Origin of the sequence: Amycolatopsis sp. WAC 04182 (assembly GCF_003947465.1) — a bacterium.
Classification (GTDB): Bacteria; Actinomycetota; Actinomycetes; order Mycobacteriales; family Pseudonocardiaceae; genus Amycolatopsis.
Map to the genome: position 1 here is coordinate 1 of NZ_QHJJ01000003.1, position 112,571 is coordinate 112,571.

The following is a 112,571-nucleotide window of genomic DNA, read 5'->3' on the forward strand; positions in this document are numbered from 1 at the left end:
CGGGACACCACCGAATGATCCCGCCCAATCCAGGCCCCAATCTCCCGAAACGACTTCCCCTGCCTCAACCCGAACGCGATCAACTCACGCTCCACCGAACGCAACGGCACACCACGCGACACGAAACACCCCCTCGCTACCCAGAACGATCATTATCCCCGGCCGGTGCACTGACCATCTGAGCCCGAGCTTGAGGGGTGTCCGAGACTTTCCTTCCTGAGTTGCCGCAGGAGTTGTGGCGTGCTGGCAAGCTGGAGCTTGCGCATGGTGTGCAGCAGTCTTTGCAGGTGATTCGGATGGCGACCGCCGGGTTGGGGCGGTTTTTGGCGGAGATCGAGTCTCGGGGTGTCAAGGACTTGTACGGGTATGGCCGTACGGATAAGTGGTTCGCCGATATCGCGGGGTTGTCGGTCGGTGAGGCGCGTGCGGTGGTGAACCGGGCGATCGCGTTGAACCCGACGCGTGCTTTGGATGGCACCGAGGTTTCTGCTGTGGCACCGGTTACTGCCGCGGTGGCGGCGGAGGGGTTGGTCGGGGATGAGCGGATCGATCAGATCCTGGAGTTCTTGAAGAGACTCCCGGCCGACACCTCTACCGAGGATCGGGCGAATGCCGAGAAGATCCTCGCGACCCTCGCCCGCGACGCCGGTCCCCGGCAACTCGCGGACGCTGAAGCGAACCTCCTCGCGCTGCTGGACCCCGACGGGAACGAGCCGAAAGACCCGGAACCCAAGGAGCCGCGCCGGGAGATCACGCTGGAGCGGCGTAAGGATGGGTTCTGGAAGCTGACCGGTCTGCTTGATGACGAGACCGGGGCCCGGACGGCTGCCGCGTTGGAGGCGTATGCCCGGCCGCGGCCGGTGGACGAGTTCGGGCAGGCGGATTTGCGGATGAAGTGCGAGCGCATGGGTGATGCGTGGGTCGACATCCTGGATCTGGCGATCGCGTGCCCGGATCAGCCGGGCACCAGCGGCTACCGCACCTTGCTGCATGTCACCATCGGCCTCGACGAACTCAAGTCGGGTCTGGGGACCGCGTGCTTGGATTTCGTTGGGACGATGACCGCCCGGGAAGCCCGGCTGGCGGCCTGCGACTGTCTGATGTTGCCGGTCGTGATGAGCGCTGCGGGTGAGCCCTTGGATGTGGGGCGGCTGCGGCGATTCGTCACCCCCGGCCAGCGGCGTGCGTTGAACATCCGGGACGGGGGCTGCGCGTTCCCGGGCTGTCATCGCAAACCCAAGAACTGCCACGCTCACCACATTCATCACTGGGCAGACGGCGGCCCGACGGATCTCCGGAATCTGGTGCTGGTATGCGGTTTTCACCATCGGTTGATTCATCACGGCGACTGGGAAGTGCGGATGGCGGCCGATGGGTTACCGGAGTTCATCCCACCGCAATACCGAGACCCGCTCCGACAGCCTCGCCGCAACACTCTCCATCACGTCTGACCACCGAGGAGCCCGTCGGCCACACCGGCGACGGGCCCCTCGCCATGCCCCGCGCTCCGTGAAGGCCTCCTTACCTACCCTGAGAGTAGGCAAGGAGGCCTTCACAGCTCGCCGCGCCGCTCCTACTCGACCAAAGACCCCACGCCCTGAGCACAAGAAGAAGCACAGACTCAAGTCGCGGAATCCCACCAGCTCACCACCCGAGTGCGCGCCCCGAACCCTTCGTGCGTGAGGTCGCGTTCCACCTGCCAGCGCAGGGGGGCGAGCAGCCACGGGAGCATGCCAAGACCTCAAGCCTGATGCCGCCGCGCGAGCGCCTCCGAACCTTGAGCGAGCAGAGAGACGTCGGCGCCGACCAGGACGAACGAAGCACCGGCGTCGAGATAGCGCTGGGCCTGTGCGGGGTCGAAAGCGTTGACTCCCACCGGTTTTCCCTGAGCAAGGACAGCCTCGAAGGTGCTCAAGACCGCCGCCGTGACGTCAGGGTGCGTCTGCTGCCCGAGCAGGCCCATCGAGGCGGCCAGGTCGGACGGCCCGACGAACACCCCGTCGACGCCATCTACAGCGGCGATCTCGGCAGCGGCCGAGACTCCCGTCGTCGACTCGATCTGGACGAACAGCGACGTGAACTCCTCGGCCTTCGCGAGATAGTCCTCGACCCGGTTCCAGCGCGCCGACCGCGACAGGGCGCTGCCGACACCGCGCACGCCGCGCGGCGGATAGCGGACGGCCCGCACCACGGCTTCCGCCTCTGCCGCGCTGTCGACCATGGGCACCAGCAGGTTCTGCGCGCCCAGGTCGAGTAGTTGCTTCAGCGCGACCGCGTCGCCGGACGGCGCGCGCACCATCGGTGTGATCGGATACGCGACGATCGTCTGCAGCAACGACTGCACCGTCTCGAGCCCGGCGGGGGAGTGCTCGGTGTCGACGAGCAGCCAGTCGAGCCCGGAACCCGCGCAGATCTCCGCGACGACCGGGCTGCCCGACGTGACCCACATGCCGATCAGCGGCCGCTCGCCCAACCGATCCCGGAACGGCGGGGCTAGACGAAGCGGCATGTGATCGCTCCCAGGTCGCGGTAATCGGCGGTCACGGTGTCGCCGGGGTGCACCCACATCGGCCGCGTGAACGACCCGGCCAGCACGATGTCGCCCGGATCAAGCTGGTCACCGTGCTGGGCGAGTTTGTTCGCCAGCCAGGCGACGCCGTTCGCGGGGTGGTTCAGCACCGCGGCGGCGACGCCGGATTCTTCGATGGTTTCATTGCGGTACAACAGCGCCGAAACCCAGCGCAGGTCGACGGCGTCCACCGCGACCGGGTTGCCGCCGTAGACCATCCCGCCCATGGCCGCGTTGTCGCTGATCGTGTCGACGATGGTCCGGCCGGCCATTTCGATCCGGGACGACAGGATCTCCAGCGCGGGTACGACGTACTCGGTCGCGCGAAGGACGTCGAACACCGTGGTGCCCGGTCCGGCGAGGGGATCACGGAGCACGAAGGCCAGTTCGACCTCGATGCGCACGTTCGAGAACCGGCTGTGCTGGATCACGGAACCGTTCTCGAACACCATGTCCGCGAAGATGGCGCCGTAGTCGGGTTCGGTGATCCCGGTGGCGGCCTGCATGACCTTCGACGTGAGCCCGATCTTCCGGCCGACCGGACGCCGTCCCGCCGCGATACCCCGGCGCCGCCATTCGTTCTGCACGGCGTACGAGTCCTCGACGGTCATGCCCGGATAGCGCGCCGTCAGCAGCGGGATCGTCTCCCGGGCCTCCTCCGCGGCCGCCAGTTCGTCGGCGATCGCGGTGATCGTTTCCTGTTCGAGCATGTCCCCGCCTCAGAGCTGGTTGCCGAGTTTGTACTCGCCCTGTTTCCAGGCCGGCAGTTCGGCTTCTCCTACACCCTTGCGGGTGTAGGAGAAGCCGTCGGCACCGATGGTGACCTCCAGTTCGCTCTCTTCGGTCCGCGCGGCCACCGGCTGCGGCTTGCCGTCGAGGTCGAGCACGAGGGAGGCGTCGGTGTACCAGGACGGGACCACCGGCGTGCCCCACCAGTCGCGGCGCTGGTTGTCGTGCACGTCCCAGGTCACCACCGGGTTGTCGGGGTCGCCGGTGTAGTAGTCCTGCGTGTAGATCTCGACGCGGTGCCCGTCCGGGTCGCGCAGGTACAGGTAGAACGCGTTGGATACGCCGTGCCTGCCAGGGCCGCGTTCGATGTGGTCCGACATCCGCAGCGAGCCGAGTTTGTCGCAAATGGACAGGATGTTGTGCTTCTCGTGCGTGGCGAAGGCGACGTGGTGCATCCGCGGCCCGTCGCCGCCGGTCATCGCGGTGTCGTGCACGGTCGGCTTGCGGCGCATCCAGGCCGCGTACGTGACGCCCTGGTCGTCCTGGATGTCTTCGGTGACCCGGAAGTTGAGGTCTTCCATGTGCTTCACCGCGAGCGGGACGTCGGGCGTGACCTGGTTGAAGTGGTCGAGCCGGACCAGCGCGCCCGGGACGTGCAGGTCGTAGCGCCAGCTGAGTCTGTCGACGTGCTGGACGTCGTGGAAGAACTCGAGCGGGAAGCCGAGAGGGTCCTGCACTCGCACCGAGTCGCCGATGCCTTGGGTGAACCCGTTCTCGTTGCGCTCGACCCGGCAGCCCAGCTCCGTGTAGAACGCGACGGCCTTGTCCAGGTCCTCCGGCGACCGCACCCGGTACGAGAACGCCGCGACCGCGGCGACCGGTCCCTGGCGCAGCACGAGGTTGTGGTGGATGAACTCGTCGATCGTGCGGAGGCTGACCGTGGTCTCGTCCTCTTCGGTCACCGTCAGTCCGAGGACGTCGGCGTAGAACGCGCGCGAACGCGCCAGATCGGTGACGACGAGTTCCATGTACGCGCAGCGCAGGACGTCCGGCGGCGGCGATTTCGGGGTGGGGATCGGCTTCATTGCGTCATCCTTTGTGGACGGAGGGTCGGGGTCAGCCCTTGCCGAAGGCGGGGTTGTGCACCTCGCCGAGATTGATGTGCACCGCCTGCTGGTCGGTGTAGAAGTCGATCGAGCGGTAGCCGCCCTCGTGTCCCAGCCCGGACGCCTTCACTCCGCCGAAAGGCGTGCGCAGGTCACGGACGTTGTTCGAGTTGAGCCAGACCATGCCCGCTTCGACGGACTGCGCGAAGTTGTGCGCCCGCTTGAGATCGTTGGTCCAGATGTAGGCCGCGAGCCCGTACTTCGTGTTGTTCGCCAGCGCCAGTGCTTCGTCTTCGCCGTCGAACGGCGTGATCGCGACGACCGGGCCGAAGATCTCCTCCTGGAAGATCCGGGCGTCCGGTTTGACGTCGGCGAACACCGTCGGCGCCACGTAGTTCCCGGTCGGGAAGCCGTCCGGGCGGCCGCCGCCGGCGACCAGCCTGCCCTCGGTCTTGCCGATCTCGATGTACTTCATGACCTTGTCGTAGTGCTCGGGGTGCACCAGCGCGCCGACCTCGGTCGCGGGGTCGCTCGGGTCGCCCACCTTGACCCGCTTGGCCTGCGCGGCATAACGCTCGACGAACTCGTCGTAGATCGCGCGCTCGACCAGGATCCGGCTGCCCGCGGTGCAGCGTTCGCCGTTGAGCGAGAACACGCCGAAGATCGTCGCGTCGATCGCGGTCTCCAGATCGGCGTCGGCGAAGACGATGGCGGGCGATTTGCCGCCCAGTTCCATCGACAGTCCTTTGAGGAAGGGCGCGGCGTTGCCGAAGATCAGGCTGCCGGTGCGGCTCTCGCCGGTGAACGAGATCAGCGGGACGTCCGGGTGCTTCACCAGCGCGTCGCCGGCGTCTTCACCGAAGCCGTTGACGAGGTTGAACACGCCCGGCGGCAGCCCGGCCTCCTCGAAGATCTCCGCCCAGAGCGACGCGGAGAGCGGGGTGAACTCGGCGGGCTTGAGCACGACGGTGTTGCCGGTCGCGAGCGCGGGTGCGAGTTTCCACGACTCCAGCATGAACGGCGTATTCCACGGCGTGATCAGCCCGGCGACGCCGATCGGCTTGCGGTTGACGTAGTTGATCTGGCGGCCGGGCACCTTGTAGGTGTCGTCGGCCTGCGCGACGATCAGGTCGGCGAAGAACCGGAAGTTCTCCGCCGCCCGGCGCGCCTGGCCGAGCGCCTGCGAGATCGGCAGACCCGAGTCGAAGCTCTCCAGCGCGGCCAGCCGCTTGTCCCGCGATTCGACGAGATCGGCGATGCGGTTCAGCACCCGCGACCGCTCGCGCGGCAGCAGCTTCGGCCAAGGCCCCTCGGTGAACGCCTTCCGTGCGGCGGCGACGGCGCGATCGATGTCGGCCTTCTTCCCCGCGGCGGCCTGGACGTAGACCTCGTTGGTGACCGGGTCGATCACGTCGAAGACGGCGCCGTCGGCCGAATCGGCGAGTTCGCCGCCGATGTAGTGCCGGATCCGCTCCGGGACACCGTCCGGGATCGGCCGGGGAGTCGTGCTGGTCAAGATTCCTCCTCAGTCAGCGGTTCGCGCGCTCTCGAGCGTCCAAAAAGGCCTGCATGGTGGCCCAGCGGTGATTGCGCGCGGCGAATTCGATGTCGAGCGGGTCGGCCTTCTCGGTGATCAGCCGGAGGATCTCTTCGTGTTCCTCGACCGACCGGTGCGCGCGGTCGGGGACGAACGCGAACGTGGAGTCACGCAGCCCGGACAGCCGGGTCCAGCCCTGGTGCACGAGGTCGAGGATCTGCGGGTTGGGGCAGCATTCGAAGAGCAGCGAGTGGAACTGCTGGTTCAGCGCGGTGAACTCGTGCGCGTCGAAGTGGTCCAGCAGCGCGATCATGCGCTCGTTCACCCGCCGCGCCCGCGCGATGTTCTCTTCGGACAGTTGCGGCGCGGACAACGCGGTCGCGACGCCTTCGACGACGCCGAGGGTCTGCATGGCGTGGACGTACTCGTTCTGGTCCACCATCGCCACCCGCGCGCCGACGTTGCGCTCGAAGGTCACCAGCCGTTCGGCCTCCAGCCGCCGGATTGCCTCGCGCACCGGGACGACGCTCATGTCGAGCGCGCCGGCGATCTCGGCGAGAACGAGCCGGTAGCCAGGTCCGTACTCGTGCCGGGCGATCCGCTCACGCAGCCATTCGTAGGCGAGTTCGGATTTGCTGGTCGTCTTCACTGCTTCTTCTGCCATGCCTCATACCTTTCCCGCCACAACGGGTTCAGCGGGAAGAGCCCCTCGATCGGGCGGCCCTGTCCGACCTGCTCGGCGATCCACGCGTCCTCGTCTTCCTGGACGAGCGTCGCGTCGACGATCTCCTCGGCCAGCGCCGGCGGGATGACGACCACGCCGTCGTCGTCGCCGACGATGACGTCGCCGGGCAGCACGGTGGCCCCGCCGCAGGCGACCGCGACGTCGGTGTCCCACGGCACGTGTTTGCGGCCGAGGACCGCCGGATGCGGGCCCTGCGAGAACACGGGGAGCCCGGTCGCGGCGACGGCTTCGAAGTCGCGGACTCCGCCGTCGGTGATCACGCCGGCCGCGCCGAGGTAACGCGCACGCAGCGCCAGGATGTCGCCGAGCGTCCCGGAACCCTTGTCACCGCGGGCTTCGATGACGATCACCTCGCCGGCGCCGACCGAGTCGAACAGGCGCTTCTGCGCGTTATAGCCGCCGCCGTGGGACTTGAACAGATCCTCGCGGTTCGGGACGAAGCGCAAGGTCCTCGCCGTGCCGACGACCTTCGAGCCGGGCAGATTGGGACGCACGCCGTCGATCGCGACGTTGTTCAGCCCGCGTTTGCGCAGCTGGGCGGACAAGCCCGCGACAGGCGCACGAAGAAGCTTGGCGCGCAGTTCCTCGCTGAGCGTGGGCGAGTTCTCTTCGACCGCCTCGGCGGGAGTTCCCCAAGCTTCGGCACGCTGCTTGTCGTCGACCTCGGGCAGGCTGCCGATGTCCGAAAAGGACCGGATTCCCTGGGTGACGGTGGTGTGGAGCCGTCCGCTGCTGACCGAGGTGCCGGGAACGTCCACTTCGACCACCACGACGTCGCCGGGGGAGACCACCGTCGACCCGGCCGGGGTCCCGGTGAGGATGACGTCGCCCGGTTCGAGCGTGAAGTGCTGGGAGAGGTCGGAAACGAACTGCCGCAGGGGGAACAGCAGTCCGGCCGTGGTGTCCTCCTGCACCAGGTCGCCGTTCACCCAGGTGCGGACGCGCAGCGACGAGGGGTCGACGTCGCGTGCGTCGATGAGGCCGGGGCCGAGCGGGGTGTAGCCGTCACCGCCCTTGGACCGGACGTTGGAGCCCTTGTCCGCGGTGCGCAGGTCGTAGAGGCCGAAGTCGTTCGCGGCGGTGACCGCGGCGACGTGGTCCCATGCCTTGTCCGGTTTGACCCACCGGGCCGTGGTGCCGATGACCAGCGCGATCTCGCCTTCGAAGGCGAGCAGTTCGGTGCCCGCGGGACGTTCGACCGTGCCGCCGGACGTGCCGATCGAGCTCGACGGCTTGAAGAAGTACGACGGGTTCGCCGGACGTCGCCCGCGCTGCTCGGCGCGGGACGCGTAGCTGAGGTGGACGGCGATGATCTTGCCCGGCCGGGTGGCATGCGGACCGGACGCGCGGCCGGAAGGCGCTGGTGTCTCGTAAGTGCCCATGTTCCCCTGAATCCTCGACCCTTGCTTCGTATCTAATAACGTATATGATTCCGTGCCACAGTGGCAAGGCGGTCACCGAGTGGCCTTCGCCTCGCCGGGATCCCTGCGGGCCGCCACTCGCGTCAGGCCTATGTCAAAGGAGTCAAGGTGTCGAATCCAGCGCAGGATGAACGCACGCCCGGCCGGACCGCCCCACCGTCTTCCGATCGGCGCCGGGTCGCGTTCGCGACCGTCGTCGGCACCACGGTCGAGTGGTACGACTTCTTCGTTTACGCGTCCGCCGCCGGCCTCGTCTTCGGCAAGCTGTTCTTCTCCGGCCTCGGTGCCAACAGCACGCTCGTCTCCTTCGCCACGGTGGGCGTGAGCTTCCTGTTCCGTCCGCTCGGGGCGTTCCTCGCCGGGCACTTCGGCGACAAGTACGGCCGCCGGGTGGTCCTGGTGCTCACCCTGATCCTGATGGGCGCCGCGACCACACTGATCGGCGTGCTCCCCACGTTCGACCAGATCGGTGTCCTCGCGCCGGTACTGCTGATCCTGCTGCGGATCCTGCAGGGTGTTTCGGCGGGCGGTGAATGGGGCGGCGCTGTGCTGATGGCCGTCGAGCACGCGCCGTCGAAGCGCAGGGGACTCTTCGGCGCCTCGCCTCAGATCGGCGTCCCGCTCGGGCTGCTGCTCGCCTCCGGTGTCCTCGCGCTGACCAGCCTGCTCGTGCCCGGTCAGGCGTTCCTCGACTGGGGCTGGCGCATCCCGTTCCTGCTCAGTGTCGGGCTCATCCTCGTCGGCCACTACGTGCGGCGCCGCGTCGAGGAGAGCCCGGTCTTCCGCGAGATCGCGGAACGGCGTGAGCAGACCCGGACCCCGATCATCCAGCTGTTCCGCAAGCACGCCGTGCTCGTCCTGGTGGCCGCGCTGGTGTTCGCGGGCAACAACGCCGTCGGCTACATGACCACCGGCGGATACATCCAGAACTACGCGACCAACCCGAAGGGCCCGATCGGCCTCGAACGCGGCCCGGTGCTGTGGGCGGTGACCGCGTCGGCGGCGACCTGGCTGCTCTCGACGTGGGCGGCGGGCGCGGTGTCCGACCGGATCGGCAGGCGGCGCACCTACGTGGTCGGCTGGATCGCGCAGCTCGCCGGCGTCGCGCTGCTCTTTCCCTTGGTGGACACCGGGAACATCGTGTTGCTGGCGCTGGGGCTGATCATTCTCAGCGTCGGGCTCGGCTTCACCTACGGCCAGCAGGCGGCGTTCTACGCCGAGCTGTTCCCCGCGTCGATCCGGTTCTCCGGCGTTTCGATCTCGTACGCGCTCGGCGCGATCCTCGGTGGTGCGTTCGCACCGACGATCGCCACAGCGCTGGTCGACGCGACCGGCACTTCGGTGTCCGTGGCCGTCTATTTGGCCGGGATGACCGTCGTCGGGCTCATCGCCACCTTGCTGCTGCGTGACCGGTCGGGAATCCCGCTCGGGCCGGATCACGAAGCCGAGCAGGCGGTCAGCCCGCTGCGGTTCGGTAAGTGATCAGGCCTTTCGAGATACGGGGTCGTGAGTGGTAATGAGCGTTCTAACCGTCATTGCCACTCACGACCCTCTTCGAAAATTGGACTTTAGACACTAAACAGGCATTTCGACGCACGTGAGTGTCCCTTATGGACACTCATGCTGCGGCTGACTCCCGTGGCCACTCCGGCATCCCGTCACGAAGGCCGCCTCTCTCTGCCTCGCCCCAGCGAAGAGGTCTTCATCGCAAAGTCCCGGCCTCTTGTGGACACTGTGAGCAGAGCTCGCCCCCGCCGTCCGTGACGCTCATCCGCCGAGTGCGTCGCGGACGGCCTTCGCCGCCGCCTTGAGCCGCTCCGCGAGCTCGGCCGGGGTTCGCGTGCTGGACAGGTAGACGACCGCGAGCGCCGCGGGGGCGTGGCCGCGCAAGGAGAGCGGCACGGCCACCGAGCTGAGATTCTCGATCACTTCACCATGGCTGTCCGCGTAGCCGCGGGCGGCCACTTCCTGTACTTCCACGGGCCGGTCTTCCGGCGGCAGCTGGGAAAGGATCGCGCGGCCGGGAGCGCCCGCGGTGAACGGATGCCTGGACCCCGGGCGCTGCGCGACGGACGCGACGGCGTGCCGGGGTTCGACGCTGACCAGGGTCACGCATTCCTCGCGGTCCATCACCGCCACGAAGCACGTCATGCCGAGTTCGTTCGCGACCGCGGTCAGTTCGGGCAAGGCCGCGGCCTGCAGATCGTGTTTGATTCCCGCCGCGAGCGCGGCCAGCCGGGCGCCGAGCTCGTATTTCCCGGCGGGTTCCCGCGTGAGAAGCCCGTGCTCTTCGAGAGTGCGGATGAGCCGGTACGCGATCGACCGGTGCACGCCGAGCCGTTCGGCGATCCGGTCGACACTGAGCGGTTCTTGGGCGTCGGCAAGGACTTCGAGCACGCGGATGCCGCGGCTGAGCGTCTGGGACGTGCTCGCGGTCTTGCGGGACTCCGAAACCATCGTATACGATCCATTTCGATAGTTGAACTGGCTGTTCGATTATAGAACAGGAACAGACGATGATGTCACGCGAAACCAGTTTCTCGCCGGGTTCGAGCCTGTATCGGCCGCCTGCGCAGTTCTTCCGCGGCTGTCTCGGCCGGTTCGCGACGGGTGTCGCGGTGGTGACCTTCGACGCCGCGACGAAACGGCACGGCCTGACGGTGAACTCCTTCACCGCGGTCTCGATGGATCCGCCGCTCGTCCTCGTCTCGATCCAGCGCACCGTGAAAAGCCACGACCTGCTCGCCGGCCGCCCGTTCGCGGTCAACGTCCTCGGCGCCGAGCAGGAGGCGCTGGCGATGAACTTCGCCGGCCGTCCGAGTCCCGAAGGCGCGCCGACGTGGGTCGAAGGCGGGCACGCGCCGCGTCTCGGCGGCGTCCTCAGCTGGTTCGACTGCACGCCGTGGGCCGCCTACGACGGCGGTGACCACACCCTGTTCCTCGGCGAGGTCCAGGAGTTCGACTACCGCTCCGGTGACGCGCTCGGCTTCGTCAACGGGCAGTTCTCGACCATCCACGAATCCGCGCAAGGCCACGAATCCCTTTTCTGACAACGACGTCCACCCCGAGAAGGAGAGCACGACATGGGAGCCCGTACCGGACAGCAGTACCTCGACAAGCTCAACGCGATGACGCCGGAGCTGTACGTCGACGGCGAGAAGGTGACCTCGAAGGTCGCCGAGCACCCGGCTTTCCGCAACAACGCGTTGACCTACGCGAAGCTGTTCGACCTCCAGCACGACCCGGCGCACCGTGACGTCCTGACCTACGAATCGCCGACCACGGGGGAGCGGGTCGGAACCTCATTCCTGGTGCCGCGCAACGAGGAAGACCTCAAGCGCCGCCGCGCCGCCTTCTCCGTGTGGGCGCAGTACTCCAACGGTTTCCTCGGCCGCACCGGCGACTACATGAACTCGTCGCTCACCGCGCTCTCGACCGCGAAGAAGTTCTTCTCCCAGGCCGATCCCGTCTACGGCGAGCGCATCGCGAAGTACTACGAGATGGCGCGTGAGAACGACCTCCTCGCGACGCACACCCTGATCCCGCCGCAGGTCAACCGCTCGGTGTCGGGCAGCCAGCAGGGCGGCGGCAACCTGTCGGCGAAGGTGGTCGAGGAACGAGAAGACGGCATCGTCGTCCGCGGCGCGCGGATGCTCGCCACCATCGCGCCGATCGCCGACGAACTCCTGGTGTTCCCGTCGACAGTCCTGCGCGGCACTCCGGAGGACGCGCCGTACTCCTACGCTTTCGCCGTCCCGAACGACGCACCAGGGCTGAAGTACTTCTGCCGCGCCGGACTCGACCATGGGCGCTCGCACTTCGACGAACCGCTCGCCTCCCGCTTCGAGGAAATGGACGCGGTCGTGGTGTTCGACGACGTCTTCGTCCCGAACGAGCGCGTCTTCCTGCTGGGGCATCCGGAACTGTGCAACGCCTGGTACTCCGAGACCGGCGCCGGCGCGCTCATGACCCACCAGGTCGTCACGCGCACGCTGGCCAAGACGGAGTTCTACCTCGGCCTCGCCAGTGAGATCGCCGCCGCGATCGGCATCGGCGGCTTCCAGCACATCCAGCAGGACCTGTCGGAGCTGATCTCCTACGTCGAGATCGAGAAGGCGGTGCTGCGCGCGGCGGAGGCCGACGGGAAACTGAGCGAGGACGGCGTCTTCCTGCCCAAATGGGAAGTCCTCAACGCCGCCCGGAACTGGTACCCCACCAAGGTTTCGCCGCGGCTGACCGAGATCATCCGCAAGTTCTCCGCGTCCGGGCTCATGGCCCTGCCGGGCGAAGCGGACTTCGAGACCGAAGGCCGTCCCGACATCGACACGTACCTCCAGTCGGCCACCCTGCCCGCCAAGGACCGCGCCCGGCTGTTCAAGCTGGCGTTCGACGCGTCGGTCTCGAGCTTCGCCGGGCGGGAGTCGCTGTACGAGTACTTCTTCTTCGGCGACCCGGTGCGGATGGCGGGCGCCCAGGTGAACGCGTACCCGAGGGAAGCGTTGCAGGAACGGGTCCGGGAACTGCTGGCGCGCGACGAGTGACCGGAGCCGAAGGGCGCTTTCCCCGCATGCGATGGGGGGGAAAGCGCCCTTCGCCGCGTCCGATGCGGGGAAAGTCCCCTTCGGCTCGTCGTGGACGGGACACGCCCGGGATGCAAGAACTTGATTCATTCCAGAAAATGGGCCAGACTGCGCCCGTGCCCACGACCCAGGACTTCGAGCGGATGCTGCGCGGGGCCGCCTTGCGCGTGACGCGTCCCAGGGTGGCCGTGCTGACAGCGGTACGCGACCACCCGCACGCCGACACCGACTCGATCATCGGTGCCGTGCGTACGGAGCTCGGCGAGGTCTCTCACCAGGCCATTTACGACGTGCTGCGGGCACTGACCGCCGCGGGTCTCGTTCGGCGGATCCAGCCGTCGGGGTCCGTGGCACGCTACGAGTCCCGGGTCGGGGACAACCATCACCACGTCGTGTGCCGGACCTGTGGTGCCATCGCCGACGTCGACTGCGCCGTCGGTCCCGCACCCTGTTTGACCGCGTCGAACGACCAAGGCTTCGTGATCGAAGAGGCCGAGGTCATCTACTGGGGCCGCTGTCCCGACTGTGCCATCGAACCCCGTTCCTGAGCCCTGCAGTTTCTGATTCCCGGAAGGATTCCCGTGTCTGACAGCCCGGACGCCGTCATCGGCGAAATGAACGAAGAGAGCGCGGGCGGCTGCCCCGTCTCGTCGGGCCGCCGCAACCACCCCACCGAAGGTGCGGGCAACCGTGACTGGTGGCCGAACCAGCTCAACCTGAAGATCCTCCGGAAGCACTCGGCCGCGTCCGACCCGATGGACGCCGGGTTCGACTACGCCGCCGAGTTCAAGACCCTCGACCTCACCGAGCTCGCCAAGGACGTCGACGCCGTCCTCACGACGTCGCAGGACTGGTGGCCCGCGGACTTCGGCCACTACGGCGGCTTCATGATCCGCATGGCGTGGCACAGCGCGGGCACGTACCGCATCGAGGACGGCCGCGGCGGCGCGGGCGCGGGCATGCAGCGGTTCGCCCCGCTCAACAGCTGGCCGGACAACGGCAACCTGGACAAGGCCCGCCGCCTGCTCTGGCCGGTCAAGAAGAAGTACGGCCGCAAGATCTCGTGGGCCGACCTGATGATCTTCACCGGCAACCGCGCCCTGGAGACCATGGGCTTCAAGACCTTCGGCTTCGCCGGTGGCCGCGCCGACGTCTGGGAGCCGGACGAGGACGTGTACTGGGGTCCCGAGCGCACGTGGCTCGGCGACGAGCGCTACACCGGTGACCGCGAGCTGGAGAACCCGCTGGCCGCCGTGCAGATGGGTCTCATCTACGTGAACCCGGAAGGCCCGAACGGCAACCCGGACCCGCTGGCCGCGGCCCGCGACATCCGCGAGACCTTCGGCCGGATGGCGATGAACGACGAGGAGACCGTCGCGCTGATCGCCGGCGGCCACAGCTTCGGCAAGACGCACGGCGCGGCCGACCCGGACAAGTACGTCGGCCCCGAGCCCGAAGGCGCTTCGATCGAGGAGCAGGGCCTCGGCTGGAAGAACACCTTCGGCAGCGGTAAGGGCCGCGACGCGATCACCAGTGGCCTCGAGGTCACCTGGACGCCGACCCCGACCCAGTGGAGCAACTGGTTCTTCCACAACCTCTTCGAGTACGAGTGGGAGCTGACCAAGAGTCCGGCGGGCGCCCACCAGTGGGTCCCGAAGGACGGCAAGGCGAAGAACACCGTGCCGGACCCCGAGGACGGCAAGCTCAACCGCGCGCCCGGCATGCTCACCACCGACCTGGCGCTGCGTTTCGACCCGGTCTACGAGCAGATCTCGCGCCGGTTCTACGAGAACCCGGACCAGTTCGCGGACGCCTTCGCCCGCGCCTGGTTCAAGCTGACCCACCGTGACATGGGCCCGATCCAGCGCTACCTCGGCCCGCTGGTGCCGCAGGAGACGCTGATCTGGCAGGACCCGGTGCCCGCCGTCGACCACGAGCTGATCGACGACGCGGACATCGCCTCCCTCAAGGAGAAGCTGCTCGCTTCGGGCCTTTCGGTCTCGCAGCTGGTCTCCACCGCCTGGGCCTCGGCCTCGACCTTCCGCGGCAGCGACAAGCGCGGTGGCGCGAACGGTGCCCGCATCCGCCTCGAACCGCAGCGCGACTGGGAGGTCAACGACCCGCAGACGCTGGCTCAGGTGCTGCGGACCCTCGAGGGTGTCCAGGAAGCGTTCAACAGCGCCCAGACCGGTGGCAAGAAGGTCTCGCTCGCCGACCTGATCGTGCTGGGCGGCGTCGCCGCCGTCGAGCAGGCCGCGAAGGAGGGCGGCCACGAGATCACCGTGCCGTTCACCCCGGGCCGCACCGACGCGACGGAGGAGCAGACCGACGTCGAGTCGTTCGCTCCGCTCGAGCCGACCGTCGACGGGTTCCGCAACTACCGCGGCAAGGGTCACCGTCTCCCGACGGAGTACCTGCTCCTGGACCGCGCGAACCTGCTGAACCTGAGCGCGCCCGAGATGGCCGTCCTCGTCGGCGGCCTGCGCGTCCTCGGCGCCAACGCCCAGCAGTCCAAGCACGGCGTGTTCACCGAGAAGCCGGGGTCGTTGACCAACGACTTCTTCGTGAACCTGCTCGACATGGGGGTCCAGTGGACCGCCACGTCGAGTGAGGCGGAGACCTTCGAGGGCCGCGACTCCGCGACCGGCGAGGTCAAGTGGACCGGTACCCGTGCCGACCTCGTGTTCGGCTCGAACTCCGAGCTTCGCGCGGTGGCGGAGGTCTACGCCAGCGACGACGCGAAGGAGAAGTTCGTCCGCGACTTCGTGGCGGCGTGGGACAAGGTCATGAACCTCGACCGGTACGACCTGGTCTGAAGCTAGCCGACCGAACGTCCGGGCCCGTCGCTTTCGCGGCGGGCCCGGACGTTTTCACTGGTGCTGCATGTCGGGTTCCGGGTAGTCGCCCGCCTTGCGTTCGAGCGCGGTGGTGAGAAGACCCAGCGCGATCATGCCGACGCCTAGGCCGAGATGCAGCCAGTTGTCGGCGACGTTGAACGGCAGGAAATTCCCTGGGCTGCTCTGCGGGATCGCCAAGCCGACGATCCACAGGAGCAGGTAGATCCCGCCGCCGACCATCAGGAAGATGCGGGAAGCGGCGCGTTTGCGGGCGGCGAGCACGCCCACCACACCGAACAGCAGATGCACCAGGTTGTGCAGGATCGACACGGCGAAGACGCCGAACAAGCGGGCTCCGGAGTGATGCCCGGCGAATTCGAGCTCGTCGTAGCCGGTGGTGATGCCCGGGATGAAGCCGAGCACGCCGGCCACGAGGAAGACGGCGCCGACGGCCAAGGCGGCCACTTGCGGCGGACGCCGTCGGGTGCGAATGCCGTCGGCCTGTTCGTCTTTCATGCCGGCCGAGTACCCCGGGCGCTCCGGGATAATCCTCGGTCGGCGGCGGTTCAGACGTCGCCGGACGCCAGGAGGGTCAGCAGTTCGGCGTGCCCGGCCTGGGTGATCAGGCTGGCGGCGTCGAAGTAGATGCGCTCGTTCGTGATCCGGTCTTCGTCGAAGAAGAACACCGCGATGATCGGCACCCGGAACGCCTTGCCGGTGGGCGGGCGGCCGTAGAACTCGCCGAGGTTGGTGCCGAGCAGGTCGAATTCGACGATGACCGACTCGTCGGCGAAGTGGTACCGGACGTTGTCGTGCCGCTGGTCCGGGAACGCCGTCCGGGTCATGCGGTAGTACGCCATGACCTCTTCGTCGCCGTCGAAGATCTGCCCGGTCGCCATGATCTCGTAGTGCGGATGGCCGTTGAAGGTGCCCAGCGTCCGGTCGAACTCGTGAGCCACCTCGGTGTCCATGTGCTCTTCGATGATCTTGAGGCGGCGCTCGCGCAGGTCTTCGCTGATCACTGGTCCTCCGGGTGGCTCCTGGTCGCGATCCGGAGCCTACCGCCCGCGGCCTCGTCGTCGGTCCCGTAGAGCAGGCTGCCGCACGAGCGCGACAGGCAGGTCATGGCCTCGATCTTGTGGCCGGGGAAGTCGCCGATCCGCACCGGAACGGGGGAGAGGGCGATCGAACCGTCGGAGCGGAGGACACCGGCCTCGTACACAGCCGAATCGAAGGGTCCTTCGTCGCCGGGATCGGAGGCGGCCGAGACCAGGACGCGGTCGTCGGCGGTGATCTCGACGTCGGAGGTGTGCCGGACGTGGGTGGCCGGGTACGGGACGCGGAACTTGAGCGACTTCGGCTTCTTGAAGGACAGCTTCGAGACCGAGAACTCCGCCGAGTAGAGCGTGGCGGGGCGGGCGTCCTGGCCGCGGTCCGCCCAGACCGCGAACAATCGGTCATGCACCTTTTTCAGTGCGAAACCCTCGTAATTGTCGTCCGGGTCGCCTTTCGGGACCTGGAAAGTGCCGAGCACTTTCAGCCGCCGGTCCTTGAGCGTGAAGTGGAAGCCTTTGCCGTCGCTGGCCAGTGCGACGAATTCGCCCGTCCTTCCCGGCACGGGTTCGGCGGCTTCCAGGTCGACCGGGAGTTCGCCTGGCCACTCGATCGGGTCCACTTTGGACACCTTGCCGTGGTCGAGCCGGACCCGGACCGCCCGGTTCTCGCCGGGCTTTTTGCTGTCCCGCAGGACGAGTGCGTCGATCCGGTCGTCGTCCCTGTCCAGGACGGCGATACCGCTGGCGCCGGAGGTCATACCGGTGCCGATGGACTGCCAGCCGTCGTCCGCCAGTGCGGCGGACGGCAGGAACAGGGGAACGACGAAGGCCGGAAGAATGGCGAAAGCAGCGAATTTCATGTCGTGCCCCGCTCAGCCGCAGGAGAGGGTGCCGGCTCGGAGCGCGTGGCCGCCTTCGTTCCCGTCGTCGGCCCAGACGACCTGTTTGCTCCCGGAGGCGCACGTGGACGAAATCGCGAAGCCTTCGTTGTTGTAGTCCGGCATGCCGCTCGGCCGGTCATACGTGGCCGTGACGGCGAACTTGCCCTGCGCGTCGACGGCCAGCGTCGTCGAGTCGCCGCCGCAGGTGTCGTCGCAGACCGCCCACAGCTTGCCGGTCGAAGCCTCGTACTCGAGTTCCATGATCGAGCCGAGCCCGCTCGCGAAACTCGCGACCCGGGTGTACTTCCCGCCGGCCTGGTCGAGCGCGTAGGCGTAGATCATCCCGTTGCCTTCGAGGCCGACGAGATAGAGGCCGGTGCCGTGGCCGGGATAGCTGCTCGGGTTGTACGGCGCCTTGGTGCGCTGGTCCACGAACCCCTTGGCGGTGAGGGCGCTGTCCGGGATCCACGAGACGGCTTCGAGGCCGTCGTTGGCCGAAACCTTCGGCAGGTCCGCCGTCAGGTTCCATTCGGCCTTGGCGCTGAGGGTCTTGGCCGAACCGGAGACGTCGTACCGGAGCACCTTGAGGGCACTCGTCTTGCTGTTGTCGCCGTCGCGTCCGGGGTGGCCACGACGGCCTCGGCGTCGGGGTCGCCCTTGCCGTCGCGGTAGCGCAGCTGCTTGCCCGACGACCAGCCGTTGGCGGTGTCCGGCTTCCATTGGGTGCCGTTGCGTACGAGCCGGTACAGCGTGCCGGGACCGTTCTTGACCGCCCACAGGACGTCGGGGCTGCCGAAGGACAGGCCGCTCATGTTGCCGCCGAGGACGTTCGAACCGTCGGCGGTGGTGACGGCCGAGGCGCCCGGCCAGGGGCTGTTCGCCGTGGTGCTGGCGGTGGCGGTCGCGGCGGGCAGCGTCAGCAGGGCCGCGGCGGCGGTGGCCACGGCGGCGGGCCGGATCCGGCGGGGTGATCGGGGCATTCGCGCTCCTTCGGGGCGGACGAAGTGGGTCGCGGCGTGTCGTCACAAGTTAAGTAAGTTTCCTTACGAACACAAGATATCGCCAGGTTCTCACGAAATGAAGCAACGGTGGATTTACAAATGATGTCTACTTGTCAAACCTGGTGTACATCACCTACAGTTTTGTAAACTCAGCCAACGGAGGAGGGTGCGATGAGCGAGATGACGGGCACGATCCCGGCGGGCTCGACCGAACGGTGGACGGACCGCAAGCGGTATCTGTGGCTGATCGGCCTGGTGGTCCCCTCGCTCGCGTTCCTGGCCATCGGGCTGCACGCGGCCACCGGATGGGGGGTGTGGTTCTGGATCGGGCCGATCGTGATCCTGGTGATCGTGCCGCTGATCGACCTGCTGGCCGGGCTGGACCGCAGCAATCCGCCCGACGACGTGATCGAACGGCTGGAGCGGGATCGCTACTACCGGTGGATCACCTTCGCCTTCCTGCCCATCCAGTACGCGGGTTTCGTGGTCGCGTTCTGGCTGATCGCCCGCGGCGACCTGTCCGTCGCGGACAAGATCGGGCTGGCGATCTCGATCGGCTGCATCGGCGGTATCGGCATCAACACCGCGCACGAACTCGGGCACAAGAAGGAGAGCCACGAGCGCTGGCTGTCTAAGATCGCGCTGGCGCAGAGCTTCTACGGCCACTTCTACATCGAGCACAACCGGGGCCACCACGTCCGCGTGGCGACCCCGGAGGATCCGGCCAGCAGCCGGGTGGGGGAGAGTTTCTACCGGTTCTGGCCGCGCACGGTGTTCGGCTCGCTGAAATCCGCGTGGGGCCTGGAGCGCAAGCGGTACGCCCGGCGCGACCGGCATCCGTTCCGCATCGGCAACGACGTGCTCAACGCCTGGCTGATGTCGGCGGTGCTGTGGGCGGCGATGACCGTGTGGCTGGGGCCGGGAATCCTGCCGTATCTGGTGATCCAGGCCGTGATCGGCTTCTCGCTGCTGGAGGTCGTGAACTACATGGAGCACTACGGCATGCGGCGGCAGAAGGTCGGCCCGCCGAACCGGCGCCGCTACGAACGGGTGGATCCCAGCCACAGCTGGAACTCCAACAACATCGCCACCAACGTGCTGCTCTACCACCTGCAAAGGCACAGCGACCACCACGCCAACCCGACCCGCCGCTACCAGACGCTGCGTGACTTCGCGGAGTCGCCGGTTCTTCCGACGGGCTACGCCGGGATGATCGTGCTGGCGCTGGTCCCGCCGGTGTGGCGGCGAGTGATGGATCCGCGTGTCCTCGCGCATTTCGACGGCGACATCTCCCGCGCCAACATCCAGCCGTCGAAACGAGCCAAGATCCTTGCGCGCTACGGAACGCGCGTCACCGCGCCGTCCCGGGTCGCCGCCGACACGCACGGCGACGCGACCGAGGGCGGCATGTGCCCTGGCTGCGGCTACGTCTACGACGAGAAACTCGGCGACCCGCGTGAGGGTTTCCCCGCCGGAACGCCGTGGTCGGCGATCCCGGATTCGTGGTGCTGCCCGGACTGCGGGGTGCGGGAGAAGGTCGATTTCGTGGCACCGGGAAGGGTCGGAGCATGATGAAGATCGAAGCGGACCGCGCGAAATGCGACGGGCTGGGCATGTGCGAGGCGATGGCGCCCGACTTCTTCGAGGTGGGCGACGACGGGACGGTCGTCGTGCTCGACGAGCGGCCCGGTGAGGAATACCGCCAGGACCTGTCGGCCGCCATCGACGCCTGCCCGGTCCTCGCCCTGAAGCTGCGGGACTGACGATGGCGCTGGTCGTCGTGGGAGCGTCACTGGCCGGACTGCGCGCGGTCGAGGCCGCGCGCCGGGACGGGTACCGGGGGCGGATCGTGCTGATCGGCGCGGAGGACCACCCACCCTACGACCGGCTCCCGCTGTCGAAATCCTTCCTGGCCGCGGACGGTCCCGGGCGAGTCGACCCCTTCCACACCGAGTCCGTGCTGCGTGACGAGTTCGGCGTCGAGCTGATGCTCGGCGCGCCGGCGGACGGGCTCGACACCACCGCTCGCGAGGTGTCGGTCGCGGGGACGCCGGTTCCCTACGACGCACTGGTGATCGCGACCGGAGCCACCGCGCGGCGGCTCCCCGAAAGCGACGGGGTCGCCGGGGTCCACACGCTGCGGACGGCCGACGACGCGCTCGCGGTCCGCGCCGCACTCGATGACGGTGCGCGCACGGTCGTGATCGGGGCGGGGTTTATCGGCTCGGAGGTCGCCGCCGCGGCCCGGAAACGCGGGTTGTCGTCGACGATCGTCGAGGCGCTCGACGTCCCGCTCGTCCGATCGGTCGGGGCCGAGGCGGGCGCGGTGTGCGCTTCACTGCACCGCGAGGCGGGCACGGATCTGCGGTTGTCCACGACGGTCACCGGCCTGGAATCCGACGGCGGTGCGGTGACCGGCGTCCGGCTGTCGACCGGTGAGGTGCTGCCCGCGGATCTGGTGGTCGCCGGCATCGGCGTCGTCCCGGCCACCGGCTGGCTGGCCGGGAGCGGGATCCCGCTGCACGAACGCGACGGCGGCGTGGTGTGCGATGCGACGCTGTCGACCGGAGTCCCCGGCGTGTACGCCGCCGGCGACGTCGCGCACGCCTCGAACCCGTTGTTCGACGGCGAGCTAATGCGGCTGGAGCACTGGACGAACGCCGCGGAGCAGGGTGCCGCGGCCGCTCGTCACGCGCTCGCCCCGGAGTCTGCCCGCGCGCTGGCGCCGGTGCCGTACTTCTGGTCGGACTGGTACGACCACCGGATCCAGTTCGTCGGCACCCCGCGGGCGGACGAGGTGGTGGCCGCCGTCCCGGAGACCGGTGGCTTCACCGCGCTGTACCGGCGAGGGGACCGGGTCGTCGGGGCGCTGACGATCGACCGGCCGCGCGAGATCATGAAGTACCGACGTCAGATCGCGGGGCGGGCGCCGTGGCCAGAGGCGCTGGCGTTCGCGGCGGCCACGGCGGCCTAGAAGTGCCTCTTTTCGGCCGGAGGCCTCGGATTTGTGGAGGTGGCCGCCGGCCTGGCCGGGTGAGCGACCAGCGAATGCCGCGGCCCGGCTGCGGAAATCCGAAAGCGCGCCTGGAAAGGCACAGCCTAGAATGACGATCATGAGTGAGGCACCGGTCACGGGGGGTCCGTACCGTCGACCGATCGTCGCGTCGGCGATCGAGTTGACCGTGCGCTCCGGCTGGTCCTCGGTGACGATGAGCAAACTCGCGGAGATCGTCGGCGTCAGCCGTCAGACCGTCTACAACGAGCTCGGTTCGAAGAGTCAGCTCGCCGAAGCGATGATCTCGCACGAACTCGCCCGGTTCCTCTCCGTGGTCCGTGAAGCGTTCGAACGGCACCCCGACGACCTCGTCGAGGCTATCCACGACGCCGTCCGCGGTGTCCTCGAACTCGCCGACGACAACCTCCTGCTGCGCGCCATCGTCTCGGCCACGCACGGCGCCGACACCGAGTTGCTGCCGCTGTTGACGTCGCGGGCCGGAAGCCTGCTGAGCGAAGCGACGATCATGCTGCGCGGTCGCGTCCGCGCCTACGGTCCACCGCTGGACGCCGAGCAACTCGACGTCGCCATCGACGTCGTGGTCCGGACGGTGCTGAGCCACATCATGCAGCCGTCGGACACCCCGGGGCGCACGGCCGACGCGCTCGCGTGGATGGCTTCTCGCGTGCTCGGCGCGACGACGGCTCGGTCACTGCGGCATCCTTCGCAGAGTTAGGCGCTGCCGCCGGAAGCCCGGACCATCGGTAGCCGGAAATCCCCGTCGTTCGCCCGTCGCGGTGAGCGGAATGTACCCCCGTGCGAAACCTCTCTCGGTCGGCGTCACATCGCGTTACCACTGGCGGAGATACCCGTCAGTAGTCAGGCGACCACTCTTGTGACAGCACACGCACGGTGAACGATCCGCTACTCTGATCGGCGCGACTGAACAGGCTGCACCGATCAGCACCGCAACGCACCAGGGCGAGGGGTTCGAGGGGTGGACGCGTGACCGAAGCAGAGAGATCGTCATGGCTGGGTGACCTGGGGTTCTACATCACGGCCGATCGAGTGGCGGAAGACCGGGTGACGGAAAACGTCCACCGGGCCGCGGTCGCCGAAATCGCCGTCAACGACCGAGTGCAACAAGCCGCCGATGGTCCCGGGTTCCGGCTTGATCGCGACCACGCCGAAAGGATGGTCCAAAAAGCCAAAGAGATTTTGGAACACTTGCGAAACGATCAGACGATCACCCAGTCGCTGGAGCGAATGCGGTCGGCTGCCGAGGATCCGGTGAGCATGGGATTCACCAAGGCGGCCACGTGGAACGGTGATCAGCCGGGAGCGTTCGCCTATGGGGCGGGGCATGTTCGCCTTGAGATGCTCTATCTCAAGGAATTGGTCAAGCGACTTGAGAAGGCGTTGGGCCGGACAGCCGAAAATGACCGAGAATCCGGCGAAGCCCTTAAGGGCGGCGTTCAAGAAGGAGCGATTTAATGCGTCGGCAGGTCATCACCATCGCACTCGGTGCGGCGACGGCATTGACCGTCGCGGCCTGCTCGGGTAGCGGCGCTGCCCCCGGAACGTCGACTCCGGCCCCGCCGACGACGCCGACGGCAAGTTCAGGGCAGGAATTGCCGTACGCGGGTGCGCCGAAGGTGCCCATGCCGCTCCCGGAGTCGATTTTCTCCGGTGACCCGTGCGCGGACACCCTCAACGCCGACCAGATCCTCAAGGCCGTAGGAAAGCCTTCGGAAACCAAACGTGTGGACGCGGACACGGTCGGTCCGGGTTGTCAATGGCTCAATAAAAGCACTACCGGCCAGGTGACCATGCGGTATGCCACCAAGTTGCCGGGCGGCTTGAGTGCCATCTACGAGAATGTCAAGCCCAGGGCTGAAATCTGGAAGCCGATTGCTTCCCTGCGAGGTTTTCCGGCTGTTGCGTATGTCTCCCCCTCTGGTGGTTCGCCTACCGAGTTTTGTCAGATCAGTATCGGGGCGACCGATAGCACCACCATTGAAGTGTCGATATTCCTCAGCCTCAACTCGGAAGGCAAGAAGGATCCGTGCGAGTCGGCTAACACGGTGGCGGATCTCGTTATGACGAGTCTTCGTGCGAAGGCGGGTGTCTAGGTGTGAGCTTTCTTTCCGGTCTCGTGCATGGTGTCGGGGGCTTGTTCTCCGAGCTGGGTAAGGCTGTCGGGGATTCCTTGAAGAGGGCGGTGAACTGGACCCGCGATTTGTTCGGCGGGGACCTGGGGACGCAGCCGGTGCCGGTGCCCACATTCGTGAAGCAGGTGCACGCGGGTACCTCCAGTCCGTGGCACGAGGCCGCCACGCAGGCGGGGTTGGCCTCGGCAGGGCAGGGCGACCACGCGGGTGTCCTCCGGGAGATCATCGGCGGCCTGGACTCTTCCTGGTCCGGTGCGGGCGCGAATGCCGCCCGCGAGCGTGTCCATAAGCTCTATGCGGTGGCTGATTCGGCTGACAGGTCCATGGCACGTAATCAACAGTCGGTGTTGACGGCGGCGTCTGGGTATGAGTACACCAGAGCCACCCTCAAACCGATGCCCCCGCGCCCGGACAAGAGTTTCGGGGATGTGATTTCGCCGTGGGACACCGACACTGAAAAAGCGATCAACGACTACAATAAAAAGGCGGAATTCAACCTCGCGACCTACAAGAGCTATGAAAGCCAGCTCAAGCAGGCGCAAAGCGGTTTGCAAGGCGACTACGGGCAGCTGGGTTTTTATGACGGCGCGGATATCATGCTAGCGCCTCCTCTCAAGAAGGGTGTGACCCCGCCACCAGGGCACCCCTCACCCTCTCCGAGTGTGGAGGGGCGCAGTGACGGTGACGGTGGCGGCTATGCGGGTAGTTCGGGGTTCACTCCGTCCCCCGCCCCCGGTCACACACCCGGCACCCCCGGGAGTGGTTCTCACGCCGGGGCCGGTGTGGGAGGAGATCACACCGCGACCTCTGGCTACAGCCCGGCCGCGCGCGATGGCCTGTCGGCCCCGAACATCCCTTCCCCGTCGAGCGGTCGGAGCGAGACCGGGCCAGGGGTCGGTAGCGGTTTTCCGCCCGGCACGCCCGGCTCTACCGTCGGCGGGGCTGGTGGGCGCGCGGGCGGCGTGGGTGCTGGTCGTGGCAGCGGCGCGGGGGTCCTCGGCGGCGCGGGCGGTAGTGAGTCCGGCCGGGTGGGCGCGCGGTCGACCGGTACCGGCGCCCCGGGCGCGCCCGGTGGCGCGATGGCTCCCGGCGCGCGCGGCGACAAGAGCGAAGACATCGAACACGCCCGTAAGTACGGGCTGGACGAGGCCCCGTTGGAGATCGCCGACATCGATCCCGAGAGCGGGTTCACGGTTGTTCCGCCGACTATCGGAACATGACCAATTTCCCTTGATATGCAAGGAAAAACGCGCTATGGCTCTCATTGACGCGCCGCTGGTGTTGCCGAAACTCGCGTTACTCACGGTGTGGGGGTGGCACGCGAGCGAGTTGGGGGACCCGCACCCGATCTTCGGCACCAACACCGGGTACTACATGCCCGATGGGGCTACGGCGCGGATCGAAGCGGGCACTTGGGAACTGCTGTCCGAGCATCGATTGGCGCGTGGGCAGCGGGTGAACCCGCTCCTGCTCGACACTCTCAAGGTGGTGGGCGGAGCGGATCGTGAGTTCTACGGGTGGACCGCCTACCCGGCGGGGAGCAACCGCGACGGGGGCGGGTTCTTCACCGGTTCCCGAGATCGCGACGCGGTGCGGGTGCTGGTCGATGACGACGCGGTGATCCTGCAACCACTACCGGACCACCGGTACCTGGCGGTGGATCTGGTGGAGGTGCTGCCCCCTGTCGACTCGGCGGAAATCCGGGACCTGTCCATACCGCGCACGGCCCCCGCGCGGCCGGTGGCGGTTGCGGCGAGCCGTAGCCCGCTCGCGCACTCCGACCCGGAACAAGGCGATCCGGACCGGGACCTGATCACCGAGCTCATGCACGCCCCACGCGACGCGACCCACCAGCTGTATACAGCATTCTCCACCGCGCGCGGACGCTCCCGGAGTGTGCCGATCACCGTCGTGGACTTGACCGAGCACGGGCGGGTGATCACCTACACCAACACCGACGAGGACGGCACCGAGTACATTCACGCGGCCGGTGGCGATGGGTTGGTGCGAGTCCTGGAAAACACCAACCGCGCCCTCTGACACCGAACGCTTGTACGTCAGAAGAGGGCGGGTCCCCTTGGCGACGTTCGGCGCACCGCCGAAGCCACAGTGGGGACACCGAAGTGGTCAGCGGCGGACGACGCGAAAACTGTCGGACCCGTATGCGAGGCTCCACCGATGATCGTCGTGTTCGATGCCGAGCTCTGGGTCTGGGACGCCCGCCGCGGGGAGACCTGGACGTTCGTCAGCCTGCCCCAGGACATCTCCGAGGAGATCCGCGAAATCACCGACGGTCCGCGCAGAGGGTTCGGCGCGGTCCGGGTCCAGGTCGGTATCGGTGGCAGCAGATGGAAGACGTCGATCTTCCCGGACGCCAAACGAGGCGCGTACGTGCTGCCGGTCAAGAAAGCGGTCCGCAAGGCCGAAGGGATCGAAGAGGGAGATGTAGCGGAGGTGACGGTTGAGCTGATCGACCTCTGACCGTCAAAGCAGGCGTTCACCGAGCGGTGTCGTCAGGTAGAGGACGCTGCGGCCGGAGCGTTCGCGTGCGACCAGCCCGCTGTCCCGAAGGACCTTGAGGTGCTGGGAAACGGCGCTCGGGGTCACGCCCAAAGCACGGGCCAGATCGGTCGTGGTGGCGGGGGACGACAGCGCTGTGAGGAGGTCGGCCCGCATCCGTCCCAGTAGCCGTACGGTGCTGGACCCGGCTGAACGGGTTCCGGCGGCCCACAGGGCGCCGGTTCCTCGCGCGGGATAGCGGATCGTGGTCTGGGTCGAAGTGTTCTTCTTGATCAGGACGTGGGGCGAGCCCAGGACGACAGGCATCAACACGAGCCCGCCAGGTCCTCGCGTGACGACACCGTGCCGATTCCGCCAGCGCTCGCCGGCCAGCGTCACCCGGTCGGCGCGCCAGCGCAGGTCCGGATGCAGATCGGCGAACAACCGCTCAGCACCGCCGGCGGTCAGTTGCCGGGCGCGGAACCCGACATCGGCGTCCAGCACCGCCCGCAACCGCGGCCAGTGCGGTGCGACCAGGCGGTCGTGCGCTTCCCGTAGCTCGTCGGCGATCTCTCGCAGACCGGACGCGGGGTCGTCGGCGAGAGCCGCTGCCACGACGGGAAGCCTTGTGTCGAAAATCCGGCCGAGGCTTGCCCGCACCCGAGCTTCCGGGGTCCGCCGTAGCGCGTCCAGGTCGTTGTCGAGGGAGTCTCCTGAGTCCCGGGGAGCGGGGACGAGGAACTCCGGCCAGCTGAGCCTGCCGTTGACGAGCAGCGGCCAAGTCCGGGAAAGATCGAGTGGCTCGCGATCGAGTTCCTCCCGCGCCCACCGCAGCCAGGGCAGGTTGACCGGATTCCGGTCGAGTCCGGCGAGCTGAAGCAGACAGGCCACGGTTTCGGACAGTGGCGAGATCGCGAACCGGGTCGCGGCCAGTTCGGCGACACCGAGTTCGAGGGTCATCGGCATCGTCCGAGTATGTAGGCCCGAGCTAAATGGTGTCCCGGGATCACCGGGCGACGCCACGATCCGATCATGCCCAGCCTGCCTCGCGCCTACCGACGACTGTGGTGGGCCACCGGGATCGACAGTCTCGGAAACGGCGTCTTCACCGCGACGCTGCCCTTGCTGACCGTGACGGTGAGCCACGACGCGAGGGACATGGCCTTGGTCTCCGCCGCGACGTACCTGCCGTGGCTGCTGCTGTCGCTCGTCGCGGGATCCGTGGTCGACAGGGTCGACCGGATCACCCTCATGTGGCGAACGCAGACGCTCCAAGCCCTGATCGTCGGCGTGCTCGCCGTGCTCGTCGCTGCCGGCGGAGTCACCGTGCCGGTGCTCGTCGTACTCGCGTTCGCGCTGGGGTCGTGCGACGTCTTCTACGACAACGCGGCGCAGACGGCGCTCCCGGACCTCGTCCCGAAAACCCTGCTGGACCAAGCGAATGGCAGTCAGCAGGTGGCGTTGGTCGTCGGCAGGCAGTTCGTGGGCCCGCCTCTGGGGAGCCTGTTCTTCGCACTCGCGTGGACGCTCCCGTTCGCCGTCGACGCCGTGTCGTTCGTCGCTGCTGCCCTGCTTCTGGCCGGGCTGCCACGCCGACGACACGTGCCCTCTGAACGAGCGAAGGTCCTCGACGGACTTCGCTGGCTGAGGAAACACCGCCTGCTTCGCACTCTTGCTCTGTTGCTGGGCGTCAACACGTTCTGCGGTCAGTTCGGGAACGCGACTCTCGTACTGTTCGTGACCGACGTGCTGCATCTCGGCGCGGGAGTGTTCGGCCTGCTGCTCGCCGGTGCGGCGGCCGGCGGGGTCGCGGGCGGACTGGTGATCGCGCGGCTGGTCGCCCGGCTCGGCGACCTCCGTGCGCTCCTCGTCTCGCTCGCCCTGAACGCGGTCGTGTTCGTCGGTATGGGGTTCAGCCCGAACGTCGCCGTGCTCGGCGGGCTCCTCGCGGTGAGCGGTTTCGTGACGACGATCTGGAACGTCGTCACGGTCAGCGTCCGGCAGCGAGAGGTACCCGCCTCGCTGCTCGGCCGGGTCAACAGCATGTACCGGCTGCTCGGCTGGGGGCTGATGCCGCTCGGCGCGCTGACGGGTGGACTGCTCGCGCACAGGTTCGGGCTTCGCGTTCCCTATCCGGTCGCGGGAGTCGTGCGAGGCCTCGCGCTCTTGGCCGCCCTTCCGGTGCTGATCCCGGCGATGCGGGACGCTGCTCCTCGGTGAGTTCGGCCAGCTGTTCCGCGTTTCCGAGGACGAACTCGGCGTCCAAAGCGGACAGACGTTCGGCCGGGCGCAGGTGGGTCCGGGCGGGCTCCCAAAGTCCCGAAAGGACCTGTTTGGACAGTGGCGGCCGGTCGTAGGGGAGATGCGGCTCCGCGCCCAGCACCGTGATCCGGTCCGGGTAACCCTTGCGGCGCAGGGCTTCCACCGTGCCGAGGCCGGCGGCGGAGGCACCGACCACGAGCAGGGTCACTCGCTCACCGTGATGGCGGCGCCGGGGCAGACGTCGGCGGCCTCGCGGACGATGTGGTGGGAGTCCGTGCCCGGAGATTCCTGGAGCAGGAGCACGATACCGTCCTCCTCCCGCTGGTCGAACACGTCGGGGGCGAGCAGCACGCAGGTTCCGGCGCCGCAGCACTTGTCCTGGTCGACGGTGATCTTCATGGTCCTTTTCCTTCGTCAGGGCCGGGGGTGACCGGTGCGAGCCAGATCCCGGCGAGTGCGTCGATGAGCCCGGTCGCGGCGTCGTGCCAGGTGGACCGGGGAGTGGGGGTGCCCTCGGCGAGGGCGCGTTCGCGTTCGGCGACCATGTGGACCAGCAGCTGGCGGGCCATGTCGCCGCGTTCGGCGCGGACGTCGGCTGGCAGTTCGGGCAGGCAGCGGTGGAGTCCTTCGACGATCCGCACCAGCGACGGCGAGGTCAGGGATTCCTCGACCATGATCGGGCGGAGCGCGGGGTCGGTCATCACCTGCGCGCCGAACCGCGCGAACCAGGTCGGGCTCCCGAGGGTGGCCAGATGCTCGGCCACCGGGGTGACCAGGCAGCCGATCCAAGCCCGCAGATCCGTGCTGTCGCCGATATCGGCGAGCAGCCGGCGGCGGATCTCCTCGATCTGCCCCGAATGCCGCCGGGCGATCGCGCGCACCAGGTCGGCCTTGGTACCGAAGTGGTAGCCGACCGCGGTGTTGTTGCCCTGCCCCGCCGCCTCGCTGACCTGGCGGTTGGACACCGCGAACACGCCGTGTTCGGCGAACAGCCGTTCCGCCGCGGTCAGGATCAGTTCCCGCGTCGCGTGCGCCCGTTCGGCGCGGGCACCGGTGATCTCACTCGTCATGGGCATCACCATCGCACGGGCAGTTCCCGCAGGCCGCCGACGGCGAGCCCTTCGACCTTGCGCAGATCCTCCGCCGCGACGGCGAGTTCCAGCGTGGGCAGTTTCTCCAGCAGGACACCGAGGACGACCTGCAGTTCGGTACGGGCGAGCGGTTGCCCGAGGCACGCGTGCGCGCCGGCGCCGAACGCGAGATGCGGGTTCGGGCTCCGGTCGAGCGTCATGTCGGCGGCGGCCTCGAACGCGGTCTCGTCGCGGTTCGCCGAAGCCATGCTGCACATCGCCGTGGTGCCCGGCGGCAGGATCGTCCCGCCGACCTCGAAGTCCTCGGTGAGGTAACGCGACATGCCGATACCCGCGTTGGCGTCCATGCGCAGGGATTCCTCGACGGCGGTGCGGATCAGCGATCGGTCCACGAGCAGCGCTTCCCAGCGGCTCCGGTCCTCCAGCAGCATCGCCACCATCTTCGCGATCATGTTCGCGGTGGTCTCGTGGCCGGCGATGAGCAGGCCGATCCCGGTCGCGACGAGCAGCGCGTCGGACCAGCGCTCGCCGTCGGCGTCGGTGGCGGTGATGAGCGCGCTGAGGATGTCTTCACCCGGATCCGCCCGCTTGGCCGCGATGTGCCCGCCCATGTACCGGCCGAATTCCGCCTGCGCGACGTCGAATTCGGCCTGGGTGTAGCGGGTCATGCTGAGCATGACGTCGGACCAGTGGGCGAACCGTTCCCGGTCGGTGTCGGGGACGCCGAGCATGTCGCAAATGACCCAGACCGGCAGCGGGAAGGCCAAGCCGGCCTTGAGATCCGCGGGCTGGCCCTTCGCGACCATCTCGTCGATCAGCTGGACGGCCATCGCCTCCATCCGCGGCCGCAGGGCGGTCATCCGCTTGGCGGTGAACCACTTCCCGAGCATCCGGCGCCATTTCAGGTGCGCTTCGCCGTGTTGCGGGATCACGCCCGCCATCTCGCTGTTGAAGACCCCGCCCGATTCGGTGTCCGCGACCCGCGCCGCGTCGTCGGCGGGGGTCGGCCTGGTGAACCGCGGGTCGGAAAGGACGCGTTTGACGTCCGCGTACCGGGTGAGCAGCGTCGCCTCGTCGCCGCTGGCGAGCGTGACCTTCGCGACCGGGCACTTCGCGCGGAACTCGGCCCATTCGACGGGCGGCGCGAGCGCGGCCTCGGTCGGGAACGGGAAAGTCGGCAGACGCTCCGTCATCGAAGCTCCTTCAGCGTGGCGGGGTTCGGTGAGGCACACAGTGCCCGGCTTGCTGGCATAAGTCAATCAACTGACTTAAGTTGAATGTTCAGCATCATGCGCGACGAATTCCCATCAGAAAGGCTCGCTTCGGCGACGGCGACGATGAGTGCGTAACTCGGCGTCGGTGGCGCGCTCGGCTTACCCGCGGCCGCGTTGCGGGCGGACAACGCCGACAGGCGTCTGCTGTTCTGGACGGCGGGCTGGGCGAGCGGGCGGACCTTGGGCCCAAGGCGGATTCCGGCTGATCATGGGACTCGGTTCGGCGACCACGCTCGTCGCGCCGGCGATCGCGGCGTTCATTCCCGGCCGGTCTTCGCCAGCTTCGACGGCCACCAGATCTTCCGTCCGACGTCCACCGCGAGAGCCGGTACCAGCAGCGAACGCACCAGAAGCGTATCGAGCAGGACGCCGAACGCGACGATGAACGCCAGCTGGGCCAAGAAGAGGATCGGCAGGACGGCCAGTGCGGCGAAGGTCGCGGCGAGCACGACTCCCGCGGACGTGATCACGCCGCCCGTGACGCGGAGACCGCGCAGTGTCCCGTCCCGCGTGCCGCTTCTGCCCGCCTCTTCGCGGACCCTGGTCATCAGGAAGATGTTGTAGTCGATTCCCAGCGCCACAAGGAAGACGAAGCCGAACAGCGGGACGACCGGGTCGGCGCCGGGGAAGTCGAAGACGTGGTTGAACACCAGCGCGGAGACACCCATCGTCGCGGCGAAGGACAGCACCACCGTGCCGATCAGCAGTAGCGGCGCGAGCAGCGACCGCAGCAGGAGGGCGAGCACGAGGAAGATCACGACCAGGACGATCGGGATGATCAGCAACCGGTCGTGCTCGGAGGTCTCCCTCGTGTCGAGCAGGGTCGCGGTCGGACCGCCGACCTTGGTGCCGTCGACGGTGTGCACGGCGTCCCGGATCCGTTGGACCGTCGCGACCGCAGCGTCGGAGTCCGGGGGATCCGCGAGGACCGCGTCGATCTTCGCGAGCCCGCCCGCTTCGCCGCTTTGACGGACATCCGAAACGCCGGGGACGCGGGCCAACGCGGTGACCGCCGGAGCCTGGCCGGCGGGGGTGATGATCACCGTGGGCGAGCCCGAGCCGCCGGGGAAGTAGCGCGAGAGGACTTCCTGCCCCGCGACGGAATCGACCGGCGTGAGGAAGACGTCGGACTGCGCGGTGCCGGAGGCCTTGAGTTGGGGGAGGAACGCCCCGCCCGCGAGCAGGACGACCGTGGTGACGATCCAGATCGTGCGCGGGGCGCGGGCCACCCAGCCCGACACGCGTGCCCAGATCCCACCGGTCTCTTCCTTCGGAGGGGCCACAGCCGGGCGGAAGGGCCAGAAGGCGTTGCGCCCGCACAAGGCCAGCACCGCGGGAAGGAACGTGATGGTCGTGAGGAAGGCGGCGCCGATGCCGATGGCGGCGACCGGGCCGAGTCCCTTGTTGGAGTTGAGATCGCTGAACAGGAGACAGAGCACGCCGAGGACCACGGTCCCCGCCGAGGCGGCGATCGGCTCGATGGTCGAGCGCCAGGCCGTGCGGAGCGCGGAGCGCGCGTCGTCGGTCGCCCTGAGTTCTTCGCGATAGCGCGAGATCATCAGGAGCGCGTAGTCGGTGGCGGCGCCGAAGACGAGGATGAACAGGATGCCCTGGCTCTGCCCGTTGAGCGCCAGCACGTCGTGATCCGCGAGCAGGTACACCGCGAGGCTCGCCGTTCCCAGTGCGAACACCGCGGACAGCAGGACCAGCAGGGGGAGCAGCGGGCTTCGGTAGACGATGATCAGGATGAGTGCGACGACCGCGCCCGCGACGAGGAGCAGCAGCCCGTCGATCCCGCCGAACGCCTCCTTGAGATCGGCGACCTGGGCGGCGGGGCCGGTCACGAGCACCTTCAACCCGTCGGGGGTGTCGCGGGCGAGCGCCTCTCGCAGTGCCTCGACGCCCTCTCCGGGGTCACTCTTGGCGTCCAGGAGCACGACGACCTGCGCGCCCGCGTCGCTGCCCGGCGCCGGTAAGAGCTTGGCGTTCGACGTGCGGTCGGCGAGGAACCGCTTGTCGTTCTCGGTCAGGCCGGAGGGGCGCTCGGCGACGACGATCGCCGGGATCACGGAGGCCCCGGCGAACTGCTTCTGGAGTTCGCCGACCTCGGTCGCTTCGGCCGATGCCGGGAGAAAACTGTTGCTGTCGTTCTCCGTGACCTGGCTCAGCTTCCCCGCGTACGGGCCGCTGAACCCGCCGAAGATCAGCCACGCGACCGCGACGAGGGCGGGGAGCAGCCAGCGCAGAGGCGACCGCGTGCGGGCGGGACGTTCGACTTCGGAGATCATGGACGGATGGCTCCCGTGGCAGTGCTACTTCGACGAGTGAATAGTTCGACCATCGAAATAGTAGGGTGGTCACCCGGACGGGGCAACGCGAGGGGAGGTTCCGGACATGACCACGGGCACTGAGGACGCTGACGACACGGAGGCCGTCACGGACGACTTGCTCGTTCTCCTGCTGCGACAGCTGACCGTCGAGTCGGACCGGTTCGCGGAGATGTTCGGTGAGTCACACGGTCTGCACCGGACCGACCTCAACGCGCTCGCGGTGATCATGGACGCCGCCCGCATGGGGGACCCGATGAGCCCTAGCAGGCTCGCGAGCGCCCTGCATCTGAGCGCGTCGGCGACGACGGCGGTGCTGGACCGGCTGGAGCGGGCCGGGCATCTCTACCGGGACCGGAGCTCCACCGACCGGCGCAAGGTCGAGTTGCGGATGCACGACCAGGCGCGGCGGATCGGCGCCGAGTTCTTCCAGCCTCTCGGGCAGCGCTACGCCGAAGCGTGGCGCGACATGGGGGAGGACGAGCGGCGGGCGGTCGCCCGGTTCCTCCGGAGCAGTATCGCCGCGACCGTCGAGGTGCGCGGTCGCCTGGCACCGTGAACACTCGGGGGCATGCGATGTGTGGTGCTCGGAGCGACCGGTTATGTCGGCGGACGGCTGGTACCGCAACTGCTCGACGCGGGCCACGAGGTACGAGTGGTGGCGCGCTCTCCGGAGAAGGTCGCCGAGGAGCCGTGGCGTGACCGCGTCGAGGTCGAACGCGGCGACGTCACCGATCCGGCCTCCATCGAGACGGCACTGACCGACTGCGAGGTCGTCTACTACCTCGTGCATTCCCTGGCGCGCAAGGACTTCGTCGACGTCGACCGGGAGGGCGCGCGGACGGTCGCCGAGGCGGCGAAGACGGCGGGAGCCCGGCGGCTGGTGTACCTGGGCGGCATCGTGCCGGACGACGAGGAACTGTCGCCGCACCTGGCGTCGCGCGCCGAAGTGGGCCGGGTTCTGCTGGATTCCGGGGTACCCGCCGTCGTCCTTCAAGCCGCGGTGATCATCGGCTCGGGTTCGGCGAGTTTCGAGATGCTGCGCTACCTGACCGAGCGGCTCCCGGCGATGGTGACCCCGCGCTGGGTACGCAACCGCATCCAGCCGATCGCGATCCGGGACGTGCTGCACTATCTCGTGCACGCGGCCGAGCTACCGGCCGAAGTGAACGGTGCCTTCGACATCGGCGGGCCGGACGTACTGACCTATTTGGACATGATGCGCCGGTACGCCGTCGTCGCCGGTCTGCCGAGACGAGCCGTCGTACCCGTTCCGGTGCTCACGCCATGGCTGTCCGCGCAATGGGTCAACCTGGTCACGCCCGTGCCGAAGTCGATCGCCGTACCGCTGATCGAATCTCTGGTGCACGAGGTGGTCTGTCACGACCACTCGATCGCCGAGCACATCCCCGACCCCGATGCCGGCCTGACGCATTACGAGCACGCCGTCGAACTGGCGCTGACCCGGATCCGCAACGCCGACGTGCCGACCCGCTGGTCCGACGCGTCGAGCGCCGCGGCGCCTTCCGATCCGCTGCCGAGCGATCCGGATTGGGCGGGCGGGACGGTCTACGAAGACCAACGGGCGCAGCGGACGGACGCCTCGCCGGAAGCGCTGTGGGACGTCATCGAGTCGATCGGCGGGGAACACGGGTGGTACTCGTTCCCGCTGGCCTGGTCGGTCCGCGGCTGGGCCGACCGGCTCGTCGGCGGCGTCGGGTTGCGGCGCGGACGGCGGGATCCGCGACGGCTGCACCTCGGCGAGGCGCTGGACTGGTGGCGCGTCGAATACCTCGACCGGCCGCGCCTGCTGCGGTTGCGGGCGGAGATGAAACTGCCGGGGCGCGCCTGGCTCGAACTCGGCGTCGAGTCCGATGAGGACGGTCGGACCGTGTACCGGCAGCGAGCGGTGTTCGAGCCGCACGGGCTGGCCGGGCACGCGTACTGGAAGGGGATCGCGCCGTTCCACGGTGTCGTGTTCGGCGGCATGGTCCGCAACATCACCGGTGCGGCGCAAGGAGAAGCCTCGTGAGTGGCAGGGACGGCTAGAACCGTCCCCACCACTCACGAGACCCACTGCCTACAGAGCCGGGTAAGCGTTCTTCAGCAATTCCTGGAACTGGGCGGAGAACCAGTGCCCGGAGAGCGGCGCGTCGGCCAGCGCGCCGGACATGTTGTTCTGGTTCCGCGGGTTGCCGGTGTACGTCGGATCGCACATCCGGTCGAAACCCTTGCCCTCGGTGTTCGGGATCTCTTTGCTGGAACCGTCGGATTCACCCGGCGGCTTGATCCAGACGTAGGCGTCGATCCCGGCCTCCGGCGCGGCCTTGGGGCGTTCGCCGAGTCCCGCGCCCGCCTGGTTGCACCAGTTCCCGAGATGGATGCGGCGATCCGTCCGGCTCCCGTTCACGTAGGCGTCGACCGTGGTGGACGGCCCGGGGCCGGACGGCCGCGCGGTGCCGCCCCAGCCGTTGCGGGAAGTGTCGATGAGCATGCCGACGTCCGCCGGGAAGCCCGCCCGGATCGCCTCCTGCCGGAATGCCTGCGCGTAGGACAGTTCGTCGACGTAGCGGTTCCAGTCCACCCACTTCGACGTCCGCACCGAAGTGCCGCCGACACTGTCGTTCACGGTGAAGTACGGCTCCTTGAGCGCCCCGTAGTTCGCGGTGTTCGCGATGAAACCGTGCACATTGGCCAAGGTGCTGCCGGAACTCTTCGCGGCCTGTGCGAAGAGCGCGGCGGACGGGCCGAGGTTGTCGTCCCAGCCGAGCCAGCCGTGGTGCCCGGCGTCGATGTAGTTGTAGACGTTGGGGATCGCGCCGAACTTCGCGAGCGCGTAACCGACACCGGCGACGTAGTTCCCGTTGGCCTTCATGACGTCGCATTGCGGGGTGGCCGTCGGCCGGGGTGTCACGTTCGTGACGAGGTTCGGCAGTGAGTCGATCTCGATCACGGTCACCACCCGCAACGCCGCGTACTTCGGATCGCCGAGGATCGTGGCGATCGGATCGATGTACTCGGCCTTGTAACGCGGGAGTTCGTCCGCCTTGAGTTCGCCGTTCGACGCGAGCGCGGCGCAGTCACGGCCGGGCAGGTTGTAGATCACCAGCTGGACGACCAGCGGTTTGCCGGCGGCCTGCTGAAGCGCTCCGTCGAGATGCGCGCGCAGTCCGCGGCTCGTGCTCGTGCCCTCGATGGCGGCGATCCGGTCGAGCCAGACGCCGGTCGGCTGGTTCGCGATCCGGGCGCCGCCCGGTTCGGCGGCGGCCTTCGCCGACCAATCCGGGTTCACGTACACCCCGGCGCCGGCATAGGGGTTGTCCGCCTTCGGTCCGCCAGGACCGGGGGTCGTCGTGGTCGTGGTCGTGGTGGTGGGGGCGGTGGAACCGGTGCAGGTGGTGCCGTTCAAGGTGAAGACGGCGGGTTTGCCGTTGGTGCCGGAGTAGCTGCCGTTGAAGCCGGGGGAGACGGTGGCGCCGGTGCCGAGCGAGCCGTTCCACCCCGCGTCCCGGACGGTCACCCGGGTGCCCTGTTGGCCGAAATTGCCGTTCCAGCCCTGCTGCACCTGCTGGTTTCCGGGGAAGTCCCAGCTCAGCGTCCAGCCGCCGCTGATCGGGTCGCCGAGGTTGGTGACGGTCGCGGTGGCCCCGAAACCGGTGTCCCATTGGTTGGTGATCGTGTAGTCGACCTTGCAGCCCGGCGCCGCTTCGGCGCTCGAGCCCAGCACCACCGGCACCGCCACCATCGCGAGTACCGCGCCGACGGCCAATGGTGCCGAAACACCCTTTCTGCGGAATCTCATGCGTCGCCTCCTTGCGACCGGAATCCGATTTATGGGAGCGCTCCCATCGAGGACCGTAAAGGGGTGGCCGGGCCGTGACAAGGCCGGGCGATCCGAAATGTGGGATCGCTCCCGGAATACGACCAAAGGACTGAGCCGCCCGGTGGAAGGCTCGTCCTGACGGCGGCGAACCCTTCACCCGGACAGCGGGCGGGCGGTGACCGGAGAGGGCCGGGCCGTGTGGGATCGTGAGCGGATGAGGATCTTGCTCGTGGAGGACGAGCGACGGCTGGCCGAATCGCTGCGCGCGGGATTGAGCGCCGAGGGCTACGCCGTGGACGTGGCGCTCAACGGCCGCGACGCGCTTTGGTACGCCGCCGAACATCCGTATTCCGCGATGATCCTCGACATCATGCTGCCGGGGCTCAACGGCTACCGCGTTTGCCGGAGGCTGCGCGAACGGGGCGACACCACCCCGATCCTCATGCTGACCGCGAAAGACGGCGAGGACGACGAGATCGAGGCGCTGGACACCGGCGCCGACGACTTCCTTCCGAAGCCGTTCTCCTACGGTGTCCTGCTCTCCCGGCTCCGGGCGCTGATCCGGCGCGGGGGAGCGACCCGGCCGGGCACGCTCCGGCTCGGCGACCTCGAACTCGACCAGGCGAGCCGCGTCTGCCGACGCGGCACGGCCGAGATCCCGTTGACCACCAAGGAGTTCGCTCTCCTGGCGTATCTGATGAAGCGGCAGGGCGAGGTGGTCACCAAGGCCGAGTTGCTGGAGAACCTCTGGGATTTCGCCGCGTCGGCGACCGCGAACCTCGTCGAGGTCCACGTGAGCGCGCTGCGGCGCAAGATCGACCTGCCGTTCGGGGCGGAGACGATCCGCACGGTGCGCGGCGCCGGCTATCACGTGGTGGCCTCCGGTGCCTAGGTTCTCGCGGTCGACCCGCTTCCGGGTCGCGCTGACCTCGTTCGTCACGTCGCTCGTCGCGCTGGGCGTCGTTTCGGCCTGGCTCGTGGTCGATGCCCAGAACCGGCTGGAGGCAGGGGCGGCGCAGGTGGCGAGGGCGCGCGCCGCGGCGATCGTGCAGTTGCTGAACACCGGCGCCGCGCCGGCCGATCTGCTCCTGCTCGTCCGGGACTCGGCCTACGAGGTGGTGGACCAGTACGGCAAGCGCGTCATCGGGTGCCCGGGTCTGCGGCACGGTCTGCTGGTCCAGGAGGACGACTATCAGCGTGGTGATTCCGTGTCGGTTCTCGAAGCGGGTGCGGTCGACGAGTCGATGGCGGGGTCGGTCGGCTGCCGGGGAGTGCTCGGACGGGATGTCGAGACCACCGAGACACGCGTGCACGTCGCGGCGGAGGCGAGCGGCGACAGCAAGTACCGCATCTACGGCGCCGCCGTGGTCGACGAGTCCGGGCAGGCGGCGCTCGACGCGGTGCGCGTGACGTTGCTGGCGGGTGTACCGGTGATCGCGCTGATGATCGGGGCGGTCGCGTGGCTCGCGGTACGCCGTTCGCTGCGGCCCGTGGAGGCGATCCGCTCGGAGGTCGCGGAGATCGGCGCGCACGACCTCTCCCGCCGGGTCCCGGCCCCGGACAGCGCCGACGAGATCGCGAAGCTCGCCGATACGATGAACACGATGCTCGCCCGCCTGGACACGGCGGTCACCCGGCAGAGCCGCTTCACTTCGGACGCGTCGCACGAACTGCGTACTCCGTTGGCCTCCCTGCGGACCCAGCTGGAAGTGCTGCTCGCGCATCCGGACCGGCTGGACTGGCGCGACGCCTGCCGCAACGCGCTCCTCGATGTCACCCGGCTGCAGGACCTCGTCGGTGACCTCGTGCTGCTCGGCAAGCTGGACAACGCGGGGCCGGAACGAACCGCACCGGTGCGACTGTCCGAAGTGGTCGAATCCTGTCTCTCCGGGCGGCAGGGTGTCCGGGCCGAGATCGACGGGGATCCGATGGTCCTCGGCGACCGCGGCAGGCTGGAGCGGTTGCTGCGCAATCTGGTGGACAACGCGCAACGCCATACCCGCACCGGCGTCGAGGTTCGCGTGTCCACTGTGGACGACGTCGCCGTGGTCGTGGTCACCGACGACGGGCCGGGCATTCCCGCCGCCGACCGTGAGCGGGTGTTCGATCGCTTCGTGCGCCTCGACGACGGACGCGCGCGTGACGACGGTGGCGCGGGTCTGGGGCTGGCGATCGTCGCCGAGATCGCCCGGGCGCACGGCGGCAGTGTCGAAGTCGCCGACCACGACGGCGGAGCCCGGCTCGTCGTCCGCCTGCCGTTGGCGGAAGCGCGAAGCTGAAGACGCCTTCAGCTTCCTTAAGCTTCGGTTCAGCGTCCGTGCACGAACCTTCGGGGCATGTTCGCTCCTGCACGCCGCTCCTGGTGGCGGCCCCTCGGCCACGCCGACTATCTGGCCTCGTCGTGGTTCCCCGGCCTCACCGGTGTCCGCGCGCTCGCCGCTGTGGCCGTCGTGTTCTTCCACTACGGAGGCCCGGTCGTCGACCGCCTCCAAGGCTGGATCGCCGTGCAACTGTTCTTCGTGCTGTCGGGCTTCCTCATCACGACGCTGGCGCTGCGCGAGGAAGACCGTGACAGCCGGATCTCGCTGCGCGGGTTCTACCTTCGCCGGGTCTTCCGGATCATGCCGGTGTACTTCCTGCTCCTGGCGCTGACCACGGTCGCGGTCCTGCTCGGCGGGACGTACCAGAGCAGCAGGCTCGCCGACGCCATGCCGTACTACCTCGTCTTCGGCAACGAACTCGTCGACTTCAACACGCCCTATCCGACGTCGTGGTCGCTGGGCGTGGAGGAGAAGTTCTACCTCGTCTGGCCCGCGCTGCTGGTGCTGACCACGTTCGCGCGGAGCGGGAAGACGGCGCTGCGTTTGCTGCTGGGCGCGTCGGCCGTGCTGGGGGTCGTGCTGTTCGCGTTGCCGCTGGCGCCCTCGCACACCTGGGCGAGTCTTTCGGTGCACTACTGCTCGCTGGTCATCGGCTGTCTGCTGGCGATGACACTCCACCATCCGCGCGGGTTCGCCCTCGTCCGGCCGCTGACCAGCCCGGCCGTCGCGACGGTGATCGGCTGCGGGTTCGTCGTGCTGCAGTTCTCCGTCGGCCCGTTGTCGAAGGCACTCGGTGGGCACTGGCAGTTCGTCGTGCCGGTGTACGCGGCGGGCTCGGCACTGCTGCTCGTGGCCGTCGTGTCACCGGGCCCGGTCCGGGCGTTGCTCTCGAGCAGGCCGATGACCTTCGTCGGGGACCGTTCGTACGCGCTCTACCTCGCCCAGACCGGCGCGGCCGGAGTCACGGGCTGGCTGCTGCCCAGCGGCCTCGCCAAGGCCGCCGCGACCACCGGCGTCGCGGTGGTGTTCGCCTGCGCGCTGCGCCGCTGGGTCGAACAGCCCGCCATCGCCTACGGCCGGAAGGTGATCGGACGACGAGCGCCCGCCGTCCCTCCGATGGAGGCGACGGCGGGCGCTCGGTCGACGTCAGTGGTGCGCGGCCACCGCACCGGTGCCGGCGCTCTTCTTGACGAAGAGCGATCCGACGAACGCGGCAAGGCCGACACAACCGGCGACCATGAACGTCGTGCGGATACCGCCCGCGTCGGGGCTGGCCGCCCCGGCCGTGGTCGTGCTCGCCGTGGCCACCGCGATGAACAGGGCGGTGCCGAGCGCGCCGGCGAGCTGCTGAAGGGTGGCGAGGATCGCGCTGCCGTGTGAATAGAGGTGCTCGGGCAGCGAACCCAGGGACTCGGTCATCAGCGGCGTCATCATGAGGCCGAGCCCGCCCATCAGCAGGACGTGGATGGCGATGACCGCGATCAGGGGTGATTCGGCGCCGAGCAGGGCGAACAGCCACAGGGAGATCGCCATCGCGGCCGCGCCGGGGATGACCAGCGGCCGTGGGCCGAAGCGGTCGTACAGCGCGCCGACCGGGCGGCCGAGCAGCCCGAGGACCAGGCCGCCGGGAAGCACCGCGAGCCCGCTGACGAACGTGGTGGTGTGCAGGACGGTCTGCAGGTACAGCGGGAGCAGGATCGCCGCGGCGCCGAGCAGGCACATGAACAGCAGGGCCGTCAGCACCAGCGAGACGATGAAACTGCGGTGGGTGAAGGGACGCAGGTCCAGCAGCGCGCGGTCTTCCTTCTGGAGCCGCAACTGGCGCCAGGTGAACACCACGAGAGCCACGACACCGACCGCGATCGGCGCCCACGGCGGCACCGGCTGATGCCCGCCGGCGGATTCGCCCGACACCGACAGGCCGTACAGCACGCCACCGAAACCGAGCGCGGACAGGACCACCGACAGCACGTCCAGCGGCACCTTGCGGGTGTCGCCGTCCAGCCGAAGCTGAATCATGCCGACCACGAGGGCGGCGAGCGAGAGCGGCAGCACGATCCAGAACATCCAGCGCCAGCCGAGCGACGAGAGCACGGCACCGCCGATGGTCGGGCCGATGGCGGGCGCGACCGCGATGACGATGGTGATCGTGCCCATCGTGGCGCCGCGCTTCTCCACCGGGACCAGGCGCATCACCGTGGTCATCAGAAGCGGCAGCATGACCGCCGTCCCGCAGGCCTGGATGACGCGGCCGGTCAGCAGCAGGGCGAAGCCCGGGGCCAGCGCGCTGACCAGGGTGCCGGTGCTGAACAGGGTGAGCGAGGCGAGGAACACCTGGCGCGGGGTGAACCGCTCGAGCAGGAACCCGGTGGTCGGGATGACGACCGCCATGGTGAGCAGGAAGCCGCTGGTCAACCACTGGACGGTGGTCGTCGGGACCTGGAGGTCGACGGTCAGGTCACGCAGCGCGACGCTCAGGATGGTCTCGTTGAGGATCATCACGAATGCGGAAAGGACCAGGACCCCGATCAGGAGGCCGGCTTTCGCCGGTGCCCTTTGCTGGTCGTGGGCGGTTTCGGGCAGGGTCTCGGTCATCAGTGAAGGGCTCTCCTGGAAGGGCGCGGGTCCGCGTTGGCCGCCTTCGGCAACGGTGACAGCGAAGGCGAGGCTGTGAGTCTTTTCGTTCAGTCTGCCTGTGCCGGTCGGTGTGTGTCACGTGAATTTCCGTAGTGAGTACGGTCACTGCGCCTTCGGGCAGTGCGGGACCGCACGCGAGCGGAACGGTTTTTCGGTGGCAGCACGATAAAATCGGCACGTGACCACAGCGATCACGGCAGATCGATGGCATTCGGTGCGGCGAGCCTATCGGGTGACGGGCGCGCGGTTCGCGGACCTGGTCGCCCGCGTTCCGGATCCGGACGCGATGGTCACGGCGGAGTGGACGGTGGCCGAAACGGTCGCCCACGTCGCGATGATCGCGAAGATGTACACGTCGCTGGTGCGGCCGGACGGTGCCCCGGTCCTGGCCGCGCGCGGGCAGTCACAGGTCGAGAAGACCACTGTGGACACCGTTTCCGTGCTGAACACCTTGGTGTTGCGAGATTTTCCCGAACGTGACATCGAGGTGCTCGTCGCCGGATTGCTCGCGGACATCGAGGAAGTGCTGCGGGTGACCGAGGACGCGGACCCCGGCACCCCGCTGGACTGGCTCGGGGGCTCGAAGGTGCCGCTGGCCGGCGTCCTCGCGCACCTCGTCAACGAACTTCAGGTCCACGGCTGGGACATCGCCAAGGCGCTGAAGCTGCCGTGGACGATCCAGCCGGGTGATGCGGCGTTGTTCTTCGACCTGTTCCTGGTGGGTGTGCTGGGCAACGACGTCGGGCACCTTCTCGACACCGACGAGTCGCCGCGGGATCGACGGATCGCCGTGGCGTTCCGGTCCGCGTACACGTCCCGGTCGTGCTGGTGCTGCATCGGGGACGGGTGACGGTCGAGCAAGCCGGTCGACCGGTCGACGTGCGGATCTCGTTCGATCCGCCGACGCTGAACCTGATGCTGTTCCACCGGGTCGGCAAGGCGCGTTCCGCGCTGACGCGCAAGATCGTCGTCAGCGGCCCGCGGCCGTGGCTGTTACCCGCCTTCCTGCGGGTGGTCCGGTTGCCGTAGGCCTCCACACCTTGCCCAGTACAGGAAGGCCCCCTTCCTGTACCTAGGCGCAAGGAAGGGGGCCTTCATGTACCTAAGCGGGCAAGGAACACCGGTTCTTAGAGCGTCAGCGACCAGGTGTCGAGCACTCCCGTGTCACCGGGCCCGTAGTCGGTGACACGGAGCTGCCACTTCCCGCCCGCCGGCGACGACGCGCCGGGCACCGAGAACATCCGGGCACCGTTCCACGCGGTGCACGCCGCACCGCCGCTGTACTTGAGCGGATAAGCCTTGCCGTTCGGGTCCAGGACCGTCACACCGAGGTCCTCGGCGCAGGTGTGCCGGATCGTCACGGAAATCCCGAGCGACGCCGCGGCCGGTCCGGTGAGGGTCGAGGTCACCGGGCTGAACACCTGCCGGTAGTCGTGGATCGCGAAGTCGGTGCCGTTGCTCAGCGTCCGGCCACCGGTACCGGGTTGCGTCTTGACGGACACGACACCGCTCGCGGGTGACACGTTCCCCGCCGCGTCACGCGCCTTCACAGTGAAACCGTACGAGGTGTCCGGGCTGAGGCCGGTCACGGTGATACTGGTTCCCGTCGCGGACGTCGCCAGTGTCGAACCGTTGTAGACGTCGTAGCCGGCGACGCCGACGTTGTCCGTGGCCGCGTCCCAGGCCAGCGAGACACTGTCCGGCGTCGTGCCGGTGGACCGCGCGTTTCCGGGCGCGGTCGGCGCCGTGGTGTCGCCGCCGCCGGTCACCAGGGTGAGGTTCCATTTGGTCAGTGCCTCGATCACCGGCTGGAAGAGGGACATGTCCCCGTCGGTGGGGTTCTCCACGCACTGCGACGGACCGCCGTCGTGCAGGCCGACCGCCTTCGTGCCGAGCAGCCAGCCGCCGCCCGAGTCGCCGCCGAGCGAGCAGGCCGTCGTCCAGGTCAGGTCCTCGATGATCAGCCCGCCGCCGTAGTCGACGGCCTTGTGCGTGTACTTGACCTCCCCGCATTTCCACTTCGAGGTGTTGCCGGAGTGACAGACCCGGTCGCCGACCATGGCCTCGGCCGAGCCGGTGACGGTGATGGCGGGCTCGCCCCACGTGTTGACCGCGGCGGAGAGCTCCCAGCCGGGCTGCGTCACCGCGACCACGCCCATGTCGCCCTCGCGGGCGTTGACGCTGCGGGTTCCGCCGACGTTCGAAGTGCCGATCCGGTTCTGCTGGCCTTGCGCGCCATAGGCGGCCTGGTCGCGATCGTTCGTGCAGTGCCCGGCGGTGAGGAAATGCTTGGCGCCGGAGGAATCCGTCGCACCGAAACCGACCGAACAGCTGCTCTCGCCGCCCGGCCACCACGGGTTTCCGGTCTGGATCGCGCCGGCCTGCTGTCGCGGCGAAGACCCGGTTTCGGTGATCCGCACGCCGAGATGCCGTGCCCGGGAAAGGAAACTCTCGGTCTCGGCGGTTTTGCGGGAGTTGTCGACCGAGACGCCGACCTCATTGTTCCGGACGTCGACACCCCAGCCGAACACGCCGGGAACGCCGTCGCCGACGAGCGCGCGGACGGCCTCGTCGATCCGGTCGAGGTCCGCTTCGGACCGGGAAACCAGCCGCGGTTCGGCTCCGGCGGTCCGTGCCGCCTCGACGTCCGCCGCATTCGTGACGGCCAGGGTCAGCTTGCCCGTGGCGGCGTCGAACCAGTGCCCGGCGGACCGGGCGCGCAGCGCGGCGGGGAGCGACGCGGCCAGCCGGTGGGCCTCGTCCTGCGCGGCAAGCTGGGATTTCGCCTCGGACACGGTCAGGCCGAACGCGGCGGCCACGCCGTTCACCTCGGCGTCGGGGTGGACGGAAGCCGGTGGTGAAGCGGCCTGTGCCATCGGGGTGAATCCCGCCGCGGCCAGTGCCATGACACTGAGACAGGAAAGCATTCTGCGGTGTCGTCGCATGCGTACTCCTCGAATCGAAAAGCAGATGCGCCGACGGTAATTCCCTCACCTCACGGAATTGTAGGCCCGCGAGTCGTTAACAATTAAGAGTCCCAGTCCCACTCGAATCCGAACCTGCCGGGACCGAAACTCAACGCGACGCCGTGCGCGGAGTCGCCGCAGGGCACCACTTCCGTCCACTCCGCGGGATGTCCGTCCTGTTCGGAATAGCGGCGGCATCGGACCGGGAGCACACCGGGGGAGAATCGGATCTCGAGGACGTATTCCCGGGTGGGCAGCCGGAATTTGCGTTCGTAGTTCGTCGCGTGCGGGAACGGCGCGCTGTTCACCAGCGTGTGCTCGGTGATGACGGTTTCGCCCTTCGCGAGCGGCCGTTCGAAGAGCAGTTCCATCACGAGAAGGCCGTCTTCGGGCCGGTGCACGCTGCGGCCGGGGTGGCAGCCCCGCAGCGAGGTCACCTCGGGCAACGGCCGGTCGTGTTCGTCGATGTGGACGATCACTACCCACCGGTCCGGGCCGTCGGCTTCGGCGCGGAGCACCTGCCGTGACCGGAACGAGAGTTCCTCCTGGCCGGGGCCGACGGAGACGACGTCGTGCTGGCTGATCCTCGTCAGCCGTTCGTCCCACCGGGTGTCGACCGCACTGACGGCCGCGTCGATCCGCGTCCGGTCCGGCCAGTACCGGCCGAATTCCGGCAGTCCGTCGGCGCGGGCGGGCCACCGGCCTCGTGCACGAGGTGGGCCGAGCAGCGCGGTCAAACTGCCCGGTGCCACCTCCAGTACCTGTTCGAGGTGGCGGAGTCCGAGTACCGAATCCCGGCGTTCCGGGCGGCTTCGCCCGGACTGCCAATAGCTGAGCGTCGCCGCCGTGATCGAGACGCCGCGAGCGCGCAGGTGGTCGCGCAGGCGTTCCAGACTGAGGCCGCGCGCTCGGATCGCCTCGCGCAGCGCGTCGGCGAAGGGCCCGTCGCGGAGCAACCGCTCGAGCCCGGGCCGGGGAACCGCTCCGCCGGATGTCACGCGACGAGCATAGGTCCGTATCGCGGCGAACTGAACGGGGCGAGATCCTGACCAGCCCGTTAACCGTTAACAGGCGTGTCGAACCGGCGTCGCGAGTCTTCGATGTGGCCGAGGAACCGCTGCGTCCAGTCGCACATCCCGTCGACCGTCGCGCGGAGGCCGTGCCCGGCCTCGGTGAGGGAGTAGTCGACGCGCGGTGGCACCGTCGGGTGCACCGTCCGTTCGAGCAGGCCGTTGCGCTCCAGCATGCGCAGGTTCTGGGTGAGCATCTTGTGGCTGATGCCCTCGATGTCGTCGCGCAGTTCGGTGAACCGCCGGGTGCGGTCGCCGATCGTCTCGATGATCAGGAGCGCCCACTTGTTGGCGACGTCGGAGAAGATCTCCCGCGCCAGCGAGTCCGCCCGCAGCAGATCGGCGTCGTCCGAACCGTTGAGCTGCTTGGTCACCATGAGGTTCCCCAGTCACTAAAAAGTGCATTCTTCCAGGTCGACGCACACTCTCCTACAGTTTCTGGGTAACCACAAGTGACCACGAACGAGGAGTACGGATGAGCATCACCCTGGTGAATCCCGCGGGGCTGCCGGAGATCCCCGCCTACCGGCAGGTGTCGATCGCGACCGGGTCGAAGCTGGTCTTCATCGCGGGGCAGGTCTCCTGGGACGCCGACGGCGCCCTTGTCGGCGAGGGTGACCTCGCCGCACAGGTCGAACAGTGCTACCTGAACATCGGCACCGCGCTCGCCGCGGCCGGCGCCACCTTCGACGACGTCGCGAAGATGACCGTCTACGTCGTCGACTGGACGCCGGACAAGCTCGCGCTGTTCCTCGAAGGCGTGGACCGGGCCGCCGCCAAACTGGGCGGCACCCCGGTCCCGCCGGGAACACTGATCGGCGTCGCGGCCCTCGACGTGCCCGAGCACCTCGTCGAGGTCGAGGCGACCGCGGTCATCGACTGAGCACTCACTGACCGCGTGCTGCGCGCCAGATCGGGCTGTCGACGTAGTGGTTGTCGTACTGCTTCGAGGACGCGGCGATCTCCGCGGGGTCGGCTTCACCGCGTGCGACCCGGTCGAGGAGGCGGTAGTAGTCGAAGCGGCCCATGCCCGGGGTGAAGGTGACCAGGACGTCGGCGTCCGAGCCGGCGGCGGGGCCGAACGCGTGCGGCACCTTGGGCGGCACGGCGAGGAAGTCGCCCTTCTCCAGTGTGTGCAGCGTTTCCTCGACGAGCACCTGGAGTTTTCCTTCGAGCACGAAGAAGAATTCGGTCGCCCGGGTGTGGAAATGGGCCGGGGTGCCGAAGACGCCGTCCTTCAAGGTCGCGCGGTTCGCGGTGAAGCCCCCGTTGGTGGTGTCCGAATCGGCCAGCAGCGTGATCTCGCTGCCCGGCGCGTCGCTGACGATCTCGGCGTCGGCGGCTCGGAGAAGGATGGGGTCGAACATGGTGGCGCTCCCTGGTTTTCCGTGGTCAGCGGGCTCGCTGACAGGACCAGCTTCTCGCCGCGGCCGCCCTTGATCAACGCGGAAAGCCGACCCGATCGATAATGTGGAGGTTATCGATCGGGTGCCCGTCGAAGTACATGAAGGCCCCCTTCCTGTACCTAGGCGCAAGGAAGGGGGCCTTCATGTACTGGGCCCGCGATCGGCGAAGATCGGTCAGGCGGCGAAGACCTGCGAGTCGTCGGCGAACGCCTTGAACTCCAGGGCGTTGCCAGCCGGGTCCAGCAGGAACATCGTCCACTGCTCACCGGTCTGACCCTCGAAGCGGACGTAAGGCTCGATGACGAACGACGTGTCCGCCGCGCGCAGCCGGTCCGCGAGCTTCCGGAACTCCGGCACGGTGAGGATCAAACCGAAGTGGGGCACGGGAACGTCGTGTCCGTCGACGGGGTTGTGAATCCGCTGCGGCCGCTCCGGGGCGAGATGCGTGACGAACTGGTGTCCGTGAAGGTTCCAGTCGATCCACGTGTCGGAGCTGCGGCCCTGTTCGAGGCCGAGGACTTCGCCGTAGAAGGTGCGCGCGGCGGCGAGGTCGTCGACGGGCATGGCGAGGTGGAAGCGCGGGATGGGGGAGTCGAGGACGGTCATACCCAGGGGATCCTTTCCAGCGGGAAGTGCACGTGTCGCAATGTTAACATTAGGACAAAGTGTGGGGTCGCTAGTATCGGGCGTTCCGGTGGGGAGGATGAGGATGAGCGAACCCGGCAGGGTGGTGCCGGCACGGCGTCGCGGGCTGGCGGACGAGGTCGCCGACAGGGTCAGGGACGCCATCTTCGGCGGCGCCTATCCACCTGGCGCGCAGCTGCGTGAGGTCGAGCTTTCGGCGGCGCTCGGCGTCAGCCGCGGCCCGGTGCGTGAAGCACTGCTGAAACTCGAGCGCGAGGGCCTCGTCCGCAGCGAATGGCATCGCGGCGCGATCGTTACCACACTGTCCGATGTGGACGTCGCGGAACTCGACAGCCTGCGGTCGGCGCTGGAGCAGCTGGCCGTCCGGCTCGTGGTCGCGAACGCGCCCGAGGCGGACCTGGCCGCGATCGACGAGGTCGTCGACCGGATGGACCGGGCGCGCGACGAGCACGAGATGGTCCGCTGTGACATCGACTTCCACGACGCGGTCTACGCGGCGTCCGGTCATCGGCGGCTCGTCGAGGCGTGGCAGGCGATCCGGTCGCAGGTGTACCTGTTCCTGCTGACCCGGATCGGCGTGAGCTCCGACGGCTACCTCGCGAGCATTCCGGCCGAGCATCGTCGGCTGGCGGCCGCCCTTCGTGCCCATGACGGCGAGAAGGCGCTCGAACTGTTCGCCGTCCACCGCGGTGAAGCCTTCGAGGTGCTGACCAGGAAATGACCGTGCCCGGCGCGAACGGGACGAAATGGTGCGCGGGTCTTGACGGCAAGGTGAGCCAAGGCTTAACTCAAGCCCTGAAATAAGACGTGTCCCGGGTCACAGGCCCCGGACGCGGCTTGGCCACTCACCCCGAGGACCATCGATGCGAATCGGAAAGATCGCTCCCGCGCTCGTCCTGGCGCTGGCGGCCGCCGCCACGACGGCGTGCGGCGGCGGCGACACGTCGTCCAGTGCTCCCAAGGAGCTCGTGTACTGGGCATCCAATCAGGGCACCAGTCTCGACAACGACAAAGCCGTCCTGCAGCCCGAACTCGACAAGTTCGAGAAGGCCTCCGGGATCAAGGTCAAGCTCGAGGTCGTCCCGTGGACGGATCTGCTCAACCGGATCCTCGCGGCCACCACCTCCGGCAAGGGGCCGGACGTGCTCAACATCGGCAACACGTGGTCGGCCTCGTTGCAGGCGACGGGTGCGTTCCTGCCGTTCGACGACGCCGCGCTGGAGAAGGTCGGCGGCAAGTCGCGGTTCCTCGGCCCGTCGCTGGCGGCCACCGGGGCGAGCGGGCAGCCGCCGGTCGGCGTACCGCTCTACGGCCAGGCGTACGGCCTGTACTACAACAAGAAGCTCTTCTCGGAGGCCGGGATCACCAAGCCGCCCGCCACCTGGGAGGAACTCGTCGAGGACGGCAAGAAGCTCACGAAACCCGACAAGGGGCAGTGGGGGCTCTCGCTCCAGGCGGGTCAGGTCACCGAGAACAGCCACCACGCGGCGATCCTCGGCGCCCAGCACGGTGCTCAGTTCTTCACTTCCGAGGGCAAGCCGCAACTGGCCTCGGATCCATCGGTCGCTGCCGTGCAGCAGTTCATCGACCTGATGCAGAAGGACAAGATCGTCAATCCGGCCAACGCCGAATACGCCGACACCGCCAAATCCCTCAAGGATCTGTCGGACGGCAAAGCCGCGATGTTCATGAACCAGGCCTCAGCCGGGTCGTTCAAGAGCATCGGGATGGACATGGCCAACCTCGGTGTCGCGCCGATCCCGCTGCCCGCCACCGCGCCGCCGAACGGGCGGAAGGTGACCAGCTTCGTCGCGGGCATCAACATGGCGGTCTTCAAGAACACCAAGAACCCCGACGCCGCACTGGACTTCGTGAAATTCATGGTCTCGGCGCCGGAGCAGGCATTGCTCAACAAGACCTACGGGTCGCTGCCGACCGTCCAGGACGCCTACAGTGACGCGGCGTTCCAGACGGAAGACGTCAAGGTCTTCCAGACCGTGCTCGCGAATTCTGCCGAGCCGATGCCGCAGGTTCCGCAGGAGTCGCAGTTCGAGACCCTGATCGGCACCGCGATGAAGGCGATGTTCGCCGACGTCGCCGCGGGCAAGCCGGTCGACGGGGCCAAGATCCGGGACCAGCTGAACCAGGCGGACCAGCAGATCGCGGCCGGTGGTTGATGCCGACCGCTCTCGACGACGCCCCGGCCCTGAAGCCGGCCGGGGCGTCCCGCCCGCGGCGCGTCCGGCGCAAACGGCGCGGCATCGCGCTGCCGTATCTGCTCCTTCTCCCCGCGATCCTGCTCGAACTGCTCGTCCATCTGATCCCGATGATCGCCGGGCTCGTGATGAGCTTCTTCAAGCTGACGCAGTTCTCCATCCGGGACTTCTCGACCGCCCCGGCGGCGGGAATCGACAACTACAAGTTCGTCCTGGACTTCGACTCGGCGGCGGGGAAGGCGCTGCTCGGCTCGTTCTGGATCAGCGTCCTCTACACCGTTCTCTCGGTCGGGTTCTGCTGGCTCTTCGGTACCTCGGCCGCCGTGCTGATGCAGAAGAACTTCCGCGGGCGCGGCCTGCTCCGGACCCTGTTCCTGGTGCCGTACGCGCTGCCGATGTACGCCGCCGTGATCACCTGGTCGTTCATGTTCCAGAAGGACACCGGCCTGGTGAACGACCTGCTGGGCACCGACTCCTTCTGGCTCATCGGGGACAACAGCTTCTGGTCGCTGGTGGTGGTCTCGGTCTGGCGGAACTGGCCGTTCGCGTTCCTGATCGTGATGGCCGGGCTGCAGAACATTCCCGGAGAACTGTACGAAGCGGCGGCCATCGACGGCGCGGGCTGGTGGCGCCAGTTCCAGGCGATCACCCAGCCGATGCTGCGTCCGGTCAACCAGGTACTGCTGCTGGTGCTGTTCCTGTGGACCTTCAACGATTTCAACACGCCGTACGTCCTTTTCGGAGCGTCCGCGCCCAAGGAGGCGTCGCTGATCTCGATCCACATCTACCAGAGCTCCTTCGTGACCTGGAACTTCGGCCTCGGCTCGGCGATGTCGGTGCTGTTGCTGCTGTTCCTGCTCGTCGTCAGCACCGTCTACTTGGGACTGACCGCGCGGAGGAGGAACGCCGTTGTCTGAGCCTCGCTGGGTCCCGTGGGCCCGCCGATTCGTCCTCGGCTTCCTCGCCCTGTTCACGCTGGTGCCGCTGTACGCGATGGTTTCGTCGTCGCTGAAGCCGCTCGGGGACGTGCAGGGCACCTGGGAATGGGTGCCGACGACGCTGACCATCCAGCCGTTCTTCGACATCTGGGAGACCATCCCGCTCGCCGAATACTTCGTGAACAGCCTGGTCATCTCCGGCTCGGCCGCGATCCTCTCGGTGGTGATCGCGATCTTCGCGGCGTACGCCCTGAGCCGGTTCCGCTTCCGCGGCAAGAACTTCTTCAAGATGACCGTGCTGTCCACGCAGATGTTCCCCGGCATCCTGTTCCTGCTGCCGCTGTTCCTCATCTTCGTCAACATCGGCAACACCACCGGCATCGTCCTGTACGGCTCCCGGCTCGGGCTGATCATCACCTACCTGACGTTCTCGCTGCCGTTCGCCATCTGGATGCTCGCCGGCTACATCGACTCGATCCCCAAGGAGCTCGACGAGGCCGCGATGGTCGACGGCACCGGGCCGTTCGGCGCGCTGATCCGCGTGGTCGTCCCGGCGGCGATGCCGGGCATCGTCGCGGTGGGGATCTACTCGTTCATGACGGCCTGGGGCGAGGTCCTCTTCGCGTCGGTGATGACCGATTCGGGCACGCGGACCCTCGCGGTCGGTCTCCAGGAGTACTCCACCCAGGTCCAGGTGTACTGGAACCAGGTCATGGCCGCGTCCCTGATCGTCTCCGTCCCGGTCGTCGCCGGATTCCTGCTGCTCCAGCGTTATCTCGTCGCCGGGCTCACCGCCGGTGCCGTGAAATGACCAGCCCGTCGCTCCGTACAGAGAGGTCCGCCTTGAATCTGCACCTGCCCGCCGATTTCCTGTGGGGTGCGGCCACCGCCGCGTACCAGGTCGAGGGCGCCGTCGACGCCGACGGCCGCCTCCCGTCCATCTGGGACGATTTCGTCCGGGTCCCGGGTGCCGTCCTGAACGGCGACACCGCCGACGTCGCGTGTGATCACTACCGGCGCTGGCCGGAGGATCTCGCCATCATGAAGCGACTGGGCCTGGACGCCTACCGCTTCTCGGTCGCGTGGCCGCGGGTGATCCCGACCGGCCGCGGCGAGGTCAACAAGGCCGGTCTCGACTTCTACGACCGGCTGGTCGACGTGTTGCTGGAAGCCGGGATCCGGCCGTTCGCCACGTTGTTCCATTGGGATCTGCCGTCGGCCCTGCAAGCGAAGGGCGGCTGGCCCGAGCGTGACACGGCCTATGCCTACGCCGACTACGCCGCCGTCGTGGCGGCTCGGCTGGGTGACCGGGTGAAGGACTGGAACACGGTCAACGAACCGCTGTGTTCGGCCTGGCTCGGCTACCTCGAAGGGCGTTTCGCCCCCGGGATCAAGGATCTCAAGCAGGCGATCCACGCGTCGCACCATCTCCTGCTCGCGCACGGTCTCGGCGTACAGGCCATCACCGAGAACGCCGCACAGCCCGCGAACATCGGCCTGGTGGTCAATCTCAGCGGCATCGAACCGGCGTCGGATTCCACCGCGGACGTCGAGGCGGCGGCGCGGATGGACGGACACGTCAACCGTTGGTGGCTCGATCCGTCGAACGGCCGCGGCTATCCCGCGGACATGATCGAGGTCTACGGTGTCGAACCGCCTGTCGTCGGGGACGATCTGGAGGTGATCGCGGCCCCGGTCGGCTACCACGGGCTGAACTACTACTTCCGGCAGATCGTCGAGGACGACCCGGACGGTCCCGCCCCGCGTGCCCGGCAGGTGCCGGTCGAGGGCGCGGCCACCACCGCGATGGGCTGGGAGATCCACGGGCAGGGCCTGGCGGACCTGATCCACCGGCTCGCCAACGAGTACGGCGCCCGCGCCATCTACGTCACCGAGAGCGGGGCCGCCTTCGACGACAAGGTCGCCGAGGACGGATCGATCCACGACGCCGACCGCATCGCCTACCTGGAAGAACATCTGGGCGCGGTGGCGGGCGCGGCCGAAGCCGGTGCTCCGGTGAAGGGCTACTTCGCCTGGTCGCTGCTCGACAACTTCGAATGGGACAGCGGGCTGAGCAAGCGGTTCGGGCTCGTGCGGGTCGACTACGACACGCAGGTCCGCACGGTCAAGGCGAGCGGGCACCGGTACGCGGAGATCATCGCCGAGCATCGGAACCGCTGACCGGCCTCGCGAACGGTTCGTGCGGGCGGATGGACCGAGGGGGCCGGATTCGTCGCGCGGTACGAACGGACGCCCGCCGAAACCTCCTAGGGTCGCCATGAACGAGGCGATCCTAGGAGGCGAAGCATGCGGACACTTTTGCGCGGCGGTCGTGTCATCGATCCGGCGACGGGATTCGACGGCACGGCCGACGTGCTGGTATCCGGCGGGGTGGTCACCGCCGTCGGGGCGGGTTTGACCGCGGAGCCGGGCGACGTGGAGATCGACGTCTCCGGGCTCGTCGTCGGGCCGGGCTTCATCGACCTGCACAGCCACGTGCACACCATCGCGGGCCAGCGGCTCCAGGCGATGGACGGCGTGACGACCGCGCTCGACCTCGAAGCCGGATTGATGCCGATCGAGCGGGCCTACGCCGAGGCGGCCGCCGCGGGACGTCCACTGCACTACGGTTTCTCCGCGTCCTGGGGCGCCGCGCGGGCACAGGTGCTCGCCGGGATCGAGCCGGACGCGAATATCGACAGCGGGCTGGCGGTGCTCGGAAACCCGGCCTGGCAAAGGACTTCGTCACCGAAGGAACTGGCTGCCTGGCTGTCCCTTGTGGACGGTGAGCTGGCCGCGGGCGCGCTCGGCGTCGGCGTGCTGCTCGGCTACGCGCCCGATACCGACCCCGGCGAGTTCCTCGCGCTGGCCCGGCTGGCCAAGGAAGCCGGCGCGCCGACGTACACCCATGTCCGGGAACTGGTCGAGGTGAACCCGGAAACACCCATCGACGGTTCGGCGGAGATCGCGATCGTCGCGGCCGAGACCGGTGCCGCGATGCACCACTGTCACGTGAACAGCACGTCCGGCCACCAGATCGAGCGGGTGCTCGCGGCGCTCGAAGCGGGGCGGGCGGCGGGGTCGCGGGTGACCGTCGAAGCCTATCCGTACGGGGCGGGCAGCACGGGGATCGGCGCCGCCTTCCTTTCGCCCGAGCGCTTGAAGATGAAGGGGCTGTCCCCGTCCAGCGTGATCATGCTGGAGTCGGGCGAGCGCATCGCCGACGAGGGCCGTCTGCTCCAGGTGCGTGCGGAGGATCCCGGCGCGCCGTGCATCCTGGAGTTCCTCGACGAAAGCAGCCCGCACGACCTCGGCCTGCTGCGCCAGGCGCTCGCGTTCCCGGACGCCATCGTCGCCAGCGACGCGCTCCCCGTGTACTGGAAGAACGGCACCAGCGAGAGCACCGAATGGCCGCTGCCGCCCGGCGGCGCGACCCATCCGCGCACGGCCGGGACCTACGCCAAGACGTTGCGCCTGATGGTGCGTGAGAGCAAGGCCTGGACCTGGCTGGAGGCGTTCCGGCGCTGCTCCTACCTGCCGGCGCGGGTGCTCGACGAGGTCGCCCCCGGGGCGTTGGCCAAGGGACGGCTGAACGTCGGTGCCGACGCGGACATCGTCGTGATCGACCCGCACGCGATCACCGACGCGGCGACCTATTTCGACTCGACGCGGCCCTCCGTCGGCGTCCGGCACCTGTTCGTCTCGGGTGTCCCGGTCGTCACCGACGGGAACCTGCGCACGGAAGCGTTCCCCGGCAAGCCGCTGCGGGGTGAGCCTCGATGAGCGATCTGCTCGCCGACATCGAAACGCTGGTGCGCTGCGAGTCGCCGTCGTCGGATCACGAAGCGGTGGCCCGCAGCGCCGAAGTGGTGGCCGAACTCGGCCGGAGACTGCTCGGCGTGGAGCCGGAGAAGATCGTCGTCGACGGTGTCACCCATCTCCGCTGGACCTTCGGCGCCGGACCGCCTCGTGTCCTGCTGCTCGGTCACCACGACACGGTATGGCCGCACGGTTCACTGGAGACCCATCCGTTCTCCGTGCGGGACGGAGTGCTGCGCGGACCCGGTTGCTTCGACATGAAGGCGGGGGTCGTGATGGCGTTGCACGCGGCCGCGACCGTGCCCGACCGCGACGGACTGTCCATTCTGGTCACCGGCGACGAGGAGATCGGCTCGCCGTCCTCCCGCGCGCTGATCGAGGAGACCGTGGCGGGATGTGACGCCGCGTTCGTGCTGGAGGCGTCGGCCGACGGTGGTGCCCTGAAATGCCGGCGCAAAGGCGTTTCCCACTATCGGGTCGAGGTGGTCGGCCGTGCCGCGCACGCCGGGCTCGAACCGGAGAAGGGCGTCAACGCGGGGATCGAGATCTCCCACCAGATCCTTGCGGTGGCCGCGCTCGCCGATCCCGGTGCCGGGACCAGCGTGACGCCCACGGTCGTTTCGGCCGGAACGACGGTCAACACCGTTCCGGCCGCCGCGCGGGTCGCCGTCGACGTCCGTGTCTGGAACGAGGCCGAACAAGTCCGCGTCGACCGGGCCATCCGGGAACTCCGTCCGGTCCTGGAAGGCGCCGAGGTCCGCGTGACCGGCGGGATCAACCGGCCGCCGCTCGAAGAAGGTTCGTCGGCGGGACTGTTCGCCTTGGCCGGGGAACTGGCCGAGGAACTCGGGCTCGGAGAGCTGACTTCGGCGTCGGTCGGTGGTGCCTCGGACGGCAATTACACCGCCGGACTGGGCGTTCCGACGCTGGACGGCCTCGGCGCCGTCGGGGGTGGGGCGCACGCGGATCACGAACACGTCATCGTCGCGGAACTGCCGCGCCGTACCGCTTTGCTGGCCGCGCTCGTGGAAAACGTACTCGCCAAGCGGGGTCCGTCCGGTGCGACGAATCCCGCGGGCGAATCTGGTACGGCACGACGGTGACTCGGCCGAGGTGCCGGGAAAGGATTGCCCCGTGACAAATCTTGCTACGAACGCGGAAAGCCCGGCGTCGGTGGCGGTGCGCGACGAGGCTGTCGCCGCCGCGCGGGCCGCGGCCGTGGCTTCGGGCGTCGAAATCCGCGAGCTGACCGAGATCGCCGATCTGGCCGCCGTGGTCGGCCTGTTCGAGTCGATCTGGCGGTCCGGGCCGGGCGGCAGACCGGTGAGCACGGAACTGCTCCGCGCGATGTCCACGGCCGGGAACTACGTCGCGGGCGCTTTCGGGAACGGTGAACTGCTGGGTGCCTGTTTCGGTTTCTTCGGGAACCCCGGAAAGGCGAGCCTGCACAGTCACATCGCCGGCGTCGCCAAGGCGGGCGCGGGCCGCGGGATCGGGCACGCGCTCAAACTGCACCAGCGCGGCTGGGCACTGCTCCAGGACGTCTCGGTGATCACCTGGACGTTCGACCCGTTGGTGCGGCGCAACGCCTACTTCAACCTTGGCAAACTCGGCGCGCGCCCGATCGGTTACCTGCCCGACTTCTACGGTCCGATGGAAGACGACATCAACGGTTCGGGCGACACCGACCGGCTGATGGTCGGCTGGGATCTCCGGAGCCCGGAGGTTCGCGCCGCCGCCTTCGGCGAACCGGTCCTGATCGACGCGGAGGCGCTGGGCGCGATGAAGGCGCTCTCGGTCGACTCCGACGGCGGTCCGAGCATCGGATCCGCCGACGCGCCGACCGTGCTCGTCGCGGTCCCGCCCGACATCGAACGCTTGCGCCGCACCGATCCCGGTCGCGGCGACGCGTGGCGCGTCGCGCTGCGCGAAGTCCTCGGCGGACTGATGGCGGACAACGCCAAGGTCGCCGGTTTCGATCGTGCCGGCTGGTACGTGATCTCCAAGGAGCAGTCGTGAAACTCAGCGGTGTGGAACTGCGCCGGGTCCGGATGCCGCTCGTGGCCCCGTTCCGGACGTCGTTCGGTACGCAGTCCGAGCGGGAACTGCTGCTGGTCCGCGCGGTGACCCCGGCGGGCGAGGGCTGGGGCGAATGCGTCGCGATGGAGGCGCCGCTCTACTCGTCGGAGTACAACGACGCCGCCGAGCACGTGCTGCGGAACCATCTGATCCCCGCCCTGCTGGCGGCCGAGGACGTGACCGCGCACAAGGTGACGCCGTTGCTGGCGAAGTTCAAGGGGCACCGGATGGCGAAGGGCGCGCTGGAGATGGCGGTCCTCGACGCCGAACTCCGCGCGCATGACCGGTCCTTCGCGGCCGAGCTGGGGTCCACTCGCGACTCCGTGGCCTGCGGGGTCTCGGTCGGGATCATGGACTCGATCCCGCACCTGCTCGACGTCGTCGGCGGCTACCTCGACGAGGGTTACGTCCGGATCAAGCTGAAGATCGAACCCGGCTGGGACGTCGAGCCGGTCCGGCAGGTGCGTGAGCGCTTCGGTGACGACGTGCTGCTGCAGGTCGACGCGAACACCGCGTACACACTGGGCGACGCGCCCCTGCTGTCCCGGCTCGACCCGTTCGACCTGCTGCTGATCGAGCAGCCGCTCGAAGAAGAGGACGTGCTCGGCCACGCCGAACTGGCCAAGCGGATCCGGACGCCGATCTGCCTCGACGAGTCGATCGTCTCGGCCAAGGCCGCCGCGGACGCGATCAAGCTCGGCGCCTGCCAGATCGTCAACATCAAACCGGGCCGCGTCGGCGGGTACCTCGAAGCCCGCCGGGTGCACGACGTCTGCGCGGCGCACGGGATCGCGGTGTGGTGCGGCGGGATGATCGAGACCGGGCTCGGCCGCGCGGCCAACGTCGCCCTCGCCTCGCTGCCCGGCTTCACACTGCCGGGGGACACCTCGGCGTCCGGCCGGTTCTACCGCACCGACATCACCGAGCCGTTCGTGCTGGACGGCGGGCATCTGCCGGTACCGACCGGACCGGGGCTCGGCGTGACTCCGATTCCCGGCCTGCTGGACGAGGTCACGACGGAGAAAGCGTGGATCGGTTCGTAGCGTTCTACGAATTCCGGGGTTAGATTTGGTCGGATCGAACCGCTCGGTTCGGCGAGACCGGGTCTAACTTCGGGGGGTGCTGACACCGGTGCCCAGTAAGCCGCATACGAGTTTGGGGCGCGTCCTCGAAGACCTCGGGGACGTGCTCCTGGAACCGGTCGCCGTCGGCCGGACCACCCGCAAGCACCTCGGCGGGGTGGTCATCCATGATCCGCACGACGAATCCGACATCCCTGGCGGAGCCGTCGTGCTCGGCGTCGGGGTGCGGGACCAGGACGAAGTCGTCCGCCTCTTGCACGACGTGGGTGAGAGAGGCGCGGCGGCGCTCGTCGTCCGGTCTCCCGTCACCCCGGCGCCGGAACTCCGGCGGGCCGCGGAGTCGTCCGGGGTCGCCCTGCTGGGGCTCGCGCGCGGCGCGTCCTGGGCGCAGCTCGCCGCCATGCTCAGGACCTTGCTCGCCGAAGAGGACGTCGGCGAGGTCTCGCCGCAGACCCTCGGCGGAATGCCTTCGGGTGATCTGTTCGCACTGGCCAACGCGATCGCCGCGCTCATCGACGCGCCGGTGACGATCGAGGATCGCAACAACCGGATCCTCGCGTTCTCCGGCCGCCAGGACGAAGCGGACCCGTCCCGGGTGGAAACGATCCTCGGCAGGCAGGTGCCGGAGCGGTTCGCGCGCGGCCTCGAAAAGGACGGCGTCTTCGAGAAGCTGTACCGAGATCAGGCGCCCGTGTACGTTGATCCGCAGCGGTACGACGACAGTGCCATCGCGCTGCCCCGCGTGGCGCTCGCCGTTCGCGCCGGCGACGAGGTGCTCGGCTCGATCTGGGCCGCGGTGCGGGAACCGCTCAGTGACGAGCGGACTCAAGCGCTGATCGACGCCGCGAAGCTCGTCGCGTTGCACCTGCTCCGATTGCGGGCGGGTGCCGACGTCGAACGGCGGCTGCGCGCGGATCTGGTGAGCACGGCACTCGAAGGAGGCTCCGGCGCACCGGAGGCCATCGCCCGGCTCGGGTTGCTGGGCCAGCCGTTGATCGTGCTCGCCATGGGACTGCTCGGCGCACCCGACCCGGAGGACGATCTCCGGCTGGCCGCGGACCGCCAGCGGGTCGCCGACGCGCTGGCCATGCACTTGAGCGCCGTCCAGCCGCGGTCCGCCGTCGCGCTGGTCGGCGACGTCGCCTACGGCATCCTTCCGATGCCCGGCGGTCAGGCCGATTGCCAAGAGCGTTCGGTACGGGTCGCGTCGACTTTCTTGGAGCGAACGGGACGCCGGGCGGCGGCCGCGATCGGCATCGGACCGCTCGCGCTCGACGCGTCCGGTCTCCACGCCTCCCGCGACGGTGCGGACCGGGCGTTGCGCGTGCTGCTCACCAACGGTGGCGCCAAACGCGTCGCGACCGCCGAAGACGTCCACGTCGACGCGCTCATGCTGGAGCTGGCCGACCTCGCCGCGGCCAGGGGAGACGTCGCGACGGGACCGGTCGCGCGGTTGCTCGCCTACGATGCCCAGCACCAGTCGCAACTGGTGCACACCCTCCGGTGCTGGCTCGACGCCTTCGGTGACATCGGCGCCGCGTCCGCGTCGGCCTACGTCCATCCGAACACCTTCCGCTACCGGCTGCGGCGCTTGGCCGAAGTCGGCGAGATCGACCTCGACGACGCGGGGGAGAGGTTCGCCGCGATGCTGCAATTGCGGCTGCTGCCCCGCGACGCGCGCACCGGGCCGCCGGGCGCCGAAGACTGACTGTCGGTCTCCAGGCCCGAAAGGACGGTCGATTGTTCGTGTGATCGCACGAACTCCGCCCGGCGACCGCGTTTCAGAATGAGTGATCGGCGCCACGCTCGCGCCGTTCTCCCTTCTCTTCCGAAGATCCCGCGGAGGCGCCATGACGGCAGTGGTCACTGAGGACACCTGGACAGCACGGCGGATCAACCGGACCGCGCTCATCACGATGGTGGTGATGGTGTTCGCGTGGGCGGTCGACTACATCGACCGGTTCTCGATCGGGATGGCGCTGCCGATGATCGGCGCCGAGTTCGAGCTCAGCAAGACCGAACAGGGCTGGCTCGTCACCGTTTTCGCGCTGGTGTACATGGTCTGCCAGATCCCGGCGGGTTTCCTCGCCGACCGGTACGGCTCGCGCGGGCCGATGCTGGTCACGCTGCTGCTCTGGTCGGCGTTCACCGCGATGACCGGGATGGCGGGCACCTTCGGCATGCTGCTCCTCGTCCGCGGCCTTTTCGGTGTGTGCCAAGGGCTTTTCCCGGCGGCGTCGTTCAAGGCGATCGCCGAACGGACCACCCCCGGCAATCGCGCGACGGTGACCGGCGTGATGCTGTCCGCGGGCGGTATCGGCGCCGGCCTGGCGCCGCTGATCGTCGGCCCGCTGCTGATGGCGGTCGGCTGGCGGCACACGTTCTTCTGGATGGCCGGTATCGGCGCGCTCATCGGTGTGGCCGTCTGGACGATCCTGCCCAAGGCACTGCCCGAAAGGCTGAGCAGCCTTCCACGCGACGTGGTGAAAACCCCCGAGGTGACCCGCAAACAGCTGCTGAAATCCCCGGTGATCTGGAAGTTCACCCTGCTGTTCTGCGTCACCAACATGCTCAACTACGGGATGATCACCTGGGTGCCCAGCTACCTGCTGGAGTCCAGGGGTCTGTCGTTGAGCCAGACCGGGGTATTGGCCGCCATCCCGATGCTGGTCAGCATCGGCACGACCATCCTCGGCGGCTGGCTGTTCGACCGGTACTTCCACGACCACGGCCGCTGGTATCTCGGCTCGATCGCGCTGGTGACCGTGGTGCTGCTGACGCTGATGGTGAACGCGGACAGCACGACGGAGTTCACCGTCTACGAGACGCTCGCCCTCGCGGTGTTCGGCATGGCGACGATGGCGGTCTTCGGCCTTCCGCTGCGGGTACTGCCCACGGCGGTCACCGGGATCGGCATGGGAGTCATGAACTTCGGCGGCCAGGTGGCGGGCGCGGTCGCGCCGGTCGCGATGGGCTGGCTCGCCGACACCTTCTCCTACACCGCCGCGTTCGGTTTCCTCATCGGCACCACGTTCCTCACCGCCGTGATGGCGTTCTGGGTGCCGCAGAACCCGGCGCAGTTCTCGTTCGCTCCGGCGAAAGCCGGCACCGGATCTTGACCGGATCCGGTCACTCAGCGCGTGTCGCGAAAGCCACTTTCGCGACGTCTGATGTCCCGAAAGTGGCTTTCGCGAAACGCAACCCGACCCCACTTCTCCTCGAACAGACAGGAGTCCCATGCGCACCGCGTCCGAAGTCAGCGCAACGATCACCGAACGAGCGAAGGAGGCAGGCGTCCGGGTCCGGTTGCACGCGGCCGAAATCGACGGCACCCGGCGGTTCGGGGTCGACGAGCACGCCCCGGTCGTCACGGCGTCGGTCTTCAAGGTCCCGATCGCGCTGGAACTGGCGAAGCAGGGCGCCGAGGGCGGGCTCGACCTCGGTGAGCGGATCACCGTCCCACCCGGACACCCGACGCCGAGCCCGTACGGCCTCGCCACGTTCCGGCACGAGATCTCGATGTCCTGGTACGACCTCGCGATCCTGATGATCGGGATCAGCGACAACGTCGCCACCGACCTGATCCTCGACCGCGTCGGGAAGGAATCGACGGAGAAAACCTTGCGTGGCCTCGGATTCGAGCACACCACCGTGTCGCAGGACTGCGGAGAGGTGCTCGGCAGCATCGGCGAAGACCTCGGGATCTCCTACGAGGACGACGAAAGGCTGCTGACGGAACTCCCGATGGAACGGATCGCCTCGTTGCGCGCGCTCCAACCGGAGCACAGTTGTGCCACGACGGCCGAAGAGATCACCCGGCTGCTCGGAATGATCTGGCGTGACGAGGCCGCGTCGCCGACCGCGTGTGCGGACGTCCGGCGCTGGATGGAGCTCCAAGTGTGGCCGCACCGCCTGCGGTCCGGGTTCCCGGACGACGGGATCCTCGTCAGCGGCAAGACCGGGACACTTCCGTCGGTGCGCAACGAGGTCGGCGTGGTCGAATATCCCGATGGCGGCCGTTACGCGGTGGGGGTTTTCACCGACGCGATCGACGCGCGGTCCCGCGTGCCGGAGCGGGACGCGCTCATCGGGTTCGCCGCGGCTCAAGCCGTCGAATGGCTCAGGCTTTGCGCCGCGCGAGATGGCGAATGATCAGAAGCACGATGCACACGACGGCGACGGCGCCGGCGATCATGCGGAAGGTCCAGTCCAGTCCCGCGAACTGGCCGATCGAGTTGGCGGCCGCGCTGCCGAGGAGGACGATCCAGAGGGAGGCGGTGACCAGTGCGCCGCCGCGCTTTTCGGTGTCGTTCATGAAGAAGACGCTAGGGTTCGGCAGGGCGGGCGACCAGGGGACTGGCCTCCGTCGCGAGGTGGTGCTGGCGCTACCCCGCCGAACGAAGGAGTCTCAGCGTGGCGATCCAGCGGATGGACAACGTCCTCATCGTCGTCGAAGACCTTGACGCGGTCATCGCGTTCTTCGTCGAGCTCGGAATGGAACTGGAGGGCAAGGGGCCACTCGAGTGGCCGGGTGCGGAACGGGTCATCGGGCTCGAAGGCGTCCGCCAGGACGTCGCCATGCTGCGGATCCCGAACGGTCCCGGCCGGATCGAGCTGGCGAAGTTCCACCGGCCGAAGGCCATCACGCCCGAACCGAAGGACGCTCCGGTGAACACGCTGGGCATCCGGCGTGTCATGTTCGCGGTCGACGACATCGAGGACGTCGTCGCCCGCCTGCGTGTCCACGGCGCGGAACTCGTCGGTGAACTGGAGCGGTACGAGGACATCTATCGGCTCTGTTACGTCCGCAGTCCCGAGGGCATCGTCGTCGGGCTGGCGGAAGAGCTCGGAGCCTCGTGAGTGACTCAGCCCTTGCCGCCAAGGTAAGCCAGCACCGCCAAGACCCGCCGGTGCCCGCTGTCCTCCGGCAACCCGAGTTTCGCGAAGATGTTCCGGATGTGCTTGTGCACCGCGCCGTCGCTCACCACCAGCAGTTCGGCGATGGTCGTGTTGTTGTAGCCCTCCGCCATCAGCCCGAGCACCTCGCGTTCCCGCGCGGTCAGCCCTTCGAGCGGGTCGGTCGCCCGGCGGTGCGCCATCAGCTGGGTGATGACCTCGGGGTCCATGGCCGTCCCGCCCTTGACGACCCGGTCGAGTGCGTCGAGGAACTTCTCGACCTTCCCGACCCGCTCCTTGAGCAGGTACCCGACCGCGCCCTTGCCGTCGGCGAGGAGTTCCGCCGCGTAGCCGGTTTCCACGTGCGCGGACAGCACGAGCACGGGCAACCCTGGGTACATCTTCCGCGCTTTGACGGCGGCGCGGAGACCTTCGTCGGTGTGGGTCGGCGGCAGCCGGACGTCGGTGATGACCGCGTCGGGCCGGTCCTTGGCGACCAGTTCGAGGAACTCGTCCACGTCGTCCACCGCCGCGGCGACGTCGATGCCCGAGGTGTTCAGCAGCATCACCAGGCCTTCGCGCAGCAGCGCGTCGTCCTCGACGATCACGACCCGCATGGCAACTCCACTTTCAGTACGGTCGGCCCACCGGCGGGGCTGGACAGTTTCAAGATCCCGTCGAACGCCTCGGCCCGTTTGCGGATCCCGGACAGACCGCTGCCCGCGGCTTCGTCGGCGCCGCCGTGGCCGTCGTCGCGGATCTCGATGAGCAGGGTGTCGGCGGTGCCGTCGAGGGTGATCCAGGCGTGCTCGGCACCGGAATGCTTGGTGATGTTGGCCAGCATCTCGGCGACCACGAAGTAGGCGGCCGCTTCGACGGCGGCGGGACGGCGGCTGCGGGTGCGAACGTCCACGCTGCACGGAACCGGGCAGCGATCGGCCAGCGCGGTGACCGCGCCGTCGAGGCCGCGGTCGGTCAGCAGCGGCGGATAAATGCTGCGCACGACGGTCCGGAGTTCGGCCAGCGCGCCGGTCGCGGTGTCCTGTGCCTTGCCGAGCAGCTCCCTCGCCCGCTGCGGATCCTTGTCGAAAAGCGAATCCGCGATCCCCAACTGCAGGACCACGGCGGCGATCCTCGCCTGCGTCCCGTCGTGCAGGTCCCGTTCGAGCCGACGGAGCTCGGCGCCGTGCGCCTCCAGCGCGGCGGCACGCGACGCGGCCAGTTCGGCGACGCGGTCGATCAGCACGACCCCGGGCGCGGGCGCGAGCAGCCTGCGCGTGATGGAGGCCTGCCAGCGGGCCAAGCGGGGATACAGGAACAGGAGCGCGATCATGCCGGCGCCGGTGATCGCGCTGAGCGCGGCCAGCGGCCACGACGTGACCATGAACCCGAGCGAACTTTCCACCCCGCCGGGCACCATCGGCCAGATGAACGCCGTGACGATCTGGCGGAGCCCGCCGAGCGGAAAGGCGATGGCGAAGATGCCGATGACGAAACCGGTGGCGGCGTGGAAGGCGAGCCAGGCCAGATCCCGTCGCGAGGCCGGGTCGGTCACCGGGTTCCCGGATCGGTACGGCTGGGGGATGGGCTCGTCCAGCAGGCGCGCCGCTCGCCGTCGTTCGAAGTTGAGCGGGTACCTGATCAGCTTGAGCGCGTGCGGCACCGCCGGGATCCCGACACCGAACGGGCACATCATCAGCACGAACAGCATGCCGACGAGGACGAACCAGGAGACGACGGACGAGGCCGCGCCGACCGCCAGGTACCGGATCGCGGACCAACAGGACCGGAGCCGGGTGATCACCCCGTCAGTCTTCCATCCGGCCGTCGGCGGCCTCGGAGCGGAGCGCGTGAAGGCTTGCTTTGCGATACTCGGGGCATGATCTTGATCGTCCTCAAAGCACGGATCCGTCCCGAGAAGCGAACCGAGTGGCTGGCGGGTATCGAGCGGTACACGCGGCAGGTGCGCGACGAGCCCGGCAACATCTCGTTCGACTACTACCAGAACGCCGGTGACGAGAACGAATTCGTCCTGGTCGAGGTGTTCGCCGACAGCGCCGCCGGTGACGCGCACGTCGCGACCCAGCACGCCCAGGACTTCTTCCCGTTCATGGCGACCGTCGTCGCGGAGAAGCCCCGGATCAACTACCAGAACCTGGACGGCGACGCCTGGTCGGAGATGGCCGAGGTCACGCCGGTCGACTAGAGGCTGCCCTGTGAGTCTGTTCGATGGGCTTCGTGATCCAGGTGGTTCCTGGCGGTGCGGGCGGGCCGGCCTCGTACCGGGGTCGTACTCGGCCGAGCCCGCCCGTGCCGTCAGGGGCCGCCTGGGCGCGGAGACCGCGAACATGACTTGCAGGACACGGCCTAGGCGCTGTCCCTGGCGGTGCGGTCGATGATGGCGGCCAGCGTCGCCGCGGCTTCTTCGGGGACCCAGTGGCTGACGCCGGTCAGTATTTCGAGCCGATAGCCGGCGTCGACGTACTGGCCGGCGAGTTCGGCGCTTCGCCGGGACAGGGCCGTGTCGCCGTCGCTCCAGACGTGGGTGGTCGGCACGGTGACGCGGGCACGCAGGGCCGCCGGGTGTTGCAGCAGCATCGCGCGGTACCAGTTCAGTCCGCCGGTGAGGGCTCCGCCGAGCACGATGTCCCGCTGGACCTGGTCGACCTGCGCCGGTGTCATCCCGGTGCCCGCCAGCGTGCGTTCCAGTACGCGTGGCCGCCGCCGGATGGCGAATTCGGGCAGCCAGGGGATCTGGAACAGGAACATGTAGTAGGACCGGATGAGCTGGTCGCTGCCGAGCATCGCGCGGAGGAACGCTCCGGCGTGGGGGACCGAGACAGTGGTCAGCGACCTGATCAGATCCGGTCGCCGGGCCGCGGTCGACCAGGCGGCGTTGGCGCCCCAGTCGTGCCCGGCCAGGTGCACCGGCCCGGCCCCGATGGCCTCGATGAGCGCGACCGTGTCGGCCACGAGACGGCTCGACCGGTAAGCGAAGCGGCCGCGTGGGCGCGCGCGGGGCGAGTAGCCGCGCTGGTCGGGCACGATCGTGCGGTATCCCCGCTGGTGGAGCAGGTCGGCGGTCTCCGTCCAGGAGGCGCCGGTCTGCGGGAAGCCGTGCAGCAGGACGACGACCGTTCCGTCGAGCGGTCCGGTGTCGCGTACTTCGAAGGTGAGTCCGTCGTTGTCGAAGGAGTCGATACGGCGGGGCGCGGACATGGGCGGATCTCCCATTCTTCGGTGGTCTGGCGGGGCCACTCGACTATATGTTACCTTGAGTAACAGTGAATCGCGGTAACAGGTAGCCGCGCACTCTGTCGACGTCGTCAGGGAGGTCCGTATGACCAGCACCGATGTGCCACGCACCGCGGCAACGGCCGGGGCAGGCCGCCACGAGACCGCACAGCGGCTCCTCGATTCGTCCGCGATGCTGTCCTACGACCCCGCCACCGAGGTGGACTGGGAGACGCCGCTGGACAAGGACTTCCACGGCGCCAGCCCGGAGTGGAGCACGCTCTACGGCACGAGCTACTGGGCCGAGATGAGCACGGAGCAGCAGAAGGAGCTCACGCGCCAGGAAGCCGCTTCGGTCGCGAGCACCGGCATCTGGTTCGAGATGATCCTGCAGCAGATGGTGCTTCGCGACTTCTACGCCAAGGACCCGACCGACCCGGCGTTCCAGTGGGCGCTCACCGAGATCGCCGACGAATGCCGTCACTCGATCATGTTCGCCCGCGGCGCGGAGAAGCTCGGCGCGCCGCCGTACCGTCCCCGCAAGCTGGCCGTCGAACTCGGCCGGATCTTCAAGGCGACGGCCACCGGCGAAGCGGCGTACGCGGCCATTCTCGTCGCCGAAGAGGTCCTCGACGTGATGCAGCGCGACTGGATGCGCGACGAGCGCGTGGTCCCGTTCGTGCGCACCATCAACAACATCCACGTGGTCGAAGAGTCGCGGCACATGAAGTTCGCCCGTGAGGAGACGCGGGAACAGCTGGAGGGCGCGGGTTTCGTGCGCCGCCGGATCAACGCGCTGGTCATCGCGATCGCGTCGTACTTCATCGTCAGCAGCATGATCAACCGCGACGTCTACAAGAACGCTGGGCTCGACACCAAACGCGCCCTGCGCGAGGCGAAGGCCAACGAGCACCACAAGGCGATGATGCGGTCCAGCTGCGCGGGCCTGATGGAGTTCCTCGGCTCGTGCGGTCTGCTCACCCGCCCCGCGCTGGTGTTCTACAAGCGGGCGAACCTGATCTGACATGGCCTTCGCGATCACCCAGACCTGCTGCAACGACGCCACCTGCGTGTCGGTCTGCCCGGTCAACTGCATCCACCCGACGCCGGACGAGCCCGACTTCGGCACCACCGAGATGCTCTACGTCGATCCGGCCTCCTGCATCGACTGCGGAGCCTGCGCGGACGCCTGTCCGGTGGACGCGATCTTCCCGGCCGATCTGCTGACCGGATCGCTCAAGGTCTACGCGGGCATCAACGCGGCCTTCTACGCCGACCGTGAGACCGTCCCTTCGGCGGATCCGGCGCCGAACTTCCACCAGTGGGCCCCGCCGACGTTCGACCGGGCCATCCCGAGCGACTTCGCGCCGCCCGACATCGCCGTCGTCGGCACCGGCCCGGCCGGGATGTACGCCGTGGAGGACCTGCTCCTCCACACCAACGCGCGGGTCACGCTGATCGACCGGCTGCCGGTCGCGGGCGGTCTCGTCCGCTACGGCGTCGCCCCGGACCATCCCGCCACGAAGCGGATCGGCGAGACGTTCTCGCGCCTTCACGAGCATCCGCGGCTGCGGATGCGCCTGGGCACCGAGGTCGGCCGCGACGTGTCCGTGGACGAACTGGCCGAGCGGCACGACGCGGTCGTGTACGCGGTCGGTGCCTCGTCCGCCCGCGGTCTCGGCCTGGACGGCGAGGAACTGCCCGGCAGCATCGCCGCGACCACCGTCGTCGCCTGGTACAACGGTCATCCGGACGTGCCGGCGAACGCGGTGGACCTGTCCGCGGAACGCGTCGTGCTGGTCGGCACCGGGAACGTCGCGCTCGACGTCGCCCGGATCCTGACCGCCGACCCCGATGACCTCGCCGGGACCACGATCGCCCCGCACGCGCTGGAACGCTTGCGCGGCAGCAAGATCCGGGAAGTCGTGCTGCTCGCCCGGCGCGGTCCGGAGGACGCCGCCTACACCTCGCCGGAGCTGCTCGCACTGGCCGGGCGCGCCGGGGTGCCGCTCGTCGTCGACGATGCGGACCCGCGCACCGCCGCCGCGATCGACGCGGGCACCGGCAAAGCGGCGCTGCTGCGCGAACTCGGCCGTGAGACCGTCGACTGGACGGCGCCGCCGGGCTCGGACGGACGCCGGATCGTCCTGCGCTTCCACTCCGCGCCCACCGGGATCATCGGCGACACCCAGGTGCGGGGCCTTCGCGTCACGGGCCGGGACGAGCCGGTCGAGATCGCGACGGGTCAGGTCGTCCGCGCTGTCGGCTATCGAGGTGTGCCGGTGCCGGGTCTGCCGTTCGACGACACCCGCGGCACGATCCCGAACACCGACGGCCGCGTCGACGGAGTCAATGGCGCCTATGTGGTCGGCTGGATCAAACGCGGTCCCTCCGGCGGAATCGGCGCGAACCGCACTTGTGCGCGGGAGACCGTGGCGACACTGCTGGAGGACATCACGTCCGGCAGGCTGCCGGTGCGGGCGCGAAGGTCGCCGGTGGCCGCGCTGGCCACGCGGTTCCGGCGGCGCTGACCTTCGGGCGGCGTTTGCGCGTGACGCGAGCGCCAGGACTGAGCTACGAGGCGGCCGCCCGCCGGTTCAGCAGGACCGGCAGGACGCGATGCCCGTTGGAGATGAACGAGTCGAGGTGCCGCATCTCGTCGGGGGAGGTCGCGAGGGTCATGTCCGGGAAGCGGGCGAACAAGGCCGGTAGGGCGATCGCGGCCTCCAACCGCGCCAGCGGAGCGCCGATGCAGTAATGCGCGCCGTAGCCGAACGCGACATGCGCTTTGTCTGCGCGGGTGACGTCGAACGCGTCGGCGTCGGGCCCGTGCGCCGCCGGGTCGCGTCCGGCGGCGGCGTAACCCGCCAGAATCGCTTCGCCCTTCCGGATGACGACATCGGCGACGGCGATGTCCTCGACGGCGTAGCGCAAGGGCAGGTTGGCCACGGGTGCCTGCCAGCGCAGCGTTTCCTCGATGGCGTCGGCCCACGAGACCTCGCCGTCGCGGATCATGGCGAGTTGGCCGGGATGGGTCAGCAGCGCCGTGATGGCCTGGTCGAGGAGATTGACGGTCGTTTCGTGGCCCGCCGAAATGAACAGGATCAGGGTGTCGAGGAGTTCCGTCTCGTCCAGCCGGGCGCCGTCGTCCTGCGCGGCGATGAGGGCGGTGGTGAGGTCCTCGCCGGGGTTCGCCCGCTTCTCGGCGACGAGTTCGGTGAAGATCGAGTGGATGTCCTGGTAGGCGGCCAGCATCGCCTCCTGGCTCGCCGAGGTCCGGAAGAAGACGTCGACGGAATGGCGCAGCCTGCCGCGCGCGGAGTCCGGTACGCCGAACAGGTGGCAGATCACTTCGATGGGCACCGGGTAGGCGAAATTCTCCCGCAGGTCAACGGGTTCGTCCGTGGGCAGGGCTTCGAGCCCGGCCAGCAGATCGGTGACGATCCGGGTGATCCAGGGTTCCAGCGTGGCGATCCGGCGTGCCGTGAAAGCCTGCGTCACGAGCGAGCGCAGCCTTCTGTGGTCGGCGCCGTAAGCGGTGAACATGTTCCGCACCGAGACCCACACCAGCAACGGCCAGTCCGCGCTGACCTCGTCCAGCGCCGGCCAGTGCTGACGCGCGTCTTTGGACACCCGCTGGTCGCTGAGCAGGCCGCGCAGCAGTTCGTGACTCGTGACCGACCAGGCCACCACACCGCCCGGTAACTCCACCCGGGTGATCGGGCCACGCTCGCGCAAGCGCTCGTTCTCGGCGTGGATGTCGTGGCCGTGCGGATCCAGCAGCAGGGGACGCGTCACCGGGGAACACCCTTTCTCGGCGGAGCGGACCGAATCCAGCCTGCCAGCGGCGCGGTCGCCCGGCTATTCGCCATTCGGTGGCGAGTTTTCGCTCAGTACAGCTCGATGACGAGCCTGTCGGTGAGCGCGCGTGAGACGCAGAGCGCCATCTGGCTTTCGCGATCGGCGGCGGTCAGGCAGTTGTCCCGATGGTCCGGGGTTCCTTCCAGCACCCCGGACACGCACGAGCCGCAAATGCCTTCCTCGCAGGACTTGAACACTTCGATGCCGTTGTCCTCGAGGACCGCCAGGATCGATTTCCCGGCAGGCACCTCGAACTCCTCACCGGTGTCGAGTTCGACGGTGAGCGGGCGGTCGGCCGACGTGTCCACCTCGGCGGCTTCGAAATGCTCGACGTGCACGTGGTCCGCGCCGACGACCGGACCGAGCACGTCGCCCACCTGCCGCATGAAACCGTCCGGGCCACAGGTGTAGACGTGGGCCGAGGGCGTCAGGTCTTCGGCGATCGTCCGCAGGACGGCGGGCTGTCCGGCACGGGGCACGCCGAAATGCGTCCGCACCCGGTCGGCGAACTCCACCCGTTCTTCGAGGAGTTCCACGAAGGCCGCGGTTTCGCGGGAACGGGCGAAATAGTGGAGCTCGAATTCGCTGCCCCAGGTGTAGAGCTCGTAGGCCATCGAAAGCAGCGGCGTGATGCCGATACCGCCTGCGACGAGGACGTGCCGGTCGGCGTCTTCGGCGACGCTCAGCAGATTGCGCGGCTCGCTGATCTTCAGGTGATCGCCGACCGAGACCTGATGCAGGGCCAAGGATCCGCCGCGCGAGTCCGGTTCCCGTTTGACGGCGATCAGGATCGAACGCGGGTCGTCGGGGGCGCCGCACAGCGAATACTGCCGCAGCACCCCCGTCGGACCGACCACGTCGACGTGTGCCCCCGCCCGGTACCGGACGCGCAGCGGCTCGCCGTCCTGCCGGACCAGCCGCAGGGTACGGATTTCCGGCGTCTCTTCGGTGATTTCGACGACGCGGAAGAGGACGTTCGGCATCTGGGTGTCTCCTGGTCAGCGCATGTACAGGCCGCCGTTGGCGTCCCAGCAGGCGCCGGTGACGGAAGCGGCTTCGGGGGAGGCGAGCAACGCCACCATTTCGGCGATGAACGTCATGCTGCCCAGCCGCCCCACCGGGATCCCGGCCTTCATCCGGTCGAGGTTCTCCTCGCCGACGATCCGGTGGACCATGGGGCTGTCCTGCGGGCCGGGGGAGACCGCGTTCACGGTGACACCCTTGGCGGCGAGTTCGCGGGCGAACACCTTGGTCGCCGACAGGATCGCGCCCTTGGAGGACGCGTAGTGCCCGCCGGTCGCGGTGCCGCCGTTCTGCCCCGCCAGGGACGCCATGTTGACGATCCGGCCGTAGCCCGCTTCGGCCATGTGCGCGCCGAACAGCTGACAGGCGTGGAAGGTGCCGTTGAAGTTCACCGCCATCACCTCGTCGAGCTCCTGCGGCGTGATCTCCAGCAATGGCCGGGCTTGCGTGCGGGCGGCGTTGTTGACCAGTACCTCGACGCTGCCGAAGTCACCGAGCACCGACGCGAGCAGTTGGTCGATGTCGGGACGGCTGGCGACGTCGACGCGATAGCTCTGGGCGTGCGCCCCGCTCCGGTCCAGTTCGGTCGCGAGTCGCTTCGCGGCCGCTTCGTCGAGGTCGGCGATCGCCACCCGATGACCGCCACCGTGCAGGCGCCGGACGATCTGCTCGCCGAGCCCGGTCGCCCCGCCGGTGATCACGGCGACCGGCGCGGTGCCGCTCACAGCAGGAATCCCGCGGCGGGAACGGCTTCGTCGGCGTTGACCAGCCGGACGACCTTGCGGGCGAACCGATCCTCGTCGCCCTGGGCGCCAAGGCGGACCACGTAATCGACGTCCGCGGCCCACAGGTCGTGGCGGCCGCGCTTGTACGCCACGATGATCTGGGCGGCCTTGAGCGTGACCGACCGGTCGTCGACGTCGACGGGGATGAAGCGCGAGACGGTCCGCACGGTGATCGCCGAATCGACCGCGGCGAGCGCGTAGCCCTCGGTCATCCGCCGCACGCGCAGCCCCCGCATCCGGGCGTCGTCGTGGACCATGTTGAGGACGTCGTCGAAGTCCTCGGCGTCGCGCTCGATCGGGATGATGTACCTCCCGTCTTCGGCGTAAAGCCGTTGCCAGGCCTCGTATTCCTTGGCGTCCAGCAACGCGGCCTCGCGCCAGGCCAGCTCGATCGCGCGGATCACCCGCGGATCGGTGAGGGTCTCAGTCATCGCTCATCATCCGCTTCCATTGGGCGTACGCCGCCCGCATTCCGGTCTCGTCGGTGACGTGGCTGGTCGGCCAGCCCTCGGCGGAGGGCTTTTCGCGGCCAAGACCGCGGTTGACCATGATCGGCATTTCGGGCGCGCCCTGGGCACCGCGCTGGACCCGGTCCCACCCTTCGGAGTCGTCCGGGGTGCCGAAACCGAACGGCCCCTGGAAGTGTTCGTGGGCGCGCAACCGCTCACGGTTGACCGGTCCGACGATCTCGGGCGGGCCGTCACTGCCGAGCGCGACGTGCTCGATGACCGTCTCGTCGACGCTGATCGGCCGCAGTACCCGGAAGAACGAGATCGACATCGACACGTTCGGGAACAGGTTGAGGTTGAACCCGGTGCCGTGCACGGCACGGACGAGCCTGCGGATCTCGGCTTCGTCCGCTCCGGCGGCTTCGAGCTGGGCGACCAGGCCGTCGAACCGCGGCTGGAGCGGCTCGCTGCCGTCGTCCGCCTCCAGATCGGAGTGTTCGGGGACCATCTGCATCACCGAGTGGCCGTTGCCGAGGTCGTGGGTGACCGCCGTCGGGTCGGTCATGAACGACATCATTTCGGCGGTCTCGGCGTCGACCGACGCCATCCAGGAGCGGTGCACGATGGGGAAGTGGTACCCGTCGGTGGTGTTCTCCAACTGGATCTTCCAGTTGCCGCGGTAGGTGAACCGGTGGGTGCCGAGCACCTTCACCGGGTAGCCGCCACCCTGCGCCATGAAGCGGTCGATCCACAGTTTGACGTCGCCGAGGAAGTTGGTGAGCGGTTCGGCGTCGGCGTTCAAGGTCGCGAAGATCATCCCGCCGTACGACTCGGTGCGCAGGGTCTTCAGCCCGAGATCCGCCTTGTCCATGACGCCCTCGTACCCGTCGGGGTACGGGATGCCGCGCAGTTTGCCGTCCAGCCCGTAGGACCAGGCGTGATAGGGACAGGTGAATCCGTTGGCGTGGCCGGACTTCTTCTCGCAGAGCGACGCGCCCCGGTGGCGGCAGCGGTTCACGAGCGTGCGGATCTCGCCCTTGCGGTCCTTGGTGACGATGACCGGATGCCGTCCGACATGGGTCGACTTGAAGCTGCCTGCCTTGGGCAGTTCCGATTCGTGGGCGACCCAGATCCAGGACCGCTCGAAGATCTTCGTCATCTCCTGGTCGAAGATCGCGGGGTCGGTGTACATCCGGCCGGCGACCCGGTCGCCGAGGACGAGGTCCGCGGGCGGCAGGTCGTACACGGTGGCGGCGGTGAATTCGGTCATCGCGATCAGCCCCGGTATTCGCGCGGAGTGAGCGCGCGGCCGATACGCGCTTCGATCTTGGCGTACTTCCACAGCTTCCACGGGCTGTCACCGACCGGCGTGCTGCGCAGGAAGTCGCACGCCTGCTTGACGGTTTCCTGGGAATCGACGTCGCAGAGCAGGTAGCAGGTCCACGGCCAGCCGTCGGACGGGCCGACCATATGCGAGTCGTCGTCGATGTCGCCGATGAAGTCCACGCCGGGTAGGCCCTTGATGCCGTCCATCAGCGCGACGAAGGCGGTCCAGACGTCGCCGGCGGCGACGCCGCCTTCCGGAAGGTCGAAGAAGTTCTGGTTGATACCGATGCAGAACAGCACGCGCAGCGGGGTATCGCTCATGGTGGTGGTCCAACTCCTCGTCAGCGGTCGGTGGTGGGTCACTGGAAGCCGGGAACGGTGGGTGGGTGGCCCATCAGCACGGCCCCCGCGGCGTCGTACATGGCCGGGCCCAGGAAGGCGTGCTGCTGGGGGACGAGGGAGTCGCCGAGCAGTCCTTGCAGCGGGTGGTCGGTGGCGATGGCGCCGGTCCCGGACAGGGAGATGACCCGGTTGACGGTCTCCGCGGCGGTCTTCGCGAGGTGGGTCGAGGCGAGGCGGAGATGCGCGTTCTGCTCCGGCGTCACGGGGTCGCCGTCCAGTACGGTCTGCCAAGCCTCATGGGTGACCTCGTAGAAGTACGCCCGCGCCGAACGCATCGTCGCCTCGGCTTCGGCGAGGCCCGTCCGGTAGTAGGCGCGGTCGGCGAGTTTCGGCGCGCCCGTCACGCCCGAACGGCCGCTCCCGACCTCGGTCGCGAAGTCGAGCGCCGCACGGGCGACACCCGCGCCGACGACCGCCAGGACCTGGGATGCGTAGGCGAGGGTGGGGTAGCGGTACAACGGCTCGTCGATCGTCGGCGCACCGCCGCGGATGAACGTCCACTCCCGCGGGACCTCGACCTTGTCGACGACCAGGTCGAAGGAACCGGTGCCCTTCATCCCGACGACGTCCCACTCCCGGACGATCTCGACCTGCTCGGGCCGCAGCAGCGCGGTGCGCGGCTTTCCGGCTGTCGTGTCGTCTCCGGGTATCCCGACGCCCAGGACGTCCGCGCCCATGCAGCCGCTCGCGAACTTCCAGCGGCCGTCGACCAGGAAGCCCGCCGCGGTGGGTTCGGCCCGCTGCACGGGGAAGAGCCCACCGGCGAAGCACACATCCGGACCGTCGGCGTACAACTCGGCCTGCGTCTCGACGGGCAGCGCCGCGAGATAGACCAGCGCGGAGCCGAAACTGGCCACCCAGCCGGTGGATCCGTCGACGACCGAGATCCGCTCCACGATCCGCAGGAACTCGGCCGGGGGCAGGGGACTGCCGCCGAACCGTTCGGGGGTGGCGGACCGGTAGACGCCTGCTGCCTTGAGCCGGTCGACGAAGTCGCGGGAGACGTACCTCTGGTCCTGGAACTCCTGACGGCGCTCGAGGAGTTCGGCCAGGACATCCTCGAGCGTCGTGGCCGGGCTCTCCTGGATCTGGGCCATCGGGCGCTCCTCGCGTCGTAGGGAAGATGTCTCCGACGCTAGGGATCACCGCCGCGCGTGGCCATTGGTCATTGCCTGCCGGTGGCGGGGGATTCCCACGCAGGGCGGTAGGGGAAATCCTTACCGGAGGCCCCGGCGGCGAACTCCTATGCTGAGGCCGTGGAGGTCGACCCGATCGCGCCTGAGCTGGCCACCGGCGACTTCGTGGCGATGATGAACGCCTCGAAGGCGTGCGTGCTGGTCCACGACGCGGCGACCAAGAACATCCTGTGGGCCAATCCCGCCGCGTGCGAGATGCTCGAATTCAGTCTTTCCGAGCTGCGCCCGCTCAAGGCCAACCACATGAGCAGCTCAGCCCAGCAGTACGACCGGGTCATCGGACGGGCGTGGCTCCAGGCGGCGGTGGAACACGGTTCGAGCCGCATCGTGTGGCACTACCGGAGCAAGTCCGGCCGCGTCATCCCCACCGACGCGGTCGCCATCCGGGTCGAGCTGGAGCGGGGACCCGCGGTGATGGTCCAGTTCCGCGACATCCAGCGCGCGGAGGAGGTCGAACGGGAGCTGAAGCTGACGACGTCGTACGTCGACGCGCTGGCGCGGCACACCTCGACCGTGGCGTTCATGCTCGACGCCGCCGGAGCGGTGCGGTTCGCCACGGACAGCGCGCTGACCTTCCTCGGCCTGACCGGCGACGACGATCGGCTGGCCGGGGAGCCGCTGGCCGCGTACGCGCGGCTGTATCTCGGTGGCAGGCCGGTGCGCTGGACCGAGGTGGTCGCGGGCGCGGATCCGGTCGGGCCGGTGCAACTGGAGTTGCCGGGGGAGAACGCGACCTGGCTGGAAGGGAGCCTGGAGCGGCTGTCCGAGTCCGAGGTCGACGCGTATCTGATGATCCTGCACGACGTCTCCGAGCGGGTGCGCGGCGAAGCGCGGCGAGAGCTGGAACTACGGCACGAGAACTACCTGGCGCGCTACAACGCCATGGGGGACATGGCGATGGCGATCGCACACGAACTCGGCCAGCCGCTGGCCGCCGCCGCGAACTTCATCGCGGGCATCCGCGCGCGTGCCGCCACGATGGCGGACGGCGGTGACGTCCGTGAGCAGATGGGCTACGGCCTGGACAGCGTCGCCCGCCAGATCGACCGGGCGAAGGAGATCGTCGGTGCACTGCGGTCCTTCGTCGGGCATCTGGAACAGGTCGAGCAGATGGTCGACCTGAACGAGATCGTCCGGGAGTGCCTGTACTTCATCGAGCTGAGCGCGGCGCCGCACGGAGTGGACGTCGAGGTCCGGCTCGATCCGTCGCCGGTGCCGGTGCGGTGCGAACGCGTTCTCACCGGTCAGGTGGTGATGAACCTGTGCCTCAACGCGATCGACGAGACCGCGGAATGCGAACCCGTGCGACGGCGGATCACGGTGGGCACCCGAGCCAAGGAAGGCGTCGGCGTCCTCACCGTCGACGATCACGGCCGCGGTATCGCCAGGGACCCCTTCGCCGAGTCGTTCACCAGCAAACCCGGCGGCAGCGGGATCGGGCTGGCGCTGAGCCACCGCATCATCACCCGGCAGCACGGAAGCATCTGGGCCGAGCGGCGCGAAGGCGGTGGCTCCCGGTTCGGGTTCGCGCTTCCGCTGGACACGTAAGGGAAATCCTCAGGCGGCGCGGTGGAACTCGGGATATCGCCGGTTTCGGCCACGGCTCTAGCGTCGAGGTATGCCCGATGAGCTGACCACGACCCAGCGACGGTTCCGCGCGGCGATGGCGAACCTTTCGACGGCTGTCAACATCGTCACCACCGACGGCGTCAGCGGCCGCGCCGGCATCACGGTGAGCGCGGTCTGCTCGGTCACCGACACGCCGCCGACCCTGCTGGTCTGCGTCAACCAGTCGAGCTACACGCACGACATCTTCCGGACCAACGGGCGGATGGCCATCAACGTCCTGGCGCCCCAGCACAAGGACCTCGCCCTGCAGTTCGCCGGTGCGACGGACGTGCCGATGCTCGACCGGTTCCGGTTCGAGGTCTGGGATCACGAGCGGTTCCGCATCCCCGTCGTCCGCGACGCGGCCGCCGTCCTCATCGGCGGCGTCGGCGCCGAGTTCACCCAGGGCACGCACACCGTGCTCTTCGTCGAGGTCGAGGACGTCTTCGTCAACGAGGACGCCGGGGGCCTCGCCTACTTCCGGCGCGAATTCCACCGGATCGCGCCATGAACGAGCGCACCACGTTGATGTGTTACAACGACACCCACGGATACGGCTGGCGCCATGTGGATCTGTTCGTGCACGACGCCGAGGGCCGTGAGCTGGAGTGGGTCCACTGGCAGGTCCCCGCCGACGGGCCCGATGCCGCCGACGAGGTGACCGCGCGGGTCGAGCCCCTGCTGAGGCGTACTTCGGAGTGGCGGCACGGGGTCAGCGCCGGCGGCGTGGACTACTGGGAAGCGGATGCCGCGTGGGAGGAGCAGTGAGGCTCGCGCGCCCGTGGCCGCTACGGGAACTCGTCCGGGATCTGCGGGAGGGGCGGACCACCCCCGAAGCGGCGTCGAACCGGGCGCTGGCCCGGATCGCCGAGACGGAAGCGGATCTGCACGCCTGGGTCGAACGGACGGCCTTCCTGCCGGGCGCGGGTGGTCCGCTCGGCGGCGTGCCACTCGGGGTCAAGGACATCATCGATCTGGCGGGCGTGCCCACCCGCTGCGGTTCGGCCCTGCGCGCGAACGCCGCTCCGGCGACCTCGGACGCGGCGATCGTGACCGCGTGGCGCGCGGCCGGCGCCGTGCCGCTCGGGAAAACGGTCACCACCGAGTTCGCGTTCTTCGCCCCCGGTCCGACCCGCAATCCCGCGGCCCCCGGTCACACCCCGGGCGGCTCGTCGAGCGGATCGGCCGCCGCCGTCGCGTCCGGGCAGGTTCCGCTGGCGCTGGGCTCGCAGACCGCCGGATCGGTCATCAGGCCGGCGTCATACTGCGGGGTCGCGGCGCTGGTCATGACCCATGGTCGGTATCCGGTCACCGGGGTGACGGGGCTGAGCCCCAGCCTGGACAGCCACGGCGTCTTCGCGGCCACGGTCGCCGACCTCGCGATCGCGTGGTCGGCGCTGTCCGGTGAACCCGCTCCCGTTCGACCGCCGCGGATCCTGGTGTGGTCGGCCGACGCGCTCGAGGTCGTCGAAGCGCCGATGCGGCACGCCGTGACAGAAGCGGCGAAGCGTCTGCGGGAAGCAGGGGCGACGGTCTCGGCTTTCCGCGACGAACGGCTGATGGCCGGCCTCACCGATGCGCATCCGGTGGTGATGGCCTACGAGGCAGCCCGGGAAAGAGCCGCCGAGCTCGCCGTGGCCGAGCGGTTGAGCGCTCCCTTGGCGCAGCTGCTGCGGACCGGCGCCGCGACTTCGTCCGACGAGTACGACAGCGCCCGCGCGACCATCGCCGACGGCGCGCTCCGGCTCGCCGAGGTGTTCGGCTCCTACGACGTCGTGCTCGGCCCGGCCGCGCCCGGTGCGGCGCCGCGAGGACTGGAAGCGACCGGGAATCCCGTGCTGAGCCGGGGCTGGCAGGCGCTCGGCCTGCCCGTGGTCGCGCTGCCCGGGTTCACCGACCCGGAGGGCATGCCGCTGGGCCTTCAGCTCGTCGGGCGTCGCGGCGGGGAAGCCGAACTGCTCGGGCACGCCTGCTGGGTGGAACGGACACTCGCCGGGGATTCATGATAGGGAGCTCTCCATGGTCACCACCGATTCCGCATCCGGCGGCGAGACGTCGCCGGTGGTCTACATCGTCGACGACGACGAGGCCATCCGCCAATCCCTGGTGTTCCTGCTGGAGAGCGTCGGCATCCAGGCGCTCGTCTATCCGGACGGGCCGACGTTCCTGGAGGAGTTCGACCCCGACGAGCCGAGCGTGCTGATCATCGACGTCCGGATGCCGGGGCTCAGCGGGCTGCAACTGCAGGAGAAGCTCGTCGCGCGCGAATTCCCGGCCCCGGTGATCTTCTGCTCCGCGCACGGCGACATCCCGATGTCGGTGCGGGCGCTCCGGCTGGGCGCCGTCGACTTCCTCGAGAAGCCTTACGAGCCGCAGCGGATGCTGGAGGTCGTCCAGGCACAACTGGTCGTCGCGGCGGAACGGTTCTCCGCGGCCGCTTGCCGCAAAGCGGTCACCGAGCGGATCGCGACACTGACCCCGCGCGAGCGCGAGGTGCTCCGGCTGGTGATCGACGGCCTGCCCAGCCAGCTGATCGCGCGCCGGCTCGGCACCAGCGTGAAAACCGTCGATGTGCACCGGGCCCGGATCAAGGCCAAAACCGAGTCGGACAGCCTCGGCACCCTGGTGCGGGACGTCCTGCAACACCAGGTCACCGTTTAAGTGCAAGTGGTCTCGTGTTTGGAGGCGTAACTCGCGTGATTGAAGGCGTAACTCGAAGATGCGCCTCCAATCACGCGAGTTACGCCTCTGATCACGCGAGTTCTGCGTCTGATCACGCGAGATCGCCTAACTCACGAGCCCGGCGCCATCAGCACCGACGCCGCCGGGAAGTCCGAAGCGAAACCGCCGGGCAGCGGGGCGACGAAGACGTTCTCGGTCCGTGTGCGGGTGATGAGCCAGCGGCCGTCGTGGCGCCGGAACGCGTTGTTGAGCCTGCTGGATCGCAGCAGGCCGGTGCCGTCGGCGTACAGCCACGGCTGGACGTGGATCCATTGCCCCTCGGCCCGGTCGCCGGTGACGTGGATCTGCTCCGACGTCAAGTAGTGGGCGTTGAGGACCAGCGCCGGATCCCGCTTCTCGCCCCAGAATCGCTCGAAATGCGCCCGGATCCGGTCCTTGCCCACCGCGCGCCCGAACTGCCCGTCGTAGTGCTCGCCGACGCCCTCCCAGACGGCGTCTTCGGCGTACAGCTCCAGGATCAGGTCGATGCGCTGGTCGTCGCCGGTGACGCCGTACTCCGGGCAAGGGGTGTCGCAGAGGAACATGTAGCGGGCCTGGATCCGGCGGATCTCGGCCTCGGCCTCCAGCACCTCGACGCGGTGACGCAGGTCGGCGAGTTCGTCCTTCATCGGTGGGTCCTCACGGGTGCGGTTTCGGGAAGGGCCAGCAGGCAGACGACGGTCAGTGCCATCCCGCCCGCGAGGTAGTAGCCGACGGACGTCGACGTGCCGGTCCATTCGATGAGCCGGTTCGCCATCGACGGCGCGAGGCCACCGCCCAGCACCGCGCCGAGCTGGTAGGCCAGCCCGGCGCCGGACTGCCGTTGTTCGGGCGTGAACAGCTCGGTCAGGTAAGTGATCAGCGGGCCGAACAGGAACCCGGTCAGGGCGAAACCGACGGCGATGGCGAGCGTCCAGGCGGCCAACGTGCCGATCCGCGCGATCGGGAACAGGAGGAACATGTAGGCCAGCACCGCGACGGCCGACGCGACCATCACGGGTTTGCGGCCGAGCTTGTCGGACAGCCGGGCGCCGGCCACGACCGTGACCGCGTGGAGCGCGAGGCCCGGCAAGGTGCACCACAGCACGTCCTGGATGTCCAGCCCGAGGCCCTTCGGCGCCGGACCGGCGGCATAGGAGAGCATGAATCCGGCCAGGACGAACATGACGCCGTTGAGCCCGGTGTTCGCGCCCGCGGCGAGCAGTAGTTTGCCCCAGTTGTCGCGGATGACGTTCCAGATTGGCAGTTTGACGATCTTCTTGTCCAGTTTGCTGGCCGCGAGTTCGTGGAACACGGGCGATTCCTCAAGGGCCCGCCGCGCCCAGACGCCGATGGCCAGGACGACCGCGCCCGCGATGAACGGGATCCGCCAGCCCCAGCTGGTGATGACGCTCTGCGGCAAATAGAAGATGAGTACGAACGCGAGGTTCGCCAGCAGCGCGCCCAGCGGCGATCCCAGTGCGACGAACGCGCCGAACGCCGCCCGCCGCGACGGCGGCGCGTGTTCCACGGCGAGCACCGACGCCCCGCCCAGTTCGCCGCCGCGCGAGAAGCCGTGCACCAGGCGCAACAGGACGAGCAGCAGCGGCGCGGCCACACCGATCGTGGCGTAGCCGGGCAGGAGTCCCATCAGGACGGTGGCCGCGCCCATGAGGTAGAAGGTGATGAGCATGGCGCGGCGCCGGCCGTAGCGGTCGCCCACCCAGCCCATCACGATCGCGCCGAGAGGCGCGACGACGTAGCCGATCGTGTAGGTCGTCAGGCTCATGAACGAGGCGAACCAGGGATCGGTGTCGCCGGAGAAGAACACCTTGGGGAAGACCAGCGCGGAAGCGACCGTGTAGATCGAGAAGTCGAAGAACTCCAGCGATGTTCCGGCGCCCGCGCCGATCGCGAGCCTGCGGGTCTGGGCGGAGGTGGTCTTGGATGGAGCGGTGGATGCTGTCATGCGCTCTTCCTTGAACGGTGACGGACGGTCGGCGTTGCGCCCCTCCCCGGCAACGTTCGTCCCAACGTAGGAAGCTCCCCGTGCCGCGCCTAGTGGAGGAACCCGCTGCCGGACTGAAGGTTTTCCCTACCGAGTCACCGCTATCGAGGAGGTCCGCGCGTGAGCGCGATCAACGATCTGCCCGCCACCGTCCAAGCCCGGATGCTCGCCGCCGGCGAGTTGTCGGCGAGGGAACTGCTCGACGCCACCCTCGATCGCGTGGCGGAGCTGAACCCGGTCCTGAACGCCGTCGTCAGCATCGACGAGGACAGGGCGCGGGCCGCCGCCGCGGCGGCCGACGAAGCGCAGGCGGCCGGGCGGCCGCTCGGGCCCCTGCACGGGCTGCCGCTCGTGGTGAAGGATCTCCACGCGACCGCCGGGATGCGCACCACCTTCGGCTCGCCCGCGTTCGAGGACAACGTTCCCGCCGCCGACGAACTCGTCGTCGCCCGGATGCGGACGGCGGGAGCGATCGTCTTCGGCAAGACGAACGTTCCCGAGTTCGGCGCGGGCTCGCACACCTTCAACCCGGTGTTCGGCCTGACCCGCAACCCCTACGCGCCGGACCGTTCCGCGGGCGGTTCGAGCGGAGGCGCCGCGGCCGCGCTCGCGGCGGGGCTGACGTCGCTGGCCGACGGCAGCGACATGGGCGGATCGCTGCGGAATCCGGCCTCGTTCTGCAATGTCGTCGGCCACCGCCCTAGTCCGGGGCGAGTCCCGTCGTGGCCGGCGAAAGACGCCTGGTTCACCCTCGGCGTCCAAGGTCCGATGGGCCGTACCGTCGCCGACGCGGCCCTGCTGCTGTCCGTCCAAGCGGGCCCGGACGAGCGCGCTCCACTGTCGTTGCCCGAGTCCGGCGCGGTGTTCGCCGCCGGATTGCCGGCCCGGCTGGACGGCCTGCGGATCGCGGTCTCACCCGATCTGGGCGGACGGGTTCCTGTCGACGCCGAGGTCGCGGCGATCGTGGAAGACCAGGTGGACGTGCTCCGCGGCCTCGGTGCCGAAGTCGTCTCCGGCTGTCCTGACCTGACCGGAGCCGAGGAGGTCTTCCAGACCTTCCGCGCCTTGAACTACGCGCAAGGGGTCGGCGATCTGGTCGACGCCGAACCGGACAAGGTCAAGCAGACCATCCACTGGAATGTCGCGAAAGGACGGGCGCTCACCGGCGAGGACGTCGCCCATGCCATCCGGCTGCGCACCGAACTCTTCCACCGTGTCCGCGCCTATTTCTCCGCTGTGGACGCTGTCGTTCTTCCCTCCAGCCAGGCACTTCCCTTCGACGCCGAGCTGGAGTACCCGAAGACGGTGGGCGGGTCCGAAGTGGACGACTACCTGCACTGGATGCGGGCGGCCTACCTGATCTCCGCCACGGAATGCCCGGCGACCGCGGTCCCGGCGGGCTTCACCGGCGAAGGACTGCCGGTCGGGGTCCAGGTGGTCACCGCACGTCACGCCGATCTGCGCGCGCTCGGGATCGCGCACGCGCTGGAGAAGGCGAACGGTCACACCGCCCGCAGGCCGCCTCAGAGTGGTGCCAGCACTACCACGAGTCTTCCCTCACGTGGGATCGATCCGGACCTTCCCCGGCCGTAGGTTTCAGGGGAGAGATCACCACCGGTTAAGGGGAAATGATGAATTCAGGGGGCACACGCGCCTTGACGCTGGAATCCGTGAGCAAGGTCTACGGATCCGGCGACGGCGCGGTCACGGCCTTGAACGGGGTGACCGTCGAGGTGCGCAAGGGCACGTTCACCGCGGTGATGGGACCGTCGGGATCGGGCAAGAGCACCTTCCTGCACTGCGCGGCAGGGCTGGACAAGCCGAGTTCCGGCCGGGTGCTGCTGGGGGACACGGAACTGAACAGGCTGCGCGAGAAAGCGCTCACCGAGCTGCGGCGGACCCGGATCGGGTTCATCTTCCAGGCCTACAACCTGTTGCCGTCGTTGAACGTGCTGCAGAACATCACGCTGCCGATGCGGCTGGCCGGGAAGAAGCCGGAGCCGCAGTGGCTGCGCGAGATCGTCGAGGGAGTCGGGATCGCGAAGCGGCTCGAACACCGCCCGTCGGAACTCTCCGGCGGCCAGCAGCAGCGGGTCGCGATCGCTCGCGCGCTGATCACCCGGCCCGAGGTCGTCCTCGCCGACGAACCGACCGGGGCGCTGGACACGCGCACCGCGCGCCAGGTCCTCGACCTGCTTCGCTCCATTGTGGACGGTATGGGGCAGACCGTGCTGATGGTCACCCACGATCCCGTCGCCGCCTCGGCCGCGCACGGCGTGCTGTTCCTCGCCGACGGCAAGCTGGCGGGCCACCTCCCGGAGCCGACTCCGGAACGGGTCGCCGAGCGCATGACCCACCTCGGGGAGTGGTGACGTCATGTGGGATTTGGCATGGCAGACGACGAAGACGCGTTTGAGCGGGTTCATCGGCGCGTTCGTCGCGATCCTCTGCGGGACGGCGCTGGTCGCCGGATGCGGCATCCTGATGGAATCCGGGCTGCGCGCCGGTGTCCCGACCCAACGCTACGCGGACGCGGCGGTCGTCGTCGGCGGTCAGCAGAAGGTCGACCCGCCTGGCGCCGGTCCGCTCGAGACCCAGCAGGTCGCCGAGCAGGCTTCGGTGCCGGTGGCCCTCACCGGGGCGATCTCCGCGGTGCCGGGGGTCCGCGGGGCGGTGGCCGAGCAGAGCTTCCCGGCGAACGTGGTGACGGCCGACGGCCAGGCGCTGACCGGGCCGGAAGGCGGCCAGTCCTTGGGGCACAACTGGGACGCCGCGACGCTGGCGCCTTTCTCGCTGCGGGACGGCCAGGCGCCCACGGGGGCCGACGAGGTCGTCCTGGACGCGGATCTGGCGTCGCGGAGCGGGGTGTCGGTCGGTCAGCGGGTGAAGATCGCCGTCCGCTCGGCTCCGGTGGAGTTCCGGGTTTCCGGTATCGCCGCCCCGAAGTCGGGTGACGGCCTCACCCGGCAGTCCGCGGTGTTCTTCTCGCCGGAGAAGGCCGCCGAACTCGCCGGGACACCCGGCCAGGCGCACGCGATCGGCGTGCTGGCGGACCCGGGGGTCACGCCGGGCGACCTCGCCGACCGGATCCGCGACGCGGTCGGCACCGGCAAGGTGACGGTGACGACCGGGGTGGAACGCAGCACGGTCGAGTTCCTCGACGTCAGCCAGACCCGGATGCTGCTGCTGGCGCTGGCCGGCTCGTTCGGCGGCTTCGCGCTCCTCATCGCGGTGTTCGTCGTGGCCAGCACGCTGGCGCTGGTCATCAACCAGCGACGCCGGGAGTTCGCGCTGCTGCGGGCGATCGCGGCGACTCCTCAGCAGATCCGCAAGCTCATCGGCGCCGAGACGATGATCGTCGCGGTGGTCGCCGGGGTACTGGGCAGCGGCCTCGGGGTGGCGGTCGGTTTCGGGCTGAGGAACGCGTTCGGTGCCGTCGGGGTGATCCCGCCGGACTTCGAACTGGCGATCAGCCCGATCCCGCTCGTCGCCGCGCTGGTGCTCGGTCTCGGCACGGCACGCCTGGCCGCCTGGTCGGCGTCGCGGCGCCCGTCGTCGATCCGCCCGGTGGAGGCGCTCGGCGAGGCCGCGGTGGAGCGGCGTGAACTCGGCCGGGTCCGCGTCGTCATCGGCTGCGCGCTGGTGGCGGCCGGTTTCGCCGGATCGATGGCCCCGATCTTCGTCCGCGGTGACGCGGGGCTCGCGGCTTCGGGCGGTTCGTCGCTGATCATCGTGATCGGGCTGGCCGTGGTCAGCCCGAAGGTGGTCGCGTTCATGACGCGGCTGATCGCCCCGGTGCTCAACCGGACGTCGCGGATCAGCGGCTACCTGGCCGCCGCGAACAGCCAGGCGAACGCGCGGCGCCTCGCCGCCGCGGTCACCCCGGTGATGCTGGCGGTCTCGTTCGCGCTGACGATGTTCTACAGCCAGACCTCCGCGGCGGCCGCGCGCCAGGAGGAGACCGTCGAGTCGACCACCGCGGACCATGTGCTCGCCGGGAGCACGGGTGGGCTCTCGCCGGAGGTCGCCGAGGCGGCGCGGCGGATCCCCGGGGTGGCCGCCGCGACGGCGGTCGTCCGCACCGAGGTGATCAACACGGTGCAGGAGCAGGACAGCCTCCGCGTCGAGCGGTACGCGGCGCAGGGACTGGAGGGCGCGCAGATCCGCGGCAACTTGGAGCTGGGCGTGGTGTCGGGCAAGATCACCGACCTGACCGGGAACACCGTCGCGATGAGCGAATCGGAAGCCGGCTGGTACGAAAAGAAGATCGGCGACGAGGTCGAGTTCTTCTTCGGTGACGGCGCTCCGGCCAAACTGCGGCTGGTCGCCACCTACAGCCGTGACCAGGCTTTCGGCCGTTACGTGTTGCCCGCGGACCTCGCCAGGGCGCACACCGGTGATCGGATGGACGATTCGGTGCTGGTGCGTCAGCAGCCCGACGCGGACGCCGCCACCGTGACCGCCGCGCTGCAGGCTCTCGCGAGCCGTTACCCGGGACTGGTCGTGACGCCGGGATCGGCGGTGGCCGCGCCCGCCGGCGGGCAGCAGCAGGCCCAGTTCTACGTGAACCTGGTCGCGGTCGGCGTGATCCTCGGTTACGTCGTGATCTCCGTGGCGAACACGCTGGTGATGAGCACGGCGCAGCGGGCCCGGGAGTTCGCGCTCCTGCGCCTGATCGGCACGACGAAACGCCAAGTGGTGCGGATGATGCGCTTCGAGGCGCTGACGACGGGCGGTGTCGCGGCGCTGCTGGGGACCCTGGTGGCGGGGGTTCCGCTGGTACTGCTGAACCTCGGCCTGCGCGGCACCCCGCTGCCGTCCGGCACGATCACCGTCTTCGGCGGGGTCGTCGCCGGGGCGATCCTGCTCGGCCTGCTCTCGCTCGGCCTCGCCACCCGCGTGGCGCTGCGGGCGAAGCCGATCGAGGCGATCGGTCTCCGCGAGTAGCGCGGTCCCCGCCGTCCGGTCAGCCCTCCGCGGCAGGCCGGACGGCGGGGATCTTCCCGCCGCGGAAGGCGTCCACGAACAACCGGTGGTCGTCCCGTGACTGCTCGGCGTAGGCCATCCCGAACTCGGTCAGCGTGCGGACGAACTCCTCCTCACGGTCGCCGATCACGTCGGCGATGGCCGCTTCGCTCTGGAAATCGACGAGGGTCTGCTCGGAGTCCGAATCGGACACACAGTGCATCTTCGCGGTGGCCCGGCCGAGGTAGTCGAGCACCGGCCCCATCTCAGACGGTTCGGTCAGATCCGACCAGTCCAGGTCGTCGACGTACGGCGACAGCTCCGAGACGACGAACCCGGTCCCGTCGATCTCCGTGTACCCCAGCCAGGGATCCGCGTGCGCCTGCAACGCGCGCTGGGAGACGGCGGTCCGGTGCCCCTCGTTGGTGAAATAGCGGCGGATGCTCTCTTCGGACACGATCCGGCTCGGCGCCGCCACGTTGCCTTGCTTCATGGACAGGACGACGTCGTTCTCGAGGGCCTGGGTGCGGCCTTCGACGAGGATGTTGTACGCGGGCAGCCCGGCGGAGCCGATGCCGAATCCGGTCCGGCCGACGATGTCCTTGACCCGGTAGGTGATGCTGCCGAACCGCTTGTTCTCCGGGATGGTGTCCAAATAGGACTCGAAGGCCTTGGTCGCGATCTCGTGTTCGGCCTTCTCGAGGACCCGGACACCGGGTCCGTGCCGGAACCTGCGGTCGTAGTCCTCCACAGTGGTCAGTTCGTCGAGCAGGTCGATCCGGGTCTTGAGCCGGGCCCTCAGGAGGACCTGGTGCAGGACGCCCTCGGTGCTGTCCAGCTGGAGCCGGACGAGTTCGTCGCCGGGCCGCTCGGCGTACTCGCGGACCTGTTTGACGTAGGCGCGCAGATAGGTGCCGATCAGCGTCTCGATGTCGTCGTCCGAGATCGCCTTGCTCCACGCCAGCAGCGCGACACTGGCGGCCAGCCGTTTGAGGTCCCAGGTGAAGCAGCCGAGATAGGCCTCGTCGAAGTCGTTGACGTCGAACACCAGCGTCCCGGACGAATCCATGTAGCTGCCGAAGTTCTCGGCATGCAGGTCGCCCTGGATCCACACGCGACTGGTTTCGGCGTTCGCCCACGGATCGTCCTCGTGCGCCATGTCCGCGTAGAACAGGCACGCCGAACCCCGGTAGAAGGCGAACGGGGCGGCGGCCATCTTGCGGAACTTGCGGCGGAACGCGTCGGCGTCCGCGCGCATGAGGTCCTCGAAGGCCTCCACCAGCACTTCGACGATCCGCGCCTGACGTTCGTCCTCGCCTCGCTCGCGGATCAACCCGACCACACCTGTCATCACGACCTCCAGACATCGTTCACGGTGCCACAGGTCGGTTCGCCGGGCAGGTCAGATCTTCCGGAAACGCGCGTCCAGTAGCGCGAAGGCGCCGAAGGCGGCGATCCCGGCCGCGAGCACGAGGAGCATCGGACCGCCGTAGGGCTGGGCGGAGAGCGTCTTCAGCGCGGCGTCGAGCCCGCTCGCCTTGGCTGGGTCGAAAGTGACCGCCGCGACGACCGTCAGCACGCCGATGGTGCCGTATGCGGCGGAGAGCGCGATCCACCCGACCTGCCCGAGCCGGATCGTCGTGCTCCTGGCGGGACCGGACGCGCCGCCGAAGTCGAGCTCCCGCACGAAGGTCTTCCGGAAGCCGCGCTGGGCGAGGAACACGGCCACCGCGACCACGGCGATCCCGGCGGCGGTGATGAGGACCGGCCCGTACGACTCCGCGAGGATCCCGGCGACGAAAGAGCCTTGCCCGTCGTCGGCGCCAGCGACGGCGATCTTCACCGCGCTGTAGGAGACGAGGCCGTACAGCACGACCTCGATGGCACTGACGATCCGGCGCACGGTCCGCCGCCGTGCCTTGACGTGCCGGTGCCCGGTGATCGCCTCGCTGAGCTGCCACAACGCCAGGACGGCGAGACCGGCCGCGATCAACCACAGCAGCCACGCGCCGCCCTCGGCGACCACCATCTGCAGTGCGCCCGCCTTGTCCGCCTTCGCCTTGTCGCCGAGCGCGACCTGAGCCGCGAGCCAGGCGACGAGCAGGTGCACGACCGCGTAGCAGACGAGCCCGCCTCGGGCGATCAGGCCGAACGTCTTGCTCTCGCGCATCGGGCGATCCTTGCCGAGCGGACGGCCGCACGCCAGACCCGGCCGGAGCAACATGTCGGGCAGGTCACTCTTGATCTCCACCGAGGTCGAGGGTGAAGGCTCGGGTTCACCATCTGCTCCGAGGAGTGAACATGAGTGAGGACAAGGGCTTCTACTCGATCATCGAGTACGCGGTCGACGGGCCCGAGACCCAGGCCGCGTTGGTGGACGCCTTCGCCGAGATCCAGGACCGCTGGGTGCGGTTCTACCCGGGTTACGTCTCGGCCCGCTTCCACGCGAGCGTGGACGGGACGCGGGTCGTCAACGTCGTCAGCTGGGCGAGCGAGGCGGACTACCGGCATTTCGAGGAGACGTCGGACACCGCCGGACGGCTCGCGGCCATCCAAGCGGCGCTCGACGGTCTGCCGGGCGAGGTCGAGTCGCTGGTGACCGCGAATCCCCGCTACCGCGTCGTCCGGGAGACCGGCCCCGGCCCGCGGCGGCGATAGAGGGCTCGGATCCCGAAGGCCGCCAGCAGGCCGAGGACGGCCAACCCGAACGGCCGGAGCGTGACCGTCCACGGCCACGCTTCGCCGTCGAGCGCGAGGTGGTCGGTCCGGTATTCCAGCGTTCTGGCCGTCCATCGCGTGGTCGCGGTGTCCGTGGTGCGCACGAGGTCTTCGAGTACGGCGTCGAACGGGAACCCCGGCGCCGTGTGCAGATACACCGGCGAGAGCCCGGAGTACCGATCGGCGGCGTGACTCGCGGCCGCGTCGGCGCCGGGGACGATCAACCGGTCGAGTTCGGCGGTCGCCGGCGTGCCGCGCGGCGCGAAAGTGAGCCCGTTCCGGGACCGGATCGGCGTGCCGTCGAGACCGATCGCCGTCGTCCCGACCGCCAGCGACTGGCCGTAGGTGTCGAACACCGCGGCGAGTTCCAGTTCCCGGATCCCGTTCGTCAGCAGCACCCCCAGCGTCGGCTTGTCCCACCGGAAGGCGGTGTTGAACCCGACCACGGTGTCCGCCGCTTCGAAGCCGTTCTGCGTCATCGGCGGGCTGGAGCCGGGGGAGTAGTGGGTCCAGCCGACGGCTTCCGCCGCCTTCCGCGCGGCTTCGGTGCCGGCGAAGCGCTCGGTGAGCCGGAGTGCCCCGTCGATCCCGGAAAGGATCCCGGCCGTGGTCAGGATGTTCCCGTCGTCGACGTAGCGCGTGCCGCGAACCCAGTCCACGGCGGGGAATTCGTCCTCGAACCCGCCGATGCGGAGCCAGTGCGCGGTGGCCTTCCGCCCGTCGAGGAGCCCGGCCGTGGCGAGGACGCCCGAACCGTTGCAGACACTCATGAGCAGCGAGCCCCGCGCCGACTGGCGCTTCAGCCACTCGGTCACCGGACGCGTGGTCGGCTCGCCGAGATCCGGCAGCGCGGGCACCACCACGACGTCCGGCGCGGCGGACGAAAGAAGCCGGTCGAGATCGGTGAAACCCAGATCGGGGATCAGGTCGAGGCCGCCGGTCAGCGTGACCGGCCGGGCCTCCGGCGCGACGGTGTAGACGTTGAACACGCCGGTCGCCGCCAGGACCTCGTAGGGCGCGAGCGCGTCGGAGACGACGGCCCCCTCGTTACCCACGACGACCACCGCGGTGGGCTTCGCGGGATCGTGCGGCCGATGGGCCGGGTGCGGCGCGATGCCGTCGGTTCTCTGCGTGTAGCGGTTCTCGAAGCTGGCGCTGAGGGTGACCGCGCCGAGAGTGACCGGCAGGGCCAGCGCGGCGACGGTGAAGGCCAGCACGGTCAGCGTGACACGGACGAAGGATCGCATGATCAGAGTCCGTACTCGGCGCGGCGGCGGACCATGGCGGCGAGCATCGCGGGCACCATCAGCACGTGCCCGGCCGTCATCAACGTCGCCCCGGAGACCAGGCCAGTCCAGAAGAACGGCAGGAACAGCACATAGGGCAGGTACATCGCGGCCGACATCTCGGCGATCGATGCCCAGCCATGGCGCCGGATCCGCATCCACAGCGCCATCCCGAGCGACATGTTCGTCGCCATCACCAGCGCGTTCGCGGTCACGTTCCCGGGGAGGCCCGGCCACAGGAACGACCAAACCGGCTCCAGGACGATCATCCCCACCACCATCGCGACCAGCATCTCCACGGCGTGGCGGGCGAAGTGCAGGACGGCCTGCTTACGGGTCTTCGGCTCTGTCGTGTGCTTCATATCGGCTCCCTCGGTCGATGCGATGGGAGCAATGTTCGGGCGTGGCGGGGCACGCGAGCAGGTGCCGGAAGTCATGTGCGAGGTCATGTGACCGCGCTCAGAACAGGCCGAGTTCCTTCGCGCGCAGGGCGGCCTGGGTCCGATCCCGCACCTGGAGCTTGGACAGGACACTCGTCACGAGGTTCTTCACCGTGCCTTCAGCGAGGAACAGCGTCTTGGCGATCTCGCGGTTGCTGCGGCCGTCCGCCAGGAGCCGGACGACCTCCAGTTCACGCTCCGAAAGCGGGGTCGCCAACGGCCGAGGTGCCTCGGCGGGCAGCCGCGCCACCCTCGCGACGAGCTTCGCCGCGACCGACGGCTGCAGCACCGATTCGCCCCGTTGGGCCGCGACCAGCGCTTCGACCAGCCGCGTCGACGAGACGTCCTTGAGCAGATAGCCGACGGCGCCCGCGCGCAACGCGGCGAACACGTCCTCGTCGTCGTCGAACGTCGTCAGCGCCAGTACACGCACGTCCGGTTGCTCGGCCCGAAGCCGCGCGGTGGCCGCGATCCCGTCCAGCACCGGCATCCGCAGATCCATCAGCGCGACGTCGGGACGGAGTTCGGCGCAGCGCCGGACGGCCTCCTCGCCGTTCGCGGCCTCGCCGACGACGTCGATCTCCGGCTGGACTTCCAGCAGGGTCGCCAACGCCTCGCGGAACAACGCCTGATCGTCGACGATCAGCACCCGGACGCTCATCCCGGCACCTCCACGGTGAGCGTCAAGCCGTGCCCTTCTTCGGATTCGATCGAGACACTGCCACCGAGCCCCGCGACCCGCTCGCGTAATCCGACGAGACCGAAACCCTTGTCCGGTGGGGGATCCCCGGCGAGCCCGAGACCGTCGTCGCGGACCTCGAGCCGGACTCGATCGGTGACGGCGTAGTCGAGCACCACGGTCGCGGCGGTGGCCCGCGCGTGCTTGCGCACGTTGGTCAGTCCTTCCTGAGCCGCCCGGAACAGCGACTCCTCCACGTCGGCGCGGGTGTCGCGCGCGGTGCCCTTGACCTCGAACCCGGTCGGCACGCCCGCCGCGGAAGTCTCTTCCGTCAGTGCCCGCACCGCGTCGGCAAGCGGTTCGGAACGCGGCTCCCGCAACGCCGACACCGACCGGCGGACCTCCGCCAGCGCCTCGCGCGACTGGTCCTGCGCCTTGGCGAGCATCCCGTCGGCCCGTTCCGTGTCGCCGGTGCCGATCACCGCGCGGGCGGCCTGCAACATCATCTGGACGACGGTGAGGTGGTGACCGAGCCCGTCGTGGATGTCGCGCGCTAGGCGGTTGCGTTCCTGGATGGTGGCGAGCTGTTCGGCCTGCGCGGCCTGATCGCGAAGACGTTCGTGCGCCTCGGCCAGGTCCTCCCGCGCCCGCTTCTCCCGGACGACCAGCTCGGTCACCACGGCGGCGAAGACCATGACCGCCAGCGTCCCGAGCCCCTCGCGGAGCCCGTCGAGCGGCGCCATCGGCAGGTGGATCAACGGGATCAGCACCGCGACCCCGAAAGCCACCGGCAGCGGCAGCAGCAAAACGGTGTGGCAGACGAGGACCACGAGAAGCAGGACGGAGCCGACGGCGGCGCCAGAAAGCGAGAACAGGGTGAAGCCGAGCGGTAACTGAACGCAGACGTACGCGATCGCCCACGCGCGTCCGTGCCTCTGTACCCAGGGGAAGCCGGCGATCGCGATCGCCGCGTAGACCAGCCCGGCGACGAGCGTCGGCAGCACGAGTGTCTCGTATTTGGCCGAGCCGAGCGGCAACGTCACGTACGCGACGAGGGTCAGCACGGCCAGGGCCCGGTTCACGGACACACCATGCCACGTACGGCGGGCCAGATGGGCGAACTCGCGTGATCAGACGCCGCACACGCGAGTTCGCTCTCCAATCACGCGAGTTCGCCGTTCAATCACGTGAGTTCCGCGTCTGATCACGCGAGTTACGCGTTTCGTCCTCTGAATGCGGTGGTTGCGCGTGCAATTACCGCATTCAGAGGACTGAACGCGGTGTCAGGCGATGGTGCTGTTCCGGATCTCCAGCGAGAACGGCGTCTGGACGTCTTCCGGTTCGAGGTCGCTCCCGCCCGCGATACGCCGCCGCAGCAGGTCGACCGCGGCCCGCGCGATCGCCGCCTTGTCCGGCGCAATCGTCGTCAGCGACGGCAGGCTGTACGCGCTCTCCTCGTTGTTGTCGAAGCCGACGATCGCCATGTCCGACGGCACCTGGACGCCGCGTTCGGCCGCGGCGCGCAGGGCGCCGATGGCGAGAAGGTCGTTGAAGCAGAAGACCGCGTCGGGCGGTTCGGGCAGCGCGAGGAGATGCGTCATCGCTTCGGCACCGTTGGCGCGGTGGTAGCGCAGGGCGGGCAGGACGAGTTCCGGGATGGGCACGAGTCCCGCTTCTTCGAGCGCGGAGTGGTAGCCCTCCAATCGTTGCGCGGCCGTGTGGCGTTGCGGATGCGCGCCGATCGCGGCGATCCGGCGGCGGCCGAGCGAGATCAGGTGCCGCACCGCGATCCTGGCGGCCTGGACGTTGTCGATGCCGACGTGGTCGATCGGGACGTCGACGACGTGCTCGCCGAGCATCACCAGCGGCACGCCCGGCGCCAGATCCTCGAAGTCGTTGGTGTGCAACGCTTCGGGGCTGATGATCGCGCCGTCGATCAGATGCGGGCCGAGCGCGGACAGCGTGTTGCGCTCGCGCTCCCTGGTGCCGAGGGTCTGTTCGATGAGGACGTTCCACTCGTGTTCCTGCGCCGCCTGCAGCACCAGTCCCGCCAGCTCACCGAAGTACGGGATGCTCAGCTCGGGCAGCATCAGCCCGAGGAACCCGGTGCGGCCGCGGCGGAGGTTGCGGGCGCCCAGGTTGGGCCGGTATCCGGTCGACGCCAGTGCCTCCTCGACGCGCTTGCGGTTCTCCGGCTTGACGAAGTCGTAGCCGTTGACCACGTTCGACACGGTCTTGACCGAGACGCCCGCCAGCTTGGCGACGTCCTTGAGCGTGGCCACCCTCGCTCCCCTCTGCAGTGCTCCGGCACAGATCCGGCACAGCCTAGCCGCGCGAACGGCGGATTTACAACGTTGTACCAACGATGTAAATCTGGCATCGTCCCTATGAGTGACATGGGTCACCGCAGATCCGTGTGCTCGACTTCCCCGAGGAGCGATCGATGTCCCTGCCCATCCGCCGCACCCTGCTCCTGGTGACCGGCCTCGCGCTCGCGCTGACGGCCTGCACCAGCCGCGAGACCCAGCAATCCGCCCCGTCGGGGGCGGGACCGGCCGCTTCGGCGGCGCCGAACCAGGCCGCGGGGCCGGGATGCGCCCGCGAGAAGACCGGCTACCCGCAGGTGGACGTGAAGAACGCGGTCATCGGCTTCTCCCAGTCGGAGAAGGAGGCGAACCCGTTCCGCATCGCCGAGACGCAGTCCATCAAGGACGAAGCGACGAAACTCGGTGTCCCGGCGGACAAACTCCTGATCACCAACGCGCAGAGCGATCTCAACAAGCAGGTCAGCGACATCAAGTCGTTGCTGGATCGGGGTGCGCAACTGCTCATCGTCGCCCCGCTGAACTCCGACGGCCTCCAGCCAGCCCTCGACGCGGCGAAGGCCAAGAAGGTCCCGGTCATCACGATCGACCGCAAGGTGACCTCGCAGCCTTGCACCGACTACCTGACCTTCATCGGCTCCAACTTCGTCGAGCAGGGCAAGCGCGCCGCGCAGGAGATGGTGAAGGCCACCGGCGGCACCGGCAAGGTCGCGATCCTGCTCGGCGCGTCCGGCAACAACGTGACCACCGACCGCACCAAGGGTTTCAAGGACGAGCTCGCTTCGACCACGGGGATCCAGATCGTCGCCGAGCAGACCGGCGAGTTCGACCGGTCCAAGGGGCAGGCGGTCATGGAGCAGCTGATCCAGAGCAACCCGGAGATCACCGCCGTCTACGCCGAGAACGACGAGATGGGCATCGGCGCGGTCACGGCGCTCAAGGCCGCGGGCAAGACGCCGGGCAAGGACGTCAAGATCGTCTCGATCGACGGCACCCGCAACGCCGTCCAGCTCATCGCCGACGGCAGCTACAACGCGGTGATCGAGTCCAACCCGCGCTTCGGCCCGCTCGCCTTCTCCACGCTGCAGGACTTCGCCGCGGGCAAAGAGATCCCGCCGACCGTGGTGATCTCCGACGACCAGTACGACTCGGCGAACGCGGCCCAGAAGCTCGGGAACGCGTACTGACGATGGAACCGGTTCTCGAGGTCGAAGGCGTGACGAAGACGTTCGCCGGGGTGCGCGCGCTCGACGACGTGTCGTTCGCGCTGCGGCCGGGTGAGGTGCACGCGCTGGTGGGCGAGAACGGCGCCGGCAAATCGACGCTGATCAAGGTGCTCACCGGCGTGCACAGGCCGGATTCCGGCACGATCCACGCGCGGGGCGCGATCTCCACGATCTACCAGGAGGTCAACCTCATCCCGCTGATGAGCGTGGCGAGCAACGTGTACCTCGGCCGCGAGCCGCGGAAGCGGTTCGGGCTGGTGGACTGGGCGCGGATGAACGCCGACGCGGCGGCGCTGCTGAAGGACTACGGCATCGACACCGACGTCCGCCGTCCACTCGGGACACTCGGTGTCGGCGCGCAGCAGATGGTCGCGCTGGCCCGAGCGGTGTCGGTCGACGCCGACGTCGTGATCATGGACGAGCCGACGTCCTCGTTGGAACCGCGCGAGGTCGAGACGCTGTTCGAGGTCATCGGCAGGCTGCACGAACGCGGGATCGCGATCGTGTACGTCAGCCACCGGATGGACGAGCTCTACCGGATCTGCGACCGCGTGACGGTGCTGCGGGACGGCAAGCGGGTCCACACCGGACCGCTCGCCGGCCTGCCGCGGCTGGAACTGGTGTCGATGATGCTCGGCCGCAGTGTCGGCGACATCCGTTCGCACGGCGCGACGGCCTTCGAGGGCGACCACGAGGCGGGCCGGGAGCCGGTGCTGCGCGCGGAGAACCTCACCAGCGGCAACCGGCTGGGAGGGGTCTCGGTGGAGATCAAACCCGGCGAGATCGTCGGCCTCGCCGGGCTGCTCGGCTCGGGAAGGACCGAGACCGCGCGCGCGATCGTCGGCGATCTGCCGCTGTCCGGTGGCACCGTCCTCGTCGGGGGAAAGCAGGTCCCGCAAGGGAACGTGGCCGCCGCGATGCGCGCGGGGGTCAGCATGCTCGCCGAAGACCGCAAGACCGAGGGCATCATCCCGCATCTCTCGGTACGGGAGAACATCGTGCTCGCCGCGCTGCCGAAGCTGTCCCGTTTCGGCTTGGTCAGCCGTGCCCGGCAGGACCGCATCGTCGACACGTTCGTGAAACGCCTGCGGATCAAGGTGTCCAGTCCTGATCAGAAGGTCGCGGAGCTCTCCGGTGGCAACCAGCAGAAGGTGCTGCTCGCCCGCTGGCTCTGCACCGAACCGAAAGTGCTGCTGCTCGACGAGCCGACCCGGGGCATCGACGTCGGCGCGAAGGCGGAGGTGCAGGCGCTCATCGACGAACTCGCGAAAGACGGGCTCGCCGTCCTGCTGATCTCCTCGGAGATGGACGAACTCCTCGACGGCGCCGACCGGCTGATCGTGCTCAAGGACGGCGCGGTGGTCGGGGAGCTGACGGGGGACCAGCTCACCCAGGACCACGTGCTGGCCGCGATCGCTTCGGGAGGCGCGGAATGACCAGCACCCAGCGAAGAACGGAGGAACCGGGGCCCACCATGACGGAGACGGCGAAAACGGTGGACCGGACCCGGGTGGCGCGATGGCTGCAGGAGTACGGCGTGTACGTCGCCGTCGTCGCGCTCGTCCTGTTCAACATCGCGTTCACGGCGAACTTCCTGACCGTCGGCAACTTCCGCACCCAGCTCATCCAGGCCGCGCCGGTACTGGTGGTCGCGCTCGGGATGGCGCTGGTGATCGGCACCGAAGGCGTCGACCTTTCGGTGGGCGCGGTGATGGCGCTGTCGGCCGCGCTCGTCCCGCTGTACCTCGGCTACGGAACGCTGCCCGCGGTCGCCATCGCGCTCGCCGCGGGACTGGCGGCGGGGGCGTTCAACGGCGTTCTCGTGGCCAGAGTCGGGATTCAACCCATCGTGGCGACGCTGGCGTTGCTCGTCGGCGGACGCGGGCTCGCGCTGGTGCTCGCCGACGGCCAGCTGATCCAGCTGCACGATCCGGGTTTCCTGGCGCTCGGCACCGGCGAGGTGCTCGGGATCCCGGTGAGCGTGCTCATCGCGGCCGTCCTGGCCGTGCTGATGGCGGCGCTGGTCGGGAAGACGGCGTTCGGCAGGCGGCTGGTCGCGATCGGCGGCAACCGGCGGGCCAGCGTACTCGCCGGGCTGCCGGTCACCCGCGTCCTCATCGGCGTCTACGCCATCTGCGGGCTGCTCGCGGCACTGGCCGGGGTGCTCTCCACCGCCCGGCTCGGCGCGGGCGACCCCGCGGATGCCGGCCTGCTGATGGAACTGTCCGCGATCACCGCGGTCGTGGTCGGCGGCACCCCGCTGACCGGCGGCCGGGTCCGCATCCTCGGCACGGTGATGGGTGTCCTGCTCATGCAGCTCGTCCGCGCCACGCTCATCAAGCACAACCTGCCGGATTCGACCGCGCAGATGATCCAGGCCGCGATCATCGTCGGCGCGGTGTACGTCGCACGGGAACGGAGCAGCCGATGACCGCGGCGCCCACGATGGCCGCACAGGACTCCACGCGGCGCGAGCTGATGACCGGAGTGCTGCAGAAACAGGGCGCGGCGATCGCGCTGGTGCTCATGGTCGCCGTCGCGTGGCTGCTGTTCCCGCGCTTCGGCAGCCTGGACAACCTGCGCGACATCGCGTTGCAGAGCTCGTTCCTCGCCATCATCGCGCTCGGGATGACGTTCGTGATCATCACCGGCGGGATCGACCTGTCGGTCGGGTCGGTCTACGCGCTCGGCGGGGTCCTCGCCGCCTACGGGTCGCAATGGGGATTCCTCGTCGCGCTGCTGCTGCCGCTGGCGGTGTGCGGGCTGATCGGCCTGATCAACGGGTTGCTCGTCGCGAAGACCGGGATGGCACCGTTCATCGTCACGCTGGCGTCCCTGCTGTTCGCCCGCGGGCTGCTGCTCGCGATCACCAGCGAGGGCGCGACAACGTACAAGATCCCGGAAGGCGAGGCGTTCGTCGAGCTAGGGCGCGGCACGCTGTTCGGGTTCGGCTATCCGGTGTTCATCGCGGCGGCGCTCTGCCTGGTCGGCGGGCTGCTGTTGCGGCGGACCCGGTTCGGCCAGTCGGTGTTCGCGACCGGCGGCTCGGAGCAGTCCGCGAAACTGATGGGACTGCCGGTGGCGCGCACCAAGGTCACCGTCTACGTGATGAGCGGCGTCCTTTCCGGGCTCGCGGGCGCGCTCACCGCGGCGTACCTGCAATCCGGCGTCACGGTGATCGGGGTCGGCCTCGAACTGGACGCCATCTCCGTCGTCGTCATCGGCGGCACCCTGCTGACCGGCGGGATGGGCACGATTCTCGGAACGGTCATCGGCGTGGGCATCCGAACGGTCATCCAGAACGTCATCAACCAGATAGGAACCCTCGACAGCAACTACCAGTCGGTGGTCAGCGGTGCGTTCCTCTTGGTGGTCGTTGTGCTGCAACGGTCATTGGCCCGTACGACCGCCCGGAGATAGGGAGATCGCATGCACCGAAGAACCGTGCGCGCCCTGAGCGTCGTGGCCGGTCTGCTGGCCGCCGCGACGACACTCGTCCCCGTCGCCCAAGCCGCTCCGGTCCCGCTCCCGACCCCGTGGACGGACCTGGTCTCCCCGTCGAACGCGCTGCCCGAGTACCCGCGCCCGCAACTGGTGCGCTCGGAGTGGCTCAACCTCAACGGGACCTGGGGTTTCACCGGTGCGCCGAACCTGAACTCGCCGCCGATCGGCAGGCCTCTGGGCGAGAACGTCCTCGTGCCCTACCCGATCGAGTCGATGCTTTCGGGGATCAAACGGCACGAGGACAACATGTTCTACCGCCGGGCGTTCACCGTTCCGTCCACTTGGGACGGTCGGCGGGTGAAGCTCAACTTCGGTGCCGTCACCTGGGAGACCAGGGTCTGGGTCAACGGGACGCCGGTCGGGAGCCACACCGGCGGTTTCGACGCCTTCTCGTTCGACATCACCCCGGGGCTCAAAGCGGGGGAGAACGAGATCGTCGTCGGCGTCGCCTCGCCAGTCGACGGAAGCCGGTACCCGGTGGGGAAGCAGCGCAAGACGCCCGACGGCATCTTCTACACGGCGGCGTCGGGGATCTGGCAGACCGTCTGGCTGGAACCCGTGCGGGCCGAGCACATCACGCGGCTCGACACCACCCCCGATGTTCCCGGCGGCGCGCTCGACCTCGTCGTCCAGGGGACCGCCGGGCAGCAAGCGACCGCCGAAGTCCTTTCGGGTGGTCAAGTGGTCGGGACCGCCACCGGTGCCGTCGGTTCCCGCCTGCGGGTGCCGGTGCCGAACGCGCGACTGTGGTCGCCGGACGACCCGTTCCTCTACGACCTGCGTGTCCGGCTGCCGGGAGGCGACGTCGTCACCGGGTACTTCGGCATGCGGTCGCTGGGCAAGGCGATGGTCGGCGGCGTGCTGCGGCCGCTGCTCAACGGGAAGTTCGTCTTCCAGCTGGGCACGCTGGACCAGGGATACTGGCCGGACGGCATCTACACCGCGCCGACCGACGAGGCGCTGCGGTTCGACCTCGAACGCCAGAAGGCGCTGGGCTTCAACATGGTCCGCAAGCACATCAAGGTCGAGCCCGCGCGGTGGTTCTACCACGCCGACCGGCTCGGGCTGATGGTCTGGCAGGACATGCCGTCGCTCGACTCGATCGACGAGGTCCCGAACGGGCACGCGAACTTCGAGGCCGAACTGCGGCGGATGATCGAGCAGCACAAGAGCATCACCTCGATCGTGCAATGGGTCCCGTTCAACGAAGGCTGGGGAGAATACGAGGCCGGGCGCATCGTGGACCTGGTCCGCTCGATCGACGACACCCGGCTGATCAACCACAACTCGGGATCCAACTGCTGTGTGTCCGATCCGGATCCGGGCAACGGTGACGTGATCGACGACCACGCGTACCAGGTCTCCACCGGTACGAGGCAACCCGACGCGCGCCGGATCGCCGTGCTGGGTGAGTACGGCGGGCTCGGCAGGCGCGTCGTCGGGCACGAATGGGAACCGGGCAAGGGTTTCGCGTACGGCGCTCTGTATCCGGACGAGACGTCGCTGACGAACCGGTACGTGGAGATCACGAAGCAGGTCGGGCGGTTCGTGCACGGCCGCGGGCTTTCCGCGTCGGTCTACACCGAGCCGTACGACGTCGAGAACGAGGTCAACGGCTTCTACACCTACGACCGTCGCGTGCTGAAGATGACCGAGGCGCGGGTGCGCGAGATCAACCAGAAGGTGCTCGCCATCGCCAAGGGCACCGAGGTGGGCCGGGGTGAACTCGTGTCGTTGCGGGTCACCACGGCGGGGTACACGGATCGCTATCTGCGGCACCAGGACGACTTCGTCAGGACTGATGTCTTGGGCGAGGGCAGTGCGGACCTCGCCAAGAAGGACGCGACGTTCTGGGCCCGCCAGGGGCTGGCCGACGCGTCGTGCCTGTCGTTCGAGTCGCGGAACTACCCCGGGCATTTCCTGCGGCATTCGTCTTCACGGATCCGCAAGGACGCGAACGACGGATCGACCATGTTCGCCGGGGACGCGACCTTCTGCGCGAGGGAAGGCGCAGGCGGAACGGCCTTGGAGTCCTTCAACCAGCGTGGCGCGTACCTCCGGCACTACGCCGCGACCGTCTATCTCGCGCGCAGCGGCGGGCCGAACCCGTGGGACACGCCGTCGAGTTTCGCGGCGGACACGACGTGGGCGGCGTCGGTCCCGCTTTGGCGCAGCGGCGCGGATCTGCCGCTGGACCAGGCGCGATCGTTCAAGGTGACCACACCCGGCTTCATCGACCGCTTCTTGCGGCACCGTGACGGTCTCGCGAGGACGGACGTGGTGAACGGGGGGAGCGCGGCGTTGCTGAAGGCGGATGCGACGTTCTTCGTGCGGCGCGGCCTCGCGGATCCGTCGTGCTACTCGCTGGAGGCGCGTAACTATCCGGGCCAGTTCCTGCGGCACGCGGACTTCCGGGTGCGGCTGGGCGGGAACGACAACACCGACCTGTTCCGGAAGGACGCGACGTTCTGCGCCCAGCCCGTGGCCGGTGGAGTCCGGCTGGCGTCGGTGAACGAACTGGGCACGAACATGCGGCACTACGCCGAGGAGGTCTACGTCGCCGCCAGCGGCGGTGGCCACCTGTTCGACAACCCGGTCTCGTACGACCAGGACGTGACCTGGGCGGTCTCCGCGGCTTGGGCTCCGTAGTCCCGGCTCGTGAGTGGCAAGGACGGTTAGAGCCGTCCTTGCCACTCACGAGGGCGATGACCACTCCCGGTAACCTTGTCCCCATGACCGGCCCGGACACACCCGCCTCCTTCAAACTCGCGTACGTCCCCGGCGTGACGCCCTCGAAGTGGGTCCGGATCTGGAATGAGCGGTCGCCCGACGTCCCGCTCGAACTCGTTCAGACGACCGCGGCCGAGGCCGCCGCGCTGGTCCGGGAGCGCGAGGTGGACGCCGTCCTGCTGAGGCTCCCGATCGATCGCGAGGGACTGCACGCGATCCCGCTCTACACCGAGACGACCGTCGTGGTCGTCCCCAAGGACCACTTGGTCGCCGCCGCGGACGAGGTCACCGTCGACGACATCGCCGACGAAATCGTGCTGCACCCGCTCGACGACACGCTGGACTGGGACGCGCCGCCGGGGAAACCCGCGCTGGAGCGCCCCGCCACCACGGCGGACGCCATCGAGCTGGTCGCCGCCGGTGTCGGGCTCCTGGTCGTCCCGCAGTCGCTCGCGCGGCTGCACCACCGGCGTGACCTGACCTACCGCCCGATCTCCGGCACACCCGAATCCGGTGTCGCGTTGTCGTGGCCGGACGAAGAGACCACCGACCTGATGGAACAGTTCATCGGGATCGTGCGCGGCCGCACGGTCAACAGCACGCGCGGGCGGCAGCAGGTCCCGGAAAAGCAGGCGCCGGAGAAGAAGGCCCCGGCGAAGGGCAAACGTCCCCAGCCCGCCGGCCGGAAGCCGCAGGCCGGGAATCGCCGCGCTCCCCAGGGCGGGAAGCGCGGCAAACCCCGTCGTCGCAGTTAAGAGACTGGAAGCGGCGGCAGCGCATAGCCACGGTTCACCGTGCGAGGCAGGCGAGCGCCTTCGTGGCGAGTCGCCGAACCTCGCTCCAGCCGCTGTCACTGAACCAGGCCGCGTCCGAACTCATGGAGCCTTGGCGCTCCGACACGGCGACGACCGCGGCCACGACGTCGCGAATCACGTCGCTCTCCTGACCGTCACGGAGGATCGTCCCGATCGACGTGACCGGATCCACCAAGTCCCACGGGGTGTCGTCCACCAGCCAATGGACAGCATTCGTGAGGTCCGGCCATCGGGGGTCCCGGCCCGCGCCGTCCATGGGTTCATGAGGGCAGGTCGCTACCGGGTTCCCCGCTCCCTTTTCAGGAGGCGAAGCGGGTAGAAACCCGGTGCCGCCTCGGCCCTGGACCGTGTCCGAAGACGTAACTCGCGTGATTGGAGGCGCAACTCGCGTGTCTGGGGACGTATCTCGCGTGTCTGGAGCCGGATGACGGCCGGCGCGTGTGTTACGCCTCCAATCACGCGAGTTACGGCTCTAATCACGTGAGTTCGCTCCTCGCCTATCCGCAGGGTCCGCACCCCGACGCGCGTGAAGGCCCCCTTCCCTCGGCTGAGCCGAGGGAAGGGGGCCTTCACGCGCAAACGACCTACTCGGTCACCGGGAACTCCGGCGTGTTCGCGCTGTGCCGACGGAGTGCTGGGCCTGTGCTTTCCGCGGGTCCAGCACTCTCCGTCGTCGCGGTCAGCTTTCGCTGCGGGCGGCCTTGAGGCGCGCCTCCTCCTTGCGGACCTCGGCCAGAGTCTCGCGCTCCCGCTTCAGCCAGTCGGGGTTCTCGTTCTTGACCGCGTCGATCTGCTCGGTCGTGAGGGCGCCGGTGATCCCGCCGCGCGCCAGGCCGCTGATGGAGACGCCCAGCTTCGCCGCGATGACCGGACGCGGGTGAGGCCCGTTGCGGCGCAGTTCCCGCAGCCACTCGGGCGGCTCGGCCTGCAGCGCGTTCAGTTCGTCGCGGGAGACGACACCCTCCTGGAACTCAGCCGGGGTGGCCTCCAAGTACACACCCAGCTTCTTCGCCGCTGTCGCGGGCTTCATCGTTTGAGGGGTTTTCTGCGACGTCATTCCCTCAGGGTAACGAGCGGCCCGGGCACCGCCGATCACACCCGGTGATCAGCCCTCGGCCTGGTCTTCGAGAAGGTGCGGCGGGGGACGCCGCGGCTCGCGGACGCCGGCGGGGTCACCGCCGCCGGTGATCCAGACGGTCACCACGCTCCACCGCGGCAGCCGCGTCCCGGCCGCGGGCACCTGCGCGACCACCTGGCCGTTCAGCAGGGGATGCGGGCTGTCCGGATCGGGGCCTTGCAGCGACAGGCCCGCGTCATGCCCGGAGAGCCAGGCGTCGAGCGCCTGCTTTCCCACGAAGTCGGGCACCACGGCCACGGTTCCTCACCCAGGGCCAGGGTACCGTCAGGCGCCCTTCGCCGGGAGGGTCACGACACCGAATCCGGCGAGCACCCCGGCCACGGCGACCGCGGCGAGGACGACCCAGGCGATCGGATGCCCGAGATTGAGCGTCCAGTACGTCCCGACCCGCCGGTGCACCAGGAGCGCGGGGTCGTTCCGGTTCAGGTAGACCATCCCGGCGGCGTGCCAGTGGCGGTCGTCGTCTCGTTGTTCGTACCGGGTCTCCGGTTCGTCGCCGGTGGGAGACAACCGGTGGCCGGCATCGCCTGCCCGGACGGAGAAGACGATCCACGCGATGAACGCGGCGAGGAGGGGCAGGTAGCCCACGATCGTCGTCGGCACCGTCGTCTCGATGACCTCCCACAGCTGGAGCGAAAGGACGAGCATGGTCGCGTTGACACAGCCCGCGGAGATCAGCAGCAGGCTGAGCACCCCGTGCAGATACTCCCTGTACCGCGAAGCCGACGCCGACGGCTGCGCGGCGTCGATCTCGGGCCGGGCCCGTGAGATCGCGATGGTCAGTGGCGGGATCAGCACGACAACCAGGATCTGCGTGAGGACCGTCGAAAAGTTCGCCGTGCCCTCGACCAGGCCGACGACCGCCGTGACGACGGTCAGCAGCACCGCCGGCACCAGCAGTATCCACTGTGGACGGACCGGATCCGAGCGCAGCGAGGTGTCGGCGGTGACCGCCTGCCGGGTCTCGGCGTACCAGCCCTCCTGGCGTTTCGCGGCGGCGATCGCACGACCGGCCAGGCCGCCGAGCAGTGAATAGGTGACGACGAGACCTACCAGGACGACCTCGGGCGCGATTTCGTCGATGAGGACGACGGCGCAGGCGACAACCGCGCCCGCCGCGATTCCCCGGTTGTAGCGACGCCGCGCGCGGAGGATGACGGCCTCGCCGGTGCGCCGGGCCGGGACTCGGACGCCGAAGGGAAGGGTCGGCCGCGCCAGGGCGGGTGCCGAGGCGAAGGTGGCCGCGGTGAACGCGATCAGGGCCAGGTTCAGCCAGAGCGGTCCGGTCATCGCCGGGCGCTCACGGCGAAGGAGTCCAGCACGGACTCGCACCGGCTGGTCACCTCGCGCGGGCCCAGGCCCAGAGCGACGGCTTCGGCGAGCAAGGTGCGCAGGCGCTCCTGCCATTCGTCCGCGTAGCCGTCGTCCGCCGGACCGGAGGACGCGTCCCGCCGGACGACCGCGCCGGTCTTGCGGTTGATCCGGATGAAGCCCTGCGTCCGCAGCAGGTCGTAGGCCTTGTTGACGGTGTGGAAGTTGATCCCGAGATCGGCGCCGAGCTGCCGGGTGGAGGGCAGGGCGCTGCCCTCGGCCAGCACGCCGTCGGCGACGGCTTCGACGATCCGGTCGCGGATCTGCTGGTAGATCGGCACCTCGCTGTCGAGGTCGAGAGTCAGCAACACCTCGTAAGGATATCTGCTATACACTTACTATAACAACTACATCAGATGGCTATGGAGGGAAGTGGTCGCGATGGCGACGTTGGACATCACCGAGGGTGGAGTCCGGGTGGGTTTCTCGGGCTGGGAGCGGCTGGCCGTGTGGCGCGACGAAGTCGTCGTGCCGCGGGCGGCGATCAAGGTCGTCGAGTACGTCGAAGCGCCCTTGCGGCGGACGCGCGGCGGCCGGGCCGGGGCTCTGATCAGCGGAGTGCTGAAGGTGGGTTACTGGGGGCTGGGCACGGGGATGCGCCAGCTGGTGTCGGCCCGCAGGGGTGTGCCGGGGCTGCGGATCGAAATCGATCGCGGGGTCGCCGGGCTCCCGTTCGACGAGGTGCTCGTCAGTGCGCCGAACGCGGCGGAACTCGCCGACGCGCTCGCGCCGAGCAACGTCTAGAGGTAGTCGAAGAACCGGTCCCACCACGACGGCGGCCGGTCCGGGGGATAGAGGGCGTCGAATCCGCTGATCCCGGTGTACTTGGTCCACAACGGATGTTCGGAGACGGGCAGGTAGCCGAGCGCTTCCAGCTCGTCTTCGACCTGTCTTCGGACCGGTGCCGGGAAGAACTCCCGTTCTTCGTCTTCGTCGTAGCTGCCCGGATTCCCCAGCGTCACCGCGACGAGGCCGCCGAAATTGCTGACGGTGACGGTCACCTGGTCGTGCGCGGAGGTCGCGCTCGCCGGGATCACGATCCTGCCGAGGTGGCTGGCGTCCTGGACGTGGCGGTCGACTTCGCAGGTGCAGCCGAAGCGGTGGCCGAGTCGTTCGGCCAGTCGCTCGAACCGGGCCCGTTCGGCCGGTCCGTCGAAGTCGTGCGGCACCTCCCAGTGGCCGGGTTCGTCCAGCTCTCGCAGCATTGCCCAGGTCTGCTGTTCGTCGAGGGGCATCGTCGCCTCCCGGCCTCGGGTGGTCTAGTCCACTTTCCGAACTGACCTTAGCCAGCCGCGACCCGCGCGGACAATGGTGGGACGAATTCTGGTCCGAAAAATATTCGCCGACGCTCATGGGTAGCGCCAGCGCTACCCCGGATTCGGCAGTCAGCACTCCTGATCTTCGCGCCCGATCCGGCCAGAGTCAGAAGTGTCGATCCGTTCGAGCAAGGAGTGCGAATGACAGTACGCAAGGGCGTCGTGGTCCTGACGGTGGCGGGCCTGATGGGCGCCGCGTGGACCACGGCGGCGGACGCCGCCCCGGCCAAGGGGACGGAGGTGCAGAAGGGCCTCGATGCGTTGGTGCGTCAGGAGAAGTTCCCCGCCGCACTCGCCTATGTGGCAGACGGAAGGCGTGCGGCGTCGCTGGTCGCGGGGTCCTCGCGGATCGATCGCCAGGTCCCGGTTCCCCGGGACGGCACGGTCCGGGCGGGCAGCAACACCAAGACGTTCACGGCGGTCGCGGTCCTGCAACTGGTGGCCGAGGGCAAGGTGGATCTGGACGCGCCGATCGAGAAGTACCTTCCCGGGATCGTGCGCGGCGAGGGCATCGACGCAGGCAAGATCACCATCCGGCATCTGCTGCAGCACACCAGCGGGTTGCCGAACTACACCGAGTACCTCGGGCTCGAGAACTTCGAGCAGGTGCAGCACCGGTACGTCCCGAACCACGAACTGCTCGCCGCGGCCTTGAGCCACCCGGCGAAGTTCGCGCCGGGCACCAAGTGGGAGTACAGCAACACCGGCTATCTGCTGGCGGGCATGCTGATCGAGAAGGTGACCGGGCGCCCGATCCAGGAGCAGATCACCGAACGCGTGATCAAGAAGGCGGGCCTGAAGCACACGTATTGGCCGCAGGTCGGCGACCAGACCATCCAGGGACGGCATCCGCAGGGTTACGCCATCGGCAACGCCGCCACCGGCAAGGTGATCGACGCGACCGAACTGGACCCGTCCTGGGGTGGTGCCGCCGGGCAGCTGATCTCGACGCCCAGCGACCTCGGTATTTTCTTCAAGGTGTTGCTCGAAGGCAGGTTGCTGCCGGCCGCTCAGCTGGCCGAAATGCGGAAGACGGTCGACGCGCCCCTGTTCCCCGGCACGAAATACGGCCTCGGCCTGATGAGCAATCCGCTCAGCTGCGGCGGCGTGTACTGGGGACACGGCGGGGACATCCACGGTTTCGAAACCCGCGGTGGGGCCACGGAAGACGGCCGGATCGTCGGGCTCGCCGTGACCGCGATGCCGGGCACCTTCGGCGACGCGGAGAAGGGTTCCAAGGCGGTCATGGCCACTGTGGACACCGCGTTCTGCAAGTGACGGGCGCACCCCGGCCCACGGGCTACAGGTTCTCGATGGCCGTCCGGAAACCCTCCAGCGCGGCGCGATAGAAACGCGGGCCGTACGACACCCGTGCCACGCCGACATCCCGGAGCGCGGCCAGATCCAGTTCGTCGCCGACGTTGCCGTTCACCGGACACGCGAGTTCGGTGACCAGCGCGGTGATGTCGTCCCGGCGTCGCACCCCGATCGGGTACACGCAGTCCGCGCCTGCGTGCCGATAGAGCCTGCCCCGCCGGATGGCCTCGGCAAGCCTTTCCGGCTCGGGGATCCCGCGGTCACCCAGGAAAGCGTCGACGCGGGCGTTGACGACGATCGGAACGCCCGCCTCGGTCGCGGCCGAGCGGATGTCCGCGAGCCGCTGGGCGTGCTCGTCGGCGTCGACCAGCTTGCCGCTCCGGTGATCGGTGTCCTCCAGGTTGCAGCCGACGGCGCCGGTCTCCAGCAGCCGGTCCACGAATTCCCTTGGTGCCAGGCCGTAACCGGCCTCCGCGTCCACGGTGACCGGCAACGACACCGCGCGGGCGACCCGGCTCGCCGCCGCGAACATTTCCCGCCACGGTGCGCCTTCGCCGTCGGGATAGCCGAGCATCGCCGATACGGCGGCGCTGGCGGTGGCGATCGCGGGGAAACCCGCTTCCGCCACGACTTCGGCGCTCGCGGCGTCCCAGACGTTCGGCAGGATGAGCATTTCCCCGCTGTGCAGGGCACGGAGCGTTTCGGCGCGAGTGTTCAGGTCGGTCATCGGTTTCCTCCTCGATCGGTACCGGACAGGGCAGGTGCCCGTGGTGTTCCGGCCGGTCGCCTGCCCGGCATCCCCAAGGCGACCAGCATGCCCGCGAAGGCGAACGCGACGACGGTGCCCATCGCCGCGGTGAAACCGCCGCCGAAGTCCTCCGGTGACCCGTGACTTCCGGCGCCGGCGAAGACGGCGACCGCCACCGCGACGCCGAACACCCCGCCGAAGATCCGCACCATCATGAAGGCGCCCGACGCCTGCCCGATCTCGTGCGGCCGGACGGCCCCGACGACCGAACGCTGCGCGGCGGGCATGGCCGAAGTGAGGCCGACACCGCTGACGATCAGCCCCGGCAGCAGGGCGGCGTAGCTCGTGCCGGGGCCGGCGACCAGGGCGATCCAGCTCGTTCCGGCGGTCTGGAGTACCAAACCGGCGGCCACGAATGTTCGCGCGTTGTACTTGTCCGCCAGTTTGCCCGCGACGGGCGCGCAGATCATCAGGGTCGCGGTCCACGGCATCATGCGCAGTCCCGCCTCGAACGGCCCGAGTCCTTGCGCTGTCTGGAAGTACTGCGGCAGGAAGAACAGCGTGCCGTACAGCGAGGCGAAGACACAGAAGTTCGCCGCGTTGGCCGTGGAGAAGGCCCTCAGCCGGAAGAACCGCATCGGCAGCATCGGCGCTTCGCTGTGCCGTTCCCAGAACACGAACGCGACGACCAGCACGACGCCGAGTGTCAGCGAGCCCAGGACCTCGGCGCTGCCCCAGCCGGCGAGGTTTCCCCGGACGAGGCCCCACACGATGCCCAGCGATCCCAGTGTCACCAGGACGACGCCGCCCTGGTCGAACCGTGTGGCCGGTCCGGTGCTTTCGTCGACGCGCCGGAGCGTGAGCAGGACGGAGACGACGCCGACCGGCAGGTTGAGCCAGAAGATCCACTGCCAGGCCAGCCCTTCGGCGATGGCGCCGCCGATGAACGGGCCGCTGAACGTCGCCAGCCCGGTGAGTCCCAGATAGAGCCCCATCGCCTTGCCCCGCTGTTCGGGCGGGAAGATCGCGCTGATCAGGGTGAGCGACAGCGGGAGGACCATCGCCGCACCGGCACCCTGCGCGGTCCGCGCGACGATCAGCGTGCCGATGTCGGTGGAAAGTGCGCAGCCCACCGAGGCGAGGGTGAACACCGTGAGGCCGGTGACGAACATCCGGCGTCGGCCGAACCGGTCGCCGAGCGCCGCGCCGGTGAGCAGCAAGACGGCGAAGCTGAGGTTGTAGGCGTTGACGGTCCATTCGAGCTGCTCGATCGACGCGGACAGATCCCGGCGGATCGTGCCCAGCGCCGTCGTCACGACCTGACTGTCCAGCGCCATCATGAACGACGCCGATGAGGCGAGGCCCAGAGCCCACGCCTGTTTGGGGGTCAAGGTTTCTCCTTGTTCCGGGCATGACGGGGCACACGCCCGGCAGGCGTGGCCGCGGAAGAGCGGAGGATCAGCCGCGCAGCGAGCGGGGAAGGCCGAACGCGGCGAGCAGCGAGTTGTCGAGGAACCGGGTCACCGCGGTGATCCGGTCACCGGCCAGTTCCAGCACGAGCACCCCGTGCGCGTGCCCGATCGGCGTCCTCGGATCACGGAGGTAGCAGCCGAAGGCGGGTTGACCGTTCGCGCGGGTCGGGACCAGCGAGTACCGGCGTCCGTCGCAGAGCGCGACAGTGGCCAGGAAGTGCCCGACGGCGTCCGGGCCCTGGTACTCCCAAGGAAGCGGGGGCATGGTGAGCCACGCGTCGTCGGTCAGCAGCGCCACGATGGCATCGACGTCGCCGGTCTCGAAGGCTCGGGTGAACTCGTCGACGATCCGGCGTTCCCGCGGCGAATCCGGCAGGGGAGCGGTCTCGCGTCCGCCGTCCGGCATTTCCTCGGCCAGCGCCGAACGTGCCCGGTTCAGCGCGCTGGTCACGGCGTTCTCCGTGGTGTCGAGGATCCCCGCCACCTCGGCGGCGCGGAACCCGAGGACGTCCCGCAGCACCAGCACGGCCCGCTGTCGCGGTGGAAGTTGCTGGAGTGCCGCCAGGAACGCGAGCGAGATCGACTCCCTCGTCTCGTAACGCGCCTCGGGGCCGGGCCTCGGATCGGCGATCCCGTCGAGCAGGACGTCGGGGTAGGGCTCCAGCCAGCTGGGCTCCGGGCGACGGCGCGACGGCTCGGGCAACGGGACCTCCGGTCGGTAGGCCGCGTGGTCGTGCGGACGGCGGCCGCCCGCCCGCAGCGCGTTGAGGCAGCGGTTGGTCGCGATCCGGTACAGCCAGGTCCGCACGGACGCGCGTTCCTCGTACGCGTCGATCCCGCGCCACGCGGCCAGCAACGTCTCTTGCAGCAGATCCTCGGCGTCCTGCACGGAGCCCAGGATGCGGTAGCAGTGCACCTGCAGCTCACGGCGGTACGGCGCGACGAGATCACGGAACGCCTCGCCGTCACCGGTCTTCGCCAAGCTCAGCAGCTCGTCCGCCCCCATGCCCGTTCCTTTCTCCTGTGGTGTCCCTCGAAAGGATGGACACCGCCGCCACCGGAAACTGGTCGGATTCCTCCGAACTCGCGGAAAATCGGTTCCCGGCCCGCTGCTCCGGTGGCTAAACTCCCCGCGAATCATCCCGGCGAGGAAGGACAGGACAGTGCGTCATCACCACGCCGTCGTCGTCCCCTCGGCCCGCTACGAGGTGATCCTCGTGTCTCCGCGCGTCCGGTGCCTGCCGCGCGGCTAGCACCGGCCCGTTGACGAACGCCTGACTTTTTCGCGCCCTCTTCCCGTCGTCTCGCGACGGCGAGGGCGCCTGCCCACGTTCGCCCGAATCGCGCAGTCCGAGCTCCGGAGATTCCTTTCGAAAGGCCCGCGCCATGCGCACCGTCCCCCTGTCCGCCGTCCGCAATCTGGGCATCCTCGCCCATGTCGACGCGGGCAAGACCACCCTCACCGAACGGATCCTGTACGTCACCGGCACCACCTACAAGCGCGGTGAGGTCCACGACGGCACGACCGTGACCGATTTCGATTCCCAGGAGCGCGACCGTGGCATCACCATCTTCGCCGCGGCGGTCAGCTGTTCGTGGGACGGCCATCTCGTCAACCTGATCGACACCCCCGGCCACGTCGACTTCTCCGACGAGGTCGAACGGTCGCTCCGGGTCCTCGACGGCGCGATCGCGGTGTTCGACGGCGTCGCCGGGGTCGAACCGCAGAGCGAATCGGTGTGGCGCCAGGCCGACCGGCACGGTGTACCGCGGATCGCGTTCGTCAACAAACTCGACCGCGCGGGCGCCGACCTGGACGCGGCCGTGGAGTCCATCCGGGAGCGGCTGCATCCGCGTCCGCTGGTGGTCCAGCTGCCGATCGGGGCGGAAGACGGTTTCGCGGGCGTCGTCGACCTGCTGCGGATGCGGTCGCTCGTCTGGGCCGACGGCGCCGAGAGGGCCGAGGAAGGACCGGTTCCGGAGTCCCATGTGGACGAAGCGAACCGGCGTCGCCGTCTGCTCGAAGAGACCGTCGCGGAACTCCATCCGGCCGCGCTGGACGAGTTCTGCGAGTCTTCGGCGGTTTCGACGGAAACGCTGGTCTCGGCGCTGCGCGACCTGACCCGCACCGGGGACGGCGTCGTGGTGCTGTGCGGCTCGGCCTACCGCAACCGCGGTGTGGAGCCGTTGCTGGAAGCCGTGGTGGCGTACTTGCCTTCGCCGTCGGACGTCCCGCCGGTCCAGGGTGAGTACGAAGGCACGGTCCAGGAACGGCCCGCCGATCCGTCGGCGCCGTTCGCGGCGCTGGTGTTCAAGGTGACCTCGACGGCCACCGGGCGGTTGACGTACCTGCGGGTGTACTCGGGCACGATCCGGACTTCGGAGGCGGTGATGGACGTGGGCAACGGTCGTATCGAGCGCGTCGGCCGCATCCTGCGGGTCCAGGCGGACCGGCACACCAGGGTCGACAGCGCGGTCGCGGGCGACATCGTCGCGGTGGTCGGACTGAAGACGGCGCGGGCCGGCGCGACGCTGTGCACGCCGTCGAAGCCGCTCCTGCTCGAGCCGCCCGTCGTGGCCGATCCGGTCGTGTCGGTCGCCGTCGAGGCGCGCACGGGACCCGACACGGAACGGCTGATGGCGGCGCTGGCGCGGCTGGTCGAGGAGGATCCGTCGCTGGTCATCCGGACCGATCGCGAGACCGGCCAGACCCTGCTCTCGGGAATGGGCGAGCTGCATCTGGAGGTGGCGGTGGAGAAGATCCGGCGCGACCACGGCCTGGACGTCGGCGTTGGGCGGCCTCGCGTCGCCTATCGCGAGACGGTGGCTCGGGGCGTGTCCGGTTTCGTCTACCGGCATGTCAAGCAGGACGGCGGCGCCGGGCAGTTCGCCCACGTCGTCATCGACACGGAACCGTTGGCGGAGGGGGAATTCGAGTTCGAGTCCACTGTG

General features: G+C 68.8%; 111 protein-coding genes and 2 pseudogenes (1 of these 113 running past the window's edge). 58 read left to right on the plus strand and 55 right to left on the minus strand.

What is annotated here, in order from left to right; all coding sequences use genetic code 11:
* Positions 1-122 (minus strand): helix-turn-helix domain-containing protein (locus tag DMH01_RS43690; protein ID WP_148106597.1); only part of this gene is annotated, 122 nt, incomplete at its 3' end.
* Between the two features lie 75 nt (positions 123-197).
* On the opposite strand from DMH01_RS43690, the gene DMH01_RS13795 reads away from it, so the two are divergent.
* Positions 198-1,451, plus strand: coding sequence for an HNH endonuclease signature motif containing protein (locus tag DMH01_RS13795; protein WP_125676792.1), 1,254 nt, complete (start codon positions 198-200; stop codon positions 1,449-1,451).
* A gap of 290 nt (positions 1,452-1,741) precedes the next feature.
* On the opposite strand, the gene DMH01_RS13800 is transcribed toward DMH01_RS13795, so the two are convergent.
* The 6 genes from DMH01_RS13800 to DMH01_RS13825 are packed head-to-tail and all read right to left on the minus strand — an operon-like array spanning position 1,742 to position 8,068.
* On the minus strand, positions 1,742-2,509 hold the full coding sequence (locus tag DMH01_RS13800) for an HpcH/HpaI aldolase/citrate lyase family protein (RefSeq protein ID WP_125676794.1): 768 nt from the start codon (positions 2,507-2,509) through the stop codon (positions 1,742-1,744).
* A complete protein-coding gene (gene hpaH / locus DMH01_RS13805) occupies positions 2,494-3,279 on the minus strand; it encodes a 2-oxo-hept-4-ene-1,7-dioate hydratase (protein ID WP_125676796.1) in 786 nt (261 codons plus the stop codon). The genes DMH01_RS13800 and hpaH overlap by 16 nt, the downstream gene beginning before the upstream one ends.
* Positions 3,280-3,288: 9 nt before the next feature.
* Positions 3,289-4,383, minus strand: a complete 1,095-nt coding sequence (hpaD, locus tag DMH01_RS13810; protein ID WP_125676797.1) for a 3,4-dihydroxyphenylacetate 2,3-dioxygenase — start codon at positions 4,381-4,383, stop codon at positions 3,289-3,291.
* 31 nt (positions 4,384-4,414) lie between these two features.
* Positions 4,415-5,920, minus strand: a complete 1,506-nt coding sequence (gene hpaE, locus DMH01_RS13815) for a 5-carboxymethyl-2-hydroxymuconate semialdehyde dehydrogenase (protein ID WP_125676799.1) — start codon at positions 5,918-5,920, stop codon at positions 4,415-4,417.
* Positions 5,921-5,933: 13 nt separating this feature from the next.
* Positions 5,934-6,605, minus strand: coding sequence for a GntR family transcriptional regulator (locus DMH01_RS13820; RefSeq protein ID WP_125676801.1), 672 nt, complete (start codon positions 6,603-6,605; stop codon positions 5,934-5,936).
* A complete protein-coding gene (locus DMH01_RS13825) occupies positions 6,587-8,068 on the minus strand; it encodes a fumarylacetoacetate hydrolase family protein (protein ID WP_125676803.1) in 1,482 nt (493 codons plus the stop codon). The genes DMH01_RS13820 and DMH01_RS13825 overlap by 19 nt, the downstream gene beginning before the upstream one ends.
* A 147-nt stretch (positions 8,069-8,215) precedes the next feature.
* On the opposite strand from DMH01_RS13825, the gene DMH01_RS13830 reads away from it, so the two are divergent.
* A complete protein-coding gene (locus tag DMH01_RS13830) occupies positions 8,216-9,589 on the plus strand; it encodes an MFS transporter (RefSeq protein ID WP_125676805.1) in 1,374 nt (457 codons plus the stop codon).
* A gap of 285 nt (positions 9,590-9,874) precedes the next feature.
* Here DMH01_RS13830 and DMH01_RS13835 read toward each other — a convergent pair whose 3' ends face one another.
* A complete protein-coding gene (locus tag DMH01_RS13835) occupies positions 9,875-10,564 on the minus strand; it encodes an IclR family transcriptional regulator (protein WP_125676807.1) in 690 nt (229 codons plus the stop codon).
* Positions 10,565-10,623: 59 nt separating this feature from the next.
* Between DMH01_RS13835 and DMH01_RS13840 the strand changes: the two genes are divergently transcribed.
* The 4 genes from DMH01_RS13840 (at position 10,624) to katG (ending at position 15,503) form a co-directional block, all read left to right on the plus strand.
* Positions 10,624-11,157, plus strand: a complete 534-nt coding sequence (locus tag DMH01_RS13840; RefSeq protein WP_125676809.1) for a flavin reductase family protein — start codon at positions 10,624-10,626, stop codon at positions 11,155-11,157.
* Between the two features lie 33 nt (positions 11,158-11,190).
* Positions 11,191-12,648 carry a 4-hydroxyphenylacetate 3-monooxygenase, oxygenase component gene (hpaB, locus tag DMH01_RS13845; protein ID WP_125676811.1) on the plus strand — a complete coding sequence of 486 codons (1,458 nt, stop codon included), beginning with the start codon at positions 11,191-11,193 and terminating at the stop codon, positions 12,646-12,648.
* Between the two features lie 155 nt (positions 12,649-12,803).
* Positions 12,804-13,235 (plus strand): Fur family transcriptional regulator, encoded by a 432-nt coding sequence (locus DMH01_RS13850; protein WP_199745487.1) that lies wholly within the window; start codon positions 12,804-12,806, stop codon positions 13,233-13,235.
* A gap of 33 nt (positions 13,236-13,268) precedes the next feature.
* A complete protein-coding gene (gene katG, locus DMH01_RS13855; RefSeq protein WP_125676815.1) occupies positions 13,269-15,503 on the plus strand; it encodes a catalase/peroxidase HPI in 2,235 nt (744 codons plus the stop codon).
* A gap of 54 nt (positions 15,504-15,557) precedes the next feature.
* On the opposite strand, the gene DMH01_RS13860 is transcribed toward katG, so the two are convergent.
* Genes DMH01_RS13860 through DMH01_RS43700 form a run of 5 tightly spaced genes read right to left on the minus strand, consistent with a single transcriptional unit; the run spans position 15,558 to position 18,440 of the window.
* The gene (locus DMH01_RS13860) at positions 15,558-16,040 is read right to left on the minus strand and encodes a DUF4383 domain-containing protein (RefSeq protein ID WP_125676817.1); all 483 of its coding nucleotides are present in this window, start codon (positions 16,038-16,040) and stop codon (positions 15,558-15,560) included.
* A gap of 50 nt (positions 16,041-16,090) precedes the next feature.
* The gene (locus tag DMH01_RS13865) at positions 16,091-16,546 is read right to left on the minus strand and encodes an ester cyclase (protein ID WP_034318989.1); all 456 of its coding nucleotides are present in this window, start codon (positions 16,544-16,546) and stop codon (positions 16,091-16,093) included.
* Complete coding sequence (locus tag DMH01_RS13870; RefSeq protein WP_125676818.1) at positions 16,543-17,439, minus strand: hypothetical protein; 897 nt, start codon at positions 17,437-17,439, stop codon at positions 16,543-16,545. Before DMH01_RS13870 ends, DMH01_RS13865 begins: the two co-directional genes overlap by 4 nt.
* 12 nt (positions 17,440-17,451) lie before the next feature.
* Complete coding sequence (locus tag DMH01_RS43695) at positions 17,452-18,042, minus strand: hypothetical protein (RefSeq protein WP_233621511.1); 591 nt, start codon at positions 18,040-18,042, stop codon at positions 17,452-17,454.
* On the minus strand, positions 17,979-18,440 hold the full coding sequence (locus DMH01_RS43700) for a hypothetical protein (protein WP_233621618.1): 462 nt from the start codon (positions 18,438-18,440) through the stop codon (positions 17,979-17,981). Before DMH01_RS43700 ends, DMH01_RS43695 begins: the two co-directional genes overlap by 64 nt.
* 192 nt (positions 18,441-18,632) lie before the next feature.
* On the opposite strand from DMH01_RS43700, the gene DMH01_RS13880 reads away from it, so the two are divergent.
* The 9 genes from DMH01_RS13880 (at position 18,633) to DMH01_RS13920 (ending at position 26,108) form a co-directional block, all read left to right on the plus strand.
* Complete coding sequence (locus DMH01_RS13880) at positions 18,633-20,033, plus strand: fatty acid desaturase (protein WP_125676820.1); 1,401 nt, start codon at positions 18,633-18,635, stop codon at positions 20,031-20,033.
* Complete coding sequence (locus tag DMH01_RS13885) at positions 20,030-20,224, plus strand: ferredoxin (RefSeq protein WP_125676822.1); 195 nt, start codon at positions 20,030-20,032, stop codon at positions 20,222-20,224. Before DMH01_RS13880 ends, DMH01_RS13885 begins: the two co-directional genes overlap by 4 nt.
* A gap of 2 nt (positions 20,225-20,226) precedes the next feature.
* Positions 20,227-21,435: an NAD(P)/FAD-dependent oxidoreductase gene (locus DMH01_RS13890; RefSeq protein WP_125676824.1), complete on the plus strand. Its 1,209-nt coding sequence runs from the start codon at positions 20,227-20,229 to the stop codon at positions 21,433-21,435.
* A gap of 130 nt (positions 21,436-21,565) precedes the next feature.
* Positions 21,566-22,192 carry a TetR family transcriptional regulator gene (locus DMH01_RS13895; protein WP_125676826.1) on the plus strand — a complete coding sequence of 209 codons (627 nt, stop codon included), beginning with the start codon at positions 21,566-21,568 and terminating at the stop codon, positions 22,190-22,192.
* Positions 22,193-22,461: 269 nt separating this feature from the next.
* Positions 22,462-22,950: a hypothetical protein gene (locus DMH01_RS13900; protein WP_125676828.1), complete on the plus strand. Its 489-nt coding sequence runs from the start codon at positions 22,462-22,464 to the stop codon at positions 22,948-22,950.
* Positions 22,950-23,588: a DUF3558 domain-containing protein gene (locus DMH01_RS13905; protein WP_125676829.1), complete on the plus strand. Its 639-nt coding sequence runs from the start codon at positions 22,950-22,952 to the stop codon at positions 23,586-23,588. The genes DMH01_RS13900 and DMH01_RS13905 overlap by 1 nt, the downstream gene beginning before the upstream one ends.
* A gap of 2 nt (positions 23,589-23,590) precedes the next feature.
* Positions 23,591-24,847, plus strand: coding sequence for a hypothetical protein (locus DMH01_RS13910; RefSeq protein WP_125676831.1), 1,257 nt, complete (start codon positions 23,591-23,593; stop codon positions 24,845-24,847).
* Positions 24,848-24,881: 34 nt separating this feature from the next.
* Positions 24,882-25,667 (plus strand): ESX secretion-associated protein EspG, encoded by a 786-nt coding sequence (locus DMH01_RS13915; protein WP_125676833.1) that lies wholly within the window; start codon positions 24,882-24,884, stop codon positions 25,665-25,667.
* Positions 25,668-25,805: 138 nt separating this feature from the next.
* The gene (locus DMH01_RS13920) at positions 25,806-26,108 is read left to right on the plus strand and encodes a DUF1905 domain-containing protein (protein ID WP_125676835.1); all 303 of its coding nucleotides are present in this window, start codon (positions 25,806-25,808) and stop codon (positions 26,106-26,108) included.
* Between the two features lie 3 nt (positions 26,109-26,111).
* On the opposite strand, the gene DMH01_RS13925 is transcribed toward DMH01_RS13920, so the two are convergent.
* Complete coding sequence (locus DMH01_RS13925; RefSeq protein ID WP_233621512.1) at positions 26,112-27,092, minus strand: DUF5937 family protein; 981 nt, start codon at positions 27,090-27,092, stop codon at positions 26,112-26,114.
* 66 nt (positions 27,093-27,158) lie between these two features.
* Here DMH01_RS13925 and DMH01_RS13930 point away from each other — a divergent pair, with 66 nt between their 5' ends.
* On the plus strand, positions 27,159-28,346 hold the full coding sequence (locus tag DMH01_RS13930; RefSeq protein ID WP_125676837.1) for an MFS transporter: 1,188 nt from the start codon (positions 27,159-27,161) through the stop codon (positions 28,344-28,346).
* A gap of 19 nt (positions 28,347-28,365) precedes the next feature.
* Here the strand turns inward: DMH01_RS13930 and DMH01_RS43285 are convergent.
* The 5 genes and pseudogenes from DMH01_RS43285 to DMH01_RS13960 all read right to left on the minus strand — a co-directional run.
* Positions 28,366-28,596: pseudogene (locus DMH01_RS43285) on the minus strand (FAD-dependent oxidoreductase); the annotation flags it as partial.
* Entirely contained in the window at positions 28,593-28,787 is a 195-nt protein-coding gene (locus DMH01_RS13940; RefSeq protein WP_125676839.1) for a ferredoxin, read from the minus strand. The gene DMH01_RS13940 and the pseudogene DMH01_RS43285, both read right to left, overlap by 4 nt.
* Entirely contained in the window at positions 28,784-29,458 is a 675-nt protein-coding gene (locus tag DMH01_RS13945; RefSeq protein WP_125676841.1) for a TetR/AcrR family transcriptional regulator, read from the minus strand. Before DMH01_RS13945 ends, DMH01_RS13940 begins: the two co-directional genes overlap by 4 nt.
* Positions 29,459-29,463: 5 nt before the next feature.
* Positions 29,464-30,672, minus strand: a complete 1,209-nt coding sequence (locus DMH01_RS13950) for a cytochrome P450 (protein WP_125676843.1) — start codon at positions 30,670-30,672, stop codon at positions 29,464-29,466.
* A 338-nt stretch (positions 30,673-31,010) separates the two neighbouring features.
* Positions 31,011-33,041, minus strand: a complete 2,031-nt coding sequence (locus tag DMH01_RS13960) for an efflux RND transporter permease subunit (protein ID WP_125676845.1) — start codon at positions 33,039-33,041, stop codon at positions 31,011-31,013.
* Positions 33,042-33,147: 106 nt separating this feature from the next.
* Here DMH01_RS13960 and DMH01_RS13965 point away from each other — a divergent pair, with 106 nt between their 5' ends.
* Both DMH01_RS13965 and DMH01_RS13970 read left to right on the plus strand, forming a co-directional pair.
* Entirely contained in the window at positions 33,148-33,639 is a 492-nt protein-coding gene (locus DMH01_RS13965; protein ID WP_125676847.1) for a MarR family winged helix-turn-helix transcriptional regulator, read from the plus strand.
* 12 nt (positions 33,640-33,651) lie between these two features.
* Complete coding sequence (locus DMH01_RS13970) at positions 33,652-35,112, plus strand: SDR family oxidoreductase (RefSeq protein ID WP_125676849.1); 1,461 nt, start codon at positions 33,652-33,654, stop codon at positions 35,110-35,112.
* 48 nt (positions 35,113-35,160) lie between these two features.
* Here DMH01_RS13970 and DMH01_RS13975 read toward each other — a convergent pair whose 3' ends face one another.
* Positions 35,161-36,882 carry a glycoside hydrolase family 6 protein gene (locus tag DMH01_RS13975; protein WP_125676851.1) on the minus strand — a complete coding sequence of 574 codons (1,722 nt, stop codon included), beginning with the start codon at positions 36,880-36,882 and terminating at the stop codon, positions 35,161-35,163.
* A 235-nt stretch (positions 36,883-37,117) separates the two neighbouring features.
* Here DMH01_RS13975 and DMH01_RS13980 point away from each other — a divergent pair, with 235 nt between their 5' ends.
* The 3 genes and pseudogenes from DMH01_RS13980 to DMH01_RS13990 all read left to right on the plus strand — a co-directional run.
* Entirely contained in the window at positions 37,118-37,795 is a 678-nt protein-coding gene (locus tag DMH01_RS13980; protein ID WP_125676853.1) for a response regulator transcription factor, read from the plus strand.
* A complete protein-coding gene (locus DMH01_RS13985) occupies positions 37,788-39,182 on the plus strand; it encodes an ATP-binding protein (protein ID WP_125676855.1) in 1,395 nt (464 codons plus the stop codon). Before DMH01_RS13980 ends, DMH01_RS13985 begins: the two co-directional genes overlap by 8 nt.
* Before the next feature lie 57 nt (positions 39,183-39,239).
* Positions 39,240-40,253: pseudogene (locus DMH01_RS13990) on the plus strand (acyltransferase family protein); the annotation flags it as partial.
* 117 nt (positions 40,254-40,370) lie between these two features.
* On the opposite strand, the gene DMH01_RS13995 reads toward DMH01_RS13990, so the two are convergent.
* A complete protein-coding gene (locus tag DMH01_RS13995; protein ID WP_125676857.1) occupies positions 40,371-41,819 on the minus strand; it encodes a DHA2 family efflux MFS transporter permease subunit in 1,449 nt (482 codons plus the stop codon).
* A 220-nt stretch (positions 41,820-42,039) separates the two neighbouring features.
* On the opposite strand from DMH01_RS13995, the gene DMH01_RS14000 reads away from it, so the two are divergent.
* Positions 42,040-42,711, plus strand: a complete 672-nt coding sequence (locus tag DMH01_RS14000; protein ID WP_370323371.1) for a maleylpyruvate isomerase N-terminal domain-containing protein — start codon at positions 42,040-42,042, stop codon at positions 42,709-42,711.
* Positions 42,708-42,890, plus strand: coding sequence for a hypothetical protein (locus DMH01_RS43705; protein WP_370323372.1), 183 nt, complete (start codon positions 42,708-42,710; stop codon positions 42,888-42,890). Before DMH01_RS14000 ends, DMH01_RS43705 begins: the two co-directional genes overlap by 4 nt.
* 98 nt (positions 42,891-42,988) lie before the next feature.
* Here DMH01_RS43705 and DMH01_RS14005 read toward each other — a convergent pair whose 3' ends face one another.
* The 3 genes from DMH01_RS14005 to DMH01_RS14015 form a co-directional block, all read right to left on the minus strand.
* The gene (locus tag DMH01_RS14005; protein WP_233621513.1) at positions 42,989-44,806 is read right to left on the minus strand and encodes a proprotein convertase P-domain-containing protein; all 1,818 of its coding nucleotides are present in this window, start codon (positions 44,804-44,806) and stop codon (positions 42,989-42,991) included.
* A gap of 83 nt (positions 44,807-44,889) precedes the next feature.
* Positions 44,890-45,825: a helix-turn-helix transcriptional regulator gene (locus tag DMH01_RS14010; protein WP_125676859.1), complete on the minus strand. Its 936-nt coding sequence runs from the start codon at positions 45,823-45,825 to the stop codon at positions 44,890-44,892.
* 59 nt (positions 45,826-45,884) lie between these two features.
* Positions 45,885-46,274 (minus strand): helix-turn-helix domain-containing protein, encoded by a 390-nt coding sequence (locus DMH01_RS14015; RefSeq protein ID WP_125676861.1) that lies wholly within the window; start codon positions 46,272-46,274, stop codon positions 45,885-45,887.
* A gap of 98 nt (positions 46,275-46,372) precedes the next feature.
* Here DMH01_RS14015 and DMH01_RS14020 point away from each other — a divergent pair, with 98 nt between their 5' ends.
* The gene (locus tag DMH01_RS14020) at positions 46,373-46,780 is read left to right on the plus strand and encodes a RidA family protein (protein ID WP_125676863.1); all 408 of its coding nucleotides are present in this window, start codon (positions 46,373-46,375) and stop codon (positions 46,778-46,780) included.
* A 4-nt stretch (positions 46,781-46,784) separates the two neighbouring features.
* On the opposite strand, the gene DMH01_RS14025 is transcribed toward DMH01_RS14020, so the two are convergent.
* Both DMH01_RS14025 and DMH01_RS14030 read right to left on the minus strand, forming a co-directional pair.
* Entirely contained in the window at positions 46,785-47,264 is a 480-nt protein-coding gene (locus tag DMH01_RS14025) for a cupin domain-containing protein (protein ID WP_125676864.1), read from the minus strand.
* Positions 47,265-47,477: 213 nt separating this feature from the next.
* Positions 47,478-47,909, minus strand: a complete 432-nt coding sequence (locus tag DMH01_RS14030; RefSeq protein WP_034318920.1) for a VOC family protein — start codon at positions 47,907-47,909, stop codon at positions 47,478-47,480.
* A 103-nt stretch (positions 47,910-48,012) separates the two neighbouring features.
* On the opposite strand from DMH01_RS14030, the gene DMH01_RS14035 reads away from it, so the two are divergent.
* The 12 genes from DMH01_RS14035 to DMH01_RS14090 all read left to right on the plus strand — a co-directional run bounded on the left by DMH01_RS14035 (position 48,013) and on the right by DMH01_RS14090 (position 62,234).
* Entirely contained in the window at positions 48,013-48,669 is a 657-nt protein-coding gene (locus DMH01_RS14035; RefSeq protein WP_125676866.1) for a GntR family transcriptional regulator, read from the plus strand.
* 142 nt (positions 48,670-48,811) lie between these two features.
* Positions 48,812-50,125: a sugar ABC transporter substrate-binding protein gene (locus DMH01_RS14040; RefSeq protein ID WP_125676868.1), complete on the plus strand. Its 1,314-nt coding sequence runs from the start codon at positions 48,812-48,814 to the stop codon at positions 50,123-50,125.
* Positions 50,125-51,081 carry a carbohydrate ABC transporter permease gene (locus tag DMH01_RS14045; protein WP_125676870.1) on the plus strand — a complete coding sequence of 319 codons (957 nt, stop codon included), beginning with the start codon at positions 50,125-50,127 and terminating at the stop codon, positions 51,079-51,081. Before DMH01_RS14040 ends, DMH01_RS14045 begins: the two co-directional genes overlap by 1 nt.
* On the plus strand, positions 51,074-51,913 hold the full coding sequence (locus tag DMH01_RS14050) for a carbohydrate ABC transporter permease (protein ID WP_125676872.1): 840 nt from the start codon (positions 51,074-51,076) through the stop codon (positions 51,911-51,913). The genes DMH01_RS14045 and DMH01_RS14050 overlap by 8 nt, the downstream gene beginning before the upstream one ends.
* A 32-nt stretch (positions 51,914-51,945) precedes the next feature.
* A complete protein-coding gene (locus DMH01_RS14055; RefSeq protein ID WP_125676873.1) occupies positions 51,946-53,283 on the plus strand; it encodes a GH1 family beta-glucosidase in 1,338 nt (445 codons plus the stop codon).
* Between the two features lie 126 nt (positions 53,284-53,409).
* The gene (locus DMH01_RS14060; protein WP_125676875.1) at positions 53,410-54,885 is read left to right on the plus strand and encodes an amidohydrolase family protein; all 1,476 of its coding nucleotides are present in this window, start codon (positions 53,410-53,412) and stop codon (positions 54,883-54,885) included.
* Entirely contained in the window at positions 54,882-56,024 is a 1,143-nt protein-coding gene (locus DMH01_RS14065; RefSeq protein WP_125676877.1) for a M20 family metallopeptidase, read from the plus strand. Before DMH01_RS14060 ends, DMH01_RS14065 begins: the two co-directional genes overlap by 4 nt.
* A gap of 31 nt (positions 56,025-56,055) precedes the next feature.
* Entirely contained in the window at positions 56,056-56,940 is an 885-nt protein-coding gene (locus DMH01_RS14070; RefSeq protein WP_125676879.1) for a GNAT family N-acetyltransferase, read from the plus strand.
* The gene (menC, locus tag DMH01_RS14075) at positions 56,937-58,043 is read left to right on the plus strand and encodes an o-succinylbenzoate synthase (RefSeq protein ID WP_125676881.1); all 1,107 of its coding nucleotides are present in this window, start codon (positions 56,937-56,939) and stop codon (positions 58,041-58,043) included. The genes DMH01_RS14070 and menC overlap by 4 nt, the downstream gene beginning before the upstream one ends.
* A 76-nt stretch (positions 58,044-58,119) precedes the next feature.
* Positions 58,120-59,790 (plus strand): CdaR family transcriptional regulator, encoded by a 1,671-nt coding sequence (locus DMH01_RS14080; protein WP_125676883.1) that lies wholly within the window; start codon positions 58,120-58,122, stop codon positions 59,788-59,790.
* A gap of 142 nt (positions 59,791-59,932) precedes the next feature.
* Entirely contained in the window at positions 59,933-61,201 is a 1,269-nt protein-coding gene (locus DMH01_RS14085; protein ID WP_125676885.1) for an MFS transporter, read from the plus strand.
* 118 nt (positions 61,202-61,319) lie between these two features.
* Positions 61,320-62,234, plus strand: a complete 915-nt coding sequence (locus tag DMH01_RS14090) for a serine hydrolase (protein WP_125676887.1) — start codon at positions 61,320-61,322, stop codon at positions 62,232-62,234.
* Here DMH01_RS14090 and DMH01_RS14095 read toward each other — a convergent pair.
* Positions 62,203-62,397 (minus strand): hypothetical protein, encoded by a 195-nt coding sequence (locus DMH01_RS14095; RefSeq protein ID WP_125676889.1) that lies wholly within the window; start codon positions 62,395-62,397, stop codon positions 62,203-62,205. The two genes, DMH01_RS14090 and DMH01_RS14095, sit on opposite strands and share 32 nt — an antisense overlap.
* A 98-nt stretch (positions 62,398-62,495) precedes the next feature.
* Here DMH01_RS14095 and DMH01_RS14100 point away from each other — a divergent pair, with 98 nt between their 5' ends.
* Positions 62,496-62,942: a VOC family protein gene (locus tag DMH01_RS14100; protein WP_125676891.1), complete on the plus strand. Its 447-nt coding sequence runs from the start codon at positions 62,496-62,498 to the stop codon at positions 62,940-62,942.
* Between the two features lie 5 nt (positions 62,943-62,947).
* On the opposite strand, the gene DMH01_RS14105 is transcribed toward DMH01_RS14100, so the two are convergent.
* Entirely contained in the window at positions 62,948-63,595 is a 648-nt protein-coding gene (locus DMH01_RS14105) for a response regulator transcription factor (RefSeq protein ID WP_125676893.1), read from the minus strand.
* Positions 63,583-64,782: a sensor histidine kinase gene (locus tag DMH01_RS14110; protein ID WP_125676895.1), complete on the minus strand. Its 1,200-nt coding sequence runs from the start codon at positions 64,780-64,782 to the stop codon at positions 63,583-63,585. Before DMH01_RS14110 ends, DMH01_RS14105 begins: the two co-directional genes overlap by 13 nt.
* Before the next feature lie 75 nt (positions 64,783-64,857).
* Between DMH01_RS14110 and DMH01_RS14115 the strand changes: the two genes are divergently transcribed.
* On the plus strand, positions 64,858-65,184 hold the full coding sequence (locus DMH01_RS14115; RefSeq protein ID WP_125676897.1) for a putative quinol monooxygenase: 327 nt from the start codon (positions 64,858-64,860) through the stop codon (positions 65,182-65,184).
* 161 nt (positions 65,185-65,345) lie between these two features.
* On the opposite strand, the gene DMH01_RS14120 is transcribed toward DMH01_RS14115, so the two are convergent.
* Positions 65,346-66,197, minus strand: coding sequence for an alpha/beta fold hydrolase (locus DMH01_RS14120; RefSeq protein ID WP_125676899.1), 852 nt, complete (start codon positions 66,195-66,197; stop codon positions 65,346-65,348).
* A 121-nt stretch (positions 66,198-66,318) separates the two neighbouring features.
* Between DMH01_RS14120 and DMH01_RS14125 the strand changes: the two genes are divergently transcribed.
* Both DMH01_RS14125 and DMH01_RS14130 read left to right on the plus strand, forming a co-directional pair.
* Complete coding sequence (locus DMH01_RS14125) at positions 66,319-67,236, plus strand: diiron oxygenase (RefSeq protein ID WP_125676900.1); 918 nt, start codon at positions 66,319-66,321, stop codon at positions 67,234-67,236.
* A 1-nt stretch (position 67,237) separates the two neighbouring features.
* On the plus strand, positions 67,238-68,743 hold the full coding sequence (locus DMH01_RS14130; protein WP_125676902.1) for an FAD-dependent oxidoreductase: 1,506 nt from the start codon (positions 67,238-67,240) through the stop codon (positions 68,741-68,743).
* Between the two features lie 43 nt (positions 68,744-68,786).
* On the opposite strand, the gene DMH01_RS14135 is transcribed toward DMH01_RS14130, so the two are convergent.
* The 7 genes from DMH01_RS14135 to DMH01_RS14165 all read right to left on the minus strand — a co-directional run bounded on the left by DMH01_RS14135 (position 68,787) and on the right by DMH01_RS14165 (position 75,155).
* Positions 68,787-70,010, minus strand: coding sequence for a cytochrome P450 (locus DMH01_RS14135; protein ID WP_125676904.1), 1,224 nt, complete (start codon positions 70,008-70,010; stop codon positions 68,787-68,789).
* 92 nt (positions 70,011-70,102) lie between these two features.
* The gene (locus DMH01_RS14140) at positions 70,103-71,056 is read right to left on the minus strand and encodes a PDR/VanB family oxidoreductase (protein ID WP_125676906.1); all 954 of its coding nucleotides are present in this window, start codon (positions 71,054-71,056) and stop codon (positions 70,103-70,105) included.
* Between the two features lie 15 nt (positions 71,057-71,071).
* Positions 71,072-71,821: an SDR family NAD(P)-dependent oxidoreductase gene (locus DMH01_RS14145; protein WP_125676908.1), complete on the minus strand. Its 750-nt coding sequence runs from the start codon at positions 71,819-71,821 to the stop codon at positions 71,072-71,074.
* On the minus strand, positions 71,818-72,312 hold the full coding sequence (locus tag DMH01_RS14150; RefSeq protein ID WP_125676910.1) for an aromatic-ring-hydroxylating dioxygenase subunit beta: 495 nt from the start codon (positions 72,310-72,312) through the stop codon (positions 71,818-71,820). Before DMH01_RS14150 ends, DMH01_RS14145 begins: the two co-directional genes overlap by 4 nt.
* Positions 72,305-73,600, minus strand: coding sequence for a Rieske 2Fe-2S domain-containing protein (locus tag DMH01_RS14155; RefSeq protein WP_125676912.1), 1,296 nt, complete (start codon positions 73,598-73,600; stop codon positions 72,305-72,307). The genes DMH01_RS14150 and DMH01_RS14155 overlap by 8 nt, the downstream gene beginning before the upstream one ends.
* A 5-nt stretch (positions 73,601-73,605) precedes the next feature.
* Positions 73,606-73,977 carry a hypothetical protein gene (locus DMH01_RS14160; protein WP_125676914.1) on the minus strand — a complete coding sequence of 124 codons (372 nt, stop codon included), beginning with the start codon at positions 73,975-73,977 and terminating at the stop codon, positions 73,606-73,608.
* Positions 73,978-74,015: 38 nt separating this feature from the next.
* A complete protein-coding gene (locus DMH01_RS14165) occupies positions 74,016-75,155 on the minus strand; it encodes an acyl-CoA dehydrogenase family protein (RefSeq protein WP_125676916.1) in 1,140 nt (379 codons plus the stop codon).
* Between the two features lie 159 nt (positions 75,156-75,314).
* On the opposite strand from DMH01_RS14165, the gene DMH01_RS14170 reads away from it, so the two are divergent.
* From DMH01_RS14170 to DMH01_RS14190, 5 genes are all read left to right on the plus strand, one after another.
* On the plus strand, positions 75,315-76,802 hold the full coding sequence (locus tag DMH01_RS14170) for a PAS domain-containing sensor histidine kinase (RefSeq protein ID WP_125676918.1): 1,488 nt from the start codon (positions 75,315-75,317) through the stop codon (positions 76,800-76,802).
* A gap of 70 nt (positions 76,803-76,872) precedes the next feature.
* Positions 76,873-77,373: a flavin reductase gene (locus DMH01_RS14175; protein WP_125676920.1), complete on the plus strand. Its 501-nt coding sequence runs from the start codon at positions 76,873-76,875 to the stop codon at positions 77,371-77,373.
* Positions 77,370-77,630, plus strand: a complete 261-nt coding sequence (locus DMH01_RS14180) for a hypothetical protein (RefSeq protein ID WP_125676922.1) — start codon at positions 77,370-77,372, stop codon at positions 77,628-77,630. The genes DMH01_RS14175 and DMH01_RS14180 overlap by 4 nt, the downstream gene beginning before the upstream one ends.
* The gene (locus tag DMH01_RS14185; protein WP_125676924.1) at positions 77,627-78,868 is read left to right on the plus strand and encodes an amidase; all 1,242 of its coding nucleotides are present in this window, start codon (positions 77,627-77,629) and stop codon (positions 78,866-78,868) included. The genes DMH01_RS14180 and DMH01_RS14185 overlap by 4 nt, the downstream gene beginning before the upstream one ends.
* Before the next feature lie 13 nt (positions 78,869-78,881).
* On the plus strand, positions 78,882-79,523 hold the full coding sequence (locus tag DMH01_RS14190; protein ID WP_125676926.1) for a response regulator transcription factor: 642 nt from the start codon (positions 78,882-78,884) through the stop codon (positions 79,521-79,523).
* 131 nt (positions 79,524-79,654) lie between these two features.
* On the opposite strand, the gene DMH01_RS14195 is transcribed toward DMH01_RS14190, so the two are convergent.
* Positions 79,655-80,212 (minus strand): nuclear transport factor 2 family protein, encoded by a 558-nt coding sequence (locus DMH01_RS14195; protein ID WP_125676928.1) that lies wholly within the window; start codon positions 80,210-80,212, stop codon positions 79,655-79,657.
* The gene (locus DMH01_RS14200; RefSeq protein ID WP_125676930.1) at positions 80,209-81,531 is read right to left on the minus strand and encodes an MFS transporter; all 1,323 of its coding nucleotides are present in this window, start codon (positions 81,529-81,531) and stop codon (positions 80,209-80,211) included. The genes DMH01_RS14195 and DMH01_RS14200 overlap by 4 nt, the downstream gene beginning before the upstream one ends.
* Before the next feature lie 159 nt (positions 81,532-81,690).
* On the opposite strand from DMH01_RS14200, the gene DMH01_RS14205 reads away from it, so the two are divergent.
* From DMH01_RS14205 to DMH01_RS14215, 3 genes are read left to right on the plus strand one after another with little or no spacing between them, the layout of a single operon-like run.
* The gene (locus tag DMH01_RS14205; protein WP_125676932.1) at positions 81,691-83,163 is read left to right on the plus strand and encodes an amidase; all 1,473 of its coding nucleotides are present in this window, start codon (positions 81,691-81,693) and stop codon (positions 83,161-83,163) included.
* Between the two features lie 38 nt (positions 83,164-83,201).
* The gene (locus DMH01_RS14210) at positions 83,202-83,942 is read left to right on the plus strand and encodes an ABC transporter ATP-binding protein (protein WP_125676934.1); all 741 of its coding nucleotides are present in this window, start codon (positions 83,202-83,204) and stop codon (positions 83,940-83,942) included.
* Positions 83,943-83,946: 4 nt separating this feature from the next.
* Positions 83,947-86,517, plus strand: coding sequence for an FtsX-like permease family protein (locus DMH01_RS14215; RefSeq protein ID WP_125676936.1), 2,571 nt, complete (start codon positions 83,947-83,949; stop codon positions 86,515-86,517).
* Positions 86,518-86,536: 19 nt separating this feature from the next.
* On the opposite strand, the gene DMH01_RS14220 is transcribed toward DMH01_RS14215, so the two are convergent.
* A complete protein-coding gene (locus DMH01_RS14220; protein ID WP_125676938.1) occupies positions 86,537-87,886 on the minus strand; it encodes a DUF2252 domain-containing protein in 1,350 nt (449 codons plus the stop codon).
* Between the two features lie 51 nt (positions 87,887-87,937).
* Positions 87,938-88,786, minus strand: a complete 849-nt coding sequence (locus tag DMH01_RS14225; RefSeq protein WP_125676944.1) for a DUF1206 domain-containing protein — start codon at positions 88,784-88,786, stop codon at positions 87,938-87,940.
* 50 nt (positions 88,787-88,836) lie between these two features.
* On the opposite strand from DMH01_RS14225, the gene DMH01_RS14230 reads away from it, so the two are divergent.
* Positions 88,837-89,193 carry an antibiotic biosynthesis monooxygenase gene (locus tag DMH01_RS14230; RefSeq protein WP_125676946.1) on the plus strand — a complete coding sequence of 119 codons (357 nt, stop codon included), beginning with the start codon at positions 88,837-88,839 and terminating at the stop codon, positions 89,191-89,193.
* Here DMH01_RS14230 and DMH01_RS14235 read toward each other — a convergent pair.
* The 5 genes from DMH01_RS14235 to DMH01_RS14255 form a co-directional block, all read right to left on the minus strand.
* The gene (locus DMH01_RS14235) at positions 89,148-90,500 is read right to left on the minus strand and encodes a DJ-1/PfpI family protein (RefSeq protein ID WP_125676948.1); all 1,353 of its coding nucleotides are present in this window, start codon (positions 90,498-90,500) and stop codon (positions 89,148-89,150) included. The genes DMH01_RS14230 and DMH01_RS14235 overlap by 46 nt on opposite strands.
* A gap of 2 nt (positions 90,501-90,502) precedes the next feature.
* Positions 90,503-90,901: a hypothetical protein gene (locus DMH01_RS14240; protein WP_125676950.1), complete on the minus strand. Its 399-nt coding sequence runs from the start codon at positions 90,899-90,901 to the stop codon at positions 90,503-90,505.
* Positions 90,902-90,998: 97 nt separating this feature from the next.
* Positions 90,999-91,640 carry a response regulator transcription factor gene (locus tag DMH01_RS14245; protein WP_125676952.1) on the minus strand — a complete coding sequence of 214 codons (642 nt, stop codon included), beginning with the start codon at positions 91,638-91,640 and terminating at the stop codon, positions 90,999-91,001.
* Complete coding sequence (locus tag DMH01_RS14250; protein ID WP_233621514.1) at positions 91,637-92,740, minus strand: sensor histidine kinase; 1,104 nt, start codon at positions 92,738-92,740, stop codon at positions 91,637-91,639. The genes DMH01_RS14245 and DMH01_RS14250 overlap by 4 nt, the downstream gene beginning before the upstream one ends.
* 201 nt (positions 92,741-92,941) lie before the next feature.
* A complete protein-coding gene (locus DMH01_RS14255) occupies positions 92,942-93,940 on the minus strand; it encodes a LacI family DNA-binding transcriptional regulator (RefSeq protein ID WP_125676956.1) in 999 nt (332 codons plus the stop codon).
* Positions 93,941-94,101: 161 nt separating this feature from the next.
* Between DMH01_RS14255 and DMH01_RS14260 the strand changes: the two genes are divergently transcribed.
* The 6 genes from DMH01_RS14260 (at position 94,102) to DMH01_RS14285 (ending at position 102,197) form a co-directional block, all read left to right on the plus strand.
* Entirely contained in the window at positions 94,102-95,169 is a 1,068-nt protein-coding gene (locus tag DMH01_RS14260; protein WP_125676958.1) for an ABC transporter substrate-binding protein, read from the plus strand.
* Positions 95,170-95,171: 2 nt separating this feature from the next.
* Positions 95,172-96,644: a sugar ABC transporter ATP-binding protein gene (locus DMH01_RS14265; protein ID WP_125676960.1), complete on the plus strand. Its 1,473-nt coding sequence runs from the start codon at positions 95,172-95,174 to the stop codon at positions 96,642-96,644.
* Between the two features lie 38 nt (positions 96,645-96,682).
* Positions 96,683-97,639: an ABC transporter permease gene (locus DMH01_RS14270; RefSeq protein WP_125678748.1), complete on the plus strand. Its 957-nt coding sequence runs from the start codon at positions 96,683-96,685 to the stop codon at positions 97,637-97,639.
* A complete protein-coding gene (locus DMH01_RS14275; protein ID WP_199745489.1) occupies positions 97,636-98,628 on the plus strand; it encodes an ABC transporter permease in 993 nt (330 codons plus the stop codon). Before DMH01_RS14270 ends, DMH01_RS14275 begins: the two co-directional genes overlap by 4 nt.
* Before the next feature lie 9 nt (positions 98,629-98,637).
* On the plus strand, positions 98,638-101,361 hold the full coding sequence (locus tag DMH01_RS14280; protein ID WP_125676962.1) for an AbfB domain-containing protein: 2,724 nt from the start codon (positions 98,638-98,640) through the stop codon (positions 101,359-101,361).
* A gap of 83 nt (positions 101,362-101,444) precedes the next feature.
* Positions 101,445-102,197 carry a LysR family substrate-binding domain-containing protein gene (locus DMH01_RS14285; RefSeq protein WP_125676964.1) on the plus strand — a complete coding sequence of 251 codons (753 nt, stop codon included), beginning with the start codon at positions 101,445-101,447 and terminating at the stop codon, positions 102,195-102,197.
* A 34-nt stretch (positions 102,198-102,231) separates the two neighbouring features.
* Here DMH01_RS14285 and DMH01_RS14290 read toward each other — a convergent pair whose 3' ends face one another.
* The 5 genes from DMH01_RS14290 to DMH01_RS14310 all read right to left on the minus strand — a co-directional run bounded on the left by DMH01_RS14290 (position 102,232) and on the right by DMH01_RS14310 (position 105,077).
* Positions 102,232-102,453, minus strand: coding sequence for a hypothetical protein (locus tag DMH01_RS14290; RefSeq protein WP_233621516.1), 222 nt, complete (start codon positions 102,451-102,453; stop codon positions 102,232-102,234).
* Between the two features lie 483 nt (positions 102,454-102,936).
* A complete protein-coding gene (locus DMH01_RS14295; protein WP_125678749.1) occupies positions 102,937-103,287 on the minus strand; it encodes a DUF5997 family protein in 351 nt (116 codons plus the stop codon).
* Between the two features lie 75 nt (positions 103,288-103,362).
* A complete protein-coding gene (locus tag DMH01_RS14300) occupies positions 103,363-103,623 on the minus strand; it encodes a PASTA domain-containing protein (protein WP_199745490.1) in 261 nt (86 codons plus the stop codon).
* Positions 103,624-103,659: 36 nt separating this feature from the next.
* The gene (locus DMH01_RS14305; protein ID WP_125676970.1) at positions 103,660-104,685 is read right to left on the minus strand and encodes a DUF1648 domain-containing protein; all 1,026 of its coding nucleotides are present in this window, start codon (positions 104,683-104,685) and stop codon (positions 103,660-103,662) included.
* The gene (locus DMH01_RS14310; RefSeq protein WP_125676972.1) at positions 104,682-105,077 is read right to left on the minus strand and encodes a GntR family transcriptional regulator; all 396 of its coding nucleotides are present in this window, start codon (positions 105,075-105,077) and stop codon (positions 104,682-104,684) included. The genes DMH01_RS14305 and DMH01_RS14310 overlap by 4 nt, the downstream gene beginning before the upstream one ends.
* Positions 105,078-105,147: 70 nt before the next feature.
* Here DMH01_RS14310 and DMH01_RS14315 point away from each other — a divergent pair, with 70 nt between their 5' ends.
* Positions 105,148-105,510, plus strand: a complete 363-nt coding sequence (locus tag DMH01_RS14315; protein WP_125676974.1) for a hypothetical protein — start codon at positions 105,148-105,150, stop codon at positions 105,508-105,510.
* Here the strand turns inward: DMH01_RS14315 and DMH01_RS14320 are convergent.
* The gene (locus DMH01_RS14320; protein ID WP_125676976.1) at positions 105,507-106,001 is read right to left on the minus strand and encodes a hypothetical protein; all 495 of its coding nucleotides are present in this window, start codon (positions 105,999-106,001) and stop codon (positions 105,507-105,509) included. The genes DMH01_RS14315 and DMH01_RS14320 overlap by 4 nt on opposite strands.
* Positions 106,002-106,223: 222 nt before the next feature.
* Between DMH01_RS14320 and DMH01_RS14325 the strand changes: the two genes are divergently transcribed.
* A complete protein-coding gene (locus tag DMH01_RS14325) occupies positions 106,224-107,360 on the plus strand; it encodes a serine hydrolase (RefSeq protein ID WP_125676978.1) in 1,137 nt (378 codons plus the stop codon).
* Between the two features lie 22 nt (positions 107,361-107,382).
* On the opposite strand, the gene DMH01_RS14330 is transcribed toward DMH01_RS14325, so the two are convergent.
* The 3 genes from DMH01_RS14330 to DMH01_RS14340 all read right to left on the minus strand — a co-directional run bounded on the left by DMH01_RS14330 (position 107,383) and on the right by DMH01_RS14340 (position 110,625).
* Complete coding sequence (locus tag DMH01_RS14330) at positions 107,383-108,126, minus strand: isocitrate lyase/phosphoenolpyruvate mutase family protein (RefSeq protein ID WP_125676980.1); 744 nt, start codon at positions 108,124-108,126, stop codon at positions 107,383-107,385.
* Entirely contained in the window at positions 108,123-109,538 is a 1,416-nt protein-coding gene (locus DMH01_RS14335; RefSeq protein WP_125676982.1) for an MFS transporter, read from the minus strand. Before DMH01_RS14335 ends, DMH01_RS14330 begins: the two co-directional genes overlap by 4 nt.
* 67 nt (positions 109,539-109,605) lie before the next feature.
* Positions 109,606-110,625, minus strand: a complete 1,020-nt coding sequence (locus DMH01_RS14340; RefSeq protein ID WP_125676984.1) for a sigma-70 family RNA polymerase sigma factor — start codon at positions 110,623-110,625, stop codon at positions 109,606-109,608.
* A 380-nt stretch (positions 110,626-111,005) separates the two neighbouring features.
* On the opposite strand from DMH01_RS14340, the gene fusA reads away from it, so the two are divergent.
* On the plus strand, positions 111,006-112,571 hold the 5' portion of the coding sequence (gene fusA / locus DMH01_RS14345) for an elongation factor G (protein ID WP_125676986.1). It continues 474 nt past the right edge of the window; the window shows 1,566 of its 2,040 coding nt (coding positions 1-1,566); the start codon lies at positions 111,006-111,008; the stop codon falls past the right edge of the window.

Coding starts and splice junctions, on each gene's coding strand:
- DMH01_RS13950 (WP_125676843.1), bottom strand. CDS start 30,672: ATGACGGAGCGTCTGCCGACTTTCCCGTTCCCGACCGAGGCCGCGCTC.
- DMH01_RS13915 (WP_125676833.1), top strand. CDS start 24,882: ATGGCTCTCATTGACGCGCCGCTGGTGTTGCCGAAACTCGCGTTACTC.
- DMH01_RS13940 (WP_125676839.1), bottom strand. CDS start 28,787: ATGAAGATCACCGTCGACCAGGACAAGTGCTGCGGCGCCGGAACCTGC.
- DMH01_RS14065 (WP_125676877.1), top strand. CDS start 54,882: ATGAGCGATCTGCTCGCCGACATCGAAACGCTGGTGCGCTGCGAGTCG.
- DMH01_RS14150 (WP_125676910.1), bottom strand. CDS start 72,312: ATGACTGAGACCCTCACCGATCCGCGGGTGATCCGCGCGATCGAGCTG.
- DMH01_RS14200 (WP_125676930.1), bottom strand. CDS start 81,531: ATGACAGCATCCACCGCTCCATCCAAGACCACCTCCGCCCAGACCCGC.
- DMH01_RS13960 (WP_125676845.1), bottom strand. CDS start 33,041: ATGATCTCCGAAGTCGAACGTCCCGCCCGCACGCGGTCGCCTCTGCGC.
- DMH01_RS13800 (WP_125676794.1), bottom strand. CDS start 2,509: ATGCCGCTTCGTCTAGCCCCGCCGTTCCGGGATCGGTTGGGCGAGCGG.
- DMH01_RS13925 (WP_233621512.1), bottom strand. CDS start 27,092: ATGCCGATGACCCTCGAACTCGGTGTCGCCGAACTGGCCGCGACCCGG.
- DMH01_RS14190 (WP_125676926.1), top strand. CDS start 78,882: ATGGTCACCACCGATTCCGCATCCGGCGGCGAGACGTCGCCGGTGGTC.
- DMH01_RS14215 (WP_125676936.1), top strand. CDS start 83,947: ATGTGGGATTTGGCATGGCAGACGACGAAGACGCGTTTGAGCGGGTTC.
- DMH01_RS14235 (WP_125676948.1), bottom strand. CDS start 90,500: ATGCGATCCTTCGTCCGTGTCACGCTGACCGTGCTGGCCTTCACCGTC.
- DMH01_RS14240 (WP_125676950.1), bottom strand. CDS start 90,901: ATGAAGCACACGACAGAGCCGAAGACCCGTAAGCAGGCCGTCCTGCAC.
- DMH01_RS14035 (WP_125676866.1), top strand. CDS start 48,013: ATGAGCGAACCCGGCAGGGTGGTGCCGGCACGGCGTCGCGGGCTGGCG.
- DMH01_RS13880 (WP_125676820.1), top strand. CDS start 18,633: ATGAGCGAGATGACGGGCACGATCCCGGCGGGCTCGACCGAACGGTGG.
- DMH01_RS13975 (WP_125676851.1), bottom strand. CDS start 36,882: ATGAGATTCCGCAGAAAGGGTGTTTCGGCACCATTGGCCGTCGGCGCG.
- DMH01_RS14015 (WP_125676861.1), bottom strand. CDS start 46,274: ATGGTGACCAAGCAGCTCAACGGTTCGGACGACGCCGATCTGCTGCGG.
- DMH01_RS14230 (WP_125676946.1), top strand. CDS start 88,837: ATGAGTGAGGACAAGGGCTTCTACTCGATCATCGAGTACGCGGTCGAC.
- DMH01_RS13820 (WP_125676801.1), bottom strand. CDS start 6,605: ATGGCAGAAGAAGCAGTGAAGACGACCAGCAAATCCGAACTCGCCTAC.
- DMH01_RS14260 (WP_125676958.1), top strand. CDS start 94,102: ATGTCCCTGCCCATCCGCCGCACCCTGCTCCTGGTGACCGGCCTCGCG.
- DMH01_RS14245 (WP_125676952.1), bottom strand. CDS start 91,640: ATGAGCGTCCGGGTGCTGATCGTCGACGATCAGGCGTTGTTCCGCGAG.
- DMH01_RS13995 (WP_125676857.1), bottom strand. CDS start 41,819: ATGACCGAGACCCTGCCCGAAACCGCCCACGACCAGCAAAGGGCACCG.
- DMH01_RS14195 (WP_125676928.1), bottom strand. CDS start 80,212: ATGAAGGACGAACTCGCCGACCTGCGTCACCGCGTCGAGGTGCTGGAG.
- DMH01_RS14130 (WP_125676902.1), top strand. CDS start 67,238: ATGGCCTTCGCGATCACCCAGACCTGCTGCAACGACGCCACCTGCGTG.
- DMH01_RS13920 (WP_125676835.1), top strand. CDS start 25,806: ATGATCGTCGTGTTCGATGCCGAGCTCTGGGTCTGGGACGCCCGCCGC.
- DMH01_RS13930 (WP_125676837.1), top strand. CDS start 27,159: ATGCCCAGCCTGCCTCGCGCCTACCGACGACTGTGGTGGGCCACCGGG.
- DMH01_RS13890 (WP_125676824.1), top strand. CDS start 20,227: ATGGCGCTGGTCGTCGTGGGAGCGTCACTGGCCGGACTGCGCGCGGTC.
- DMH01_RS13835 (WP_125676807.1), bottom strand. CDS start 10,564: ATGGTTTCGGAGTCCCGCAAGACCGCGAGCACGTCCCAGACGCTCAGC.
- DMH01_RS14160 (WP_125676914.1), bottom strand. CDS start 73,977: ATGAGCGATACCCCGCTGCGCGTGCTGTTCTGCATCGGTATCAACCAG.
- DMH01_RS14040 (WP_125676868.1), top strand. CDS start 48,812: ATGCGAATCGGAAAGATCGCTCCCGCGCTCGTCCTGGCGCTGGCGGCC.
- DMH01_RS14105 (WP_125676893.1), bottom strand. CDS start 63,595: ATGCGGGTCGTGATCGTCGAGGACGACGCGCTGCTGCGCGAAGGCCTG.
- DMH01_RS13885 (WP_125676822.1), top strand. CDS start 20,030: ATGATGAAGATCGAAGCGGACCGCGCGAAATGCGACGGGCTGGGCATG.
- DMH01_RS14020 (WP_125676863.1), top strand. CDS start 46,373: ATGAGCATCACCCTGGTGAATCCCGCGGGGCTGCCGGAGATCCCCGCC.
- DMH01_RS14180 (WP_125676922.1), top strand. CDS start 77,370: ATGAACGAGCGCACCACGTTGATGTGTTACAACGACACCCACGGATAC.
- DMH01_RS13860 (WP_125676817.1), bottom strand. CDS start 16,040: ATGAAAGACGAACAGGCCGACGGCATTCGCACCCGACGGCGTCCGCCG.
- DMH01_RS13825 (WP_125676803.1), bottom strand. CDS start 8,068: ATGGGCACTTACGAGACACCAGCGCCTTCCGGCCGCGCGTCCGGTCCG.
- DMH01_RS14120 (WP_125676899.1), bottom strand. CDS start 66,197: ATGTCCGCGCCCCGCCGTATCGACTCCTTCGACAACGACGGACTCACC.
- DMH01_RS14090 (WP_125676887.1), top strand. CDS start 61,320: ATGCGCACCGCGTCCGAAGTCAGCGCAACGATCACCGAACGAGCGAAG.
- DMH01_RS14265 (WP_125676960.1), top strand. CDS start 95,172: ATGGAACCGGTTCTCGAGGTCGAAGGCGTGACGAAGACGTTCGCCGGG.
- DMH01_RS14275 (WP_199745489.1), top strand. CDS start 97,636: ATGACCGCGGCGCCCACGATGGCCGCACAGGACTCCACGCGGCGCGAG.
- DMH01_RS14155 (WP_125676912.1), bottom strand. CDS start 73,600: ATGACCGAATTCACCGCCGCCACCGTGTACGACCTGCCGCCCGCGGAC.
- DMH01_RS14045 (WP_125676870.1), top strand. CDS start 50,125: ATGCCGACCGCTCTCGACGACGCCCCGGCCCTGAAGCCGGCCGGGGCG.
- DMH01_RS14270 (WP_125678748.1), top strand. CDS start 96,683: ATGACGGAGACGGCGAAAACGGTGGACCGGACCCGGGTGGCGCGATGG.
- DMH01_RS14325 (WP_125676978.1), top strand. CDS start 106,224: ATGACAGTACGCAAGGGCGTCGTGGTCCTGACGGTGGCGGGCCTGATG.
- DMH01_RS14005 (WP_233621513.1), bottom strand. CDS start 44,806: ATGCGACGACACCGCAGAATGCTTTCCTGTCTCAGTGTCATGGCACTG.
- hpaH (WP_125676796.1), bottom strand. CDS start 3,279: ATGCTCGAACAGGAAACGATCACCGCGATCGCCGACGAACTGGCGGCC.
- DMH01_RS14340 (WP_125676984.1), bottom strand. CDS start 110,625: ATGGGGGCGGACGAGCTGCTGAGCTTGGCGAAGACCGGTGACGGCGAG.
- DMH01_RS14095 (WP_125676889.1), bottom strand. CDS start 62,397: ATGAACGACACCGAAAAGCGCGGCGGCGCACTGGTCACCGCCTCCCTC.
- DMH01_RS14320 (WP_125676976.1), bottom strand. CDS start 106,001: ATGCCCCTCGACGAACAGCAGACCTGGGCAATGCTGCGAGAGCTGGAC.
- hpaD (WP_125676797.1), bottom strand. CDS start 4,383: ATGAAGCCGATCCCCACCCCGAAATCGCCGCCGCCGGACGTCCTGCGC.
- DMH01_RS14285 (WP_125676964.1), top strand. CDS start 101,445: ATGACCGGCCCGGACACACCCGCCTCCTTCAAACTCGCGTACGTCCCC.
- DMH01_RS14305 (WP_125676970.1), bottom strand. CDS start 104,685: ATGACCGGACCGCTCTGGCTGAACCTGGCCCTGATCGCGTTCACCGCG.
- DMH01_RS43700 (WP_233621618.1), bottom strand. CDS start 18,440: ATGCCCCGATCACCCCGCCGGATCCGGCCCGCCGCCGTGGCCACCGCC.
- DMH01_RS14210 (WP_125676934.1), top strand. CDS start 83,202: ATGAATTCAGGGGGCACACGCGCCTTGACGCTGGAATCCGTGAGCAAG.
- DMH01_RS14030 (WP_034318920.1), bottom strand. CDS start 47,909: ATGACCGTCCTCGACTCCCCCATCCCGCGCTTCCACCTCGCCATGCCC.
- DMH01_RS13905 (WP_125676829.1), top strand. CDS start 22,950: ATGCGTCGGCAGGTCATCACCATCGCACTCGGTGCGGCGACGGCATTG.
- DMH01_RS14220 (WP_125676938.1), bottom strand. CDS start 87,886: ATGACAGGTGTGGTCGGGTTGATCCGCGAGCGAGGCGAGGACGAACGT.
- DMH01_RS14175 (WP_125676920.1), top strand. CDS start 76,873: ATGCCCGATGAGCTGACCACGACCCAGCGACGGTTCCGCGCGGCGATG.
- DMH01_RS14315 (WP_125676974.1), top strand. CDS start 105,148: ATGGCGACGTTGGACATCACCGAGGGTGGAGTCCGGGTGGGTTTCTCG.
- DMH01_RS13895 (WP_125676826.1), top strand. CDS start 21,566: ATGACGATCATGAGTGAGGCACCGGTCACGGGGGGTCCGTACCGTCGA.
- DMH01_RS14330 (WP_125676980.1), bottom strand. CDS start 108,126: ATGACCGACCTGAACACTCGCGCCGAAACGCTCCGTGCCCTGCACAGC.
- DMH01_RS14085 (WP_125676885.1), top strand. CDS start 59,933: ATGACGGCAGTGGTCACTGAGGACACCTGGACAGCACGGCGGATCAAC.
- DMH01_RS14280 (WP_125676962.1), top strand. CDS start 98,638: ATGCACCGAAGAACCGTGCGCGCCCTGAGCGTCGTGGCCGGTCTGCTG.
- DMH01_RS13945 (WP_125676841.1), bottom strand. CDS start 29,458: ATGACGAGTGAGATCACCGGTGCCCGCGCCGAACGGGCGCACGCGACG.
- DMH01_RS13840 (WP_125676809.1), top strand. CDS start 10,624: ATGATGTCACGCGAAACCAGTTTCTCGCCGGGTTCGAGCCTGTATCGG.
- DMH01_RS14140 (WP_125676906.1), bottom strand. CDS start 71,056: ATGCCGAACGTCCTCTTCCGCGTCGTCGAAATCACCGAAGAGACGCCG.
- DMH01_RS14060 (WP_125676875.1), top strand. CDS start 53,410: ATGCGGACACTTTTGCGCGGCGGTCGTGTCATCGATCCGGCGACGGGA.
- DMH01_RS14115 (WP_125676897.1), top strand. CDS start 64,858: ATGATCTTGATCGTCCTCAAAGCACGGATCCGTCCCGAGAAGCGAACC.
- DMH01_RS14125 (WP_125676900.1), top strand. CDS start 66,319: ATGACCAGCACCGATGTGCCACGCACCGCGGCAACGGCCGGGGCAGGC.
- hpaB (WP_125676811.1), top strand. CDS start 11,191: ATGGGAGCCCGTACCGGACAGCAGTACCTCGACAAGCTCAACGCGATG.
- DMH01_RS13970 (WP_125676849.1), top strand. CDS start 33,652: ATGCGATGTGTGGTGCTCGGAGCGACCGGTTATGTCGGCGGACGGCTG.
- DMH01_RS14295 (WP_125678749.1), bottom strand. CDS start 103,287: ATGAAGCCCGCGACAGCGGCGAAGAAGCTGGGTGTGTACTTGGAGGCC.
- DMH01_RS14165 (WP_125676916.1), bottom strand. CDS start 75,155: ATGGCCCAGATCCAGGAGAGCCCGGCCACGACGCTCGAGGATGTCCTG.
- DMH01_RS13870 (WP_125676818.1), bottom strand. CDS start 17,439: ATGAAATTCGCTGCTTTCGCCATTCTTCCGGCCTTCGTCGTTCCCCTG.
- DMH01_RS14025 (WP_125676864.1), bottom strand. CDS start 47,264: ATGTTCGACCCCATCCTTCTCCGAGCCGCCGACGCCGAGATCGTCAGC.
- DMH01_RS13965 (WP_125676847.1), top strand. CDS start 33,148: ATGACCACGGGCACTGAGGACGCTGACGACACGGAGGCCGTCACGGAC.
- DMH01_RS13980 (WP_125676853.1), top strand. CDS start 37,118: ATGAGGATCTTGCTCGTGGAGGACGAGCGACGGCTGGCCGAATCGCTG.